Annotated in this window: 97 protein-coding genes, 6 tRNA genes and 3 rRNA genes; 42 read left to right on the top strand and 64 right to left on the bottom strand. The window is 54.2% G+C overall.

From position 1 onward, the window contains the following. Positions 1-178 precede the first annotated feature (178 nt). The 5 genes from rrf to QHL1GM_RS04325 form a co-directional block, all read right to left on the bottom strand. Positions 179-294: ribosomal RNA gene (rrf, locus tag QHL1GM_RS04305) — 5S ribosomal RNA — on the bottom strand. A 148-nt stretch (positions 295-442) separates the two neighbouring features. After that, positions 443-3,335, bottom strand: a 23S ribosomal RNA gene (locus tag QHL1GM_RS04310). A gap of 249 nt (positions 3,336-3,584) precedes the next feature. Then, positions 3,585-3,660, bottom strand: a tRNA-Ala gene (locus QHL1GM_RS04315). A gap of 105 nt (positions 3,661-3,765) precedes the next feature. Beyond that, a tRNA-Ile gene (locus tag QHL1GM_RS04320) sits at positions 3,766-3,842 on the bottom strand. Positions 3,843-3,957: 115 nt separating this feature from the next. Beyond that, a 16S ribosomal RNA gene (locus QHL1GM_RS04325) occupies positions 3,958-5,490 on the bottom strand. The 16S, 23S and 5S rRNA genes sit together here with 2 tRNA genes alongside, the layout of an rRNA operon. Before the next feature lie 462 nt (positions 5,491-5,952). Here QHL1GM_RS04325 and QHL1GM_RS04330 point away from each other — a divergent pair. After that, the gene (locus tag QHL1GM_RS04330; RefSeq protein ID WP_071693371.1) at positions 5,953-6,939 is read left to right on the top strand and encodes a cytochrome-c peroxidase; all 987 of its coding nucleotides are present in this window, start codon (positions 5,953-5,955) and stop codon (positions 6,937-6,939) included. Between the two features lie 54 nt (positions 6,940-6,993). Here the strand turns inward: QHL1GM_RS04330 and QHL1GM_RS04335 are convergent, their stop codons facing one another. From QHL1GM_RS04335 to QHL1GM_RS04360, 6 genes are all read right to left on the bottom strand, one after another. Further along, positions 6,994-7,986 carry an adenosine deaminase gene (locus tag QHL1GM_RS04335; RefSeq protein WP_071693372.1) on the bottom strand — a complete coding sequence of 331 codons (993 nt, stop codon included), beginning with the start codon at positions 7,984-7,986 and terminating at the stop codon, positions 6,994-6,996. Positions 7,987-8,035: 49 nt separating this feature from the next. Next, positions 8,036-9,742: a thiol reductant ABC exporter subunit CydC gene (gene cydC / locus QHL1GM_RS04340; RefSeq protein WP_071693373.1), complete on the bottom strand. Its 1,707-nt coding sequence runs from the start codon at positions 9,740-9,742 to the stop codon at positions 8,036-8,038. Continuing rightward, positions 9,739-11,412: a thiol reductant ABC exporter subunit CydD gene (gene cydD, locus QHL1GM_RS04345; RefSeq protein WP_071693374.1), complete on the bottom strand. Its 1,674-nt coding sequence runs from the start codon at positions 11,410-11,412 to the stop codon at positions 9,739-9,741. Before cydD ends, cydC begins: the two co-directional genes overlap by 4 nt. A 3-nt stretch (positions 11,413-11,415) precedes the next feature. Continuing rightward, on the bottom strand, positions 11,416-12,417 hold the full coding sequence (gene cydB / locus QHL1GM_RS04350; protein ID WP_071693375.1) for a cytochrome d ubiquinol oxidase subunit II: 1,002 nt from the start codon (positions 12,415-12,417) through the stop codon (positions 11,416-11,418). 2 nt (positions 12,418-12,419) lie between these two features. Then, positions 12,420-13,835, bottom strand: a complete 1,416-nt coding sequence (locus QHL1GM_RS04355) for a cytochrome ubiquinol oxidase subunit I (RefSeq protein ID WP_071693376.1) — start codon at positions 13,833-13,835, stop codon at positions 12,420-12,422. Between the two features lie 261 nt (positions 13,836-14,096). Beyond that, a complete protein-coding gene (locus QHL1GM_RS04360; RefSeq protein WP_071693377.1) occupies positions 14,097-15,074 on the bottom strand; it encodes a calcium/sodium antiporter in 978 nt (325 codons plus the stop codon). A 348-nt stretch (positions 15,075-15,422) separates the two neighbouring features. On the opposite strand from QHL1GM_RS04360, the gene QHL1GM_RS04365 reads away from it, so the two are divergent. From QHL1GM_RS04365 to QHL1GM_RS04405, 9 genes are all read left to right on the top strand, one after another. Next, positions 15,423-16,796 carry a paraquat-inducible protein A gene (locus QHL1GM_RS04365; RefSeq protein ID WP_071693378.1) on the top strand — a complete coding sequence of 458 codons (1,374 nt, stop codon included), beginning with the start codon at positions 15,423-15,425 and terminating at the stop codon, positions 16,794-16,796. Next, positions 16,789-18,471 (top strand): intermembrane transport protein PqiB, encoded by a 1,683-nt coding sequence (gene pqiB / locus QHL1GM_RS04370; RefSeq protein ID WP_071693379.1) that lies wholly within the window; start codon positions 16,789-16,791, stop codon positions 18,469-18,471. Before QHL1GM_RS04365 ends, pqiB begins: the two co-directional genes overlap by 8 nt. 46 nt (positions 18,472-18,517) lie before the next feature. Continuing rightward, positions 18,518-19,105: a membrane integrity-associated transporter subunit PqiC gene (locus QHL1GM_RS04375; RefSeq protein WP_071695912.1), complete on the top strand. Its 588-nt coding sequence runs from the start codon at positions 18,518-18,520 to the stop codon at positions 19,103-19,105. 64 nt (positions 19,106-19,169) lie between these two features. Next, the gene (locus tag QHL1GM_RS04380) at positions 19,170-19,667 is read left to right on the top strand and encodes a hypothetical protein (RefSeq protein ID WP_071693380.1); all 498 of its coding nucleotides are present in this window, start codon (positions 19,170-19,172) and stop codon (positions 19,665-19,667) included. 280 nt (positions 19,668-19,947) lie between these two features. After that, positions 19,948-21,204: a DEAD/DEAH box helicase gene (locus tag QHL1GM_RS04385; RefSeq protein ID WP_071693381.1), complete on the top strand. Its 1,257-nt coding sequence runs from the start codon at positions 19,948-19,950 to the stop codon at positions 21,202-21,204. 95 nt (positions 21,205-21,299) lie between these two features. Beyond that, entirely contained in the window at positions 21,300-21,803 is a 504-nt protein-coding gene (locus QHL1GM_RS04390; protein WP_071693382.1) for a hypothetical protein, read from the top strand. Between the two features lie 8 nt (positions 21,804-21,811). Continuing rightward, the gene (locus tag QHL1GM_RS04395; RefSeq protein ID WP_071693383.1) at positions 21,812-23,020 is read left to right on the top strand and encodes an MFS transporter; all 1,209 of its coding nucleotides are present in this window, start codon (positions 21,812-21,814) and stop codon (positions 23,018-23,020) included. A 25-nt stretch (positions 23,021-23,045) separates the two neighbouring features. Then, positions 23,046-24,122, top strand: a complete 1,077-nt coding sequence (locus QHL1GM_RS04400; RefSeq protein WP_071693384.1) for an asparaginase — start codon at positions 23,046-23,048, stop codon at positions 24,120-24,122. An 87-nt stretch (positions 24,123-24,209) separates the two neighbouring features. Then, a complete protein-coding gene (locus QHL1GM_RS04405; protein ID WP_071693385.1) occupies positions 24,210-24,449 on the top strand; it encodes a DUF2789 domain-containing protein in 240 nt (79 codons plus the stop codon). A 10-nt stretch (positions 24,450-24,459) separates the two neighbouring features. Here QHL1GM_RS04405 and QHL1GM_RS04410 read toward each other — a convergent pair whose 3' ends face one another. Together QHL1GM_RS04410 and QHL1GM_RS04415 are read right to left on the bottom strand one after the other, a co-directional pair. Next, positions 24,460-25,128 carry a VTT domain-containing protein gene (locus QHL1GM_RS04410; RefSeq protein WP_071693386.1) on the bottom strand — a complete coding sequence of 223 codons (669 nt, stop codon included), beginning with the start codon at positions 25,126-25,128 and terminating at the stop codon, positions 24,460-24,462. Further along, positions 25,129-25,554: an SRPBCC family protein gene (locus QHL1GM_RS04415; protein ID WP_071693387.1), complete on the bottom strand. Its 426-nt coding sequence runs from the start codon at positions 25,552-25,554 to the stop codon at positions 25,129-25,131. Between the two features lie 221 nt (positions 25,555-25,775). Here QHL1GM_RS04415 and queC point away from each other — a divergent pair, with 221 nt between their 5' ends. The 4 genes from queC to QHL1GM_RS04435 are packed head-to-tail and all read left to right on the top strand — an operon-like array spanning position 25,776 to position 28,250. Next, positions 25,776-26,489 (top strand): 7-cyano-7-deazaguanine synthase QueC, encoded by a 714-nt coding sequence (gene queC, locus QHL1GM_RS04420; RefSeq protein WP_071693388.1) that lies wholly within the window; start codon positions 25,776-25,778, stop codon positions 26,487-26,489. After that, the gene (queE, locus tag QHL1GM_RS04425) at positions 26,489-27,145 is read left to right on the top strand and encodes a 7-carboxy-7-deazaguanine synthase (protein ID WP_071693389.1); all 657 of its coding nucleotides are present in this window, start codon (positions 26,489-26,491) and stop codon (positions 27,143-27,145) included. Before queC ends, queE begins: the two co-directional genes overlap by 1 nt. Beyond that, entirely contained in the window at positions 27,145-27,996 is an 852-nt protein-coding gene (locus QHL1GM_RS04430) for a 6-carboxytetrahydropterin synthase (RefSeq protein ID WP_071693390.1), read from the top strand. Before queE ends, QHL1GM_RS04430 begins: the two co-directional genes overlap by 1 nt. Continuing rightward, positions 27,993-28,250, top strand: coding sequence for a YkgJ family cysteine cluster protein (locus QHL1GM_RS04435; RefSeq protein WP_071693391.1), 258 nt, complete (start codon positions 27,993-27,995; stop codon positions 28,248-28,250). The genes QHL1GM_RS04430 and QHL1GM_RS04435 overlap by 4 nt, the downstream gene beginning before the upstream one ends. 21 nt (positions 28,251-28,271) lie before the next feature. Here QHL1GM_RS04435 and QHL1GM_RS04440 read toward each other — a convergent pair whose 3' ends face one another. Continuing rightward, entirely contained in the window at positions 28,272-32,171 is a 3,900-nt protein-coding gene (locus tag QHL1GM_RS04440; RefSeq protein ID WP_071693392.1) for an AAA family ATPase, read from the bottom strand. Between the two features lie 27 nt (positions 32,172-32,198). Beyond that, entirely contained in the window at positions 32,199-32,864 is a 666-nt protein-coding gene (locus QHL1GM_RS04445; RefSeq protein WP_139245639.1) for a tRNA-(ms[2]io[6]A)-hydroxylase, read from the bottom strand. Positions 32,865-33,432: 568 nt separating this feature from the next. Here QHL1GM_RS04445 and acnB point away from each other — a divergent pair. From acnB to QHL1GM_RS04460, 3 genes are all read left to right on the top strand, one after another. Continuing rightward, positions 33,433-36,036: a bifunctional aconitate hydratase 2/2-methylisocitrate dehydratase gene (gene acnB, locus QHL1GM_RS04450; protein WP_071693394.1), complete on the top strand. Its 2,604-nt coding sequence runs from the start codon at positions 33,433-33,435 to the stop codon at positions 36,034-36,036. A 190-nt stretch (positions 36,037-36,226) separates the two neighbouring features. Further along, positions 36,227-36,721 (top strand): ribonuclease E activity regulator RraA, encoded by a 495-nt coding sequence (rraA, locus tag QHL1GM_RS04455; protein ID WP_175540349.1) that lies wholly within the window; start codon positions 36,227-36,229, stop codon positions 36,719-36,721. Positions 36,722-36,762: 41 nt separating this feature from the next. Beyond that, a complete protein-coding gene (locus QHL1GM_RS04460; protein WP_071693396.1) occupies positions 36,763-38,706 on the top strand; it encodes a glycerophosphodiester phosphodiesterase family protein in 1,944 nt (647 codons plus the stop codon). Positions 38,707-38,714: 8 nt separating this feature from the next. Here QHL1GM_RS04460 and ggt read toward each other — a convergent pair whose 3' ends face one another. Then, positions 38,715-40,505 carry a gamma-glutamyltransferase gene (gene ggt, locus QHL1GM_RS04465; RefSeq protein WP_071693397.1) on the bottom strand — a complete coding sequence of 597 codons (1,791 nt, stop codon included), beginning with the start codon at positions 40,503-40,505 and terminating at the stop codon, positions 38,715-38,717. 111 nt (positions 40,506-40,616) lie between these two features. Further along, the gene (gene ppsA / locus QHL1GM_RS04470; RefSeq protein WP_071693398.1) at positions 40,617-42,992 is read right to left on the bottom strand and encodes a phosphoenolpyruvate synthase; all 2,376 of its coding nucleotides are present in this window, start codon (positions 42,990-42,992) and stop codon (positions 40,617-40,619) included. Between the two features lie 255 nt (positions 42,993-43,247). On the opposite strand from ppsA, the gene QHL1GM_RS04475 reads away from it, so the two are divergent. Next, positions 43,248-44,081 (top strand): pyruvate, water dikinase regulatory protein, encoded by an 834-nt coding sequence (locus QHL1GM_RS04475; RefSeq protein WP_071693399.1) that lies wholly within the window; start codon positions 43,248-43,250, stop codon positions 44,079-44,081. Between the two features lie 28 nt (positions 44,082-44,109). Here QHL1GM_RS04475 and QHL1GM_RS04480 read toward each other — a convergent pair whose 3' ends face one another. The 4 genes from QHL1GM_RS04480 to QHL1GM_RS04495 all read right to left on the bottom strand — a co-directional run bounded on the left by QHL1GM_RS04480 (position 44,110) and on the right by QHL1GM_RS04495 (position 47,039). Then, complete coding sequence (locus QHL1GM_RS04480; RefSeq protein ID WP_009286922.1) at positions 44,110-44,688, bottom strand: hypoxanthine-guanine phosphoribosyltransferase; 579 nt, start codon at positions 44,686-44,688, stop codon at positions 44,110-44,112. A gap of 49 nt (positions 44,689-44,737) precedes the next feature. Beyond that, a complete protein-coding gene (gene nagZ, locus QHL1GM_RS04485; protein WP_071693400.1) occupies positions 44,738-45,769 on the bottom strand; it encodes a beta-N-acetylhexosaminidase in 1,032 nt (343 codons plus the stop codon). Between the two features lie 63 nt (positions 45,770-45,832). Next, the gene (locus QHL1GM_RS04490) at positions 45,833-46,369 is read right to left on the bottom strand and encodes a L,D-transpeptidase (protein WP_071693401.1); all 537 of its coding nucleotides are present in this window, start codon (positions 46,367-46,369) and stop codon (positions 45,833-45,835) included. Then, the gene (locus QHL1GM_RS04495) at positions 46,347-47,039 is read right to left on the bottom strand and encodes a TetR/AcrR family transcriptional regulator (RefSeq protein ID WP_071693402.1); all 693 of its coding nucleotides are present in this window, start codon (positions 47,037-47,039) and stop codon (positions 46,347-46,349) included. Before QHL1GM_RS04495 ends, QHL1GM_RS04490 begins: the two co-directional genes overlap by 23 nt. 267 nt (positions 47,040-47,306) lie before the next feature. Between QHL1GM_RS04495 and lexA the strand changes: the two genes are divergently transcribed. Further along, entirely contained in the window at positions 47,307-47,987 is a 681-nt protein-coding gene (lexA, locus tag QHL1GM_RS04500; RefSeq protein ID WP_071693403.1) for a transcriptional repressor LexA, read from the top strand. A 9-nt stretch (positions 47,988-47,996) separates the two neighbouring features. Here the strand turns inward: lexA and QHL1GM_RS04505 are convergent, their stop codons facing one another. Together QHL1GM_RS04505 and purU are read right to left on the bottom strand one after the other, a co-directional pair. Then, positions 47,997-48,668 carry an energy-coupling factor ABC transporter permease gene (locus QHL1GM_RS04505; protein ID WP_071693404.1) on the bottom strand — a complete coding sequence of 224 codons (672 nt, stop codon included), beginning with the start codon at positions 48,666-48,668 and terminating at the stop codon, positions 47,997-47,999. Between the two features lie 24 nt (positions 48,669-48,692). Further along, positions 48,693-49,547 carry a formyltetrahydrofolate deformylase gene (gene purU, locus QHL1GM_RS04510; RefSeq protein WP_071693405.1) on the bottom strand — a complete coding sequence of 285 codons (855 nt, stop codon included), beginning with the start codon at positions 49,545-49,547 and terminating at the stop codon, positions 48,693-48,695. Between the two features lie 230 nt (positions 49,548-49,777). On the opposite strand from purU, the gene QHL1GM_RS04515 reads away from it, so the two are divergent. Then, the gene (locus QHL1GM_RS04515) at positions 49,778-51,388 is read left to right on the top strand and encodes a ribonuclease J (RefSeq protein WP_071693406.1); all 1,611 of its coding nucleotides are present in this window, start codon (positions 49,778-49,780) and stop codon (positions 51,386-51,388) included. 98 nt (positions 51,389-51,486) lie between these two features. Here the strand turns inward: QHL1GM_RS04515 and moaE are convergent, their stop codons facing one another. The 10 genes from moaE to QHL1GM_RS04565 form a co-directional block, all read right to left on the bottom strand. Continuing rightward, complete coding sequence (gene moaE / locus QHL1GM_RS04520) at positions 51,487-51,954, bottom strand: molybdopterin synthase catalytic subunit MoaE (protein WP_302847851.1); 468 nt, start codon at positions 51,952-51,954, stop codon at positions 51,487-51,489. A 2-nt stretch (positions 51,955-51,956) separates the two neighbouring features. Further along, complete coding sequence (gene moaC / locus QHL1GM_RS04525; protein WP_071693407.1) at positions 51,957-52,754, bottom strand: cyclic pyranopterin monophosphate synthase MoaC; 798 nt, start codon at positions 52,752-52,754, stop codon at positions 51,957-51,959. A gap of 65 nt (positions 52,755-52,819) precedes the next feature. Further along, positions 52,820-53,368, bottom strand: a complete 549-nt coding sequence (gene mobB / locus QHL1GM_RS04530; protein ID WP_071693408.1) for a molybdopterin-guanine dinucleotide biosynthesis protein B — start codon at positions 53,366-53,368, stop codon at positions 52,820-52,822. A gap of 71 nt (positions 53,369-53,439) precedes the next feature. Then, on the bottom strand, positions 53,440-54,672 hold the full coding sequence (locus QHL1GM_RS04535) for a uracil-xanthine permease family protein (RefSeq protein ID WP_071693409.1): 1,233 nt from the start codon (positions 54,670-54,672) through the stop codon (positions 53,440-53,442). Between the two features lie 87 nt (positions 54,673-54,759). Beyond that, positions 54,760-55,389: a uracil phosphoribosyltransferase gene (upp, locus tag QHL1GM_RS04540; RefSeq protein WP_009286930.1), complete on the bottom strand. Its 630-nt coding sequence runs from the start codon at positions 55,387-55,389 to the stop codon at positions 54,760-54,762. Between the two features lie 95 nt (positions 55,390-55,484). Further along, positions 55,485-56,168, bottom strand: a complete 684-nt coding sequence (gene ung / locus QHL1GM_RS04545) for a uracil-DNA glycosylase (RefSeq protein WP_175540350.1) — start codon at positions 56,166-56,168, stop codon at positions 55,485-55,487. Positions 56,169-56,170: 2 nt separating this feature from the next. Continuing rightward, a complete protein-coding gene (gene gpt / locus QHL1GM_RS04550) occupies positions 56,171-56,650 on the bottom strand; it encodes a xanthine phosphoribosyltransferase (protein ID WP_008956229.1) in 480 nt (159 codons plus the stop codon). A gap of 6 nt (positions 56,651-56,656) precedes the next feature. Further along, positions 56,657-57,202 (bottom strand): adenine phosphoribosyltransferase, encoded by a 546-nt coding sequence (locus QHL1GM_RS04555; protein ID WP_071693411.1) that lies wholly within the window; start codon positions 57,200-57,202, stop codon positions 56,657-56,659. Between the two features lie 40 nt (positions 57,203-57,242). Beyond that, the gene (locus tag QHL1GM_RS04560) at positions 57,243-58,541 is read right to left on the bottom strand and encodes an NCS2 family permease (RefSeq protein ID WP_071693412.1); all 1,299 of its coding nucleotides are present in this window, start codon (positions 58,539-58,541) and stop codon (positions 57,243-57,245) included. A gap of 222 nt (positions 58,542-58,763) precedes the next feature. After that, a complete protein-coding gene (locus tag QHL1GM_RS04565; protein WP_071693413.1) occupies positions 58,764-59,396 on the bottom strand; it encodes a riboflavin synthase in 633 nt (210 codons plus the stop codon). Positions 59,397-59,987: 591 nt separating this feature from the next. Here QHL1GM_RS04565 and QHL1GM_RS04570 point away from each other — a divergent pair. The 4 genes from QHL1GM_RS04570 to QHL1GM_RS04585 all read left to right on the top strand — a co-directional run bounded on the left by QHL1GM_RS04570 (position 59,988) and on the right by QHL1GM_RS04585 (position 63,158). Next, a complete protein-coding gene (locus tag QHL1GM_RS04570) occupies positions 59,988-61,046 on the top strand; it encodes a methionine ABC transporter ATP-binding protein (RefSeq protein WP_071693414.1) in 1,059 nt (352 codons plus the stop codon). Then, entirely contained in the window at positions 61,027-61,680 is a 654-nt protein-coding gene (locus tag QHL1GM_RS04575) for a methionine ABC transporter permease (RefSeq protein WP_071695914.1), read from the top strand. The genes QHL1GM_RS04570 and QHL1GM_RS04575 overlap by 20 nt, the downstream gene beginning before the upstream one ends. 104 nt (positions 61,681-61,784) lie before the next feature. Further along, entirely contained in the window at positions 61,785-62,576 is a 792-nt protein-coding gene (locus tag QHL1GM_RS04580; protein WP_071693415.1) for a MetQ/NlpA family ABC transporter substrate-binding protein, read from the top strand. 96 nt (positions 62,577-62,672) lie between these two features. After that, positions 62,673-63,158, top strand: a complete 486-nt coding sequence (locus QHL1GM_RS04585; RefSeq protein ID WP_071693416.1) for a GAF domain-containing protein — start codon at positions 62,673-62,675, stop codon at positions 63,156-63,158. A 66-nt stretch (positions 63,159-63,224) separates the two neighbouring features. On the opposite strand, the gene QHL1GM_RS04590 is transcribed toward QHL1GM_RS04585, so the two are convergent. The 4 genes from QHL1GM_RS04590 to QHL1GM_RS04605 form a co-directional block, all read right to left on the bottom strand. After that, positions 63,225-63,301, bottom strand: a tRNA-Val gene (locus tag QHL1GM_RS04590). A 23-nt stretch (positions 63,302-63,324) separates the two neighbouring features. Next, positions 63,325-63,401 (bottom strand) — tRNA-Val (locus QHL1GM_RS04595). Between the two features lie 23 nt (positions 63,402-63,424). Further along, a tRNA-Val gene (locus tag QHL1GM_RS04600) sits at positions 63,425-63,501 on the bottom strand. A 23-nt stretch (positions 63,502-63,524) separates the two neighbouring features. After that, positions 63,525-63,601 (bottom strand) — tRNA-Val (locus QHL1GM_RS04605). A gap of 349 nt (positions 63,602-63,950) precedes the next feature. Between QHL1GM_RS04605 and QHL1GM_RS04610 the strand changes: the two genes are divergently transcribed. Next, a complete protein-coding gene (locus QHL1GM_RS04610; RefSeq protein WP_071693417.1) occupies positions 63,951-65,021 on the top strand; it encodes an endonuclease/exonuclease/phosphatase family protein in 1,071 nt (356 codons plus the stop codon). A gap of 36 nt (positions 65,022-65,057) precedes the next feature. On the opposite strand, the gene QHL1GM_RS04615 is transcribed toward QHL1GM_RS04610, so the two are convergent. Then, a complete protein-coding gene (locus QHL1GM_RS04615; RefSeq protein ID WP_071693418.1) occupies positions 65,058-66,434 on the bottom strand; it encodes a lyase family protein in 1,377 nt (458 codons plus the stop codon). Positions 66,435-66,725: 291 nt separating this feature from the next. Here QHL1GM_RS04615 and QHL1GM_RS04620 point away from each other — a divergent pair, with 291 nt between their 5' ends. After that, a complete protein-coding gene (locus QHL1GM_RS04620) occupies positions 66,726-67,100 on the top strand; it encodes a phasin family protein (protein WP_064233518.1) in 375 nt (124 codons plus the stop codon). 99 nt (positions 67,101-67,199) lie between these two features. Here QHL1GM_RS04620 and hda read toward each other — a convergent pair whose 3' ends face one another. Together hda and QHL1GM_RS04630 are read right to left on the bottom strand one after the other, a co-directional pair. Continuing rightward, positions 67,200-67,907: a DnaA regulatory inactivator Hda gene (gene hda, locus QHL1GM_RS04625; RefSeq protein WP_071693419.1), complete on the bottom strand. Its 708-nt coding sequence runs from the start codon at positions 67,905-67,907 to the stop codon at positions 67,200-67,202. Next, positions 67,904-69,034: an AI-2E family transporter gene (locus tag QHL1GM_RS04630; RefSeq protein ID WP_071693420.1), complete on the bottom strand. Its 1,131-nt coding sequence runs from the start codon at positions 69,032-69,034 to the stop codon at positions 67,904-67,906. Before QHL1GM_RS04630 ends, hda begins: the two co-directional genes overlap by 4 nt. 239 nt (positions 69,035-69,273) lie before the next feature. Here QHL1GM_RS04630 and purM point away from each other — a divergent pair, with 239 nt between their 5' ends. Next, positions 69,274-70,341 (top strand): phosphoribosylformylglycinamidine cyclo-ligase, encoded by a 1,068-nt coding sequence (purM, locus tag QHL1GM_RS04635; RefSeq protein ID WP_071693421.1) that lies wholly within the window; start codon positions 69,274-69,276, stop codon positions 70,339-70,341. After that, on the top strand, positions 70,338-71,087 hold the full coding sequence (gene purN / locus QHL1GM_RS04640) for a phosphoribosylglycinamide formyltransferase (protein ID WP_071693422.1): 750 nt from the start codon (positions 70,338-70,340) through the stop codon (positions 71,085-71,087). Before purM ends, purN begins: the two co-directional genes overlap by 4 nt. Before the next feature lie 87 nt (positions 71,088-71,174). Here the strand turns inward: purN and dcd are convergent, their stop codons facing one another. After that, the gene (gene dcd / locus QHL1GM_RS04645) at positions 71,175-71,741 is read right to left on the bottom strand and encodes a dCTP deaminase (RefSeq protein ID WP_071693423.1); all 567 of its coding nucleotides are present in this window, start codon (positions 71,739-71,741) and stop codon (positions 71,175-71,177) included. Between the two features lie 11 nt (positions 71,742-71,752). Beyond that, a complete protein-coding gene (apbC, locus tag QHL1GM_RS04650) occupies positions 71,753-72,553 on the bottom strand; it encodes an iron-sulfur cluster carrier protein ApbC (RefSeq protein WP_071693424.1) in 801 nt (266 codons plus the stop codon). Positions 72,554-72,826: 273 nt separating this feature from the next. Here apbC and QHL1GM_RS19895 point away from each other — a divergent pair, with 273 nt between their 5' ends. After that, complete coding sequence (locus QHL1GM_RS19895; RefSeq protein ID WP_368087069.1) at positions 72,827-72,889, top strand: hypothetical protein; 63 nt, start codon at positions 72,827-72,829, stop codon at positions 72,887-72,889. A gap of 1,253 nt (positions 72,890-74,142) precedes the next feature. Here the strand turns inward: QHL1GM_RS19895 and cobA are convergent. Then, positions 74,143-74,964, bottom strand: coding sequence for a uroporphyrinogen-III C-methyltransferase (cobA, locus tag QHL1GM_RS04660; RefSeq protein WP_071693426.1), 822 nt, complete (start codon positions 74,962-74,964; stop codon positions 74,143-74,145). Positions 74,965-75,183: 219 nt separating this feature from the next. Between cobA and QHL1GM_RS04665 the strand changes: the two genes are divergently transcribed. The 3 genes from QHL1GM_RS04665 (at position 75,184) to QHL1GM_RS04675 (ending at position 78,335) form a co-directional block, all read left to right on the top strand. Beyond that, the gene (locus tag QHL1GM_RS04665) at positions 75,184-75,522 is read left to right on the top strand and encodes a 4a-hydroxytetrahydrobiopterin dehydratase (protein WP_071693427.1); all 339 of its coding nucleotides are present in this window, start codon (positions 75,184-75,186) and stop codon (positions 75,520-75,522) included. Continuing rightward, positions 75,523-76,713: an amino acid aminotransferase gene (locus QHL1GM_RS04670; RefSeq protein ID WP_071693428.1), complete on the top strand. Its 1,191-nt coding sequence runs from the start codon at positions 75,523-75,525 to the stop codon at positions 76,711-76,713. Between the two features lie 137 nt (positions 76,714-76,850). Then, entirely contained in the window at positions 76,851-78,335 is a 1,485-nt protein-coding gene (locus QHL1GM_RS04675) for a uracil permease (RefSeq protein WP_071693429.1), read from the top strand. On the opposite strand, the gene QHL1GM_RS04680 is transcribed toward QHL1GM_RS04675, so the two are convergent. The 18 genes from QHL1GM_RS04680 to leuC form a co-directional block, all read right to left on the bottom strand. Beyond that, positions 78,332-79,678 carry an MATE family efflux transporter gene (locus tag QHL1GM_RS04680; protein WP_083570973.1) on the bottom strand — a complete coding sequence of 449 codons (1,347 nt, stop codon included), beginning with the start codon at positions 79,676-79,678 and terminating at the stop codon, positions 78,332-78,334. The two genes, QHL1GM_RS04675 and QHL1GM_RS04680, sit on opposite strands and share 4 nt — an antisense overlap. Before the next feature lie 80 nt (positions 79,679-79,758). Next, the gene (locus tag QHL1GM_RS04685) at positions 79,759-80,343 is read right to left on the bottom strand and encodes a YceI family protein (protein WP_071693430.1); all 585 of its coding nucleotides are present in this window, start codon (positions 80,341-80,343) and stop codon (positions 79,759-79,761) included. Between the two features lie 92 nt (positions 80,344-80,435). After that, positions 80,436-81,008 carry a cytochrome b gene (locus tag QHL1GM_RS04690; protein ID WP_071693431.1) on the bottom strand — a complete coding sequence of 191 codons (573 nt, stop codon included), beginning with the start codon at positions 81,006-81,008 and terminating at the stop codon, positions 80,436-80,438. Positions 81,009-81,191: 183 nt separating this feature from the next. Then, a complete protein-coding gene (locus QHL1GM_RS04695; protein WP_071693432.1) occupies positions 81,192-82,406 on the bottom strand; it encodes an O-succinylhomoserine sulfhydrylase in 1,215 nt (404 codons plus the stop codon). A gap of 12 nt (positions 82,407-82,418) precedes the next feature. Next, entirely contained in the window at positions 82,419-83,939 is a 1,521-nt protein-coding gene (gene purF, locus QHL1GM_RS04700; protein WP_009286952.1) for an amidophosphoribosyltransferase, read from the bottom strand. 87 nt (positions 83,940-84,026) lie between these two features. Further along, a complete protein-coding gene (locus tag QHL1GM_RS04705; protein WP_071693433.1) occupies positions 84,027-84,602 on the bottom strand; it encodes a CvpA family protein in 576 nt (191 codons plus the stop codon). A gap of 3 nt (positions 84,603-84,605) precedes the next feature. After that, positions 84,606-85,319 (bottom strand): SPOR domain-containing protein, encoded by a 714-nt coding sequence (locus QHL1GM_RS04710; RefSeq protein WP_071693434.1) that lies wholly within the window; start codon positions 85,317-85,319, stop codon positions 84,606-84,608. Beyond that, positions 85,306-86,649, bottom strand: coding sequence for a bifunctional tetrahydrofolate synthase/dihydrofolate synthase (folC, locus tag QHL1GM_RS04715; RefSeq protein WP_071695916.1), 1,344 nt, complete (start codon positions 86,647-86,649; stop codon positions 85,306-85,308). The genes QHL1GM_RS04710 and folC overlap by 14 nt, the downstream gene beginning before the upstream one ends. Further along, positions 86,642-87,661: an acetyl-CoA carboxylase, carboxyltransferase subunit beta gene (gene accD / locus QHL1GM_RS04720; protein ID WP_071693435.1), complete on the bottom strand. Its 1,020-nt coding sequence runs from the start codon at positions 87,659-87,661 to the stop codon at positions 86,642-86,644. The genes folC and accD overlap by 8 nt, the downstream gene beginning before the upstream one ends. Before the next feature lie 97 nt (positions 87,662-87,758). Beyond that, positions 87,759-88,562 (bottom strand): tryptophan synthase subunit alpha, encoded by an 804-nt coding sequence (trpA, locus tag QHL1GM_RS04725; protein WP_071693436.1) that lies wholly within the window; start codon positions 88,560-88,562, stop codon positions 87,759-87,761. A 23-nt stretch (positions 88,563-88,585) separates the two neighbouring features. Next, a complete protein-coding gene (gene trpB / locus QHL1GM_RS04730) occupies positions 88,586-89,773 on the bottom strand; it encodes a tryptophan synthase subunit beta (protein WP_171051224.1) in 1,188 nt (395 codons plus the stop codon). Positions 89,774-89,963: 190 nt separating this feature from the next. Further along, positions 89,964-90,602, bottom strand: a complete 639-nt coding sequence (locus tag QHL1GM_RS04735) for a phosphoribosylanthranilate isomerase (protein WP_071693438.1) — start codon at positions 90,600-90,602, stop codon at positions 89,964-89,966. Then, positions 90,599-91,537, bottom strand: coding sequence for a tRNA pseudouridine(38-40) synthase TruA (truA, locus tag QHL1GM_RS04740; protein ID WP_071693439.1), 939 nt, complete (start codon positions 91,535-91,537; stop codon positions 90,599-90,601). Before truA ends, QHL1GM_RS04735 begins: the two co-directional genes overlap by 4 nt. Positions 91,538-91,546: 9 nt before the next feature. Continuing rightward, on the bottom strand, positions 91,547-93,622 hold the full coding sequence (locus QHL1GM_RS04745; protein WP_071693440.1) for a FimV family protein: 2,076 nt from the start codon (positions 93,620-93,622) through the stop codon (positions 91,547-91,549). A gap of 182 nt (positions 93,623-93,804) precedes the next feature. Continuing rightward, positions 93,805-94,917, bottom strand: coding sequence for an aspartate-semialdehyde dehydrogenase (gene asd / locus QHL1GM_RS04750; protein WP_071693441.1), 1,113 nt, complete (start codon positions 94,915-94,917; stop codon positions 93,805-93,807). A gap of 72 nt (positions 94,918-94,989) precedes the next feature. Then, positions 94,990-96,069, bottom strand: coding sequence for a 3-isopropylmalate dehydrogenase (leuB, locus tag QHL1GM_RS04755; RefSeq protein ID WP_071693442.1), 1,080 nt, complete (start codon positions 96,067-96,069; stop codon positions 94,990-94,992). 35 nt (positions 96,070-96,104) lie between these two features. Further along, positions 96,105-96,752, bottom strand: coding sequence for a 3-isopropylmalate dehydratase small subunit (gene leuD, locus QHL1GM_RS04760; RefSeq protein ID WP_071693443.1), 648 nt, complete (start codon positions 96,750-96,752; stop codon positions 96,105-96,107). 3 nt (positions 96,753-96,755) lie between these two features. Beyond that, positions 96,756-98,207 (bottom strand): 3-isopropylmalate dehydratase large subunit, encoded by a 1,452-nt coding sequence (leuC, locus tag QHL1GM_RS04765; RefSeq protein ID WP_071693444.1) that lies wholly within the window; start codon positions 98,205-98,207, stop codon positions 96,756-96,758. A 159-nt stretch (positions 98,208-98,366) separates the two neighbouring features. On the opposite strand from leuC, the gene QHL1GM_RS04770 reads away from it, so the two are divergent. Continuing rightward, positions 98,367-99,257 (top strand): LysR family transcriptional regulator, encoded by an 891-nt coding sequence (locus QHL1GM_RS04770; protein WP_071693445.1) that lies wholly within the window; start codon positions 98,367-98,369, stop codon positions 99,255-99,257. A 45-nt stretch (positions 99,258-99,302) separates the two neighbouring features. On the opposite strand, the gene QHL1GM_RS04775 is transcribed toward QHL1GM_RS04770, so the two are convergent. Then, the gene (locus tag QHL1GM_RS04775) at positions 99,303-99,734 is read right to left on the bottom strand and encodes a GFA family protein (protein WP_071693446.1); all 432 of its coding nucleotides are present in this window, start codon (positions 99,732-99,734) and stop codon (positions 99,303-99,305) included. A 335-nt stretch (positions 99,735-100,069) separates the two neighbouring features. Here QHL1GM_RS04775 and pgaA point away from each other — a divergent pair, with 335 nt between their 5' ends. The 5 genes from pgaA to rlmF all read left to right on the top strand — a co-directional run bounded on the left by pgaA (position 100,070) and on the right by rlmF (position 107,363). Then, entirely contained in the window at positions 100,070-102,499 is a 2,430-nt protein-coding gene (gene pgaA, locus QHL1GM_RS04780; protein WP_071693447.1) for a poly-beta-1,6 N-acetyl-D-glucosamine export porin PgaA, read from the top strand. Next, entirely contained in the window at positions 102,496-104,457 is a 1,962-nt protein-coding gene (gene pgaB, locus QHL1GM_RS04785) for a poly-beta-1,6-N-acetyl-D-glucosamine N-deacetylase PgaB (RefSeq protein WP_071693448.1), read from the top strand. The genes pgaA and pgaB overlap by 4 nt, the downstream gene beginning before the upstream one ends. Next, positions 104,454-105,704 (top strand): poly-beta-1,6-N-acetyl-D-glucosamine synthase, encoded by a 1,251-nt coding sequence (pgaC, locus tag QHL1GM_RS04790; protein ID WP_071693449.1) that lies wholly within the window; start codon positions 104,454-104,456, stop codon positions 105,702-105,704. Before pgaB ends, pgaC begins: the two co-directional genes overlap by 4 nt. Further along, on the top strand, positions 105,694-106,104 hold the full coding sequence (locus QHL1GM_RS04795; protein ID WP_071693450.1) for a hypothetical protein: 411 nt from the start codon (positions 105,694-105,696) through the stop codon (positions 106,102-106,104). The genes pgaC and QHL1GM_RS04795 overlap by 11 nt, the downstream gene beginning before the upstream one ends. 314 nt (positions 106,105-106,418) lie before the next feature. Beyond that, positions 106,419-107,363 (top strand): 23S rRNA (adenine(1618)-N(6))-methyltransferase RlmF, encoded by a 945-nt coding sequence (gene rlmF, locus QHL1GM_RS04800; protein WP_254795260.1) that lies wholly within the window; start codon positions 106,419-106,421, stop codon positions 107,361-107,363. 347 nt (positions 107,364-107,710) lie between these two features. On the opposite strand, the gene QHL1GM_RS04810 is transcribed toward rlmF, so the two are convergent. Further along, the gene (locus tag QHL1GM_RS04810; protein ID WP_071693451.1) at positions 107,711-108,427 is read right to left on the bottom strand and encodes a hypothetical protein; all 717 of its coding nucleotides are present in this window, start codon (positions 108,425-108,427) and stop codon (positions 107,711-107,713) included. A gap of 678 nt (positions 108,428-109,105) precedes the next feature. On the opposite strand from QHL1GM_RS04810, the gene QHL1GM_RS04815 reads away from it, so the two are divergent. Next, positions 109,106-110,419, top strand: a complete 1,314-nt coding sequence (locus QHL1GM_RS04815) for a hypothetical protein (RefSeq protein ID WP_071693452.1) — start codon at positions 109,106-109,108, stop codon at positions 110,417-110,419. A 9-nt stretch (positions 110,420-110,428) separates the two neighbouring features. Here the strand turns inward: QHL1GM_RS04815 and QHL1GM_RS04820 are convergent, their stop codons facing one another. Further along, positions 110,429-110,950, bottom strand: coding sequence for a zinc ribbon-containing protein (locus QHL1GM_RS04820; RefSeq protein WP_071693453.1), 522 nt, complete (start codon positions 110,948-110,950; stop codon positions 110,429-110,431). Between the two features lie 161 nt (positions 110,951-111,111). Here QHL1GM_RS04820 and leuS point away from each other — a divergent pair, with 161 nt between their 5' ends. From leuS to holA, 3 genes are read left to right on the top strand one after another with little or no spacing between them, the layout of a single operon-like run. Next, on the top strand, positions 111,112-113,697 hold the full coding sequence (leuS, locus tag QHL1GM_RS04825) for a leucine--tRNA ligase (RefSeq protein ID WP_071693454.1): 2,586 nt from the start codon (positions 111,112-111,114) through the stop codon (positions 113,695-113,697). Further along, positions 113,694-114,188, top strand: coding sequence for a hypothetical protein (locus tag QHL1GM_RS04830; protein WP_071693455.1), 495 nt, complete (start codon positions 113,694-113,696; stop codon positions 114,186-114,188). Before leuS ends, QHL1GM_RS04830 begins: the two co-directional genes overlap by 4 nt. Then, positions 114,185-115,252: a DNA polymerase III subunit delta gene (gene holA / locus QHL1GM_RS04835; protein ID WP_071693456.1), complete on the top strand. Its 1,068-nt coding sequence runs from the start codon at positions 114,185-114,187 to the stop codon at positions 115,250-115,252. The genes QHL1GM_RS04830 and holA overlap by 4 nt, the downstream gene beginning before the upstream one ends. Positions 115,253-115,343: the final 91 nt, after the last annotated feature.

Here is a 115,343-nt window from a genome sequence, read left to right on the forward strand (position 1 = left end):
AACGCAAACAAAAAACCCAGCCGGGTGGCTGGGTTCTTCGTTGAATAGGTGCCTGACGATGGCTGGGCCGGCCATCCGGCGGCCGGCGCTCCGGGACTCTCCATGGGGAGACCCCTTGGTTTTCTTTCGCACAATAAAAATACCCCAGCTTCTTTCGAAGCTGGGGTACGGTATAGGTGCCTGACGATGACCTACTCTCGCATGGGGAGACCCCACACTACCATCGGCGCTAAGCGGTTTCACTGCTGAGTTCGGCAAGGGATCAGGTGGTTCACGCGTGCTATGGTCGTCAGGCGTAACTGTTAATGCATATCATGCTGACGAGCGTTTGCTCAAGTGTGTGCGTCTCATGGTGCCGCCCTCGCTGTTGCTGGGGCCACACGCTGCGTATCCGGCTTTTTAATGTTGCGTCATCATTACGACCAGACCCCTTGGGTGTTATAGGGTCAAGCCTCACGGGCCATTAGTACACGTTAGCTCAACGCCTTGCAGCGCTTCCACACCGTGCCTATCAACCAGCTGGTCTCGCTGGGCCCTTCAGGAGGCTCTAGGCCTCAGGGATGTCTCATCTTGAAGGGGGCTTCCCGCTTAGATGCTTTCAGCGGTTATCCCGTCCGACCATAGCTACCCGGCAATGCCACTGGCGTGACAACCGGAACACCAGAGGGTCGTCCACTCCGGTCCTCTCGTACTAGGAGCAGCCCTTCTCAAACATCCAACGCCCACGGCAGATAGGGACCGAACTGTCTCACGACGTTCTAAACCCAGCTCGCGTACCACTTTAAATGGCGAACAGCCATACCCTTGGGACCGACTTCAGCCCCAGGATGTGATGAGCCGACATCGAGGTGCCAAACACCGCCGTCGATGTGAACTCTTGGGCGGTATCAGCCTGTTATCCCCGGAGTACCTTTTATCCGTTGAGCGATGGCCCTTCCATACAGAACCACCGGATCACTAGAACCTGCTTTCGCACCTGCTCGACGTGTCTGTCTCGCAGTCAAGCACCCTTATGCTCTTGCACTCAATGCACGATGTCCGACCGTGCTGAGGGTACCTTCGTGCTCCTCCGTTACTCTTTAGGAGGAGACCGCCCCAGTCAAACTACCCACCACACACTGTCCTCGATCCGGATAACGGACCTGAGTGAGAACGCCAATGATGCCAGGCTGGTATTTCAAGGTTGGCTCCCTCCGAACTGGCGTCCAGAGTTCAAAGCCTCCCAGCTATCCTACACAGGCAACATCAGCGTCCAGTGTGAAGCTATAGTAAAGGTTCACGGGGTCTTTCCGTCTAGCCGCGGGTACACCGCATCTTCACGGCGATTTCAATTTCACTGAGTCTCGGGTGGAGACAGCGTGGCCATCATTACGCCATTCGTGCAGGTCGGAACTTACCCGACAAGGAATTTCGCTACCTTAGGACCGTTATAGTTACGGCCGCCGTTTACCGGGGCTTCAATCAAGAGCTTCGCCTTGCGGCTAACACCATCATTTAACCTTCCGGCACCGGGCAGGCGTCACACCCTATACGTCCGCTTGCGCGTTAGCAGAGTGCTGTGTTTTTAATAAACAGTTGCAGCCACCTGGTATCTTCGACCGGTTCGGGCTTAGAGAGCAAGTCTCATCACCCTACGCCGGCGTGCCTTCTCCCGAAGTTACGGCACCATTTTGCCTAGTTCCTTCACCCGAGTTCTCTCAAGCGCCTTGGGATTCTCACCCTGACCACCTGTGTCGGTTTGGGGTACGGTCGCACATGATCTGAAGCTTAGAGGCTTTTCCTGGAAGCGTGGCATCAGTGACTTCCTGACCGTGGTCAGTTCATCTCGTGTCTCGGCCTTAAAAGGGTCCGGATTTACCTAAACCCTCAGCCTACTCACTTTCACCAGGACAACCAACGCCTGGCTCACCTAGCCTTCTTCGTCCCCCCATCGCAACCATGTCCGGTACGGGAATATTGACCCGTTTCCCATCGACTACGCCTTTCGGCCTCGCCTTAGGGGCCGACTCACTCTGCTCCGATTAGCGTCGAACAGAAACCCTTGGTCTTCCGGCGAGGGAGTTTTTCACTCCCTTTATCGTTACTCATGTCAGCATTCGCACTCGTGATACCTCCAGCAGACTTCTCAATCCACCTTCATTGGCGTACACGACGCTCCTCTACCGCTCATTCCTAAGAATGAACCCGTAGCTTCGGTACCTGGTTTAGCCCCGTTACATCTTCCGCGCAGGCCGACTCGACTAGTGAGCTATTACGCTTTCTTTAAAGGATGGCTGCTTCTAAGCCAACCTCCTAGCTGTCTGAGCCTTCCCACATCGTTTCCCACTTAACCAGGATTTCGGGACCTTAGCTGACGGTCTGGGTTGTTTCCCTTTTCACGACGGACGTTAGCACCCGCCGTGTGTCTCCCACGCGTTACTCACCGGTATTCGGAGTTTGCCTCGGGTTGGTAAGTCGGGATGACCCCCTAGCCGAAACAGTGCTCTACCCCCGGCGGTACTACGTGAGGCGCTACCTAAATAGCTTTCGAGGAGAACCAGCTATCTCCGAGCTTGATTAGCCTTTCACTCCGATCCACAAGTCATCCAAATCTTTTTCAACAGATCCTGGTTCGGGCCTCCAGTTGATGTTACTCAACCTTCACCCTGCTCATGGATAGATCGCTCGGTTTCGGGTCTATATCCAGCGACTGTGTCGCCCAGTTAAGACTCGGTTTCCCTACGGCTCCCCTATACGGTTAACCTCGCCACTGAATATAAGTCGCTGACCCATTATACAAAAGGTACGCAGTCACAGGACTAAGCCTGCTCCTACTGCTTGTACGCACACGGTTTCAGGATCTATTTCACTCCCCTCTCCGGGGTTCTTTTCGCCTTTCCCTCACGGTACTGGTTCACTATCGGTCAGCCAGGAGTATTTAGCCTTGGAGGATGGTCCCCCCGTCTTCAGTCAAGGTTTCTCGTGCCCCGACCTACTCGATTTCACATGATCAGATTTTCGACTACGGGGCTATCACCCGCTACGGCCAGACTTCCCAATCTGTTCGCCTAATCAGTCACATGCTTAAGGGCTGGTCCCCGTTCGCTCGCCGCTACTAGGGGAATCTCGGTTGATTTCTTTTCCTCAGGGTACTTAGATGTTTCAGTTCCCCTGGTTCGCCTCGTACACCTATGTATTCAGTGCACGATACTCATCTTATGATGAGTGGGTTTCCCCATTCAGAAATGCCCGGGTCACAGGTTGTTGCCACCTCACCGAGCCTTATCGCAGGCTACCACGTCTTTCATCGCCTCTGGCTGCCTAGGCATCCACCGTGTGCGCTTCATTGCTTGACCCTATAACCCGAAGGAGTCTGGATGTCGCAATGATCACGTTTCATTTTGCCGGATACGCTGACGCGTATCACAATTTAAGACGCACTTCTTACGAAGCGTTCTTGTCAGCATGATATACATTGTTAAAGAGCAGCTGTTCAATGAACAGTGATAAAACGGTGCTATAACGACAACAACAGCACAGCGACTTATCAATGGTCACGAAACATTCACAAACGGTATTTAAGGTTAAGTAGGGTAGTAACGTAATGGTGGAGCCAAGCGGGATCGAACCGCTGACCTCCTGCGTGCAAGGCAGGCGCTCTCCCAGCTGAGCTATGGCCCCATTAATACATAACTTTTCCGGGAAATTTTATTCAGAACAAGGCATTTTATGGCGACGCATAGCCTGCTATGCGAGTCATAAAATAACGCAGTGCTGGATAAAATTTGGTGGGTCTGGGCAGACTTGAACTGCCGACCTCACCCTTATCAGGGGTGCGCTCTAACCAACTGAGCTACAGACCCGGTTATTCAGCTATTACAGGCATCTATATCTCCGTAATAACTAAATCAACTACCGTTTGCTCTATCTTTGATCAGGTAATTCATTGTGGACGCTTGCCAACTGTGACGCATCGTTTAAGGAGGTGATCCAGCCGCAGGTTCCCCTACGGCTACCTTGTTACGACTTCACCCCAGTCATGAACCACACCGTGGTGATCGCCCTCTTGCGTTAGGCTAACCACTTCTGGTGCAGTCCACTCCCATGGTGTGACGGGCGGTGTGTACAAGGCCCGGGAACGTATTCACCGTGACATTCTGATTCACGATTACTAGCGATTCCGACTTCACGGAGTCGAGTTGCAGACTCCGATCCGGACTGAGACCGGCTTTAAGGGATTCGCTGACTCTCGCGAGCTCGCAGCCCTTTGTACCGGCCATTGTAGCACGTGTGTAGCCCTACCCGTAAGGGCCATGATGACTTGACGTCGTCCCCACCTTCCTCCGGTTTGTCACCGGCAGTCTCCTTAGAGTTCCCACCATTACGTGCTGGCAAATAAGGACAAGGGTTGCGCTCGTTACGGGACTTAACCCAACATTTCACAACACGAGCTGACGACAGCCATGCAGCACCTGTCTTACAGTTCCCGAAGGCACACCAGAATCTCTTCCGGCTTCTGTAGATGTCAAGGGTAGGTAAGGTTCTTCGCGTTGCATCGAATTAAACCACATGCTCCACCGCTTGTGCGGGCCCCCGTCAATTCATTTGAGTTTTAACCTTGCGGCCGTACTCCCCAGGCGGTCGACTTATCGCGTTAACTTCGCCACAAAGTGCTCTAGGCACCCAACGGCTGGTCGACATCGTTTACGGCGTGGACTACCAGGGTATCTAATCCTGTTTGCTACCCACGCTTTCGCACCTCAGTGTCAGTGTCAGTCCAGAAGGCCGCCTTCGCCACTGGTATTCCTCCCGATCTCTACGCATTTCACCGCTACACCGGGAATTCTACCTTCCTCTCCTGCACTCTAGCCTGACAGTTCCGGATGCCGTTCCCAGGTTGAGCCCGGGGCTTTCACAACCGGCTTATCAAGCCACCTACGCGCGCTTTACGCCCAGTAATTCCGATTAACGCTTGCACCCTCCGTATTACCGCGGCTGCTGGCACGGAGTTAGCCGGTGCTTCTTCTGCGAGTGATGTCTTTCCTGCCGGGTATTAACCGACAGGCGTTCTTCCTCGCTGAAAGTGCTTTACAACCCGAGGGCCTTCTTCACACACGCGGCATGGCTGGATCAGGGTTGCCCCCATTGTCCAATATTCCCCACTGCTGCCTCCCGTAGGAGTTCGGGCCGTGTCTCAGTCCCGATGTGGCTGATCATCCTCTCAGACCAGCTACGGATCGTTGCCTTGGTGAGCCTTTACCTCACCAACTAGCTAATCCGACATAGGCTCATCCAATAGCGGGAGCCGAAGCCCCCTTTCTCCCGTAGGACGTATGCGGTATTAGCCTGGGTTTCCCCAGGTTATCCCCCACTACCGGGCAGATTCCTATGCATTACTCACCCGTCCGCCGCTCGTCAGCATCTAGCAAGCTAGATCTGTTACCGCTCGACTTGCATGTGTTAGGCCTGCCGCCAGCGTTCAATCTGAGCCATGATCAAACTCTTCAGTTTAAGATCTATGCGGTTCTTACCCGCCACTCGAAAGTGACAGAAGCGAACCAAACTTGGCTCAAGGTTCAAACGAATTCAGTCAAAACAGATCCCAAAGGACGAATCCTTTAAAACCCTATTGCTTGAGTCGCTTGCCTTGATATTGGGTGATTTGTCACCAACATCAGCAAGCGCCCACATGAATTACCTGATCAAATTGTTAAAGAGCTAGTCGTTGAGGCCGTGCCCCGTTGACGTGTGCGTATACTACCCGATCCATCGCCAGGGTCAACAGCGATTTGAACATTTATTACTAAAAATCGTTAAAGATTAGGGCTTACCCTGCACGCGCTATAAAGCAACGCAAGATTTGATCTGGGTCAAAACGGCTAAACCCTTCTCCCATAAGCTTACAGATAGTGGACGTTGAAGCTCTTCGCACGAAGACCAAGACGCCGATTATAAAAGCAGGGGAGATTAAATATGACCATAAAAGCCACCTTACTATCCGCACTGGGGGCCAGCAGCTTTCTTGCTGCAAGCGTAGCCATGGCTGACGATGACTTGGAAAATTACCGCCAACGTTTCGAGGCACTGCCTTACCTGCCGCAAATCCCCGCGAACAACTCATTAACAGAGGAGAAGGTCGAACTCGGCAACATGCTGTTCTTTGAGCCACGCATCTCTTCGAGTGGCGTTATCAGCTGTGCCACCTGCCACAATCCAGCGCTTGGTTGGGCTGACCGAATCCCTCGCGCTGTTGGTCACGATGGGCAGGTCGGTGAACGTAACACCCCCACTGTGTTGAACAGTGGCTTTTTAGGATCACAGTTTTGGGATGGCCGAGAACCTGATTTAGAAGGCCAAGCACTAGGCCCTATTGAAGCACCTGTGGAAATGGCGATGGATCTAGAAATGGCCCTAGAGCGGCTGGTGGGATTCGAGCTCTATCAGGAAAAATTCAACGCCGCCTATCCTGATCAAGAAGAACCTATTACCGATGATAATTTGGCCCACGCCTTGGCCGCTTTCCAACGTACGCTCAATACACCCAACTCACCTTTTGATCGTTACCTACACGGTGATTTAGAGGCCATTAACCAACAAGCCAAAGACGGCATGGTGGCCTTTGTTGATAATGGCTGCATCGCCTGCCATCGCGGCCCTGCTTTAACCGATAGCCAATTCCATGCGATTCAGGTTCCAGGCTCAACCGATTTAGGTCGTTACGTGGTCACCGAAGAAGAGAGCGACAAGTACCGCTTCAGGACACCTACGCTACGCAATGTGGCGGTGACCTATCCGTATATGAATAACGGTGCGACTGAAACACTGGAAGAAGCGGTCGCTATAATGGGCAAAGAAATGCTCGGGCGGGAGTTTGATGATGACACCATTAGTGATATTACCGCGTTTCTCAATACACTGACCGGTGAAATGCCTGATTTTGACGTACCTGCATTGCCCTGAACTATCGCCTCTGAGAGAACAACCGCCCGGTCAGTGCGACCAGGCGGTTTGAAGCTATACAGCAGCTAAGCGAGCTAGCAGCTCTGCGCGACGCTGCGGAGTGACAAAAGCTTCTTCAACAGCATTACGCGTCAGCTGACGGAATACTGCCTCATCCCAACCAAACGCCTCGGCGCAAGCAATGTGATTGGTCAACATACCGCCACCAAAATAGGCGGGGTCATCCGAGCTAATGGTTACTTTGAGCCCTTCAGCCAAAAGCTTGGGCAGGGGATGATCACGCAAATCCTCGACTACCTTTAAGCTGACGTTTGAGAGCGGGCAAACCGTTAGAACAATTTGTTCACGGCGCAAACGCTCAACTACTTCATCACTTTCTAAACAGCGCACCCCATGATCAATGCGCTGAACATCAAGTACATCCAAGGCTTCTTTAATATACTCTGCGGGACCTTCCTCCCCCGCATGAGCTACGCGCACCAGCCCAAGCTGCTTAGCACGCTTAAACACCTCCGAAAATTTTACCGGCGGATTATTCTGCTCAGCACTATCTAGACCGATAGAATCCAGCATTTTCCAATAGGGAGCGGCTTGTTCAAGTACATGCAACGCCTCATCTGCGGGACGGTCGCGTAGAAAAGCCATAATCATGCCGATAGAGAGATCAAGGCTCTCCTCTGCCTCCTGCTTAGCTTTTAATAGCCCAGCCATTACCACTTCCAGGGGCACGCCACGCTGTAGATGCGCCTGGGGATCAAAGTGCATGTCGATATGCACAACGCCCTCCCCCCGAGCACGCTTGAAATAATCCATCGCCAGGTCGTAAAAGTCTTCCTCGTTACGCAGCACGCTCATGCCCTGAAAATAGAGATTCAGGAATCCCTGCAGATCGTTGAAGTGATAAGCGTCTTTGGCTTCTTGAACTGTCGTATAGGGCAGTTCAATCCCATTGCGCTGCGCTAGCGCAAACATTAATTCTGGCTCTAGCGAGCCTTCGATATGCAAATGGAGCTCTACTTTAGGAAGATTGCGTAAAAATTCGTGCATGGAAGGCTCCTAGCTGTCTTATCAATGAATCCATATCGCTCATTATCGATTATTTAAGCGGGCATTGGCTAAGTTTACCGGCATCTAGATGCCAGTGGTACTCGACCCCAGGCAATGGATTCAGCGAACTAACTTGATGGACAAAGAGTATAACCGTTCGATTCATCAACCATTTATCCAGAGAAGCCGCGATGTGGTTTGCTGTCGTCACATCAACGCCTGCAAATGGCTCGTCAAGAATCACCACTTGAGGGCTAGAGAGCATAAGCCGTGCTAATGCAAGACGCCGACCTTGGCCACCCGATAGCTGCTGGCCTTTTTCGCCCACCGCTGTGGCTAAGCCTTTCGGTAGTTGCTCAACCCAGCTATCCAAGGCAACAGCCCTTAATACCTCCCAGAGGTTGTCATCGGTTGCGGATGGGTTGGCTATACGCAGGTTCTCAGCAATAGAGGCATCAAACAGATCCACCTGCTGAGTGAGCATGGCAAAATGATTAGCACGGCTTTCGGCAGAGAGCTGCCACGCTGGCACGCCGCCCACCATCGCCTCACCCTGAGTTGCTTGTAAGCGCCCCATCAACACACTGGCTAAAGACGATTTTCCGGCACCAGAGTTGCCGGTAATCACCGCTCGCTTTCCAGCGGGCAGCTGAAGATCAATACACCTTAGCGCGGGCTCTAATGTTTGCGCATAGCGCAGAGAGAGCTGATTAACCTGGATGCTTAGACCAACGTCTTCAGGCAGCGTAACGGCGGGGTCTGCCGGCGATGAATCGCCGGTTAACGCATTTAACCGACGCACCGCTGCATAGCTAGCGCCCAGTTTGATAAAGCTAGCAGGCAGCGCAATAAACGCCTCATTCGCTCCCAGCGCTATTAATGCAGCCATCACCAAAATAGGGCCCGGTACCAATTGCTGGCTAAATACCAGGCTAGCAAACCACACGACTGCCACTACCATTAATCCGCTTATGACACTCACTAAGCAGTTTATTAACGCCGCCTTACGACCCAAGCGGCGCTGATTGCTGAACGCTCGCTGCTCTTGAGTCGCGATCATCGACCGGTGCCACTGGGTCGTTTGATAGCTCATCAACTCAGCCGAGGCCTGCACTTGATCGACCACTAGGCGGCGCAGCGACTGTTGGTCAACCACTTGCTGATAGCTTTGCGAAAATCCCCAGGCAGCAGCTAACAGGGTCGCGACTAACCAGAGCAAGCCCAGCGTGAGCGCCATTAGCACGGCAATACCGGGCAACCAAATAGCCACAAACAGCGACACAGCCACCACGCCAAGCAACGCCACCAACGGTGGCACTAAGAGCCGCAAATAAAAATTATCCAAGGTGTCGATATCTGCCGTTAACCGGCTCAGCCAGTCGCTGGCACGCTCGCCGTGCAAGCGAGTATCGTCAAGGCAGGTTAAATAGCCAAATACCCGATAACGCAAGTCGGCCAGCAGCGTTAACACCGTATTATGGTTATACAGACGCTCGACATAGCGCGCTATAGTGCGCGCCAGGGCGAAGAAACGAATGCCTCCACCTGGGACATAAACATCAAGGCGCGCGGGAATACCCAGGGCCAGGGCGATACCGGTCAGAGCACTGGCGGTAATAAACCAGCCCGACAACCCCAGCAGCGCAAGCCCGGCTATCAGAGTGACCCACACCAGCAAAGCGCCCACTAGAAAGCGTTTTCGCCGCCGCACTAAAAGCAGCAGCCAAGGACGAAATTCGCGGTAAATAGCCATCATGGGGCCACCTCTACCAGTTCGCCCTGCTCAAGAGCCAGATGCCGTTGAGCGACGGCGATCACGGCCGGATGATGGGTCGCTATGACCAGGGTGCGCCCCTCTTGAGCAAGCTCAAGCAAAGCAGCCATAACGAACTGCTCTGTCTCTTGGTCTAAACTCGCCGTCGGCTCATCTAACAGCACCAGAGGAGCATTGCTAAGGTACACTCGCGCAAGGGCCAACCGCTGGGCTTGGCCACCCGACAACCCTACTCCTCGCTCGCCGATTAACGTATCCAGCCCCTCGGGAAGCTGTGTTAACAGCGGCCCAAAACCAGCTCGTTGCAGTGCGGCAAGCATTTCTTCGTGGGTAGCTACGGGGGCCGCCAAACGCAGATTATCAATTAAGCTGCCGTGCAGAAGGCAGGGTTGCTGATCCAGCCAGGCAAAGTGGCCCTCTGCTTGTCGACGGTACTCTCCGGCACTTGGAGCGATAAAACCCGCAAGCAATGCCAACAGCGTTGACTTACCGCTGCCGGAGGTACCGCTAAGCGCCACTACTTCACCGCTTAGAACCGTGAGATCGATAGGGCCAATCACTTGGCCGCGGCTAGGGTAAGCAACGCAAGCAGCCGTTAATTCGATGGCTGATCTAGCCGACAGCGGAGTCAGATAGCGCTGTCCACTCACCAAGATTGGCTGATTGAGGATATTCACCACGCTTTCGGCGGCACCGAGTGCCGCCGCGCGATCATGGTAGTGCTGGGAAAGCGTTCGTAGGGGCTGGAAAAATTCAGGCGCAAGCAGTAGCACCGCTAAGCCCGAAAAAAGTGTCAATGATGTTGACGGCCCGTACTCGATGTAGCCAAGCAGACCGAAACCGACATACATAGCCACAACCGCAATCGCAACCGAGGAGAAAAACTCCAGCACCGCCGATGAAAGAAAGGCCAAACGAAGAGTACGCATGCTAAGACGCCGATAGCCGTCGGTGGCATACCAAACATCCTGCTGGGCAGCTGACGTTCGACCGAATAACTGCAACGTCGTCATACCACGCACACGATCAATAAAATGCGCTGACAGTCGCGATACTGCAACAAACTGATCGCGATTAAGGCGTTCCGCGCCCATGCCAACCAGTGCCATAAAAAGCGGAATAAGCGGTGCAGAAAGGAGCAAGAAAAGCGCCACCAGATAATCCAGCCACCCCGCCACCGCCAGGATCAATAGCGGCAAGCAGAGCGTAATTCGCAGCTGGGGGTAAAAACGCGCGAAATAGCCTTCCAGCGCATCTATGTGCTCAACCGCCTGATTAGCCAGAGAGCCGCTGTGCTGACTGGTAAGCCAAACCGGGCCCAAGGCCGACAGTTTATCTAACAGCTGAGCTCTGGCACGCTGTCGAATTCGCAGGCTCGCTTCCAGGCTTAACGTTTCATGCCCCCACTGAAAGGCAGCGCGTAATAGCACACAGGCTACCAGGAGGGAGAATATCGGTAAGAGAGCGCTGGGTGGCTGGCCGTGCACCACTAGCTGATCAATAAGCCAAGCCACACCAACCACCACAACAATTGTTTGACTACCTGCCAGCACACCGCAAAACGCTGAACCTAGCAGGCGTTTGCGCTCTCCCTTAGCCAACGTTTGCAGCCAACTGCGCGGCGTAAGAGAAAGCGCTTCTTCAGTTACCATGAATCAGTGGTATCCCTCGCCTACACGCACCTTGCCGCGGAACACCCAATAGGTCCAGGCGGTATAGGTTAATATAATCGGGATAACGAACACCATACCTACCAGCAGGAACAGCTGTGACTCCGGTGAGGAAGCCGCATCCCAAAGGGTATAATCCGGCGGTACGATCACCGGCCATTTACTTACAATCAGGCCTAGATAGGTGAAGACATAAATGCCGATAGTGGCCAGGAAAGGCACCCCTTCACGACGCTTTTGTACCGAACGGAAAACCACAAAAGCACAGGCCAAGGCAGCAAATGGAAAAACCCAAATTAGTTGAATATTGCCGAACCAGCGCTCCCATACCATAGGATTAACAAACGGCGTCCAGAGGCTAATCACGGCGAAAACAAACAGCACCAGCGCCAGCAGCAGTGGAGTGATTTTATAGGCCCAATCCTGCACATGGCCCTCTGATTTGAGTATTAGCCAAGTCGCCCCTAGCAGCGCGTAGCCTGCCATCAAGCCAAGCCCCGTTAGCACTGAGAACGGCGTTAGCCAGTCAAAGGCACCGCCCACGTAGGCGAAATCTTCAACCGGAAAGCCCTGGATATAGGCCCCTACCACGGCACCTTGTGCAAAGGCGGCAACCGCAGACCCCCAGCAGAAAGCGCGGTTCCACCAGCGGCGGTTACGGCGGGATTTAAAGCGAAACTCAAAGGCTACACCGCGGAAGATCAGCCCTGCCAACATTAAGAAAACGCCAATATAGAGCGCTGGCAAGAACACCGAATACACCAACGGGAAGGCGCCTAATAGCCCAGCGCCGCCTAGCACCAGCCATGTTTCATTGCCATCCCATATTGGTGCCACCGAGTTCATCATCACATCCCGAGCATCTTCATCGGGAGCAAAGGGGTAGAGAATACCCAACCCCAAATCAAATCCATCCATAAGCACATACATCATGATGCCGAAACCGATGATGAAGGCCCAAACTAACGTTAGATCAAACATTTCCATGTCTAGCTCCTCACCGGGTCAACGTCATCATCAAAAGGTGTATGCGCCGCCGACATAGGCCGCATTGGGCGCTTGAAGTTCTCGTCGGTCGTTTCACGCTCTTCTTCCGGCAGCATACCGTTGCGTACCACTCGTGTGAGGTAATAAATGCCTGCGTAAAACACCACACCGTAAACCAAGGCATAGCCAATTAGAGTAAATAGCGCCATAGGGCCTGTCAGTGAAGGTGTTAAACCCTCGGCATGGGTCATCATGCCGTAAACCAACCACGGGGAACGCCCTGACTCTGTAACGATCCAGCCCGCCAGGACAGCAACAAAGGGCATGGGAATCATTGCCGTTAGGCCTTTTAAAAATAGCCGCTTGTCATAGATACGTCCTTTGCGACGCAACACCAACCCCGTCAGCGCCACTGCAATCATTAGCAGGCCAATCCCTACCATGACTCGGAAGCCCCAGAAGACGATCAACACCGGCGGCTGCTCTTCAGGCGGCGCTTCACTAATACCCGGCACCTCGCCATCAACAGAGTGGGTCAAAATGATGCTGGCCAGATTCGGAATACCTAATTCAAAGCGATTGGTTTGCGCTTCCTGGTCAGGAATGGCAAATAGCAGCAGCGGCACATTGCCGGAGGTTTCCCAGTGCCCTTCCATGGCAGCCACTTTAGTCGGTTGGTGTTCTAACGTATTGATGCCGTGGAAATCACCGATAACTGCCTGAGTCGGCGCCAAAAAAAGCAGCAGCCAGAGACACATAGAGAGTGCGCGACGATTCGCCTCCGGGTCCCGATCACGCAACAGAAACCAAGCGCTCACCCCAGCCACGACAAAACCACCGGTTAAAAACGAGGCAACGGCCATATGCATAAAGCGGTAAGGGAACGATGGATTAAAGATCGCCTCGCTCCAGGAGGTCACGTGGAAGCGGAAATCAACGAGCTCTACGCCCGCAGGGGTATGCAACCAGCTATTAGCCGATAGTATCCAGAAGGAAGATATAAAGGTGCCCACCGCCACCATAATGGCAGCAAATAAGTGAACCCCTTGTGGCACTTTGCCGCGGCCGAATAGCAGTACGCCCAAGAAGGCTGCCTCTAAGAAGAACGCCGTCACGACTTCATAGCTGAGCATGGGCCCGAGGAAATTCGAAGAGGCCTGGGAAAAGTTGCTCCAGTTAGTGCCAAACTGGAATGACATGACGATGCCAGACACCACACCCATCCCAAAGACAACGGCAAACACCTTAGTCCAGAATAGCGATAGACGATCCCACGCAGGGTTCTTCGTCTTGAAAAACAGGCCATGGAGCAGCGCGATGTAGGACGCAAGGCCAATAGTAAACACGGGGAAGATTGCGTGAAACGACACAACGAATGCGAATTGCAATCGCGATAATACGAGCGGATCAAGTTCCATTTCACTCTCCTAAGACCTGAATCGGCAGCCCATGGATGGGTTAACACAAGCTTAGTAGAGCCTTTATGGCACGACACTTTTAGTTATAAGCACTAAGCTTATTTCTTTACGCTATTTTCCTTTACCTGAATTCCTTACGCTTTCAGGAAGCTTTTACTAGCGCCCCTCTTGGACAACCATTGTATTATAGTCTCCAGATGTCCAAGATGAGTCGCATTGACGCACCGATTGCCATAGTCATTCACTATGAAGAGATCAGCACTATCGAGACATGATGACAATACTGACCATATAACCGGTGTACGCGATAAATAGCGCTAGCAGAATAGCCCCTTCCAAACGATTAATGCGCCTTGGGCGGCCACGCCAAGAAAACGCAAACAGAAGCATGAGGAGCGTCATGCCAGTCATCACGCTCCAATCGCGCACCAGCACCTCTCGACCTGCATCAATGGGCGCGATCACACCGGCGAGCCCGACCACCGCCAAGCTATTAAACAGATTGGAACCGACCACGTTGCCCAGCACCATATCGTGCTCTTTCCGACGCAGCGCCGTGATAGAAGATGCAAGTTCGGGCAGTGACGTACCGATGGCGACCACGGTCAAACCAATAATCAAGTCACTCACACCGAAGCGCACCGCAATTTCAACCGCCCCCCATACCAACAGACGCGAGCTAGCGATTAACAGCACCAAACCCACTAGGGTCCATATAATGGCTTTACCCCTGGACATCGGTTTGCTATCCAAGGTTTCCGCTACTTCAGCAACCAGCGCATCTTCGGGTTGATTGCGCGAGCGAACGATACTTACAACGATAAAAACAACCAACGCCAGCAAAAGACAGACGGCCTCCCAGCGCGCGACAAATCCGTCCAGTAGCATCAAGCCCGTCGCCAGCATGACCAACATCAATATCGGCATCTCTTTACGGATAACGCTAGAATGAACCGAAAGCGGTGCTATAAGCGCTATCAAGCCGAGAATCAAACCGATATTGGCAATATTTGAACCGTAGGCATTGCCGACTGCCAAGCCAGGATTTCCGTCCAGCGCCGCCAGTACCGATACCATCATTTCTGGCGCCGAAGTACCAAACCCGATAACCAACATCCCGATCAAAAGTGGTGACAAGCCAAGCCAACGCGATGTTGCCGCAGCGCCGTCGATAAATTTCTCGGCGCTCCAAACCAATAGGATTAATCCAAATACAACCGCTAATGTGGGAAGCAACATTCCATTTCCTTCATGACAAAATAATTGGCACTGTTTACAGTTTTGTATCTAAATACCACTTCATAGAAGCGGGAGTAAGATACTATGACTAGCATTCCTAACCATGCTATTGCGATACTTTAGTGAGGAACTAACCTGACAGAAGAGTATGCGGCCATTATGGTCCAACTTAACAGCTCGTCACTGCGCCGCAGCATCGTTGTCTAAACTAACGTCTTGGTCAAGCAGTTAGCCTACGTATTTGAAGATTTTTTTTCAGCGACATAGGCTTCTAAAATGCGCATTTGGCAACTTAATCCGCCACATCCTAGTAGTTTTACTAGGTGTTCGCACTGAGAGTTTTGGTTTTTGCTACCCCAACGATTGATTAAACGCCGTACATTACCGGTTAACGCCCCTCTCGTTGACCGCTTGCCACCTGAGGCTAGAACTCAGCGACGGCGTTTGCGTGCCTGTCATGAATGCGACTGGATATCGGCGCTGCCACCGTTAAACTCTGGTGAGAAAGCAAGCTGCCCGCGCTGCTCACATGTTTTAGTTAAACGCCACCGCTACCCAGCGCAGCGCAGTATGGCGCTGGCCATCGCCTCGCTTATCGCCCTTATCGTAGCGGTTTCGTTTCCCTTTATTAGCTTTACGGTCAGCGGAGTAAGTAACCGCATTGAGCTGACACAGACTGCCACCACACTGATTGGCTTTCACCAGCCGGTGGTCGCAATTGCCGTCATTATGACAATTGTCGTACTCCCTGCGGTCTACCTACTAGGCGTCTTTTGGCTTCAGTTTGGGCTACTCCGCGATCGTCCCCTGCCCTATAGTCGTGATATAGCACGGTCACTGGCGCACTTAACGCCATGGATGATGGCCGATGTCTTTATTATCGGCGCTCTGGTGAGCCTGATAAAAATAGCCGGACTGGCCGACGTTGAAATAGGCATTTCCTTTTGGGCATTCTGTGCTTTTGCACTTCTACTGTTAATGACTACCCAATCCCTGGATGCCGATTGGATGTGGTTCTCACTAGAGGGAGAACCACTGGCCCCCGAAGGCACTCAAACAGGGCTTCCTGCTGGCGATCAAGGACTAACTGGCTGCCCAACTTGCGGGCTGATCAACCGGCTATCCCCGCATGGTCGCGGTCACTGTATTCGCTGCCATGAAAAGCTTCATCAGCGACTGCCTCATAGCTTACAGCGCACCTGGGCACTTCTCGGCGCATCAGCCATCATGTACATTCCTGCCAATGTATACCCCATTATGACGACCACCAGTCTGGGGAGCTCCTCACCTTCAACCATTATTGGCGGCGTTGTTCAACTGATCCAGATGGGCTCATGGCCGATTGCTGCAATTATCTTTATCGCCAGCGTAATCGTTCCCGTCGGCAAGTTAGTGGCTTTGATCTGGCTGTGCTTAGTGGTTCGACGTAGCAGCGTATTAAATGCTCAAAGCCGCACTCGACTTTATCGTTTAACGGAATTTATTGGCCGTTGGTCAATGGTCGATGTTTTTGTGGTGGCCATATTAGTGGCCTTGATTCGCGCAGGCTCCTTGATGTCAATCACGCCTGGCCCGGCGGCACTCGCTTTTGGCTCGGTGGTTGTATTAACCATGCTGGCAGCGATGACATTTGATCCACGCTTAATTTGGGACACCCCGCTCCCACCTCGTCACTCTCTTCTTCGCCGTAAAGCGGCCACCAAGGAACCTGTTGATGGCTAATGAAACACCGTCTAATACCAACTCAACAAACGATCAGGATCTTAATAAGGCCAAAACGTCACGCCAGACAAGGCTCTCACCCATTTGGGTCGTGCCCATCGTCGCGATTGCAATTGGTTTATGGCTGGTTTATGACAACTACACCAGTCGCGGTACCCTGGTAACGCTGACCATGGAGAGTGCCGAAGGTATCGAAGCGGGCAACACGCTGATTCGTAGCCGCAATGTGGAAGTGGGCCGAGTACAGGGTGTGCGATTGTCTGACGACCTTTCCCATGCAGTCTTGACCGCTCGCATTCAGCCTGAAGTAGAGGACATGCTGCGCGAAGATACCCGTTTCTGGGTCGTCAAACCGCGCATTGGCCGTGAAGGTATTAGTGGTTTGGGCACCGTGCTCTCTGGCGCTTATATTCAGCTTGAACCAGGCACAGAGGAAGCACCACGGCGAGAGTTCCCCGTTAGCGATATCCCCCCGGTTGCGCCCGCCGGCCAAGCAGGACTGCGTCTTAGCTTGACGAGCCAACTGGGTAACTCACTGCGTGTAGGCGACCCGGTGTCTTACCAGGGCTATACCGTGGGACGTATCGAAGAGAATAGTTTTGAGCCTCTCTCACGCACCATGCAGCACCAGGTGTTTATTGAAGAGCCGTATACCAATTTAGTTACTGATAGCACCCGTTTCTGGACCTCTAGCGGTATCGATTTCCGTTTGGACGCCGACGGTGTGCGCGTTAACGTTGAATCCCTGGAGGCCCTATTGGGTGGCGGTGTTACCTTCGGCGTACCCGAAGATTTGCCTATGGGGCAACCGGTTGAAGCCAATACACGCTTTACCCTCTATGCCGATGAAAACGCCGCCCGGGAAGGCACCTTTAATCGCTATCTAGAGTATGTACTGCTGGTAGATGAAACGGTGCGTGGCCTCTCCAAGGGCGCGCCGGTAGAGTTTCGTGGTGTTCGAATGGGCACCGTTGCCGCCGTGCCATGGAACTTTACAGCGCCACAGCCCGACTCTCGCGCACGCTTTGCGATTCCCGTACTAATTAGGATTGAGCCTCAGCGCCTGGGTATCGAAAATAGCGATATTGACCTGGAAGAGTGGGAGGCGCGATTCCAGCGCATGTTCGGCCTGGGGCTGCGCGCCTCGCTTAAAAGTGGCAGCCTGCTAACGGGCGCCCTGTTTGTCGACCTAAATTTCCAGCGCGACCTGGCCGATGAGTATGTTGCCGAACGCTTTTCGGATCGCGCCGTATTCCCCACCGTGCCCGGCGGCTTTGCCCAGATCCAGGCCCAGGTGACCGATTTACTCGATAAGTTAAATGCACTTGAGGTTGAACCGCTGCTAACCGGCCTCGACCGTAACCTGCAGGCTTCTGAAAGCATGCTGAATGAGGTTCGCGACGTCAGTGCCTCTCTTAATCAGTTGATCAATGACCCTGAAACCCAGGCCGTTGGAGGCAACCTCAACGCGACGCTGGACGAGCTGCGCAGTACGCTACAGGGATTATCCCCTTCATCGCCAGCCTATCAAGAGCTTACAACGGCCATTGAACGACTGGATCGCTTGATGCGTGACCTACAGCCACTGACTCGCACGCTCAATGACAACCCCAGAGCACTACTGTTCGATAACCTGGATGCCCAAGACCCCATTCCGCGCGCGCCACGTGACTAAGGAGCCCACTATGTTGACAGGGACGAAGATGTTTAGAGGGGAAAGTATGCTGACATGGGTGAAATGCTTGACCCTACTGCTGGTTTGCTTGCTGGTCTCTGCCTGTGCCAGCAGCGTCTCCCCGCCCGCACGCTACATGCTGCCGAGCGGACCATTGGCAAGCACACCCAACCAGCCAGAGGGCACGCTTATAGTGAACTCCCCGAGGCTTGCCCACTACCTGGATGTCGACGGCATTGTGATGCAGCTAGACGACATTACGCTGAACGCCGCCCGGGAACATCAGTGGGCAGAAGGGTTAGGCAGACAGTTAGAACGAAGACTGCGCGCTAACCTATCGCAAGCACTGCCAACGCTTAGGGTTATGCGTGCGGAAGGTGAACAGGCCAACGCCTTGACCCTGCGCCTGAACGTTGATCAATTCCAGGGCCGCTTCGACGGTGTCGCCGTGGCCAGCGGCCAATGGCAATTGCTTAACGATGCCGGTGAACTGCTGGAGATGGAAAATTTCTATGCGGAAACAACTCTTGCAGAGGATGGCTACCCGGCACTGGTACGCGCATTAAGCGAAAGCTGGGATCAAGCTGCCGAGCTTATTGCTACACAAATTCGCCAAGGTCATTATTTTAATTAATTCACGATTTTCTAAACGTAGCTTACTGTCCTACGCTTAATCCAGCCTTCTCAGGGATGTTCACATGGCAGACGAATCGAACAACACCGCTGTATTACCCGCTGTGCAACTGCGCGATGCAGTGAATACTCTGATGCAGACAGTCACGACGATGCTGGAGGGAAAAACGTCACTCACAACCCTTGAAGCAGCTTTGCATAGTCACGATGCCCTGCTAGATCAGTTAGCAATGCACTCACTCGATGCGTCAACGCTCGCAGCTCTCGAGCGAATTGAGCAATTTATAACCCTGCGCGCGGGTGACTACTATCAAACGACGGCCGACAAGCTCGATGATCAACAGAAAAACCGTTTGATTTCACTGTTTGCACGACGGCTACTTGCTCTAGAGGGGCTAGGGCCAGCAACAGCGCGCCAGTTATTCCAACTGGGCGTATTCACCCCCGAGCAGTTTTTTGCATTGACGCCTGGGGCGCTTGCCCAGCTTGAATTACCGCCTGCGACAATGGCTCGGCTGATCCCTCTACATGCCCAGCACTCTTCCCTGACACGAGACAGCTAAACAAGCTGGCATTCTATAACCGTGTTACACTACTCGGCTTATTACTGACACGTAGTTTTCTGGTGTGTCCGTGCACATCAGATGATAGCGCGCCTTCGCGCTATAACCTTCACATCTCCTGTCACGGTCATCCACGGCTAACCAACGACCATCGCGGCACGCTGAATTATCTGGCACACTTCGCTGCCGCGAAGGTAGATCAACCTCGCTTTTTGAACATTACATCTAGTGATTACAACCACTTACCGGTACTAACTCACTAGGTGACTGCGGAGAACGCATGAGCTTTTCTGAACTTGGCCTGCACGCCGATTTGTTACGCGCTGTCACAGCGCAAGGTTACACCGAACCTACCCCGATACAACGCCAGGCCATCCCTGTCGTACTAGAAGGTCGTGACATGCTAGCCAGCGCCCAAACCGGCACTGGCAAAACCGCTGGTTTTACGCTGCCAATGCTGCAACGTTTAAACACTGGCAAACGACCTGCAAAGCGTCAGGTACGTGCGCTGGTGTTAACCCCTACGCGTGAACTCGCCGCCCAAGTAGGCGAAAGCGTGTCGACCTATGGCCAACATCTGGCACTGCGCTCCCACATCATTTTTGGCGGCGTTGGCCAACAGCCTCAAATCGATGCACTAAAAGCCGGTTTGGATGTGCTTGTTGCCACCCCGGGCCGCCTGCTGGATCTTCACCAGCAGGGACATGTGGATCTCTCCTGCGTAGAGATTTTAGTGCTTGATGAAGCTGACCGTATGCTGGATATGGGCTTCATTCACGACATTAAGCGCTTGCTGCGCCTGGTGCCCAAGAAGCGCCAAAACCTTCTGTTCTCGGCGACATTCTCCAATGAGATCCAGACTCTCGCACAACAGCTGTTGGATAACCCGGCGATGATTGAAGTGGCGCCGCGCAATGCCACTGCCGAGAAAATTGAACAGGCTATTTACCGTGTTGATCGCGAGAAGAAGCGCGAACTGTTGGCCCACTTAATTCAGCAAAATGGCTGGTTCCAAGTACTGGTATTTACGCGTACCAAACATGGTGCTAACCGTCTTGCAGAACAGCTATCCAAGCAGGACATCCCCTCCATGGCGATCCATGGTAATAAAAGCCAGGGCGCTCGCACCCGCGCGCTAACGGCATTTAAGAGTGGCGACCTACAGGTACTTGTAGCAACCGATATCGCTGCTCGCGGTCTGGACATTAATGAGCTGCCCCATGTCGTCAATTTCGACCTACCCAATGTAGCCGAAGATTATGTCCACCGCATTGGCCGCACCGGACGTGCTGGCAGCAATGGTGAAGCCGTCTCGCTAGTATGTGTCGATGAAGACGCTCTGTTGGGCAATATTGAGCGGCTAATCAAACAGACGCTACCCAAGCATATTGAGCCTGGCTTTGAGCCCGACCCCAGTATCAAACCTGAGCCCATCGAGAATGGTCGACGCAATCAACGTCAGCCTCGCGCCAAACGCAAACCAGAAGGCCAGAGTGCCAATACCGGCGGCGAGCGTAAACGTCGCGCGCGGCGCTAGCCCAGATTGCAGGAATATGCGAAGGTGTCGCCTTCGCATATTCCAAGCCGCTCTTTCCAGCAGCTATTTTAGCCAAAACTTTTCATGGAGTGATTATGGCGTCTTCTCAACTGATGGCCGAGTATCGCCAATGGCTGACGTTTCAACGTCAAGAACAGCTTAGCCGCGAACATCAAGGAATCGTGCAGCGTTTAGAGGACGCTCGTGCGTCGGCTAATCAGGTACTTCAAGCCTACCGCAGCATGGCTGAAAAGGCCTCGGTTGAAGGCGCCTGCTATCGCACGATTTTCTTGCGCCAGCGGGATGACAACCACGCCCTCCCCTGTGAAGGCTGGCTGTTTGTACGCCGAGTACTTAGCGAAGGTAATAGCACTCGCGTACGTGTCACCCTGCTTGAAACCTTTACCCTTGAAGATGGCATCATGGCGCCAGGCGATAAACCTGCTCGCAAGCTTACTTTAGAAATATTCGACCAGTTGAATATAGATAAAGGCATGCGCACAAACGTCAGGGTCGACTGCCTAGATACGCCCCAGGATTACCACTTCATAACGCTACTCGATGCCGTTCGCGGAGACTTGCGCCCGCACCTTAAATAAGTACCCGCATGGCAACGCGTCGTTCAATTACGTTTATTTTGCTGATGGTCGTGGTGGGGCTTAATTTACGCCCCGCCATGTCTTCGGTTGCCCCATTGCTTACTCGCCTGCAAGAAAGCGCGGGGCTCTCCGCTACCGCTGCGGGACTACTCACTACGCTACCCGTGCTGTTTTTAGGCCTCTCGGCCCCACTTGCCCCCACACTGGCTAAACGCATAGGCAGTGAACGGGCGCTGAGTGCGGCACTGTCACTCCTGGCTGCTGGGCTGATTTTGCGTGGTTTGCCGCTCCCCGGCGCTCTCTTTATCGGCTCGGCGATGGCAGGCTGTGCGATCGGCATTGGCGGCACCCTGCTACCTGCCCTGGTTAAGCGAGAGCTTCCCGACAGCGCCGACTTGCTCACCGGCTTATACACCATGGCGCTCTGCTTAGGTGGCGCGTTAGGGGCGGGCTTTAGCGTCCCATTAACGCAACTGCTCGGCAGCTGGCAGGCGAGCTTGATGAGCTGGTCACTACTAGCACTCTTCGCACTGGTGCTTTGGCACTTCCAAATGCCTCGCTCGTCACAGGCAAACACACCCATAGCGCCCAAGAGCGGTATTTTACAACTCCTTAAGCAGCCGCTTACCTGGCACGTCATGCTGTTTATGGGTATTCAGTCGTCCATGGCGTACATCGTATTTGGTTGGCTGCCCACACTGCTGGTTGAGCGCGGTTATAACGAAGCCGATGCAGGCTGGACCATGGCGGTGTCTATTATGTGCCAGCTAGCCTCCGCGCTAGGCGCGCCCTGGCTTGCACGTATGGGGCGTGACCAGCGCCCAGCGTTATTGGCGGTGCTGCTTAGCACCGCCATTGGACTATGGATGCTACTGATCGCGCCATTAGTATGGCAATGGCCTGGCGCTGCACTTCTGGGTATCGGCCAAGGCGGCAGCTTTAGCCTGGCGCTAAGCCTGCTCGTCTTACGCACGGCCAACTCGCGCCTTGCCGGTCAGCTTTCTGGGCTGGTCCAGGGTGGTGGTTATACACTGGCAGCACTCGGGCCTTTTGGTGTGGGGGTTATGCTGCAAACAGGTGCCAACACATCACATATCGCTTGGCTGTTGCTTATGCTGATCACGGTTTGCTCTGGCTTTGCGCTACTGGCGGGCCGCAATCAGCGATTGGATGACCAGAGCGGCGAACTTTTGATACAGCGTGTAACGCCCACCTAGCAGGTTTCGTAAAAAGCCCCAGGAGATGGCGATGATCCCTCACTCCCCTCTAGCCAGTAACTTACCCGCCCAAGAGCGTATTTTAGTCATCTATACGGGCGGAACTATCGGTATGCAGCAGCAAGCTGATGGGCTCGCGCCTGGCGGTGACTTCGCCACTCGCATGGCGACGGCCCTTAGCCAGCTACCCATTACCCAGCAGCAATCCCTTCCATCTTATAAAGTAGTAAGTTACGCCAAGCTGATTGACTCCAGTGCGGCCACCCCACTCACCTGGCAACAGCTCGCCCGGGATATTAACGAACAGCTAACGGCCTACGCCGGTTTCGTGATTATTCACGGCACCGATACCCTTAGTTGGACCGCTGCCAGCCTTGCCTATCAACTCCAGGGGTTAGATCGGCCAGTGGTCATAACAGGTTCAATGCTGCCACTGGAATCGCAAGGCAGCGATGCCTTGGACAATCTGCAAGGCGCGCTGCAGTTCGCTGCCAAGCCTGAGCTCCAAGAGGTAGCTATTTACTTTGCAGGGCAATTGCTGCGGGGCGTCCGCACCATCAAGCAGCATAGTGAAGCACCCAACGCCTTCGCCAGCCCCAACTATCCGCTGCTCGGCGAGCGGGTAGGCGATGATTTTATTTATTACCCCAGCCGTGGGCTTGGTCTACAGCAACGTGGCGCGCCGCGTTTCGAGCTCCCCGATTACCGCCTGGTCAATCACGGAGAGATTGTTCGTATCGCTCTTTGGCCGGGCATAGCAGCCTGGCAGTTGGACGCTTGGTTGAGTGATTCGCGGGTTAAAGGGGCGACACTTCAGCTCTGGGGCGCCGGAAACCTTCCCGGCGACCCCCGTGTGCTAGACGTTCTCGCCAGAGCCAGCGGTGAAGGCAAACTGCTCGCCGCCATTAGCCAGTGCCCACAGGGCAGTGTCCACCTGGGTGCTTACGCGGCCGGGCATGGGCTGAGCGATGCGGGTGTGCTCGCAGGCGATGATATGACGCCAGAGGCGGCTTTCACCAAGCTGGCCCACTTACTAGCCCAGCCACTCGCGCTAGAAGATCAGCAACAGCTCTTTTTGACATCGCTAGTCGGTGAACGCTAGCAAATCAAAGCGGTTGAATAGTGGCGTAGGTTGAAAATCCAGCTATGTTATAGGGAGTCTTTTAACCGCTTGAAGGAGCAACAGATTATGGAAAAACCGGTACACCATTTCAGCGAACTATTCGAGCAGTTGGGACTGGCATCAGACGCAGATTCAATTGAGCGCTTTATCCAACGCAACGCCCCGCTCCCGGAAACGATGCCATTGGCTGAAGCCCCCTGCTGGAACGAGGGTCAGGCAGAATTTCTAAAAGAAGCGGTAGAAGAAGATGCGGATTGGGCAGAGGTCGTCGATCACCTTGACGCCTCGATGCATAAGCACCAATAGGATCGCCGACTTAATAAACGTTGCGCGCCGCCTCTACGCGGCGCCTGAACCAAGCTCCTATCAATAACAACAATGCCAGCGCTATTAATGGTAGCACCACATCAAATTGCAGCGCATTCTCCTCCTCAATTGCCTCCAAAGCGCCATAAATCGCACTACTATAAACGCCCCATTTCACCGCTAAACCAAGCGTCGCTGCCAACAAATAAGTCTTGAGGGAAATACTACGCAGACCTGCCGCAAAATTAATAACCGAGTGAGGGAAGCCAAGTAATATCCGCAGGGCACACTGGGTCATTAAGTCGCTACGCTGCTCCAGCATCTCCATAACCTTCAACGTCAAACCGCTTGGGTTCCAGTTCTTTCCAGCGCGCGTGGCTATTTGATACGCTCCCAGCGCGCCTGCAACACTGCTTAGCGTCAGCATCACTGTGGCAATTTTCGGTGGGTAAAAGGGTGCAATTAACCAAAGTCCAATACTGCCAGGCAGTCCAATAGCTAAAGTAACAGCCATAATCACCATCACGCCTATAATAACGACGGGATGATGCGACGCTTGAGAAGCCCACTGCTTCACCACCATCAAATCTGGCGAATACCAAAGCCATACATAGGCCAGCATGGCAAAACATGTAAACCCTAACGCCCAACGCCAAGGATATCTTGGTGGGCTATTCATTCAAACCTGCTTATCATTCAAACGCGCCTCTACACGTTCAAGAATCTGACGGCTGACTTTGCTGACGAGCGGCTTGGCCGCTTTGTTAACGGCCTTTTCCATTAAGCGGTTGCGAATTTCATAGCTTAGCGTCAACGCCACTTCGGTTCCTTCTGGCACTTCGCGAAGGCGATAGCGACCCTGGTTCTTGACGCCATTCAACGATTCCCAGGCAAGCACATTGGGCGGCTTAATCTCGGTAACCATGACATCAAACGCCCAGTCCATACCCACGGCGCGTACGTGCCAGCGATAACGGTTTACGCCCAAGGTTTCTATTGACCGAATCAGATCCGAGTAATCGGCAAAATCCTCGACGCGGCGCAATAGTTCAAATACGCGTTCCGGCGGAGCGTTAATGATTTCGCTATGTTCAATCGTTGCCATTGGTTCGCCTCTAACAACATGGATGGTTAGCGTAGCATGTTGATATTAATGCTGCCCACCTACGCACTTTTTACCCCAATGAGGTACGTCGATAGACGCTAGAACTGGTCAGATTAACGGCTATTGCGTAAACTGCCGCCCTTCCGGACCGGACCCCGGAACGCCGCGCCAGTCAAATGCTGCTCGCGATTAATAAATTCTCCGACAAAGAGTGTTTTCTCATGTCCTCAATACCCCCAGTGGCGGCTGATAAAGCCACCACGACCGTCGTTATCTATTCCGGTGGAATGGACTCTTTTACCGTGCTCCACCGCGCGCTGAGTGAAGGGCTTACGGTACACGCGCTTTCGTTCGACTATGGACAGCGGCATGCCCGCGAACTCGATACTGCCCGCCAAGTATGTGCTTCGCTGGGACTGCCCCATCAAGTGGTCGATATTCGCGCCATACACGGCCTGATTGATAATTCGGCGCTCACCGATCCCGAACAAGCAATGCCCGAAGGCGACTACGACACGGACAACCTGCGCGCGACAGTCGTACCCAATCGCAATATGATCCTGCTCTCCCTGGCGATTGCCAAGGCAGTCAACATTGGCGCAGAGCGAGTCGACTACGGTGCCCATGGCGGCGACCACGTTCTCTACCCCGACTGTCGCCCCGAGTTCGTCGAAGCGATGAATCACGTCGCAGGCATCGCCAACTTCGAACCAGTGCAGCTCCACGCCCCTTACCTCACAGTAAGCAAAGCCGACATCCTGCGTGAAGGCCTCGCGATGGGGTTGGATTACCGTCATACCTGGACCTGCTACGAAGGCCGAGAACTGGCCTGTGGCGTGTGCGGCAGTTGCCGCGAACGACTGGCCGCCTTTGCCGCCAACGGTGTCACCGACCCACTGGCTTACAGCGTAGACAACGCAGCAGGTCAGCGCTGATGTATCAGGTCAAAGAAGCCTTTTATACTCTGCAGGGGGAAGGCGCCCAAGCGGGCAGAGCGAGCGTGTTCTGTCGTTTCAGCGGCTGCAATCTGTGGTCGGGCCGTGAGATTGATCGGGCAACGGCTAAATGCACCTTTTGCGATACTGACTTTATCGGCACTAATGGCATCAATGGCGGCAAGTTTGCCACTGCCACCGGCCTTGCTGAGCATATTGCCGCGCTCTGGCCCAGCCAAGGCGGTGACACCAAGCTACATGCGACGCCCTATGTGGTGTTTACCGGCGGTGAGCCGCTGCTGCAGCTTGACACGGCGCTGATTGCCACGCTGCACAGCCATGGGTTTGAGGTGGCCGTCGAGACCAACGGTACGCTGGCCCCACCCCCAGGCATTGACTGGTTATGCGTAAGCCCTAAGGGCAGCAACCCTTTGGCCGTTACCCAAGGCGACGAGTTAAAGCTCGTTTACCCCCAGGCAGATGCTCCCCCAGAGCAGTTTTCAAGCCTAGGGTTTCGCCACTTCTTTCTACAGCCGATGGATCTTGCTCCTCTCAATCGGGATAAGACCAACGTCGTTGAAGCGACCGCCTACTGTATGGCTAACCCACAGTGGCGTCTGTCGCTACAAATGCACAAATTAGCAGGCTTTGATTAATGTCCCTATTCGTAAACCAACTGACCCATATCGACGTCTCCCTCTGGTGCCCCCAGCGCGGCCTAGTGGGCTGTAGCTGGCAGGTGGACGCAGTGCTGGATGGCGAGCTGGGCGAAGATGGCATGCTGTTCGATTTTGGTGAAGTCAAGCCGTGGATCAAGCGCACACTAGATAGCGGCTTAGATCATACTCTTCTAGTGCCCACCCAGGCGCCTGGAGTGACTATTACAGAGTGCCCTGAAGGTGTTTGTGTGCGTACCAACACGCCCTACCCGATGGAAGTGCGCGGCCCCAAAGAGGCGTTTAGCCTGCTGCCCTGGCAAACCATTGAGCTTGACACGGTAGCTGAGCATTTAAGCCAGCAGCTCACCGAACAGCGCCCTAAAAATGTCCACCAGGTCACCCTAACGCTTAACGACGAGGCCATTGAAGGCGCTGCCTATGGCTACACACACGGCCTGAAGCGCCACGCAGGTAACTGCCAGCGTATCGCCCACGGCCACCGTTCGCGGCTACATATCTTTCAGAAAGAGGTGCGTCAACCTAAGCTAGAACAACAGTGGGCCGCATGGCTGGAAAATCGCTACCTGCTTGAAGAGGCGGATATCACCTCCCGGGATAACGACTTCCTTACCTGCGGCTATCGGGCCGCCCAAGGCGATTTCTCTATTACGTTGCCACAGTCGCTATGCGCAGTGCTCCCCGGCCCCACCACGGTAGAAAATATTGCCGCCTGGCTGGCAAAAGAGGTTGCCACGCAATGCGGCGTAACCACGCGCATCCAAGCCTTTGAGGGCATTAACAAGGGCGCGATTGCCGTATTTTCACCTAGTCCAAGTGCTAGGCTATGAGTGAAGGGTGTCGTGCGGGGTGTGGCGCCTGCTGCATCGCGCCCTCAATCAGTTCAGCCATCCCCGGCATGCCTGAGGGCAAGCCGGCGGGCGTCCGCTGCGTTCAGTTAGACGGGGATAATCTGTGCCGTTTATTCGGCGATCCGAGCCGCCCCAGGGTCTGCGAGCGCTTTAAGTTTGACGCTAGTGTGTGCGGCGAGCACCGGGAAGAGGCGCTCGCCACCTTGAGGTGGCTGGAGCAGGACACTCGATAAAGAGTGCCCTGCTTTTGCTTATCAACCTTCAGCGCCTACCGGCCGCGGCAAACGGCGATCCAGCAAGCTGATCCAGCGGGTTAGCACCGGCGCATCGCTGTGGCTGACTTCGCTCAACAGCTGCCTAAAGCTCTCTTTCGCCTGCTGGTCGTTGGGCTCAATACGCGTCAGCCATAGCTCAAGAGCCGCTAGCTCCTGGTGGCGATTGCCGTGCTCGCGGGACTGGTTTATCGCCATTTCCGCCAATGCCTTGACCTCATTGGCGGGGTGTCCAAGCAGATCACGCACCTTGGCCAGTTGGGTGGCTAATTCGGGCAAAAATAGCGTGGTACGTTCGCGAGCAATCACCAAGCACTGATCGAGGTACTCCTCTGCGGCATTTAACTCGCCTAGTTCAATGCAGGCATCCGAGTACCACAGCACCGGCCGCTGGTAGCGGTCGCGACCGTTCAGCTCCGCCATCTGATCCAGGCTGTCGCGTAACTGAGTCAACCCGGTAGCATCGCCGGCCAGGGCTCGTTGCCAACCGAGAATACACTGGCTGGAAATTTGCCACAGCTGTAAATCAGGCGTCCCGGTCATTGCTGCTGCCCGCTCCGCATGTCGCGCAGCGAGGTGGATGTGGCCTAGCTGGCGATAGAGCGCAGCGGCAAATAGCAGCGCCAGCGCCAAAGTGCCGGGGTGGGCAATCTTCTCCGCCAGTCGAATCGCCGCTGACACCTGACGCTCGGCACGCTGATAATCACCGCGCAGGCAGAGCGCCCAGCCTTGGAAGCAGGCGGCCGAAACTTGCGGATGATCGGAGAACGGCAGCCATTCGATCATCATTTGCGCATTGAGCGGATCGATTTCATCTAAATGGTCGTGAGCCTGCTGAATGCGACCCGCCCAGTACTCGCAGTTGGCGCGGGCATAGTCGGCCAAACGACGATAGCGAGGGTCTTCAAGGCGTGCGGCAAGATCAGCAAGCGTCGACGCCAGTGCGAAGGCATCGGCATGGGCATAGCGCTGGCTGCGCCCCACCCAGAGCCCCCATTTAACGAGGAATATCTGCTCTAGATCTTCGGGGTCCTCCAGGCTATCGGTACCCGATTCGCGCAGCAGCTCCCGGGCACGTACAAAACTTTCGTGAGCGGTTGGCGAGCCGTGCCCCTCAAGAGAGAACGCCGCCTGACCACGCACGGTGAGTAGACTCACTTCACGCTCAACCTCATGCTCAACGTGGCGCAGGCTTGCCAAACCGAAATCGGCCATACGTAGCGCGGTTCGGTTGGCGCTCACTTTAAGTGCTTCCCGGGCGGCCAGTTCGAAATAGCGAGCGCCACGGGCATAATGACCGCTCCGGCGCAGATGGGTGGCAAAATCGCCGGGGTGGCGACTAATCCATACCGGGAAGCGCTCCTCTATTAAGGTCACCACCTGTTGGTGCAGCTTGACCCGCACATCCCGCGGACAGGAGAGATAGGCCGCTTCTTGCAGCAGCTGATGGCTAAACTGGTATTCCTGCTCACCGCTCTCTTTATCGACCGGCTCGACAATCTCCAGCGCCCGCATATGTTCGAGCGCTTGGTTAAGCCGCCCTTTTTCCCAACCGCTGCACTCGAGCAGGAAATCCAACCGGAAGCGCTTACCCAGCACTGCGGCTACGTGGGCAATTTCGCGGTCACCCTCAAGCTGATCAATACGGCTTGCCAGCAGCCCTAATAACCCTTTTGGCAGTTCATTGAACTGGACACTGCGCCCTTCGCGGCGATCCATATCCAAGCGTCGACAAATTTCCTGCATATAGAGAGGCACGCCATCGCAGCGCTCTATAATCTGGTTGCGTAGCCGTGGGCTCAAGTGAATGCGGTAGCGCCGTGAGAGCTGCGACAATAGTCGTGAAGACTGCTGCGAATCCAGATTCCCCAAACTAATCTGCTGATCCCAGTGCAATTTCACCGGCAGCAATTCTCGGCCGTGGTGGCTAGCCACCAGCATAAAGGCGGTGTTGATAGGTAAACGTGCCTGCAGCCCAGCGAGCACTTTAAACGAAGGCTCATCGAGCCACTGCAAATCATCGATCATCAGCACCAGGGTATGCGTGGTGGCTTGACGCTCGATTAAGCGGTGCAGCAACATCACCACCAGCTCAACGGCTTCACCACTTTGAGCAAGCTGAGTGATCTCCTGAACTTCGTGCACCCCAAGCGCCTCTTCCAGCAGGTGCTGTCGCTCGGGCGTAAGCTGATCAAACGCCAGCGTCGCCTGTAGCTCGTGAATCGCCTCAACGGTCAGCGGTTGCTTGAGATACCAGCTAACCAGCGTGCGAGCAACGCCGTAAGGGTCTAGCACCGATAGCCGCGTGGTGGGCTGCCAACAAATAGCCGCATCGCGACTAAGCTCTAACTGGCGGAAACCGACCATCAGCGCCGACTTACCCATGCCAGACGCCCCGCGGACTAACACGCTTTGACGCAAACCTATACCTGCCCGCGCCAACGCATCGCGCAGCGTACGCAGAGAGGTTTCACGCCCGACCAGGCTAGGCGGCAGAGCATCGCGGCCGCCTTCGTTTTGGCCCAGCACTAGAGCGCGCAGTCGAACGCGACCGTCGCTAGCCACCAAACGCGATACCAGCCGTGGCTGTAGATCAAGTGCGGGTGGCATGTGCTGGCTGGCTTCTTGAGAGATAACAAGCTCACTGCCTTCGGCTGCGCTCATTAGCTCCAGCGAGGTTTGGGTGACTTGTCCCAGCGGGTCCGCCAATTGCCGCTCGGGCAGGTAGACAACTCGCCCGCTGTGCAAACCAGCGGCCAGCTCAAATTGCGGCACCTCGCCTTCACCAGACCAGTGACGGGCACTCTCTTGGGGAAGCGCCTGACGGCAGTGCTCATAGAGCGCTACCAACTCAGCTAGCTGGTGAGCAGGTCCATGTGTGCCGAAACATGCCAGCCCCAAGCCGCCGGTGGCGCCAGGCAGCCAGAAGCCGCCCAAGTGATGGCACTGCTGCTCTAGCCAGCGCAATAGCTCCAGTTGAAGAGTGAGGCAGTGGCGCGTTGCTGCACGATCCTGCCAATCCCCTTTTAAGCGTAGCCGGATAGCCATCACGGATAGCTGGCGCAACTCAATCTCATCTTCACGAAGAGGCTTGCTATCCGCCGCCAGCGCGCGGGAAAACGCGCCTTGAGGACTCATCATGCGGGGGTCGTGGTGACCATCAGACCAGTAGCTGGCTAACTGCAGGAAGCTGGGCTCAGGCTGCTGACCTGACAACGCCAGTAGCTGCAAGTAGCTATTGTACTGCTCGTGAGCGGCGGCCATTTGGTTCTGCTCAGCCAGTTGGCGTACCAAGCGCTCATGAAACGGGCCGTAGCCGGAAAAGCGACTGACCAGGGTTTCCAGGATCAGATCAGGCACATCGGTATGCCCGTCGAGCACCTGCTCAGCAAAACGAATGACGCGTTGGCGCCACTCATTGCGCACCTGGACTAACCAACGCTGAAATTCACTACAGCTTGCCAATTGAAGCTCTTCAATCAGGTCACCTTGGTAGCAGGACATCAATGCTTCCAAGGTGTCTAAGTCGCGTGGCCCTTCAAGCAGTTGCTGCAGCGTATGCAGGTCGACTTTCCAATTGGCGGGAAGCTGGAAGGCAATCGTTTGCCGGGAGACACTCAACACTTGATCGGCGCTCTCACCTAACGATTGGCGCAAACAGTGCAGCGCGTGACGAAGGTTAGTTCTGCCTGAGGATAACCCTTGGTCGGGCCATAGCAATTCGGCCAGCGCGGCCCGATTAACCGGCTGTCTATGCAGCAGCAGATAAACGAGCAGCGCCTTCACTTTGTCGTAACTAAAGTGGGTTAATACGTCTTCGCCCTGGGTTAGCGAAAAGTGACCAAATAGAGTTAACTGGTCTGTCTCACGAGCATCGCGCATGATAAACATCCTGCCGGGCTAAGCGGCTTAAGCTGGCACACCGCTATGAAAACGAAAAGCCGTATCGGGCGTAGTAATCAGCTCCGCTTCACGCGCTACAAAAAAGGCGATCCGCTCATCAATAGAGTCCGATGTCTGCTGGCGAGCCAGTAATAGGTAGTCCTCAAAATGACGGCCCTCTGACTTCACCAGGGTGCGATAAAACTTGGCTAGCTCTTCGTCTAAATAAGGAATCAAGCAAGCGAATCGTTCGCAGCTACGCGCTTCTATCAGTGCGCCGATAATTAATACATCGATTAGCCGCTCCGGGTCGTTGCTGCGCAGGTGTCGCCTAAGGCCTTCTGCATAACGTGAAGCGGTTAAGTGCTGGTAGGCCACACCGCGTGCCTCCATAAGCGCAACTACCTGTTCGAAATGCAGCAACTCTTCACGAGCTAATTGCGACATTTTGCTTAGCAACAGAGGCTGGTCAACGTAGCGATAAAGCAAGCTCATTGCGGTAGAAGCGGCTTTTTTTTCACACTGCGCGTGGTCAATCAGCAGCGTTTCTGGGTTTTCGAGCGCCCATTGCAACCACGCCTCGGGCGTTGCACAGGCCAGAAAATCGAGCAAACTCTTCGGCAGTAGATCGTCCGCTTTAACCGCGTGATCAGCCGTTTTCAAGACACTCGTTTGTATTGAAGGCTGTGACATACCAGGTTGTATCAACATAATACCATTACCAATCTTATATCTCATTATTGTACAACATATAAGTGCACAAGGCGCTTATAGTTCCCTGTTGCATTGCGTTCTTCATACCCTGCATCGACTATCACTAATGTAGTTGCGCACTTAAAAATGCTCCACACACCTTTAATAATCGCGCTTACAAAAGCACCACAGCAGTAGGATCGCTCTAAGGTTATAAAGTGAGGGCTATGGTAACGCGCTGTAACGACATTCACACCCGTCGAGCTGGAGGTTGGCTACTAAAAGGAAAAAAACTTTCCTGCTTTTTAGCCAATTGGCTAATAAAAAGCGCTTTTTTGATTCGTTTAAATCGTGGCATCAACATAAAGTACAAGAGCCGTCTCTGCTTGCCAGCTTAACATTGTCGACAGTTTGCCGTAGAATCTTAGCCATCCAACCACACGCTGTTTGTCAAGCGTATGTCATATGTGATCAGCCTCACTGCATGCCTCATACCGTGCAACCTGCAGGCCGTCACCATAAGCTTAATGAGAACGTCAAATGAGAACGTCAATGAGAGGGCCCAAACGTGCTTGAAGCTTACCGCCACCATGTCGAGGAACGTGCCGCTGAGGGCGTCCCGCCCAAACCCCTAACCGCCGAACAAGTAGCCTCACTGGTTGAGCTACTGAAAACGCCACCGGCCGGTGAAGAGGAGTTTATCCTCGATTTAATCACCAATCGCGTACCGCCGGGCGTTGACGAAGCCGCTTATGTAAAAGCTGGCTTTCTCACCGCCATTGCTAAAGGTGAAGCAAGCTCTCCGCTGATCGACAAAATTCACGCCGTCAAGCTGCTGGGCACCATGCAGGGTGGCTACAACATCGTTTCAATGGTGGAGCTGCTCGATAACGAGGAGCTTGCCCGCGAAGCAGGCGAACAGCTCAAGCACACCCTATTGATGTTCGACGCTTTCCACGATGTGGAAAGCCGCGCCAAAAATGGCAACAGCGTTGCTAAAGAGGTTATCCAGTCCTGGGCAGACGCCGAGTGGTTCCTGTCTAAGCCGGCACTGGCTGAAAAAATTACCCTGAGTGTGTTTAAAGTTCCTGGCGAAACCAACACCGATGACCTGTCACCTGCGCCGGATGCCTGGTCACGCCCGGATATTCCGCTCCATGCCAACGCCATGCTCAAAAACGAGCGCGACGGCATTGAGCCAGTGGTTCCAGGCACCACTGGCCCGCTCAAACAAATCGACGACGTTAAAGCCAAAGGCTTTCCGGTCGTCTATGTAGGCGACGTAGTTGGCACCGGCTCATCGCGTAAATCAGCCACCAACTCGGTACTTTGGTTCTTCGGCGACGATATCCCCTACGCACCTAACAAGCGCGCTGGCGGTTTCTGCTTCGGTAGCAAAATTGCGCCTATCTTCTTTAACACAATGGAAGACTCAGGCGCCCTGCCGGTTGAGATGGACGTCACCAACCTGAACATGGGCGACGTCATCGATGTTTATCCCTATGCAGGTAAAGTGTGCAAACACGATAGCGATGACGTAATCACCACTTTCGAGCTTAAAACGCAGTTGATTCTGGATGAAGTACGCGCTGGCGGCCGAATTCCCCTGATCATTGGCCGCGGTTTGACTGGTAAGGCGCGTGAGTCGCTGGGTCTGCCCACCTCTGACGTTTTCCGCCTACCCGATCAGCCTAAAGATACTGGCAAAGGCTTCACCTTAGCCCAGAAAATGGTCGGTAAAGCGTGTGGCCTAGAGGGCGTTCGCCCCGGCATGTACTGCGAGCCCAAGATGACTACCGTTGGCTCACAAGACACCACTGGCCCGATGACCCGTGATGAGCTGAAAGACCTTGCCTGCTTGGGCTTCCAAGCCGACCTGGTCATGCAGTCGTTCTGTCACACCGCGGCTTACCCGAAGCCCGTAGATGTGGATACTCACCACACCCTGCCCGACTTCATTATGAACCGTGGCGGTGTTTCGCTACGCCCCGGTGACGGTATCATCCACAGCTGGCTCAACCGTATGCTGCTGCCTGATACGGTGGGCACCGGCGGCGACTCGCACACCCGTTTCCCGCTCGGCATCTCATTCCCGGCCGGTTCAGGCCTGGTGGCGTTTGCTGCTGCCACCGGCGTTATGCCGCTGGATATGCCGGAGTCGGTACTGGTTCGCTTCAAGGGCAAGCGCCAGCCTGGCGTTACCCTGCGTGACTTGGTTCACGCCATTCCGCTCTACGCCATCAAGCAAGGCTTGCTGACCGTTGATAAATCTAACAAGAAAAACGCCTTCTCAGGGCGCGTGTTGGAAATTGAAGGTCTGGAAGACTTAACCGTTGAGCAAGCATTCGAGCTTTCTGATGCGTCCGCCGAGCGCTCCGCCGCTGGCTGTACCATCACACTGTCTGAAGAGAGTGTTACCGAGTACTTGAAGTCCAACATCACCCTATTGAAGTGGATGATGGGCAACGGTTACGGCGACGAGCGCACCATTAGCCGTCGCATTGAAGGCATGGAAGCGTGGCTGGCTGACCCCAGTTTGATGCGTGCCGACCAGGATGCCGAATACACCGAAGTTATCGAAATTGATCTGGCTGAAATTAAAGAACCGGTTCTTTGTGCACCGAATGACCCGGACGATGCGCGCCTGCTGTCTGAAGTCGCTGGCCAGAAAATCGACGAAGTCTTTATCGGTTCATGCATGACCAACATCGGCCACTTCCGGGCCGCTGGCAAACTGCTTGAGAAGCAGCCTGCCGGTAGTTTAAAAACCCGGCTGTGGCTGGCACCACCGACGAAAATGGATCAGCATCAGCTGACCGAAGAGGGCTACTACGGTATTTACGGCCGTGCCGGTGCCCGTATGGAGATGCCGGGTTGTTCACTGTGTATGGGTAACCAGGCCCGCGTTGCCGCTAAGAGCACCGTGGTGTCTACGTCTACACGTAACTTCCCGAACCGTTTGGGTGATGGTGCGAATGTGTACCTCGCCTCTGCGGAACTGGCGGCCGTTGCCGCAGTAGAAGGACGCCTACCCAGTGTTGAAGAGTATCAACGCTATATGGGTGAGTTTGACGCCATGGCGGGCGAGATTTATCGTTATATGAACTTTCACGAGATTGAGGAGTATCAAAAGATCGCCTCAAACGTGATTCCGGTCGCTCAAGAAGCCTAACGCTTGTTAAGCGCTTGAGACAGGCCGCCCCATCGCCGATGCTCGCACCATCGCAGAGGATGTGACCTATTGCATTGTCTGAGTCGATGACCGAACGCCCCGCCACTGTTTTTGCAGAGCGGGGCGTTTTTTATGCACTACATTTCTAGACAGTTTGAATGCCGACAGCTTTTATTCTTAGGAGCATGTGATGACGAATTCGATTGATATAGTGACGCCCGATCTATGCGATGCGCATCCAGAGGTCGCAGTACTTGATCCGCTGTTTGCCAATTTTGGCGGCCTGGAAGCCTTCTACGGCCCTATTCGTACGATCAAGTGCTTTGAAGATAACTCCATGGTTAAGCAGGCCGTTGCCGAGCCGGGTAACGGGGCGGTACTGGTGGTTGATGCAGGTGGTTCGCACCGCTGCGCCATGCTGGGTGATATGCTCGCCGAGCAGGCTGTCGCCAATGGTTGGGCGGGCGTCGTCATGTATGGCTGCGTGCGCGATGTGGATATACTCGCCGCCCTGCCGATTGGCGTTCAGGCACTGGGCAGCCATCCGCGCAAAAGCGAAAAACGTGGCGAAGGACAGCGCGATATCGACGTTACCTTTGCTGGTGTTACTCTTCAGCCCGGTCAGTGGCTGTATGCAGATAACAACGGCATACTCATTGCGGAGAGTGAGTTGCCGCTTTCTTAATAACGAACCTTTATTAATGAAGTTTGTGTTAGAAGAGCCCCTTGCCAGGTGTGGCGGTTACTGCCACCCTGGTGATCCATTCTTACCGCTTAATGACGATACAGCCTTTGACTTACCTTGGCTCCGCCTTACTGCGCACATTGCGCGATCATCTTCGCCCACTGATCGCTTATCACCTATTTTTCACACTGCTCGCCTCAGCATTGTTGTTGCCAGCGATCACCTGGGTGATTCGTGGACTACTGGCCCAACTCAACCGCACCGTTGTCACTAACGATGAATTGATTGCACTGCTCTTTAGCCCGCTGGGCTTGGTAGGCATGCTGGTAGGGCTTGGGTTCGCTTTTCTGATTATTTACTGGCAGCAGGCTGGAATGCTTCAGGTCGCCGTCAGACCTCGCGATAATCACTATCGACTAGCTCTTGAAGCACTTTGGCTGAGCTCTCGTCGACTGCATGCCCTGGCGGGACTTGTCATACTCCAGGTAGGCACGCACTTATTACTGCTTGCCCCCTTTATGGTCGGGCTCGCCTGGCTTTACGACTTCTGGCTGAGTGGTATAGACCCTTACTACCTTCAGCGTGTCCGCCCCCCCGCTCTATGGTATTTCATTGCTTGTGCGCTGCCGCTGATCATCGCCTGGGCATGGTCAGCGTCATGGCTCTATCTGCGCTGGCTACTGGCTCTGCCTTTCGTTGCACTGGAAAGCTCTAACCCCTGGCAAGCTCTCAAGCGTAGCGTTAGCTTAACCCGCGGCTGGCGACGCTCCATTGGCGCTGCTGTACTTCTGTTATTGGTGGTGATTGTTTGCCTACCGCTGCTGGTTACGCTGCTGTTTGATCGGCTATTTACGCCGCTACTGTGGTGGTTGCCCGAGCATAATGCCGTGCTTATACCAGCGATGCTCACGTACTTGATCGGCTATGTACTGGTCACCCTGGCCATTACCTTTATCGGCATTGCCGCCAACGCGCTGCTCTCCGCCTGCCTATATATGCAATTGGCTCACCGAGAAGCGCGCCCAGCGCCACCTCCAAAGGATGTCAATGCGGGCAAATTGGCTTGGGCGGTAGAGCTCAGCGTGCTTATTTTTGCCGGCCTACAAGCATGGTGGATACTCAATAGCTTTGAGATACGTGACAATGTTGCGGTGATCGCCCACCGAGGTAGCTCGATGGTGGCGCCCGAAAATACCCTTGCCGCATTAGAACAGTCACTGATTGATGGTGCTGACTATATCGAAATTGACGTGCGCTTAAGCAGTGACCAGCAGGTAATGCTCTACCATGACCGCAGTATGGCGCGGCTAACCGGCGACAACCGTGAGTTTGGCGAGCTAACCAGAGAACAGTTGAGCCAGTTTGATGTGGGCAGTTGGTTTGGCGATGCATTTCAAGGCGAGAACATTCCTGGCTTGGACGAAGCACTTGAAAGAGTACGCGGAAAAGCGGGATTAATGATCGACATTAAACCTCTGCCAGGCCAAGAGCAGGCGTTAGCCGATGCCGTTATTGATGCCTTAAATGTAGAGAGCGATGTGCGCTATCGCTGCTGGGCGACCCAACAAAGCGCCTTCGATGGCTATGCATTGTGTGGTTTCCCCAATGCACTTTTAGCTATGCGCATGGCCACCATGTCACCTTCATTACTTAAGCATATCAAAGCCCAAGCGCCCGAACTGCGCGTTACCTTACTGGCCCAGCTTATACTGCCTGGCACACTCAATCGGCGCGAATTTGATGCACTAGGGCTACGGCATAACCGCATCACGGAAGGGGAAATTCACTTAGCAAGGCTGTATGGCTACGAGATACACGCCTGGACCGTCAATGATCGAGCCCGAATGTCGACACTGATCGACCTGGGTGTCGATGCCATCATCACCGACTACCCAGATCGTTTAACACAACTTATTTACGATCGGCGCGAATTAAGCGACGGGGCGCTTATGCTGGTGAAGCTGCGCAACTGGCTTCGCCAGTAGGTGTTTACTTAATCGCCCATTACTACCCCTTCGCGACGTGGGTCAGCGCCACCAAACAGCGTGCCATCGTTTAGCCGCATAATGGCCTGGAGCCCGCTGGTTAGCTCCCGCTCGCTTACTGTGTGGCCTCTTTCGCGCAATGATTCGATGGTCGACTCCGAAAAACGACCCTCTTCCACATAGACATCACCGCCCAGCGTAATGGCATGGGGAAGGTTGAGTGCTTCCTGAGCACTTAGCCCCCAGTCACGCATCGCTACTAGCGTACGGGCGGTGTAATGAATAATGGCAGCGCCACCTGGTGAGCCCAAGCTAGCGACTAGCTCACCACTCTCTTGGTCGAATACCAGTGTTGGACTCATGCTGGAACGTGGCCGCTTACCGGGTTCTACTCGGTTCGCCACTGGAACGCCATCCACTTCCGGCGCAAATGAAAAGTCGGTGAGCTCGTTATTAAGCAGGAAACCACCCGCTAACCCCGTGCCACCATCAGACATAATCCGCGAGCCAAATGCCTGCTCGATAGTGGTGGTCATGGCAACCGCGGTGCCGTCCTCATCGACAATACTGATATGGCTGGTACCGTACTCGGGCTGCTCGGGCTGACTAGCCCAGCTAACGGCAAGTTCACCCGGGTTACCCGGCTCAGCGCTATCACCCATGCTCATCTCTTCAATAAGTGCACTGCGCTGCTCCAAGTATTCCGGGGCCAGCATCAGTGACCAGTCGCCGCCCGGCGACTCAACAAAATCGGGGTCGGCAATGTAACGGCCACGATCGGCAAAGGCTAGGCGAGAGGCTTCCAAGAATTGATGCAGCCACCCACTGCTTGCAGCACCACTGTCTAATGGGGCTTCAAGCAGTGGCTGCTGATCAAGCATGCCTAAAATTTGCATCACGGTCAGATGACCCGATGAAGGTGGCGGGAAACCGCATACTTCCCACTGTTGCCAAGGCGTGCACAGCGGCTCGCGGTTAAGCGCTTCATAACCACTCATGTCCTCAAGCGTCAAACCGCCTGGGCGTTCTGGGTGGCTCTGAACGCGTTCAACGATGTCTTCCGCCACTGTGCCTTCATGCAGGGCAGCGCTGCCTTGCTCTGCTACACGGCGAAAAACAGCTGCCAAGGCCGGATTTTTAAGCGTTTCGCCAACCGCAATTGGCTCACCGTCTGAATCATAATAGAACTGACTCGCTAATGGGTCTTGGCGCAGGAATTCATCGCCTGCCAAGCTAGTATGCAACCGATTGCTAACCGCAAACCCCTCCTCAGCCAGAGTGATTGCCGGGGTAAATAGCGCATCCCAGGCCAGTTCGCCATGCTCAGCGTGAGCTTTCTCAAGCATACGCAGCGTTCCAGGCACTCCCACGGAGAGGCCGCTAATCACGGCTTCATTAAACGCCAGCGGCTCACCATCCTGCATAAAGAGCTCACCGTTAACGCCTTGGGGCGCGGTTTCACGACCATCGTAGGCACGCACCTCATCGCCATCGTAGTGCATCAAAAAAGCACCACCGCCAATACCGCTGGACTGAGGCTCGACCAGGTTCAGCACCATCTGCACCGCGATGGCTGCATCAATGGCGTTACCGCCGGCTTTCAGGACTTGGTAACCGGCATCGGTGGCTAGCGGGTTGGCCGCAGCTACCGCAAACGACTCTGCTTCCCAGCCGGGCTTCTCTTCATACCCCGACTCGCTTTCAGGAGAAATGGAGGGTGTCTCATAGCTAAACCCCCAGCTATACAATGGCGCTACCAGCAAAACAGGTAGCGCAAACTTAACCGATTTTGGTGACATCTCAGCGCTCTCCACGACAAGTTAAAAAAACCACTCCAAAAGGGTAGCCTATTAAAACATCAACGCCCGGCACAATGGCCGGGCGTAAAGTAAAAGCTAAGGCGGGCTCGATTAGTCGATTTTTTGCCCTGCCAGCATAAACCACGTTTCTATTACCGCATCGGGGTTGAGTGAGACAGAATCGATACCCTGCTCCATCAACCATTTAGCCAGATCGGGATGGTCTGAAGGCCCCTGACCGCAGATACCAACATATTTGCCCTTCGCCTTACAGGCTTGAATTGCCATGGCCAGGAGCTTTTTAACCGCCCCATTACGCTCGTCAAACAGGTGCGCAACGATGCCCGAATCACGATCCAAGCCTAGCGTTAGCTGGGTCAGATCGTTTGAGCCAATGGAGAAACCATCAAAATACTCGAGGAACTCATCGGCCAGTAGCGCGTTGGCGGGCAGCTCACACATCATAATCACTTTAAGGCCGGTGGGGCCGCCACGCTCGAGGCCATTGGCTGCGAGCAGCTCTACCACCTCACGCGCTTCATCGGTGGTGCGCACAAAGGGCACCATAATTTCGATATTCTCGAAACCCATCTCTTCACGGACCCGCTTGAGCGCCCGGCACTCTAGTTCAAAGCAGGGACGGAATGCCTCTGAAATGTAGCGCGATGCACCCCGGAAACCGAGCATGGGGTTCTCTTCACCCGGCTCATAGAGCTTGCCGCCAATCAGGTTTTCGTATTCGTTGGATTTAAAGTCGGACAGCCGCACGATGACGCGCTGGGGGTGGAACGCCGCCGCCAACGTCGAGATACCTTCAACCAGTTTATCGACATAGAAGCTGACCGGGTCGGTGTAACCCGCAGTACGTAAATCGATCACCTGCTGCAAGTCAACCGGCAGCGTGTCGTACTCCAATAGCGCTTTAGGGTGGACGCCGATCATGCGGTTAATGATAAATTCCAAACGCGCTAAGCCCACGCCTGCGTGAGGCAGACTGGCAAAACCAAAGGCGCGATCAGGGTTGCCCACATTCATCATGATTTTAAAGGGTATTTCCGGCATCGCATCAACGCTGGAGACTTTGCAGTCAAACTCCAGCAGACCCTCATACACATTGCCGGTGTCGCCTTCCGCACAAGAAACCGTGACGTCGATACCCTCTTTTAACTGAGTCGTCGCATCACCACAGCCTACCACCGCGGGGATACCCAATTCACGGGCAATGATCGCTGCGTGGCAGGTACGCCCACCGCGATTGGTGATGATCGCGGAAGCACGTTTCATGATCGGCTCCCAATCCGGGTCGGTCATGTCGGTGACCAGGATATCGCCATCATGGATCTTATCCATGTCGTCCGGGCTTAGCACGACTTTGACGGTGCCCCGACCAATGCGCTGACCAATCGCCCGACCAGTGATTAGCGTGCGGCCCTTCTCACGCAGCTGGAAGCGCTCAAGTTTGCCGCCCTCCTGCTGAGAGACAACTGTTTCAGGACGCGCCTGAACGATGTAAAGCTCACCGTCATCGCCGTCCAACGCCCACTCAATATCCATGGGTCGCTGGTAGTGCTGTTCAATGGTCATCGCCTGACGGGCCAGATCCATCACCTGCTGATCATTGATACAGAAACGGACGCGGTCGTTATGGGGCACATCGACGGTTTCAACCGATTTACCGGCGCTGGCATCTTGGCCGTAAACCATCTTGATCAGCTTGGAACCTAAATTACGGCGCAGCACCGCTGGGCGGCCGGCCGCCAGGGTCGGCTTGTGCACGTAGAACTCATCCGGATTGACTGCACCCTGCACCACGGTTTCGCCCAAGCCCCATGAGCCAGTGACGAAAACGGCATCTTTAAAGCCGGATTCGGTATCCAGGGTGAACATAACGCCTGCCGCGCCGGTCTCCGAGCGCACCATTTTCTGTATGCCTGCCGACAAGGCGACATTTTCGTGGGCGTAGCCACGATGCACGCGGTAGGAGATCGCGCGATCATTAAATAGCGAAGCGAAGACTTCGTGCACTGCGCGCTTGATGTTGTCGAAGCCTTCGATATTCAGGAAGGTTTCTTGTTGGCCTGCAAAGGAGGCGTCGGGTAGGTCTTCGGCGGTAGCTGAGCTGCGCACGGCCACTTTCAGTTGCGGATGCTGTTGCTGCAGTTGACCGTAAGCATCGCGCAGGGCCGCTTCAAAAGTAGCGGGCAGCGGTGTATCGATGATCCATTGGCGTATATTACGACCCGCTTCGGCCAGCGCCTTAACATCGTCGACATCCAGGCGCGCCAGGGTGGCATTAATGCGATCGTTTAACCCTTCGTGGGAGAGAAATTCACGATAAGCGTGGGCGGTGGTGGCAAAACCGCCAGGAACCGTTACGCCAGCACCGGACAGGTTAGAAATCATTTCACCCAGCGAGGCGTTTTTACCACCTACGCGTTCGACATCCGCCATACCCAGCTGATCGAACCACAGAATGTACTCTTCCACGTAACCCCCTCGCTCTAGATATCGGCATGGTTTTGAAGACCATGGATAATTGACCAAGACACCCTAGCACCGCGCCAATATATTCGCCATTGGTCTAATAGCGAAGGGAGTGGAGGATTTTTACAACAGCAGAGCTTTTTGGGCTATTTATGTAGTCAGGCGCATGCGACGCCGAAATGACAACCGATGATGACCCGTTGTGCTGGCAAACGGCTCGGCTCACAATAGCCGGATCACTCACCAGTGGATTTCGTTATGAAACGTACGGCTTTTTTTATTTCAGATGGCACCGGCATCACAGCGGAGAGTTTAGGGCGTAGCTTGCTGGCCCAGTTCAGCGATGTTGAAATCGATATGCAGACCAAGCCCTATATCGATACGCTGGAAAAAGCTCAGGCGTTAGCAGCGATTATTGAGTCGACGGCCAACCGCGATGGCCATCGCCCGATCATTATCGACACCATTGTGGATCAACAAATTCGCGACGTTATTCGTCAGGCATCGGGCTTCAAGGTCGATATTTTTTCAACCTTTCTGGAACCCTTGGAGCAAGAGCTAGAGACCCACTCCTCCTACAGCGTTGGGCGCACGCACTCAATTGGCAGCGATGACGTCTATATGGATCGCATCCACTCCGTTCACTTCGCGCTGGATAATGACGACGGAGCCCGCACCCACCAATATGATAAAGCGGATATCATTCTGGTCGGCGTTTCACGTTGCGGCAAAACCCCTACCTCGCTTTATCTGGCACTACAGTTTGGCATTCGGGCGGCTAACTATCCGCTGACGGAAGACGATTTAGACGAAGATGGCATGCTGAAGCTACCCAAGGCGCTCTCGCCCCATCGGCAAAAGTTGTTTGGCTTAACCATCGATGCGCGACGTTTGTCGGCGATTCGCAACGAGAGACGCCCCAATAGCCGCTATAGTTCGATGGATCAGTGCTTGCAAGAGGTAGGGCAGGCAGAGTCTCTCTATCGCACCATGCACATTCCTTTTATTGATGCGACGCGCTTCTCGGTGGAGGAGATTTCAACGCGGATGATTGCCGAAACTGGTTTAGCGAGGCGCTTTTCGCCCCGCTAAGACAATAACTATGAGAGTTCCCAGTGGATCACATGCCTTTGGGGGCAAAAATCCCCGGTGCGTTGCGCCAGTAGCCTTTGTAATCCATACCAAAGCCAAACACATAGCGGTCGGCAACTTCCAGACTGCAGTAGTCAGCTTTTAAACCGGGCACTGCTTTGCGGTTGTGCTGTTTATCCACCAGTACCGCCGTGGTGACACTGGCGGCCTGGGCTTCTTCGCAGTAAGCTAAAATGGCCGCCAGCGTCGCACCCTCATCCAGGATATCGTCAACAATCACTACGTGGCGGCCTGCCATTGGCACTTCCGGGGAAACGCGCCAAAACAGCTCGCCGCCGCGCAGCTCGTTGCGGTAACGAGTAGCATGCAGATAATCCACTTCTAGCGGAAAGCCCAAGCGGGTAAGCAGGTGACCGGTGGTAATCAAGCCCCCATTCATTACGCAGTAAAAAACCGGCAGTTTATCGCCTAAATCCCGAGTAATCTCTTCCGCCATACGATCTAGCGCCCGCTCTACCTCTTGCTGGGAAATTAGGCAGTCGGCGTTATCCATCAGTTCGCGCATCGAGTCCAGCGACTCTAAGGCTTCTTTATCCAACTTTGACATCTACCAACTCCACGGCGGGTTAAAAACTTCATTTATTTAAGTAAGGGGTTTATTCAGCGCCGGGCTTCGGCTTATCCGCTAGCGCTTCCAGCTTAGCGTGGGTACGACGCCATCGGCCCAGTGCACTCAGCGCGTCAAGATCAGGTCGCGCTCGGCTATAACGCAGTTTAGCGGGGCGCTTAGAATTGATTCCTTGGCATGCTTCCATCACTTCAAGCGCAGAGGCTCGGTCGTTACATACCAGCAGCATATCGCAGCCGGCTGCCAACGCTGCCTGGGCACGCGCTTTGGGGTCACCTGCTTCGTGGGCGCCTGCCATACTCAGGTCATCTGAAAAAATGCAGCCTTTGAAGCCTAGCGACTCCCGCAGCATGCCCAACCAGTTGGGAGAAAAGCCTGCCGGGCGTGTGTCGAAAGCAGTGTAAATAACGTGCGCAGGCATGACTCCATCTAACTGCGAGGCTAACTGGGTAAAGGGCACAAGATCGTGCTGTTTAATCACTTCTAGCGGGCGGTCGTCTACTGGCAATGCAACATGGGAGTCCGCAGCGACCCCACCATGGCCGGGGAAATGCTTACCCACTGCAGCCATACCGGCATCGTGAAGCCCTTGAATAAAGGCGCTGCCCAGTTGGGCCACGTGCAGAGGGTCGCCACCAAAACTACGATCACCAATAACGCTGGATAGACCGCTCTCAACATCCAATACCGGGGCGAAGCTCAGATCCAGCCCACAGGCGGCCATCTCCATCCCCAGCAACCAACCGGCATCTTTGGCTAAGACAAGTCCCTCTTCGGGATTCGCGCGATAGCAGTCGCCGATACGCGCCATGGCGGGTAGGCGTGTTAACCCTTCTTTAATGCGCTGAACGCGACCACCCTCTTGATCCACGGCGAGTAGTAAATCAGCACGTACGCGGCGAATATCGCTGCAGAGCTTGCGAACCTGATAGCCATTCTCGACATTGCGGGCAAACAGAATAACGCCCCCTACCGTCGGTTCTAGCAGCAAGCGCTTTTCTGCAGCCGTCAATTTTGGGCCTTCAAGGTCGAGCATGACCGGGCCTAACGGTTGAGTCATCGTGATAGGTCCATTAAAAGGGGCGATGATTCTAGACGATCGTTTAGCGGTGTCAAAACCTGATTAATCAAAGCACTGTCGGCCGCCGTGCAACCAAACCGGGGTGCCCGGCAACGCTAACGAAAAGATGTATAGCAAATCACTATTGCGTAATCGAATACAGCCGTGGGAAGCAGCAACGCCCATGGGCTCTTCAGGCGGCGTTCCGTGTAGATAAATATAGCGCCTTTGTGAGTCCACCTGACCACCGCGGTTGACGCCCTTTTCTAACCCGCAAAGCCACAGGATACGAGTCAAAATCCAGTCACGCTGTGGATGAGCTTCGGCAAGCGCGGGTGAAAACGTCTCGCCCGTCCAGCGACGGCCTCGAAAGACCGCATTTTCGGGCATACCGCCACCAATGGCCGCGCGCACATAGTGCCAGCCGTGGGGTGTTTTACCACTGCCATTGAGCTGCCCGCTCCCGGCGGCCCCGGATGAAATCGAACACTCATGGAGCACTTTCGGCCCGCGCCAACAGCGAAGCTGCTGTTGGGTAGTATCAATCTCCAGCCAGATATTCTCGGTCGGTGGTAACTCAGCTAGCGTAGGCGTTCGCATGTTTTCCTTCTTCTGGCTTGCCTTCTTCAAGGGCCAGGGGTAACGGTGCATTCATGGCAGCCACGACTACCGGGAGCAACCGTCTTACCAAATCACGCACAGATACCTGTTCGTGATAATCCTTCTCCGCGATATCGCGAAGTGCGTCAAGGCCAGACAGGGTAAATATTACCGTGCCAAGCATAAAGTGTAGCCGCCAAAAGCGCTCTGCGTCAGGAAGGTCGGGGGTTGCTTTACGCACAAGCTCGCTGAAGCGGGTAAACACATCGCCATACTCTTGCTGGATATGGCGCCTGAGATGCCCCTGCGCTTGACTGTAGGCAAGGCCGAGCAAGCGCATAAATACTTTTAAACTATTGCGTTCGGCGGGCACCGCAAGAACGGTCGTGGCCATGGTTTCGAGCAGTGTTTCAAGCGGGATAACGCGCCCAGCGTGTTGACCTTCCAGCTCATCCAGCGCGGTATGAAAACGTTGAGTAAAAGGATCCAGGTAGCGGGAAAAAACTGCCTGGATCAGGGCTTTTTTCGAACCGAAATGGTAATTAACAGCGGCTAAGTTAACCCGCGCTTTGCTAGTGATGTTGCGCAGCGAAGTTTCGGCAAAACCCCGCTCTGCAAACAGCACCTCGGCGGTGTCGAGTATACGGGTCACCGTATCAGATTGAGCCATGTCGCTCTCCAGGGAAACAGGTGTTTAAAACATAGCAAAATACTATGCCATAACGTAGGCGGGCTCAACGCTTGATTTATTGACAAAATGTCACGCATTAAATAAGCAGAAACTTAGTTTCAAACGATTAGGAAAAATGCATAGACATCGGCAATAGGCACTGGCAGGCCATATACTGGACAGAGGAACATACTGTATACTTAACCACTTATTGATTAAGTCGACATTTAACTTGTTACTGTCTATTCACTATTTATGGAGTCTGGTATGTCGCGTCCGCTAACCGCTCGCCAACAGCACGTGTTTGATTTTATTGTTAAGACTATGAGCGAATTTGGCTACCCTCCTACCCGTGCAGAGATCGCCAAAGCGCTTGGCTTCCGCTCCCCCAATGCGGCTGAAGAGCACCTACGCGCGCTGGAACGCAAAGGGGTTATTCGCATTATCCGCAACACCTCTCGCGGCATCCGCCTGCCCAACCAGGAGCCTCAAGAAGTCCTGGATAGTGCAGCCACCACTTTACCTGCAGCCAACATTGAGACGCTGCCTACTGGCCTGCCTGTGATCGGGGAAGTGGCCGCTGGCAGCCCCATATTGGCCGCTGAACATATTGATCGCTACTGCCCGCTGCCGGCCGAATACTTCACCCCCAAAGCCGATTACTTGCTGCGCGTGCGCGGCCTTTCCATGAAGGACATTGGCATTTTGGAAGGTGATTTATTGGCGGTTCATCGCACCGATCGGGTTCGCGATGGCCAGATCGTGGTTGCTCGCCTGGAGGATGAAGTAACGGTTAAACGTTTCAAACGCCAGGGGCACCAAGTGACGCTGTTTGCAGAGAACCCTGACTTCGCGCCCATTGAAATCGACCTACGCTCCCAATCGCTGGATATCGAAGGTGTCGGTGTCGGTGTGATTCGTGGCGGCAACGGCCAGGCACTTGGCTAACAACAGCTGTTACTGCAGGTCGATATAGCGGTGGTCATTGAAAGTGGCCACCCAGTTGGGGTGATAGACCAGCAGAATACTCAGCAGCATGCCGGTTATAAATGCCTCTGAAGGCATTAGTAGCGGTAAGAAGCGCGCGTACTCCTGGGCTAGATAGATGGCCTCTGGGTCGGTTCCTGCGACGATAATCAGCAGTACCGCCGCCAGCCCTCCCCCCAGCGTTGCCAGCGCCGCGCCGAAAAAGCCGCAGGCAAACAGAAAGACCATCAAGTTATCCGGCAGGCGGCGATCTACCAGCCGCCACACCGTGCCAATGACAGCCGCCGGAACGATCCCGGTAACCAGTACATTTGCCCCCAGTAACATCCACTCGTTACGACCAATCACCACCATGGCGATATTGATCAGCACGTTGCTAATCAGCGCTAATGGCGCTTTAAAAACAAGCGTCATCAGCACCGTAAAAACAAGATGCAGCGTTAGCCAATCAACCGCCTGCGCGCGGAGCTGCCACATCAGCATGACCGCCAGCGTGGCGCCCAGCCAGCGGTGCTGAAGCGCCGTGTCCTCAATCAACCCCTGCCACGGCCGCCCCCAAAGTGCCCACGCTATCACCCCTAGCGAGAGTAGCCAGGTAACCAGCAGCGCCCAGGGCGCTAAAACACTTTGCGCGAATGACATAGCGCCCTCTCTGGTTGATGAGCGTTAGCTAAATACCACTGTCTTGTTGCCGTGCACCAAAACGCGATCTTCCAAGTGCCAGCGCAAACCGCGAGCGAGCACGGCTTTCTCAACGTCACGGCCAAAGCGGACGAGATCCGTAGGCGTATGGCAGTGGCTAACGCGATGGATATCCTGTTCGATGATGGGGCCTGCGTCGAGTTCCTCGGTCACATAGTGGCAGGTAGCGCCGATCAGCTTGACGCCCCGCTGGTACGCCTGGTGGTAGGGTTTAGCACCGGCAAAAGAGGGCAAAAAGCTGTGATGAATGTTAATTACTCGCCCCGCATAGCGCGCGCATAGTTCGGGGGGCAGTATCTGCATATAGCGCGCCAGCACCACGCAGTCGGCACGGGCGCTATCGATTTCGGCCTGCACCTTGGCAAACGACGCTTGCTTATTATCCCGGTCGACCGGTACGTGATGATAAGGAATACCGTACCATTCGGTTAGCGAACGCATATCGTCATGGTTGGAGATAACCCCGACAATATCGCAATCCAGCTCCCCCGCTTGCCAGCGGTAAAGCAGATCTACTAGGCAGTGTGACTCCCGTGACACCATCAGCACCACGCGGCGACGCTGCTGGGTATCCACCAATGACCACTGCATATTGAACTCGCTGGCCACCGGCTCAAATGCCGTGCGCAGTGCTTCCACCGACATACCTACCGAATCTGCCAGAATTTCATAACGCATAAAAAAGCAGCCGGTTTCTAAATCGGAGTGCTGGCTGGCTTCGGTAATGGAACCACCCTGCTGGGCAATAAAGCTCGAGACCCGTGCAACAATCCCCACCTGATCAGGACAGGAAACCACTAAACGATAAAAATGAGACATGTGAGCTACTCTTGACCTATTTCTAAGGTAATTATGACAAACCAGCGGCTTAGGTTGCATAGTGTATCGGAAGGCCATGGATGATTGTTAGCCGCCCCTGCCTTCCCGTATAGTTAAGCCACTACTTTTTGGGTTTTTCATAACAGATGCATTCATCACGCGTTCAAATTCGTCCCCGTCGTCGTCCACCGCTGCGCATCTTGCCGCTAGGGGGATGCGGTGAGATTGGAATGAATCTAACGCTATACGGCTACGACGATCACTGGATTGCCGTAGATTGCGGCATGATGATCCGCCAGGATCTTCCCAACTCGCCGCTGCAGGTGCCCAATCTCGACACCCCGAAAACACTGGGGATCGTGCCCAATGCGCTATTTATCACCCACGGCCATGAAGACCACATTGGCGCGGTTGCTTGGCTCTGGCCGATGTGGAACTGCCCGATTTATGCCACCCCGCTGGCGGCTGGGCTGTTGCGCCTGAAGTTTGCCGAACATCAGCTTAGCAGTGCAGCGATCCATGTTATTGAACCTGGAGAGGCACTGGAAAGCGGGCCATTTACGCTGCGCTACCTACTTTTAACCCACTCGATTCCCGAAAGCTGTGCGCTGATTATGATGGCCGGTGGCTATCGCGTTCTACATACCGGCGATTGGAAACTCGATCCTGAGCCGATCATCGGCACGCCGATAAGCGCGGCCCACTTCAAGGCGCTTGCGCCGGTTGATTTAGTGGTAGGCGATTCTACTAACGCCCCCATGCCTGGGCACTCCGGCAGCGAGGGGGACGTTGCCCGTGCGCTGGCAAAAACACTCGCCAAATGCCAGGGCCGGGTAGTGGTCTCCTGCTTTGCCAGCAATCTTGCCCGGGTATTAGCGATAGGACGCGCCGCTCAGAAGTGTGGCCGCCGTATCAGCTTGATGGGCCGTTCAATGGAGCGCATGGTCAGCGTTGCCCGGGGGCTCGGCTATATGGATGATTTGCCGCCGCTGGTGCCCAACCACGACCTAGGTTATCTCCCCCCGGATGAAGTGGTGATTATCGCCACCGGCAGCCAAGGGGAGTCCCGCGCTGCGCTACAGCGTCTAGCCCAAGGGCGCCATCCGTTTGTTGATCTTCAGCCGGGCGATAACGTCATATTTTCGGCTAAGGCCATTCCCGGCAATGAACGCCCCATTGAGCAGCTTAAAAAACGTTTGGCGCACTTGGGTATAAACATTTACGACGAGTTCAATCACCCTGAGCTGCACGCTACCGGGCACCCCGCCCAGGATGAGCTGATCAAGCTGTATCAGTGGGTCAGGCCAAAGCATCTCATGCCAGTGCATGGCGAAGCCCGCCATCAGCAGGCCCATCAGGCTATTGCCAAACAGCTAGGCATTAGCGCTCCGCTGGCGCCGGTGAACGGCGATCTAATCTGTTTTGATAGCCACGGGCTGCGCTGTGAGGCGCGCTATCCGCAGCCGCCCTGCATAGTCAGTCAAAACAGCGTGGTGCCCCACCCAGGCCTGGAGGTGAATGACGCCAACAAGGCCCGTCGCGGCAGCTTATACTTAGCGCTGCCGGTAACTGCCACCGACACCGGATGGGCGCGTATCGGCCGTTTGATGCTGGATGCTTCGGGGGCCAGCCCGCTGGACGAAGATAGCTTTAGCGATTGGCTGGATGATCGGCTTGAGGAAATTGAGGCGGAAACGCTTGCTGACTTGCGCCAAGCACTGCAGCCTCGCTTGGTTCACTGGCTGGCAGAGCATATGCAGCACTTGCCCGACGTGCATCTTCAAATTATGGCCGCCGAAATGCCCGAATCTGCTGCGTATGAAAGTGCCGTTAACCGTTAGAGCTGCATCATTCAACGACGGAAATAAAACCCAGATTGCTTCACTGCGTTCGCAATGACAGTTTTGTGTCATTGCAACGAGCGCAGCGATGCGGCACTTCACTCCCAGCGCGCTGCATCCTGTTGATCGGTGTGACGTTCTTTCACCCAGTACTCGCCCTGAGCAGAGTGCTCTTTCTTCCAGAAAGGCGCCTGGGTTTTCAGATAATCCATAATGAAATCGCAGGCTACAAACGCCGCGCGCCGGTGTGCGCTGGCTACGAGCACACGCACAATCGGATCGCCTGGCGCCAAGTATCCAACACGATGAATAATCCGCACCGCCTGGAGAGACCAGCGCTGCCAGGCCTGTTCACCGATCTCTGTCAGCGTGCGTTCGGTCATTCCCGGATAGTGTTCCAGCGTTAACCCCGTGACATCCGGCGTTTCATTAAAATCACGCACTAGCCCGGTAAAGCTCACCACCGCGCCAATATCGCTGCGCCCCGCTAAGGCGTCGTCATAGCCGTAGGCCATTGAGAACGGGGCTGCTTGAATGGCCACTTTAATATCCAGCTTATTATCCACCCTCACCCCCCTGTTACTGGCGGGAAAAACGCCACTTCGTCATCATCGGTCACTAACGCTTCGTCATTAGCCATGACTTGGTTAATTGCACACAGCGTGCGCTGGTCGGTGAGCTGTTTAAAGCGACTATCCTGCTCCGCCAGTGCGGCCTTTAATCCGCTAATGTCGCGGCTAGCCAGTTGATCAAGGCTCACAACCGCCTCGCTCTCGCCTACCCGCTCGCGCAGTTCGGCTAAAAACTTAACCCGTACGCAGGGTGAAGGGCAGCGCTCGCCCAAGCTAACTTCTCCAGCCACGCCGTCACCGGTGACAATGGGCGCCTGGGAGCTATTGCGCTGGTAGTCGCCGCGCAGGCCACCCTGCTTACTGTCGAGCTGGATGGCCTCGATCCGCATACCTTTATCGACCGCTTTGCACATATCGTAAAGCGTCAAACAGGCTACCGAGACGGCGGTAAGGGCTTCCATTTCAACCCCGGTGCGACCATTCAAACGACACAATGAGGTCACATGAACGCAGGATTCGGCCACATCGATATCGAATTCAACCGACACTTTGGAGAGCGCCAGTGAATGGCAGAGAGGAATCAACTCATGGGTGCGTTTGGCCGCCTGGATACCAGCGATTCGCGCGGTGGCCAGCACATCGCCCTTGGGCAATTCACCATCGCTAAGCAGTTTCAGCGTTTCAGGTTGCATCACAATGCGCCCCGAGGCGACGGCTTCGCGACGGGTTTCTTGCTTATCGCCGACATCCACCATATTGGCTTCGCCACGGGTATTGAGGTGGGTCAGATGCATGTTGTCACCATTGCTGTTTTGAAGACATATGTTTTGAGGACATACGTTTTGAAGACATACTTTTTTTAAGACATAGTATCGTTTTTAGCGCTTAACCAGGCTACTACCCATTGTGCAATCGCTTCGTGATCGTCTAGATCTAACTGGGCCACCGAAGCCGCTAGGGCGATTGGTGGTGGCGCGCTCAGCGCGGCTGCCTCAACCCAAGGCCCGGTTAAAATAGCCTCATCGCCAATGCCATTGCGGTAAAGCACCAGCTTGGGAATCGGCCAAGCCTTGAAACCTTCGACAATCACCAAGTCGGGGTTGTGCGGCGCCATCATGGCAATTAACTGGGCTAAATCAGGCTCTTTCTGGCCAGGGGTTTCCTGCATCAGCGCAAAGCGCTGGCGAGAAGCCACCAGTACCGGCGCAGCACCTGCGCTGCGCAGCTTATAACTATCTTTACCGGGCTGGTCGACATCAAACGAGTGGTGAGCATGCTTAATGACAGCAACTTTCAAACCATACTCACCTAATCGTGGTAGCAGCTTCTCTAACAGCGTCGTTTTTCCGGTGCCGCTCCAGGCAGCAATCCCCAGTACGGGAAAGGGTGCGGTTAGTTCTTTTTCCATGCTGCCAAGACTCCTGATGATCACTAAACGCTACCGTTCTAACGATCCACGCAGCGCTATAGAAGATGACTCTACTCGCCCTCTTGCTCGCGGGGTAATAGCCAGTTCAACGCAATACCCACCAAGGCGGCCAGGCTAACGCCCTGCAGCGTAAACTGACCACCGCCAAACTGCATCCCGCCAATCCCGAACACCAATATTAGCGAGACCACCACTAGGTTGCGCGCGGCTGTCAGTGACTGCCCTGCACGTACCAAGGTGTTCATACCAACCACCGCAATGGAGCCAAACAGTAGCGTCATAATGCCGCCCATTACCGGGCCAGGAATGGTCTGCAGCAGCGCGCCAAGCTTGGACACAAACGCCAGCACAATGGCAATAATCGCGGCAACGATCATGTACTTGGGATTAAACGCCCGAGTGAGGGTTACCGCGCCGGTGACTTCCGAGTACGTGGTGTTCGGCGGTCCGCCGAATAGCGCTGCCACGCTGGTCGCCAAGCCGTCGCCTAACAGGGTGCGGTGTAGGCCAGGCTTTTCCAGGTAGTTTTTGCGGGTCACCGAACCAATCGCCACCATATCACCAATGTGCTCTACCGCTGGGGCAATCGCGACCGGAATCATAAATAGAATGGCCGCCCAATGAAAACTGGGTGCGGTAAAGCTGGGTATCGATAGCCACGCCGCCTCACGCACCGGCGTAAAGTCGACGACCCCCATCACCAACGCCAAACAATAGCCGGTGACAATGCCGCCAATGATCGGCACTAGGCGAAGCAGCCCACGGCCAAAAACGGCCAGCACTAATGTCACCAATAAGCTGGTCATCGAGAGGAAAATCGCCGCGCCATAGCCGATGTTGTCGCTGGTTTCACCGGTCGCCATGCTAACCGCCACCGGCGCCAGCGCCAGGCCAATCACCATAATTACAGGCCCCACCACCACAGCAGGCAGTAAGCGGTGCAGCCAGGCAGTGCCTTTTAAGCGCACAGCCTGGGAAATCGCCACATAGACCAGTCCCGCCGCCATTAGCCCGCCCATGGTCGCCGAAACGCCAAAGCTCGCCACAGAGCCTTGGATAGGCGCAATAAAGGCAAACGATGAAGCTAAAAACACCGGTACGCTCTGTTTGGTCACCCCATGAAAGACTAAGGTTCCCACCCCAGCTGTGAACAGCGCAACGCTTGGATCGAGTCCTGTCAAAAGCGGCACCAACACCAGGGCGCCAAACGCCACAAATAGCATTTGTGCGCCGGTTAAAATGACTTTTGGCCACGACTCAGCCTGACTGGCAGCTTCACGCATAAGTGAATTCCTAGTGATTATTCGATAGTAGGTGTGCAAAAAAATGCCCCTGACGCTGGGCGTAAGGGGCAATGTCAGTAACGATGCTTAGCGCGTTCCGAAAATCTTATCGCCAGCGTCACCCAGTCCGGGGACGATGTAGCCATTTTCGTCAAGGCGGTCATCGATTGAGGCGGTGTAAATTTCAATATCGGGGTAAGCGTCCTGCACCCGTTTGATACCTTCAGGGGCGGCGACGAGCACGATCACCTTCATATGCTCACAGCCACGCTCGCGCAGCATATCCAGTGTTGCCACCATCGAACCACCGGTCGCTAGCATGGGATCTATCACGATCGCCATGCGCTCTTCGATATCGTTGGCAAACTTGGCAAAGTAAGGCACCGGCTGCAGCGTCTCTTCATCGCGATAAAGACCGACCACACTTACCCGCGCACTCGGGATCAGATCCGTTACGCCTTCCAGCATGCCGAGCCCGGCACGCAGAATCGGTACGACGGTGACTTTTTTACCTTTTAATCGACGCGTGGCAATCGGCTCGCCATTCCATCCCTGGATTTCATGATCTTCCAGCTCAAGACCTTTGGTTGCTTCATAGGTCAATAGCTTGGCGACTTCACCTGCCAGTTCACGAAAGCTCTTAGTGCTCAGGTCAACTTCGCGCATCAGACCCAGCTTATGTTGTACAAGCGGATGGTTAATGGCGTAAACACTCATGGGACTTCCTCACTGCAGGGGATTCAGAATGGCAACCAAGGTTGCATCAGCTAGGCACAAAATTGCGCGTATTCTACCCGCAACCACTTACGAGGTTAAGGGGTTTCAGGCAATTGCCACTCGATGGGGGCTCGCCCTTGCGCTTGCAGAAATTGATTGGCTTGGGAAAAATGCCGAGTGCCAAAAAAACCCCGGTGCGCAGAGAGCGGTGAAGGGTGCGGGGCTTCCAGTATTAAGTGGCGCCCCTGGTCGATCAGCGCCTTCTTCTGGCGCGCATGACTGCCCCATAACAGAAACACACAAGGAGGCGCGTGCTGGCTGACGGTTTCAATCGCGCGATCAGTGAAGGGCTCCCACCCTTTACCGCGATGCGACGCCGCATTGCCCTGCTCCACGGTCAGCGAGGTGTTTAACAACAACACGCCCTGCTTGGCCCATGCTTCCAGATGGCCGTGGCGCACTGGGGTAAAGCCAACATCGGTGGCCAACTCTTTGTAGATATTGACCAGCGACGGCGGTACGGGCACACCGGGCTGCACGGAAAAGCATAAGCCGTGGGCCTGATTGGGCCCGTGGTAAGGATCCTGGCCTAAAATAACCACCTTCACTTCATTCAACGGGGTCAGCTCAAAGGCACGAAACCACTGCGTTGAGTGGGGATATATGATCTTCTTCGCGGCCTTTTGCTGCGCCAAAAAAACTTTGAGCGTCAGCATATAGTCAGCCTGAAACTCATTACCCAGCCACTGACTCCAATCGTCGGGAAGCGGATTGGCCATTATTACCTCTTCATTTGATCAACAAGCGGCTCAACGTAGGCGACGCCCATATCCCAGGGGAACTGAATCCAGCACTGTTGGGCCACTTCGGTCAGGTATTGATCCACCAAGGGGCGACCGTCTGGCTTGGCGTAGATAGTCACAAAGTGAGCTTTAGGCAGCATTTTGCGTACTGCCCGCGCCGTTTTGCCAGTATCCACCAAGTCATCGACCAGCAACCAGCCATCACCGTCATGATCGACGCCCTTCATAATATCCAGGCCGCCTTGATCCATATGGTCATAGCTTTTAATGCACACGGTATCGATCAAGCGGATATTAAGCTCCCGAGCAATCAGCGCGGCGGGTATTAACCCGCCACGGGTAATCGCTACGATGCCTTTAAAGTCACGTTCGATCATCTGGTGACAAAGCGTACGCACATCACGGTGCAACTGATCCCAGGAGACGGTGAAGTGTTGATGGTAGCGATCGCTGCTCATGGGGAATTACTCGTCTTCATTGAAAGAACATACGGCGAATACGCTGTAACCGGCATCGCGAATTTTCTGCGAACCACCCAACTCGGGTAGATCGATAATAGTGGCTGTCTCAACTACCTGGCCTCCGCTGCGCTGGATCAGGTTGGCCGCTGCCAGCATGGTGCCACCGGTGGCGATCAGGTCATCCATCAGCAGGATACGATCATCTTTCTGGAACGCATCGGAGTGCAGCTCCACTTCAGAATGCCCGTACTCCAGCGTATACGTCTCGCTGATGGTCTTGAAGGGCAGCTTGCCCTTCTTACGTACCGGCACAAAGCTACAACCCAATTCATACGCAAGCGGCGCGCCAATAATAAAACCACGCGCATCAATCGCCGCGATGGCATCCAGGTTCATCTCCTGATAGCGATGAACGAAGCTATCGATCAGTTTGCGAAAGGCCGCGCTATTTTGCAGCAATGGGGTGATGTCGCGAAAATTTACCCCCTGTTCAGGCCAATCGGGAACCGTGCGAATAACGGACTTAATGTAGTCGCCGTAGATGCTCATCGCGTCTCTCATTGAGTAATAAAAAGTGGTAATGATTAAATCAAACCAAGAAAAGGTATCTTGCCGCAAACAGCAGCGCCAAAATAATCACCGCCGGATTCAGGTCGCTAAAGCGGCCCGACAGTGCCTTGATCGCCACATAGCTTATAAAGCCAAGCGCGATACCTTCGGCAATCGAAAATGTCAGCGGCATCGCCAGGGCAGCAATCAGTACCGGCGCGGCGTCGGTGGGGTCTTCCCAATTCGCGTGGGCCAAACTTCCCGCCATCAGTACCGCTACATATAGCAGCGCACCTGCGGTAGCGTAGGCCGGAATCGAACCCGCCAGCGGCGCAAAGAACAGGCTGATCAGGAACAGAACACCAACCACTACCGCCGTTAAGCCAGTACGGCCACCCGACGCGATACCTGCAGTAGATTCAATGTAGCTAGTCGTAGTGGAAGTACCCAATGCGGCACCCGCCATTGACGCGGTGCTGTCGGCCATCATGGCGCGACCAATACGCGGTAACTTGCCATCCTTGTCCAGCAGCTTGCCACGATGGGCAACGCCCACCAGCGTGCCCGAGGTATCAAATAGATCAACAAACAGGAAGGCAAAGATCACGCTGAGCATTGCCACATCCAGCGCGCCCATCAAATCCATCGCCATAAAGGTAGGCGCAATGGAGGGCGGCATCGACATCAGACCACCATACTCATTATGGCCAAGCACCATCGCCGCTACAGTCACACCTAAGATGCCAATCATTACTGCACCGGTGACTTTAAGGTACGCAAGCGCGGTAATCACAAAAAAGCCCAGCAGTGCATAAATAGCCGGAGGCTGGGAAAGATCACCCAACGAAACAAAGGTCGCGGGGTTGGCCACCACAATACCGGCATTCTTAAGCGCAATCATCGCCAGGAAAAGACCAATACCGGCGGCGATCCCCAGCCGTAATGTCATGGGAATGGAGTTAATGATCCACTCGCGGATTTTAAAAATACTTAGAAAGAAGAAGGTTAAACCAGAGAAGAAGACCGCGCCCAATGCGGCTTCCCAGGTATAGCCCATCCCCAACACTACGCCGTAGGTGAAAAAGGCGTTCAAGCCCATGCCGGGCGCCTGGGCAATTGGGTAGTTAGCCCACATCCCCATGACGAAACAGCCAATCGCCGCTGCGAGGCACGTCGCCACGAACACCGCGCCGTAGTCCATCCCCGCCTCAGACAAAATGCTCGGGTTTACAAAGATGATGTAGGCCATCGTCAGGAAGGTGGTGATCCCGGCGATAACTTCTGTTTTCACATTGGTTTTGTGCTCGGAGAGCTTGAAATAGTTATCCAGAAGTTTCATGAATCTTCTTATCCTTAGCGCTAACGCCGCATGAGTATGCGTTCTGGTGCTGAGAAAAGCCGCACATACTACCTAAACGCTCGCCGTGATGCGAGCGCCTCAGCGTGGCGACCAATGTTGGCGGAAATAGCCCGCCGCCTAATGCAAAGCAATCTTTAGGCCATGATATAACCGATCGGTCAACCAATAGCCGATAAAGCTGATTATTGACGCTGCAAGCCCTTACTGAACCCCGCTTTTTTGAGAAAGCACGCGCTCCACGGTTTCAACGATTACCTGAGTTTGCGGGTCAATTTCGATGTTGACCTGATCACCGGGCGCTCGATCCTGAAGCGTAGTACGCGACAGCGTTTCCGGAATTAAATTGACGCTGAACTCCACACCACTGCTCACTGTGTGGCGCACATCACCAATGGTCAGGCTGATACCGTCCACCCCGATATAGCCCTTTTCAAACACGAATCGACCCAGCCTTTCCGGCAGTGAAAACCACAGCCGACGGTTGTTAGGCGCTTCTTCAATAGCCACCACTTCTGCCATGGAAATGATGTGGCCCGACATGGAGTGTCCGCCAATTTCATCACCAAAACGCGCCGCGCGCTCTATATTGACGCATTGCCCGGGGGTGATTGCACCAAGATTAGTCAAACGCAGCGTTTCACGCATCAAATCAAAACTAACGCTATTGCCTTCTATGGCCGTTACCGTTAAGCAAACCCCGTTATGCGCAACAGATGCCCCAATCTCAAGCCCCTCGCGCATCGATGGCGGCATTTCCACCACATGCACGCGGAAATCATCCAGCTCACGCACCGCCACCACCCTGGCCACTCCTTGCACAATGCCAGTAAACATAAGGTTCTTTTCTCCTAATGTAGTAAATACCGTGTCATATAAATTAAGTAGTAAAGTCGGAGTAGTAAGAACTGAGCCGTCAAAAGCTAATTCATTGGCCCAAGCTTACTACTGGTGCCTCATGTTTGTGCACTCTGTATTGATGCTTTCTTGGCCTATCTATTCCACGCTACCCGCTTTCAAGTCGTCCGCGCAGAACAAAAAACTTAAAATTTCATATTATGTAGAAAATAATGCTAACTCACCTCCTTAAAGCATAAAATCAGAGGGCTAAAATTGACATGATCGCCAGCTAACTCTAAAATTTCGCCGCAAATGTAATGACGCCGATTTGTACCCAGATTGCGGGCGTCCACTTGGTCACTGACTTAGAATTAGTTACTGACCCAGTGAAGTGCAGCTAAAAGGGTGTGTCCAGCGTTGATGGCCACCCATTAGGGTGGCCTTTTTTTATTCCCCGCCCTATCCTTAGCCGCCCTATTTTTAGTGATCCGAGAGCTTAGCCGCTCTTTTTTAACCGATCTGTTTTTTTAACGGATGGGGGCGCGCACTCCCGCACTCTGTTTTCGGCCTACCGGTAAGGCAAACGCTATGATTGAACTTAGCAACGTCAGTAAAACCTATTTCAGTAACAACAAGGGAAGCGGCGCCAAGGCCGTCCATGCACTCAAAAATGCCACGCTCACTGTGCCCAAAGGCACGATTCACGGCGTCATTGGCCTCTCCGGCGCAGGCAAATCAACACTGATTCGCTGCGTAAATCTCTTAGAGCGCCCCACTAGCGGCAGTGTCACGGTAGATGGCCAGGAAATGACGCAGCTGAGCAACGCAGCGCTTAACCGTGCGCGTCACCGTATTGGCATGATTTTTCAACACTTCAATTTGCTAACTACACGCACGGTGTTCGACAACGTTGCCCTACCTCTTGAACTAATGGGGCAAAAACGCCACACCGTTCGCGATCGCGTTATTCCTCTCCTGGAAATGGTAGGTCTGGCGGATAAAGCCAACCAGTACCCTGCTCAACTTTCCGGGGGCCAAAAGCAGCGGGTAGCGATTGCTCGTGCGCTTGCCAGCAAGCCACAGGTACTGCTCTGCGATGAGGCAACCTCTGCCCTAGACCCACAAACCACCAGCTCAATACTGGAACTGCTGCGCGATATTAACCATCAACTGGGCATTACCATTCTGTTGATCACCCATGAGATGGAAGTAGTCAAATCGATTTGCCACCGAGTCAGCTTGATTTCCGACGGCGAACTGGTGGAGGACTCGGAAGTCGGCGACTTCTTTACCGCCCCGCGTACCCAGCTTGGTCGTGAGTTTCTTAACGACTTTCTGCAGCTAACACCGCCCAAAGAGCTGATCGAGAGGCTCCTTGATGCCCCCGGCGAAAACACCCACCCAGTGGTACGCCTAACCTTCTCGGGCGATGCGGTCTCGACGCCGTTGATTTCCCGCCTTGCCCGGGAGTGCGGGGTCGATGTCAGCATTTTACAAGCAAAGGTAGAGTCGATTCAGGAGCGCACCCTGGGCCTGATGATTGCAGAGCTATTAGGCTCACCGCTGCAAACTCAGCAAGCCATGCACTATCTCGAATCTCATCAACTGCAAGTGGAGGTACTCGGCCATGTCCAGCGCAATGATTGATCTAATTTTACAGGCCACGCTGGATACCCTTTATATGGTGGCCGTTTCAGGACTTATTTCTACCCTCGTCGGCCTACCCCTTGGGGTAATGCTGTACGTTACGCGCCCGCGGCAGATATTGGCGAAGCCAGTGCTTAATCAAGTCCTGAGCATTATTACCAACGTTGGTCGCTCTATCCCGTTTATTATTTTGATGGTAGCGATCATTCCTTTTACGCGCATGCTGGTGGGTACCTCGATTGGCATCAACGCCGCGTCGGTACCGCTCACGATTGCCGCTATACCGTTTGTAGCACGACTGGTAGAGGCGGCGCTCAATGAAATCTCGCCGGGTTTAATTGAAGCCGCCCAAGCCATGGGCGCAACGCCTTGGCAAATTATTGGCAAAGTGCTGATTCCGGAAGCTCGCGGGGGGATCATGACCGGCTTAACCATTACCGTGGTCACCCTGGTCAGCTACTCAGCCATGGCAGGCGCAGTAGGCGGCGGTGGCCTCGGCGACTTAGGCATTCGTTATGGCTACAACCGCTTCAACCCCACCATCATGCTGATTACCGTGGTTATCTTGGTTGTCATGGTGCAAGGCTTTCAGAGCTTGGGTGACTACTTGGTACGCAAAAGTGACCGCAAGTAGCAGCGCGTTCATCACGCCGCCCATTATAACCAAAATGCATTAGACAACCGTTTTTTATTGCCGCATCATTGCACCATCAAGCACAACGTCACTGGAGAGACCTCATGCAAAAACTGATTATTGGCAGTCTTACAGCCCTGGCGCTTGCGGTTAACGTCGCCAGCGCTGAAACGCGCAGCATCAAAATGGGCACCGTTGCGGGCCCTGAAACAGAAGTGATGGAAGTGGCGGCGCGCATTGCCAAAGAAGAGTACGACCTTGATGTAGAAATCATCGAGTTCACTGATTACGTTACCCCGAATGCCGCCCTGGCCGATGGCAGCTTAGATGCCAATGCCTACCAGCATGAGCCCTACCTGCAGTCGATGGTCGACGACCGCGGCTATGACCTGGCAATCGCTGGCTACACCTTCGTTTACCCGATTGGCGCTTACTCAGAAAAATACGACAGCATTGATGATCTACCGGACGGCGCCCAAATCGCGCTGCCTAACGATCCTTCCAATGAAGGTCGTGCGCTGATTTTGATGCACAACGAAGGACTGATCACCCTTAACGATCCGGAATTTCTCGAATCAACGCCTATCGATATTGCTGAAAACCCCCGCGACTTCCGCTTCCGTGAAATTGAAGCCGCCCAGCTACCCCGCGTGCTGCCCGATGTTGACATGGCGTTTATCAACAACACCTTCGCGCAGCCTGCTGGTTTAAGCCTGGATGATGCCTTGATCAAAGAGGGCCCCGAGTCTCCTTACGTCAACCTGATCGCGGTTCGCGGCGGTGACGAAGAGCGCGAAGAGATTCGCCAGTTGGTCGACGCCTATCAGCGCGATGAAGTGATCCAGAAAGCTGAAGAGCTATTCAAAGGCGCAGCAGTTCCTGGCTGGACAGAGTAATACCGCAAGCCATCAATAGATGACATCAGGCCGGCACGCATAGGTACCCATATGCAAAAAGTGTCGGCCTGTTGCGTTAGCAGCAAAGGATGCCAAATGCAAAACAGTGTTGACTACCCTCTTCTCAATCGCCAGCTTGAAGCGCTGCTCGATACACGCGATTGGCTTACCAACAGCGCACAAACCTGCGCCTTTATTCACCAGCAGCTTAGCGACTTAAACTGGGTAGGCTTTTATCTTCAGCGCCAGCCTGACGTGTTAGGTTTAGGCCCTTTTCAGGGTCAGCCCGCTTGCCATCCTATCCCTTTCAGCAAAGGCGTGTGTGGGGCGGCCGCACGCTTACAAACCACCCAGCGAGTGGATGACGTGCACGCGGTCGCCGACCATATTGCCTGCGACGCCAACTCACGCTCCGAGCTAGTGATTCCCATCGTGATCAATGGCGACCTTTGGGGCGTACTGGACCTGGATAGCCCGCTGCATGCGCGATTCACCCAGCAAGACCAAGCAGGCATTGAAGCACTGGTAGCCACCTTTATGCGCCAAACAGACCTACCCGACCTAATTAGAAAAACCAGCTAAAAGCGCCCTATAGCAGCCACGCAAAAACGCCCCAGTCAGCAGTGACTGGGGCGTTTTGATAACAGCTGGTAGGACCAGGCGGATTTGAACCGCCGACCTCCACGATGTCAACGTGGCGCTCTAACCAACTGAGCTATGGTCCTGAAAATAGGTGTTGGCGCTAGGCTGGTAGAACCAGGCGGATTTGAACCGCCGACCTCCACGATGTCAACGTGGCGCTCTAACCAACTGAGCTATGGTCCTGAAAATAGGTGTTGGCGCTAGGCTGGTAGAACCAGGCGGATTTGAACCGCCGACCTCCACGATGTCAACGTGGCGCTCTAACCAACTGAGCTATGGTCCTGAAAATAGGTGTTGGCGCTAGGCTGGTAGAACCAGGCGGATTTGAACCGCCGACCTCCACGATGTCAACGTGGCGCTCTAACCAACTGAGCTATGGTTCTATTGTGCTATATGGATAGCCGCATGCCTTGCAACGGATGCATATCTTACGCTTTCATCACTGAATTGCAAGCTATTTCCCTTTACGCGGTGCTCTCCCCAGCAGTGCCCCCCATTACAAATAGAGGTTCAATTCGACACCTATAACCTTCTAGCGCTAGGCTAAGCACTTCAATGTTCTAGGGAGCCTCTGATTAACGTGATGAGCGCAGGCCATACAAGGCAAAAATCAACGAAAAAGTGGAGTTTACGGGCTGTAAATGAGCATTTTGAGGCGATTTGTAACGCCATATGGGCAAGCGCAATAGTGAATCAGAGGCTTCCTGGATGTTATCTATAGGGAGATAAAAAATGCTGGGTATTTTGCTAGGAAGCATAGCGATCGTGCTGTTATTGGCGACGCTGATTGCACGAATACATTTGCACTGGTGGTGGATCCGCAGTTTTGAATTTCCACGTCTTCAGATCGCTTTTCTAGCTTTAATCACCTGGTTATTAACCGTTATCTTCGTTGAGCCTGGCCCCTGGCTATGGATAGCCCTGCTCGCCTCGGGCATCACTTTGCTGTTTCAAGTCTACTATATTCTGCCCTGGACGCCGCTTTGGCCGGTGCAGGTGAAGGCGGCAGAGAGTGACGATGCAGATAAAAAAATTACACTGCTGATCGCTAATGTGCTGACGCCTAATCGGCAGGCGCAGCAGCTAATCGATATGATCAAACAGCATCAGCCCGATATTGTACTGACTTTGGAGTCAGATCAGTGGTGGCAGGACCAGCTGGACCCCGCGCTCGCAGAACAGTGGCCACACAGCGTTAAAATCCCGCTAGATAACCTTTACGGCATGCACCTCTACTCACACCTGGAACTCACCGACACCTCCGTTGAGTGGCTGATTCAAGAAGACATTCCGTCTATTCATACCCGAGTGACGCTTGCTAACGGCGATAGTATTCGCTTCTACGCGCTCCACCCCCGCCCACCGGCCCCCAGCGAGAGCGAAAAGTCTCTGTGGCGGGATGCTGAGCTGCTGCTGGTGGGTAAAAAGATTCATAAAGATCCCCAAGCGACGCTGGTCGCCGGGGATCTTAACGATGTGGCATGGTCACGCACCACACGGCTGTTTTGCCGCGTTGGCGGCATGCTTGACCCACGCCGGGGGCGCGGTTTATTCAGCACTTTCCACGCCAAATATCCAGTGTTGCGCTGGCCCCTTGACCATATTTTTGTGACCGAGCACTTTACCTTAGTCGGTATGCAGCGCCTAAATTACTTTGGCTCTGACCATTTCCCGATACTGGCCACCTTTTGCTACCGCCCCTCGCGTCAAGACGAGCACGAAACGCCCGAAGCGAATGCCGAGGAGCGCAGCGAAGCCAGCGAAACTATTCAGGAAGGCAAAACTGAAAAGCAGGAAACCTGAACGCGGGCAACCCGAAGCTAGCTAACCCTAAGCGTGTTACTCGGGGATGCCTCCCTGCGTTAACGCGGCGGGGTCCAACAGCCGCTCTAGCGTCTCCCGATCGAGGTCAGTTTTCTCCTCTGCCACATCAATAATCGGCCTACCCGCTTGGTAGGCCTCTTTGGCGACAGCGGCGGCGGCGTTGTAGCCAATCACGCCATTTAGCGCCGTTACCAAAATGGGATTCCTGGCCAGCGGGCCTGCCAGGTTATCTTCACGCACTTTAAAGGTGGCAATCGCACGGTCAGCCAGCAGCCGGGCGGTGTTGCTCATCAAGTTAATTGAGGTAAGCAGATTGGAGGCCACCAATGGCAGCATCACGTTCAATTGAAAGTTACCACTCTGCCCGGCCACGGTAATGGCGGTATCTAGGCCAATAACTTGTGCAGCGGCCTGGGCGGCTGACTCTGGAATAACAGGGTTAACCTTCCCGGGCATAATCGAGCTCCCAGGTTGTAATGCCTCAAGCACAATTTCTCCCAGCCCTGCCAACGGCCCTGAATTCATCCAACGCAGGTCATTGGCAATTTTCATAATCACACAGGCTAAACCTTTCAACTGCCCTGAAAGCTCTACCGCCGCATCCTGGGAAGAGAGGCTAGCAAAGAAGCTGTCATTAGGAGTGAACTTCAACCCCGTCTGATCGCTCAACTCTTGGGCGATCTGCTCAGCAAAGCCGATAGGTGCGTTAATGCCGGTACCCACGGCGGTGCCACCTTGAGCTAATCGGCAGACTCTTTTCATGGCGCTATCAAAGCGCTCAATGGCCTGATTTAGTTGGCTAGACCAGGCACCCAGCTCTTGATCCATGCGTAGCGGCATGGCGTCCATCAGGTGTGTGCGGCCGGTTTTTACCACGTGGCTCAGCTCGCTAGCACGGTGATCAATAGTGTCCCGTAGATGAACGAGGGATGGGCGCAGTGATTCGTGCACCGCGATGGCAGCCGAAAGATGAATCGCCGTGGGAATCACATCATTGCTGGACTGCCCCATATTGACGTGATCATTCGGGGTGACCTCAACGCCCTCACGGCTAGCCAATGTTGCCAACACCTCGTTGACGTTCATATTGGTGGAGGTACCTGACCCGGTTTGGAAAACGTCGATAGGAAAATGCTGGTCGTGCTTGCCCGTTAACACCTCACGAGCCGCTTTTTGAATTGCCTCCCCACGCGCACTATCAAGCCCTCCTAGCGTTTGATTGGCCCGGGCGGCCGCTAGCTTGATGCGTGTGACCGCATGAATAAAAGCCGCAGGCATAGGCGAATGAGAGACAGGAAAATTATTGACTGCCCGCTGGGTCTGCGCGCCATAAAGGGCGTCGGAAGGCACTTCCAGCTCGCCCATGCTGTCGCGTTCCATCCGTGTTGCCATTGCTCTTACTCCCATCAGTGAGATTAATAGTGATGCTTATTTGAGCGCATAGCCGATCTATCGTTCGCTAGCTAAGGCCACACCCCCTACCTTCAAGCTAGCTGGTTAGACCATACGGGTAAACACGTCCTTTCCTCGCGTACTTTAAAAAGCCAAAAATAAAATGTTGCACTGCACAAAAACACTTGCTATGCTGCACAGCAAGATAGCTTATAAAGCTACTCATTCAACAAGCAGCGCCAACCTCTGGATAGCTGCTTTTGGCAAGACTAAACCCTGGAGGGTATGACGATGCGTACATTAAATACTAACGAAATGACTCAGCAGTTTGACAACATGTTTATGGCGCCTGTCCGCGCTTACATGGCGTTGAGCATCGATTACAGCGAAAAAATGCTTAACGCCCAGATGGACGCCAGCAAAGCCTATGTCGATACCGGCATTGCGCAAATGCGTCAAATGATGGACGTTAAAGACGCAGAGGGCCTGCGTAGCTACATGGAAGGTCAGCAAAAAGTGGCTAAAGAGCTGGCTGAGCGTGTTAAGGGCGATACCGATAAAGTCGTTTCTCTACAGCAGGACTTTATCCAGAAAAGCCAGAAAATTACCGAAGACAACGTCAAGCAGGCACAAACCGCTGCTAGCAAGTTGAGCAAAACTGCTTAATCGCTTATTGAAACAGTAAGCTAGTAAGTAAGCTGTATAGAACGCCCCTGTTGGCCCTCGCCGACAGGGGCGTTTTAGTCGTTGTCATTACCAGCGGCTTCACCAACCGAGCGCAGATTTCACAAACGGAATCGTCAGTTTACGCTTGGCTGATAGCGATGCTTTATCCAGGGTTTCCACCGCGCGGCAAAGCTCACCTAACTCGCGGGGGCCACGATGCAAAATATAGCGCCCGACGTCATCGGGAAGTTGCATCCCTCTCACGCTGGCGCGCAGCTTTAGCGCTGCCAAACGTTCAATGTCATCCTCTAAGGGATGTACATGAAAAGTCACGCCCCAGGTTAGCCGCGATGCCAAATCGGGCAGCACCACGTTTAGCTGTCGTGGGGAAGCACTTGCGGCAATCACTAATTTTTTACCCGCATCTCTTAGTCGGTTAAATGCATGAAACAGCGCTTCTTCCCAGCGCTTGCGGCCGATCACACACTCCAAGTCATCAATGGCAACAAGATCCAGGCGTTCGATGTCTTCAAGCATTAACGGCGGAAAATGGCCCAAGTCATTCAGCGGTAAGTAAAGCGCGCGTTTATCTGCATCAGACGCCGCGTGACACGCCGCCTGAAGTAAATGGCTACGCCCCACTCCTGGTGCTCCCCACAGATAAAGAAACTGTTCACCCTCCGGGGCCAGCTGCTGTGCAAGATTGTCTACCAGCGGCGTATTTGCACGCGCCACATAGTAATTATCAAAGGTCGCGTCGTCACGCAGTCCAATTCCCAAGGGAAGCTGTGCCGGTGCTCGGCTCATGGTGACTCCCGTCCATCATGGTGGCCCAGCTCGTCGTGGTGTGAAGAACTGGTCTCAATGATTGGCGTATGTTTGTCGGTATTTTTTTCGTCGTATAACTCGCTATGCTGATAGCGCACTTTTACTTCTTTTAGCAGCACTAGAATCACCGCGGCAACGGGCAGTGCCAACAACACCCCTGTTAAGCCAAATAGATTGCCCCCCGCCAGCACGGCGAATATAACCGCGACCGGATGCAGGCCAATCTTATCGCCCAACAATTTAGGCTGTAGAACCACGCTCTCCGCCATTTGACCAATGCTAAACACCAGAATGACGCCTAGCACCGCCCACCAGGTGGCGTACTGGAACAGCGCGACAACAAGGGCAATCACCAGGCCGACAATAAAGCCCAGGAACGGCACGATGCTTACCAGTCCGGACACAAAGCCGATCAACAGGCCAAAATTAAGCCCCATTAGCGTTAAGCCCACCGCATAAATGATCCCTAAACAGAGCATCACCAGCAGTTGCCCACGTAAAAACGATGACAGCACTTCATCGCAACGACGCGCCAACCGGAAAGTATCGTCTGCCCACTGACGTGGCACGAGGTTGGCAATGTTGGTCAGCAGACGGTTCCAATCCAAGAGTAAATAGAAGGTAACCACAGGGATCAACGCCACATAGGTGATCCATGACACAAAGGCCATACCGGAACGGCCAATTTGTCCTAGCGCCTGGGCTAAATAGCCGCCAGCATCGCGCCAGTTTTCGACCAGCGTTTCGCGCGCATTGGTTAACTCGGCAGTTAAGTCATAACCGGTCCACACCTGCACTTGAGGAGCGAGGGTATTTTCTACCCAATTGAAGATACCCGGAATAGCCTCGCCCAGCTGTTTAAGCTGTTGAACAAGAAGCGGTATTAAAATCAACAAACTCACCACGAGCACGACCAGCAGCACTAAAAACACGCTGCTCACCGCGAACGGCCGATTCATGCCCCAGCGTTGAAAACGGTTAGCCAGCGGATCAGCTAAGTAAGCAAGAATCATCCCGGCAATAAAAGGCATCAGAACCGCATCTAACAAATAGATTAAACCGCCTATCACCACCAAAAATAGGACACCCCACCAAGAATTCCGCATAGTTCCCTCTCAAACGTGGATTTAATCCGACCACTTATCGTGACTTTTTTGATTTATCGCTACTATTTTGCTCATCGCTACTATGCCGCATATGAGTGAAAGCCGCTTGTAAGCTTTGCATAATATGTCACAGCGGTGCGGCCTGCGTCGCTGGGTGTTACAATCCGCTCCAGTTATCGTCCAGCACTGGCCATGTCGCCAGCACTACCAGCACCGCTATTTGCTTCACAGGACCCGTCATGACCGAGACCTCCACTTCTTCGGCTACTCCTTCTCTCAGCTATAAGGATGCAGGCGTCGATATTGATGCCGGTAACGCCTTAGTTGACCGCATTAAACACGTTGCCAAACGCACTACTCGCCCAGAAGTAATGGGCGGACTTGGCGGTTTTGGCGCGCTATGCGAGATCCCAGCGGGCTATCGGCAGCCCGTGCTAGTCTCAGGTACCGATGGCGTCGGCACCAAGCTGCGCTTGGCGATGGATCTTGGTAAGCACGACACCATTGGTATTGACTTGGTCGCTATGTGTGTCAACGATCTCATCGTGGCCGGCGCCGAACCGCTGCTATTCCTAGACTACTATGCCACGGGTAAGCTCGATGTGGATATTGCTGCTGACGTTGTCACCGGCATTGGCGCTGGTTGCGAATTGGCTGGCTGCGCCCTGGTAGGCGGCGAAACCGCCGAAATGCCGGGTATGTACGAAGGCAGCGACTACGATTTAGCGGGCTTTTGCGTGGGTGTCGTTGAAAAAGCAGACATTTTAGATGGCAGCAAAGTGGCCGAAGGCGACGTTATATTGGGACTTGCTTCATCCGGGCCACACTCCAACGGCTACTCGCTGATTCGTAAAATCCTTGAGGTCAGCGACGCTTCTTTAGAGACCGACATCGAGGGCAAAACCCTTGGCGATGCACTTATGGAACCTACCCGCATCTACGTTAAATCACTGCTCTCCTTAATGCGCGGCAGCGAAATTGCAGTGCATGCGTTATCGCACATCACCGGTGGCGGATTGCTTGAAAACATTCCCCGCGTGCTGCCAGACAACCTCGCTGCGCATATTGATATTGCCAGTTGGCAGCGCCCCGCCGTGTTTGATTGGCTCCAAGCCAACGGCAACGTGAATGAAACCGAAATGCACCGCGTGCTCAATTGCGGTATTGGCATGGTCGTTGTGGTGCCGCAGCATCAAGCAGAGCAGGCGGTGGCTCATCTGGAAGCCGAAGGCGAATCAGTTTACCGCCTCGGCCAGATCGTTGAGCGCCAAGAGGACGCCGTTATTCTGGAGAACCTCTCGGCATGACCAATACGGACTACCAGAGCGATACCATTAAAGACGTAACGCCAGAGCCCTTGGGTGCACGCCGCATCGTGGTGCTTATTTCAGGCAGCGGTAGCAATCTGCAGGCGCTGATTGATGCTCAGTCCCACGACCGCTTAGGCGGCGGCGAGATCGTCGCGGTCATTTCCAATATCGCTGACGCCTATGGTTTAAAGCGCGCCCACGAAGCGGGCATTGATGCGGTTGCGCTACCCCACCGGGAATACGATAGCCGCGAAGCTTATGACGGCGCCTTGATCAAAGTCATTGAGCGCCACGAGCCGGATCTGATTGTTCTGGCGGGCTTTATGCGCATTTTGACGCCGCGCTTTGTGCAGCGCTTCCTGGGCCGGATGCTGAATATCCACCCCTCGTTGCTGCCGGACTATCAAGGGCTCAACACTCACGCCCGCGCCCTGACAGACGGTGTTGCCAGCCACGGCTGTAGCGTTCACTTCGTCACCGAAGAGTTAGACGGGGGGCCGGTGGTACTGCAAGCGGAGCTGCTGGTTAATGCTGACGACACGGCTGAAACACTGCAAGAGAAGGTTCGCGACCGCGAACATTTAATCTACCCGATTGCGGTGCAGTGGTTTTTAGAAGGCAGACTGCAGTTCAGCGCCGAAGGCGCCAAAATGGACGGTCATCTGCTGCCGGAATACGGCATGCGGCTTTCCCACGCCGATGCAGCAGAAGAACTTGATGAGGAGCTCGACGAAGAGTCGTAAGGCTGGACTGATATCGTCACAGCAAGCAGCAAAAAGCGCCTTACGGTTTTGCCGTAAGGCGCTTTTTTAGCAGTGTTTGTCGTAGGGCTAGGTACGTGGCAGAGTAACCCCACGCTGACCCATATACTTTCCGCCCCGGTCTTTATACGAGGTTTCGCATACTTCATCAGACTCTAGGAAAAGCATCTGCGCAACGCCTTCATGAGCATAAATTTTCGCCGGCAAATTGGTGGTGTTAGAGAATTCCAGCGTAACGTGACCTTCCCACTCGGGCTCCAGCGGCGTCACGTTGACAATAATGCCACAGCGCGCGTAGGTGGATTTACCCAGACAAATAGTGAGCACGTTGCGGGGAATCCGGAAATACTCCACCGTGCGCGCCAGCGCGAAAGAGTTGGGCGGAATAATGCATACGTCGCCTTTAATATCGACGAAGCTTTTCGCATCAAACGACTTGGGATCAACTATCGCTGAATGAATATTGGTGAAGACCTTGAATTCATCGGAGCAGCGCACGTCATAGCCATAGCTTGACGTGCCGTAGGAAATCACACGCTGCTCGTTCACATAGCGCACTTGCTCGGCTTCAAACGGCTCAATCATCGCGTCGCTTTTGGCCATGCGACGAATCCAATTATCAGATTTAATACTCATTTATTTCGTTATCACTCACTAAAGGAAATAGTTGGGCCGTCGCCTTGATTCACGCTAACCGCTTCAGCGACTTTTTTGGCAATAGTCGCAAAGGTTTGACTCACTGCCCCCTCAGGTTCAGACACTACGCTTGGACGACCCGAATCCGTCAGCTCCCGGATGGAGAGCGTTAGCGGCAGGCGTCCAAGCACTTGGGTATCGTACTCTTGAGCGATGCTATCGCCACCGCCGGTGCCAAAAATAGCCGCTTCATGACCACAATTTTCGCAGTGGTAGAGGCTCATATTTTCAACCACACCAAGCACCGGAACGTTAACCTTACGGAACATTTCGATCCCTTTACGGGCATCTAACAGCGCAATATCCTGCGGGGTGGTAACAATCACCGCGCCCGCCACTGGCACTTTCTGGGCCAGCGTCAATTGGATATCACCGGTGCCTGGGGGCATATCGATCAACAGAAAATCGAGATTATCCCATTGGGTTTGCGTCAGCATCTGCTGGAACGCGCCTACCACCATCGGCCCGCGCCATACCATTGGCTCACGGGTGTTGACCATAAACGCCATCGACATGGCCTGAATGCCATGGGCCTCGAGCGGAAGGAATTTGTCATTGCTTGCCGCCTGAGGGCGCGTACCCTCTTTAACACCGAGCATTTGTGCCTGGCTGGGTCCATAGATATCCGCATCCAGGACACCCACGCGATAGCCCTGTGCTGCCAGCGCTAATGCCAAGTTCACGGTGACAGTGGATTTTCCCACGCCTCCCTTGCCCGATGCCACTGCAATAATATGCTTAACGCCGTCCATTCAATGGCACTCCTCGTTTTAGGTTCTTAATATCTGAATTAACGTTGAGTGAATGATACGCCTCGCAGCCTAAATCATAAACCAACAACAAGAGAGCGGATGCCGGTTCCCCGACATCCGCCCTCACTTTACTAACGCGAAAGGTGCGTTACAGCATTACTATCTAGCCACTTATTAGCCAGCGTTTTGCTGCGACTCTTCACTGCCGCCATCGCTGTCATTGGCGCTTTCACTGGAAGAACCCTCATCTGACGAGCCCTCATCCGACGAGCCATCCTCAGAAGAGCCTCCTTCAGAGGAACTGCCTTCAGAGGCGCCACCTTCACTCTCTTGTGAGGATGAGGTCGCTTCACCAGCGGACTCTTCCGCATCGGCCAAGCGGCTATCTAATGTCGACAGCTCATCGCGCCATTCGCTTAACTGGCCTTCTAAACGCTCCAGCTGGCTCTCACGCTCTTCAATATCGTTTTCAACACTCGACACTTCCTCGCGGCCCATCTCCAAAGCGACCATGACGTCATCGAGCTCGCTGCGCACATCGCTCAAGCTCTGCTCTTCCTCTTCGCGAAGCGCCGTTAGCGAATCAACTTCATTTTGCAGCTCATCGCGTTCGCTAGTGATGGAGTCACGCTCGCTTTTTAACTCATCAAGCTCGCTTTGAGCAGTTGAGATTTCTTCTTCTAAACTGCTTAGCTGTTCGTTTGACTGGCTAATCTGCTCTTCTAGCGCGGACAGCTCCTCCTCCGTGTTGCCCAGCTCTTCAACCGCTTGCTGGCGCTGCTCCTCGGCTTCCTGACGGGCGGCTTCAGCCTCCTGACGAGCTTCTTCAGCGCTAGAACGCGCTTCTTCTACTTGCTGGAGAGTACTTTCCGCCTCATCGCGAGTACTGGTGATCTCGTCGCGCTCTTCGCGCAGCGCGCTCATCTCACTGTCAGCGCTCTCTACTTGCTCATTAAGAGAGGCAATTTCCTCTTCCAACGCATTTCGCTCGGATTCAAGTTGTTCTAACCGCGACTGCACATCGCTGACATTAGTTTGAGCACTCTCAAGCGACGAGCTGGCCTCTTGCTGCTGCGCCTCCAGAGATGCCATCTCCTCTTGCAGCGCGGCTAAATTGGTTTCAGCTTCCTCAATTTCACTAATGCGCTGGCTCATCTGACTATTTTCTTGCTCAGCGCTGGCAAGCTGCTCCTCTAAGCTATCGACGCGATCCTGGCGAGAGCCTGCATTAGACTGCGCCATTATCGCCCAAATAACGGCGATAGCAGCGATACCGGCAATCGCTTTTACCCGATTATCTTGAAAGAGGGTTTTCATATCCGATTTTTTAGCCGGCTCTGGCTTTTTGGCAGGCGGTTGGTGATCCGAGTGGTTTGCTTCCGACATTATGCGTTCCTCTATGGTCTAAGCTAACGTTTGCCCAAGCTAACGATAATCCGCTGCGCGACTATCAAGTACGTGGATAATGCGCTAACCGTGGATGAGCTCCCCTTAAGCATACACAGCTCACTGTATCTAGCCAGTCTGTTTGCAAAATCGTGTACAAATGTTGCTATTACGTTACCGGGCAGACAGGAACCATTATTATTTTAGCCCGCAGGGGGATGCTTTCCCTCATGAAAACCAGATGCCTCTCCATTCAGCGCATCAAACCAATTCAGTGTGGTATGCAGTGATACCACGCTGCCTACTATTAGCAGCGTAGGCGGTTTAATGTGGCCCGCCAAGAAAGTATCTGGCAGCGCCGACAAAGTACCTACATGAGTAAGCTGTTGGCGGGTAGTGCCTTGTTCAATTAACGCCAGCGGTGTTTCTGGTGCTAAGCCGTGCTTAACCAGCGCTTGGCTGATCACCTTAACGCTGCCTAACCCCATATAAAACACCAAGGTTTGCCCAGGTCGCGCTAAAGCATCCCAATCAAGCTCGCACTCACCCTGCTGCAAATGCCCGGTGACAAAACGCACCGATTGGGCATGATCGCGATGGGTTAAAGGAATGCCCGCATACGCGGCACAACCGGATGCCGCCGTCACCCCTGGAATGACTTCCACGCTCACTTCTGCCGCTACTAGCGCCTCAAGTTCTTCTCCGCCTCGGCCAAAAATAAACGGATCACCGCCTTTTAGGCGCACGACACGCTTACCCTGCTGTGCCCACCTTACGAGCGCTTGATTGATGCCCTCTTGGGGAACGCTATGCAGTGAGCGTGCTTTGCCAACATAAAAACGCTGAGCCTGTGCCGGTATAAAGGCGACAATTTCATCGCTAACCAAACGGTCGTACAGCACCACTTCAGCTGACTGGAGGCGCTTATAGGCTTTTAGCGTTAATAGCTCTGGATCGCCAGGGCCCGCGCCCACTAGACTTACCAAGCCATATGGCTGAGACGTTTGCTCTCGTCCTGCTTCCAAGAATCCACCTCAGGAATAAAAAAAGTTTTTGATATGCAAAAAAGTAATTAATTTTACCACTAAATGCCAATAACACCTTGTCTATTGCTTATAATACGATCGAATATATATAAAAATAGAATATCTATATGCTAAAAAAATATAATTAATAATATTTCTTGTATGCGCTGCCTTACTCCCTCATTGCTAAATTAAATATCCAAGTAAAGGAGCCAAAAGATGACAACGCTAGCCGACTCTACCTGTGAACCATGCAGCAAAGATGCCCAGCCACTAAGCAAAGATGAAGCCCAAGAGCTGCTAAAAAGCCTTAGCCAGTGGCAGATTGTCGAACACGATGGCATCATGAAGCTGTCGCGCAGCTTTAAATTTCGTGACTTTGCCAGCGCGTTGGCGTTCACCCAAAGCGTTGGGGATATTGCAGAGCAGGCTGGTCATCACCCTGTTATTGTGACTGAGTGGGGCAAAGCCACCGTTACGTGGTGGTCTCACGCCATTAAAGGCCTGCATCTTAATGACTTCATTCTTGCCGCCAGAACCGACGAGGTAGCCGAATAAATGTTTGAGCATATTGAGCGAGTCCCAGGAGACGCCATTCTCGGGCTGATCGAAGCTTTCAAAAAAGATACCAATCCACAAAAGGTGGATTTAGGTGTTGGTGTTTACCGCGATAGCCAAGGCAATACGCCGGTAATGCGCGCCGTTAAGGAAGCAGAAGCTCGCCTGCTCAAGAATGAAACAACGAAAACCTATATCGGTTCTCACGGCGCGCCCAGCTATAGCGAAGTAGTGCTTCCCATGGTACTAGGCGCTCAATCACCGGTACTAAAAGCCAACCGTGCCAGTGCGACACAATCGCCGGGCGGCACCGGCGCCTTGCGCTTAGCAGCCGACTTTATTTCCTCTCAGCTGCCGGGCAAAGGTATCTGGGTAAGCGACCCAACGTGGCCCAACCACCACGGTATTTTTACCGCGGCGGGTATTGAGCTGCACAAGTACCCCTACGTTGATCCCGACAACCGTCTCGATTTTGACGGTATGCGCGCAGCGCTGAAAAGCATTCCAGAAGGCGATGTGGTAGTTCTCCACGCCTGCTGTCACAACCCCACTGGCTTCGACCTTTCCCACGACCAGTGGCAGGAAGTGTTGGAAATTGTCCGTGAGCGCAAACTTCTTCCGCTGATCGACTTTGCCTACCAGGGCTTTGGTGAAGGCCTGGACGAGGACGCTTACGGCGTTCGTCTACTGGCGGAAAACCTCGACGAAGCAATCATCACCAGCTCCTGCTCGAAGAACTTCGGCATTTATTGTGAGCGTACCGGCTGCTTGATCATGGTGGCAAAAGACAGCGAGCAGATGGACAACATTCGCTCTCAAGTCGCCATCGTTGCCCGCGAGAACTACTCAAACCCGCCTGCGCACGGCGGCGCTATCGTCAGCGAGATCCTTCACGATGCAGAGCTGACAGAGCTATGGCGTGAAGAGCTCACCGAAATGCGCGATCGCATCAATACTCTGCGTCGCGATTTCGTTGAAGCGCTAAAGCCCTATGGCCTGGACGAGAAGTACGCCTGTGTAGCTGAGCAGCAAGGTATGTTCTCCTACACAGGCTTGACGCCGGAACAGGTGGATCGCTTGCGCGATGAGTTTGGCATCTACATGGTGCGCTCGGGCCGTGCTAACGTAGCAGGCTTCTCCCATGAGAACCTGCCCTACTTGGCCAAAGCGATTGCTGCTGTCAACGACTAACTGCCAAGCATTACCGCACTTTAAACGCCCAGGCCTTCCTGGGCGTTTTTGTGTGCAGGGCGCTTGACCGATTAGTCAACACTTCGGCACACTCAGCGTTGCCTTGTATACAACACACCATAATCAAGAGGCCTATCATGGCGGCTGCCAGCATCCACTACCCCTGGTACAAAAAAGAAGATACCGACGCGTTCTTCGCCCTGTTCCAAAACAACATTGCCAACTTTGTTATTATCGCCATTACCATGCTCGGCATGGGATTCCCCTCCTCCATTGTTTATGGGCAAGTACTGCCAGGTGCGGCAGTAGCGGTAATGGTCGGTAATTTCTACTATGCGTGGAGTGCGGCAAGACTCGCCCGCAAGGAGAACCGCGCCGATGTCACAGCGCTCTCTTACGGTATCTCAACGCCGGTCATGTTTGTGTTTCTATTCGGCGTACTGCTACCCGCCAAACAGCTCACAGGTGATGCAGAGATGGCCTGGAAAGTGGCGGTCGCCGCCTGCTTTATCAGCGGTGCCATCGAAGCCGCCATCAGCGTGATTGGCCGCTGGGTGCAGTACCACCTGCCGCGTGCTGCCATGCTGGGCGCCGTTGCTGGTGTTGCATTGACGTTTATCGCCGGTGAAATGCTGTTCAAAACGCTGGAAATGCCGATTATTGGTCTACTGGTGCTAGCGATCATTATTGTTGGTCTGGTCGCACGAGTGAGCATGCCGTTTAAACTCCCCACCTCGCTATTCGCCATTATCGTCGGTACCACTATGGCCTATTTAATTGGCGACGCCGGTACCGAGCGCTTTAGCGATGCGTTCACTCACTTAGGCTTTTATCCACTACTTCCCAACCTAGCCTGGTTTGAAGGGCTGGGTTTACTGCTGACCAGCATGCTTGCAGTGCTTACCGTAGTACTGCCGATTACGCTCTACAACGCTATAGAGACGATGAACAACGTCGAGGCGATGGAAGCCGCAGGCGATAAGTACGATGTGCGCGAGTGTCAGGCGGTCGATGGCGCAGGCACCATGATTGGCGCACTGTTTGGCGGCGTGTTCCCGACCACGGTCTATATTGCCACCGTGGGTGCCAAGTGGATGGGCGCAGGCCGAGGCTACAGCCTGCTCAACGGCGCCGTATATGCGCTGGCCACCATGTTCGGTTTAATCGCCGCCCTCGCCGCGATTATCCCGGTTTCAGTGGTGGCACCGATTTTGGTTTTTGTCGGCATGTCGATGATTGCCACCGCGTTTCAAGCCAACGACACGCGCTACTACCCTGCCGTGGCGCTGGCCATGCTGCCTTACTTCGCCAATTACGTGATGACGCGCTTTAACCGCGGAGCTGGCGAGGTCGTCACCGATATTTCCAGTGCCATTGTGGTGATGGGCCAAGGGGCGATGTTTATGGCCATTTTGCTGGGCGCTATGACGGTGTCGGTGATTGATCACCAGTTCCGACGCGCGGCCGCCTTCGCCGCCATTGCTGCCGGCTTTTCCTTCGTCGGGCTGATGCATGCCCCCGAGCTGTCACTCAATGCTGCCCCAGAGTTCGTGATGGGCTACCTGGGCATGGCGCTGCTGTTTATCTACTTCTCCTTTCAAGAAGCTAGGCGCCTGGGTTAATTGACGAATCCCGCCTGCCGATGCGGGCGGGACAGAATACGCCGCATGACTTGCCACGCCATCAAACCCGCCAGCAGATTGCCCACAGCGGCGCCCGCCGCCAAGCCCCACCAACCGAAGAACTGCGAGCCCAACCAGAGGCAGGGCAGATAGCAGATAAACAGCCGTGCACTGGATAGCAGCATCGCTCGCAGCGGCCAACCCAGGGCATTCCCCGCCGAAACCACCAGCATGCAAACGCCAAGTGCGGCGTAGCTAGGCAGCAGAAAGCGAATCAGCAGGGTCAGCTCGTTTTGTACCTCTGGATTGCCCGCTAAGGCCATGGCTAGCCAGGGAGCTCCCAGAGCCAGTAACACGCCAAGGCTTAGCTGCCAAACCAGCGCGACCTTTACCGCCAAGCGCATAAGCTGCTGAATCTGGCCCCAATCTCCGGCACCGTAGCAACGTCCTAGCCACGGTGGCAGCGACATGGTCATGGCAAGAATGACCATCAGGGAAAGCGTTTCCAAACGGCTTGCCAAGCCCCAGGCCGCTACTTCACTTTCACCCAGCCCAGCTACTACAGAGATTGCCAGCATCGCCGCCAATGGCGGCATCAGTTGGCTGACCATTGCGGGGGCGGCAATGCCCGTGAAAGGCCGCCACGACTGTTTCGCCTCTAGCCACAGGCCTTGCTGCGACGCCCACTCGCGTTTGAGTAATTTTCGTGTAGTCACCAACAGACCCACTGAAAAGGCAATGGCGGTTGCCCAGGCAGCGCCGGGCAATCCCCAACCCTGCCAATCGCCTACCCCAAAAATTAGCAAGGGGTCGAGCACAAGGTTAACAAGGCTGCTCAACACCATCATTTTACCCGGCAAACGGGTATCCCCGTGGGCACGAAATACGCTATAGCTAAAATAGAGCAGCGCCCCCAGCCACGCAGACAACAGCTGAGGCCCCCAGTAGATACGGATATACGAGAGTGTGGTGTCATCCGCACCCAGCAGTCGAAAAATGGGCACATGAAATAGCCATAAAGCGATCGCTAACAGACCGATCACGCCACCGCCCGCCATTAACACCAAACTGCTTAAGCGTCTCGCTCGCGCCTCTTCGCCCGCGCCTAATGCACGCGAAATAAGCGCGGCAATAGCGATCCCCATCCCCACTTGAATACCGATAATCAGAAACGACAAAGGAAAGGTAAATGATTGCGCGGCCAACGGCGCAGTACCCAAACGGGCAATAAAGGCGCTATCAACAAGTTGAAAACCCAATAACGCCAACACCCCGATGGCCATTGGCCAGGTTTGCCGCCATAGGGTTATTGCCAACTCGCGTTGCTGCATCACAATTGCCAAGCCAACTCTCCTTTTATTCGCCTTAAACGCAAAACGCCACCACCCCTAGCGGGGTGGTGGCGCTTAACTAAGAATACCCTTTACTGACGAATACCTTCAAACGTGACGTATAGCTCAAGCTCATGCATGGATTCTGGGAAATCGCTCATGTCGATTCCGTAATCGCCCAGGGTCAGCGTAGTGCTGCCTTCGAAACCAGCGCGGTAGTTGCCCCAAGGGTCATCGCCTTCACCCATCAGTGTTACCGGCATTTCAATTTCTTGGGTTTCGCCATGCAGAGTCAGATCACCCGTCAGCACGCCTTCATCATCACCCGTTGATTCAAAGCCTGTTGATGTAAAAGTAGCGGTCGGGAACTCGCTGGCGTTGAGGAAATCTTCGCTCAAGATATGACGATCACGCTCTGCGTGGTTACTGGTCAGGCTATCCACCTGAACTTCGATTTCGGCAGAGGATGCATCGAGATCGTCTGCATCATAGGAGAACTGACCATCAAACTCTTCAAAACTACCCAGAATATACGAGAAGCCCAGGTGATTAATTTTAAATTGGATAAAGGCGTGTTGGCCTTCGGTGTCAATTTGATAATCAGCTGCTTGCGCTTGGCTCAAAGGTACCAGCGCTACGGCGGCAATCGCGGATGCAAATGCTGTCTTCTTGAACATATTGAATTGCTCCTTGCTTTACTTAATAGGCACCGCGGGCAGGAAGTTATCTTACTCGCGATGTTTAGAAAAAGTGAATTCGGCCAAAGCGATTACTCTGTAGCGCTGTGATCACCAGTTTGGCTATGCACAGGATTCAGCATACGAACCAACGTTTTATGCCGATCTAACCAGTGGTGCTTGAAAGCAGCAAGAGCATGCCCCGCTGCTAAAATCATTAGTGCTAAAGCAGCATACCAATGAATATCGCCTGCCAAACTGGCTTGATTGGGTAGGTCATAAACTAGCGCGGGCACCTCAAACCAACCAAACACGCTGACGCCTCTACCGTTAGCGGTGGAAATTAAATAACCACTAATCATCACCACTAAAACCAATACGTACAAAGAGATATGACCTAAATGGGCCGCAATAGTTTCTAAGCGGCTACCCTCTGCGTGGGGCGTTGGCTGGACGAGGCGCCAAACCAAACGCGCCAGTGTGGCAAACAGCAGCAACATGCCAATCGAGCGGTGTACCCACGGCCCCTGATTATACCAAGGGTCATAATAGCCCAGGTCGGTCATCCACCAGCCCAATGCAAACAGACCGATAATGGTAAGCGCGCTGAGCCAGTGAAACAGGATACTGACCAGACCCCAACCGCTGCGACTATTTCGCCACATCACTCTATTCCTTTATTTATCGCTAACCGTTAGCGAACGCGTTAATAATTAAAGCATATCGTGTAACAGCGCTAGGAACCGCTGAAAAAAGCAGAATACACCATTCGTAAAAACCACTGCTTGTCTCACGGGTATAAAAAACCGGCCAACGAGGTGGCCGGTTCTGACAAACAATGAGTCACTTTAACGCGCTACTAATGCATCCAGCCCGAGGGCTAAATCGCGCTGAATGTCTTCCTGGCTTTCTAATCCCACCGCCACGCGAATTAGCCCAGGCGCAATACCGGCAGCGGCCTTTTGGTCATCTGAAAGACGGCCATGGGTAGTGGTCGCAGGGTGGGTAATGGTGGTTTTAACATCACCAAGGTTGCCCGTGATAGAGAGCATGCGAGTCGCGTCGATCACCTGCCACGCGCCCTCCTGGCCGCCTTTTACTTCGAAACCCAATACTGCGCCAAAGCCCTTTTGCTGCTGTTTGGCCAAGGCGTGCTGCGGATGATCTTCTAAGCCGCTATAGAACACTTGCTCAACCGCCGGGTGAGCGTCCAGCCAGTGCGCCAGCGTCGAGGCGTTTTCACAGTGGGCTTTCATACGCAGCGACAGGGTTTCCAGGCCCTTGGTGAAAATCCACGCGTTGAAGGGGCTCAGGCAAGGACCGCAGGTGCGCACCACACCGAAGACTTCTTCAAGCAGCGCATGGCTACCTACCACGGCGCCACCGACTGCTCGGCCTTGACCATCCAGGTACTTGGTCGCCGAGTGAATTACTAAATCAGCGCCTAATGCCAGTGGTTGCTGGAGTGCCGGGGTAAGGAAGCAGTTATCAATCGCCAATAGTGCATCGTGGCGCTTTGCCAACGCTGCCAGGGCCGAAATATCGGCAATTTCTGACAGCGGATTTGAGGGCGTTTCAGCAAACAGTAGCCGGGTTTTTGGGGTAATCGCCGCCTCCCAGGCTGAAACGTTGGAAAGCTCCACATAGCGCGTGGTAATACCAAATTTACCCAGGTACTTATCGAACAGACTAACGGTCGAGCCAAACAGCGACCGGGAGGCAACAATCTCGTCTCCTGCTGAAAGTAGCGCCAGCGCGGTAGAGAGAATCGCTGACATACCCGAGCTGGTGCCCACACAGCGCTCACCACCTTCAAGGGCCGCCAGGCGGCGCTCAAAGGTGTGTACCGTGGGATTGGTAAAGCGCGAGTAGACGTTGCCCGGCTCCTGCCCACCGAATTTACGCGCCGCTTCTGCAGCGCTTTCGTAGACAAAGCTCGAGGTCGGGAAAATAGGCTCCGAGTGCTCTTGCTCAAAGGTACGCTGATGGCCTGCGCGGATCGCCAGCGTCTCTAGTGACCACGCATCCTGGTGACCGTCTTCCTGGTGATTGTCATCATGCATATGGCTTCTCTCCTAATCGTCCAGGTCATCGTCCTGATTATGCATATCAACCAGGGCATGGTCACCGGCGCTTTGATCCTTGGCGGAATCATTACGGCTAGCTTCCAAGGCGGCCAGATAGGCGTCGTCGATATCGCCGGTCACGTAGTTGCCGTCAAACACCGAGCAATCAAACTCTTCCATTTCAGGATTTACTTCGCGGCAGGCCGCTTTTAGATCCTCAAGGTTTTGATAGAAGATGCGGTCAGCGCCAATCAAATCACCCACTTCCTCTTCGCTACGGCCATGAGCAATCAGCTCAGACGCCGCCGGCATATCGATGCCATACACGTTGGGGAAACGTACCGGGGGCGCCGCCGAGGCAAAATAGACCTTGCGTGCTCCGGCATCGCGGGCCATTTGAATGATCTGCTTACAGGTCGTGCCGCGCACAATAGAGTCATCCACCAGCAGGACATTTTTGCCTTTAAACTCAACGTCTATAGCATTGAGTTTTTGGCGAACCGATTTTTTACGCTGGGTTTGCCCCGGCATAATAAAGGTACGGCCAATATAGCGGTTCTTCATGAACCCTTCGCGGTAGGTCACCCCGAGGTGCTGCGCCATTTCAAGGGCGGAGGTGCGCGACGTATCAGGGATCGGGATGACCACGTCGATATCGTGATCCGGCCACTCGTTGAGAATGCGGTCACCCAGCTTGCGCCCCATCTGCATCCGGGTGCCGTAAACATAGGCGCCGTCCAACAGCGAATCGGGGCGCGCTAGATAAACATGCTCAAAAATACACGAACGTAATTCGGGGCGGTCAGCACATACCTGGGTGTGAATATTGCCTTCAATATCGACAAAGATGGCTTCGCCTGGCGATAGGTCGCGCTCAAGCTCAAAACCACCCACATCCAAGGCAACGGATTCAGAGGCGATCATCACCGCCTGCCCGTTCTCCTCTTCGCGGGTACCAAACACCACAGGGCGAATACCGAAGGGGTCGCGGAACGCCACCATGCCGAAGCCGTTAATTATCGCGACAGCGGCATAACCACCTTTACAGCGACGGTGAACGCGACGCACGGCGTCGAAGATATCTTCCGCCTCCAGGTGCAAACCCTGCTTGCCCAGCTCGTGAGCAAAGACGTTGAGCAGCACTTCAGAATCTGAGCTGGTATTGATATGACGCAGATCGGTCGAGAACAGCTCTTGTTTCAACTGCTCTGAGTTAGTCAAGTTACCGTTATGCGCCAGTGCAATACCATAAGGAGAGTTAACGTAGAACGGCTGTGACTCGGCTTCACTTGAAGAGCCTGCCGTCGGGTAACGCACGTGACCAATGCCTAGGTTACCTTTTAGGCGGGCCATATGGCGGGTGTGAAATACATCACGTACCAAGCCGTTACTCTTGCGCAGTAGGAAGCGTCCCTCGCTCCATGTCATCATGCCGGCAGCGTCCTGGCCACGATGCTGAAGTACGGTCAGGGCATCATAGATTCCCTGATTTACCGCCTGCTTGCCCAGAAGGCCCACTATACCGCACATTCACGTTACCTCGCTTAATGCCATGGCTTACCTAAGTCACATACCTAGGCAAACCCGAACGTTCGTAGAATCAACTTCAGTAACAGGTCAATCACCTGTCGGGATAACCTCACGCTCCGCCGCACCGGGCAGTCGCAGTTCAGGTAGAGAGATGTCGCGCAGCGACGATGGCGCCTCAGGCAGCTCGCGATCCCACTGATCTAACTGGCTCACCGCCCAATCGCGCAGCTGAATAAAGGTCGGGCGCAGCTCGGCTTGTTGCCACGCCTGCAGCTCCGCCAGCGGTGTGAGCGTAATCAGCACGGTAGCAATAAGCAGAATCACCGCCCCGCGGGCAACACCAAAAGCGGCCCCCGCCACGCGGTTCAAAAGCCCCATGCCCACCCATTCAATCGCCGCATGCACCAGGCGAATCACTATGCCGCAGAGCAAAATAACGGCAAAAATCACCAGTATAAAAGCGAGTACCAAGCGGGCATCAAAGCTATCGATAAACCCGCTCATCAGTTCGGCCACCGGCTCGGCGAGCACTCGGGCAACCATTAAAGCAACCACCCAAGCGGCCAAACCCAACGCTTCGCGAACAAATCCTCTTACGAAACCGGCTAGCATCGACAGTGCCAATACGGCCAAGAACACCGCATCAATCCAAGTTAACGCCATGGGTTAGTCTCTTACCCGAACAAGAAGGCCCTGCACATTAGCTCGCTCTTTAATCGAGGACATAGCGGACTCACCCTCCTCAGAAGTGGCATACGGGCCCACAAAGACGGTGGTCATATCGTTATCGCGCTCACGCTGATAAACAGTAAAACCTTCTCCCGAAAGCTGTTCGCTAAGGCGCTGCGCGTTTGCTGGCTCTCCGAAACTGCCGACTTGCACTGCCCACTCACCCTGAGCGCTCGCCGGCGGGCTGGATGCGCTAGATGACGAACTTTGCGACGAACCTTGCGATGAACTTTGCGACTCGCTTTGTGCCGAGCCTTCAGCGCTGCTTTGAACGCTGCTACTATTGCTGGCAATTAAATCAGCGATAGGATCGCTATTAGGGGTTGCCGGGGCTTCTGAACTGGAAGGTGACTGATTAGAAGCTTCGATTTGATCGGTTTCCGGCAGCCGCGGATCGACGTCAATAGGTATCTCGCCGCCGTCACCCTCTCCACTGGGAGTCGACGATAACGACGGCTCACCAATGGTTGACGGTCTTTCCGGTGCGGGGACGTCCCGGCGCTCCACTTCAACCGGCTGTTCAATCACAAAGCTCGGCTGGGGACGCTCTTCTCTAGGTGCAGGGTCACTCATTAGCCACGGCACAAAGATTGCCAGTAGCGCGAGTAGAATCACAATACCGCTAATGCGTTCCGTTTTACCGTATTTCATTTCCGTCTCCATCAAGCGACGCAGCGCCTGTTGGCAGTGGCCGAGCTAACAGCGCCGCTACTGTAAAGAACGACCCGGTGGCCAAGACACGATCATTGGGCGTTAACACGTTAGCGAGCCAATCGACGCCTGCTTGCGGCGAATCGGCGCAAAAATGCACCCGCCCTCCCTGAGCTATAATACGTTGCGACAACTCGCTTGCCTGGCAACCTCGCTCCCCGCTCAGCGACACGCACACCCATTCACTAATGCGAGACGCTAACGCCTGTATGACACCGTCAATATCCTTATCATTCAACATGCCGATAAGGCCCCACTGTCGGCCGTCTTCCGGCGGTGACGGCAAGTGGCGAACGACATACTCGGCGGCATGCGGATTATGCCCCACATCCAGGCACCAAGGCCCAATCCATTGCAGCCGCCCTGGCAACTGCACCGAACTGAGCGCTACTTGCACACGGGACTTTTCTAACTCAAGCCCGGCAAGCATGAGCGACTGCAAAGCGGTGGCGGCGTTATCGATAGGCAGCCCAGGATCAGGCAGCTCGTTAATAACAACGCTTTGACCATCTGAATGCAGCCCCTGCCAGCGCCATCGAGAAGCCTCACCGGCTATAGCCTGATGGGCAAATTGCTGGCCCAAACTAAACGTAGGTGCCGCTAGCACCTGGGCACATTCAGCCACACTGGAAGGTAAGGTTTGACTACCTAACACGGTGGGTCGATTGGCCCGAAAAATACCGGCTTTCTCACGCCCAATCTGAGCTAAATCGGTGCCCAAAAAGTTAGCGTGGTCCTGCGCGATAGTGGTAACAATGGCCACATCTGCGTCAATAATATTGACCGCATCAAGTCGACCACCCAGCCCTACTTCAAGTACCACAAGATCCAGCTCTGCATTGGCCATGCACCACAGGCCGCAAAGTGTGCCCGCTTCAAAATAGGTCAGGCTAATTTCACTACCCTGCAATCGCGCGCGCTCAACCTGCTCAAAACCTTGCACTAGCAGCTGATCGTCGGCTTCCTGGCCGTCGATGTTAACGCGTTCGTTATAGCGTAATAAATGGGGAGAAGTGTAGGTACCCACACGCCAACCATGGGCACGGGCAATGCTATCAATCATGGCAAGGGTGGAGCCCTTGCCATTAGTACCTGCCACCGTAATAACGCAGGGGGCGATGGGATTGGAAAGCAGCCCCATACGTTTTGCCACTTTGGAAACCCGCTCCAGGCCCATATCAATCCCGACCGGGTGCAGGGTTTCCAAATGCTGCAGCCACTGTTGTAGCGAACGTGGCTGTATAGAGTGTGGCGCTAGGGAGTCAGGCATTGCGTGAATGGTCATCACTCTTAGCGGAAGCAGTGTCCTTCTTCGTCTCCTCGACCTTGTCAAAAGTGACGTTAGCAGTGTCCGCTAAGGTAGCTTCTTCGAAAATCGGTTCAACAACGTCGGCATCATCTGGGTTTATCGAACTCACCGGCGTCGCTTCATGATGCGTTAACTTACGCAGCACGCTCCCCACGCGGGCACGCATTTCATGGCGATGGACGATCATGTCGACGGTACCGTGCTCAAGCAAAAACTCGCTGCGCTGGAACCCTTCTGGCAAGGTTTCACGCACCGTTTGCTCGATAACCCGCGGGCCGGCGAAACCAATCAAGGCATTGGGTTCGGCAATATTCAAATCACCCAGCATCGCTAACGAGGCTGAAACACCGCCAAAGACGGGATCCGTAAGCACCGAAATATACGGCACACCCGCTTGTTTGAGCTTTTCAAGCGCGGCAGATGTTTTGGCCATCTGCATCAACGAGAAGAGTGCTTCCTGCATACGTGCACCACCGGAGGCAGCAAAGCACACCAGCGGGATGTTCTCTTCCAGCGCCAGGGTAGCAGCACGAACAAATTTCTCGCCGACCACCGCCCCCATTGAGCCGCCCATAAAGGTGAACTCAAAGGCAACGGCAACCACCGGCAGACCATCCAGCTCACCGCGCATAGATACCAGCGCATCTTTTTCGCCGGTATCTTTTTGCGCTGCGGTCAGGCGGTCTTTGTATTTTTTAGAGTCACGGAACTTCAACCGATCATTGGGTTCTATTTCCGCCGCGATCTCTTCGCGTCCTGCTTTATCCAAGAACCAGTCCAAGCGTTTGCGTGCCGTCAAGCGCAGATGGTGATCGCACTTAGGGCATACGCTGTTATGTTTCTCTAGCTCCGGGAGGTAGAGAACCGCTTCGCACTTGGGACATTTACGCCAGAGGCCGTCGGGCACGCTAGCGCGACGGTCTTTACGCTGGATGCGACCCATGGAGGGTACGATCTTGTCTAACCAGCTCATATCAAAAAGGCTTCCGTTATACGTCAACGCCTGGCAAAACCAGGCTTGATGAGTGTCGTGAATCTAATCAGTATTATAGGCGATAAAGCATTTTGCCTTAGGCATCCATCGCCGTACGCATCTCTGCTAATACACTTTTCAATTGGCCCGCAATGGTTTCTGGCGCATCGACACTTTCAGCGATGCGATTAACCAAAGCACTGCCTACAATCACACCATCGGCGACTTTAGCTACTTCAGCGGCCGTCACACCATCGCGGATACCGAAACCAACACATAGCGGCAAATCGGTCATCCCCCGCAGCGGCGCCAAGTGCTCGGCCACATCGCCTGCGTTCAGGGTGGCGGCACCGGTCACGCCTTTCAGCGAAACGTAGTAGAGGTAGCCCTCGCCATGGGCGCATATTGTAGCGGCACGCTCGTTAGAAGTGGTAGGCGCAACGAGAAAAATCGCCGCTAAATCACGCGATTTTAGCAGCGGCCCTATCTCCTCGGCCTCTTCAGGCGGCATATCGACAATCAGTACACCGTCGACGCCCACGCTGGCAGCTTGATCGGCAAAGTTTTCGTAGCCAATGCGCTCAATGGGATTCAAGTAGCCCATCAGCACAACCGGGGTCGTAGTATCGGTTTGGCGGAACTCTTTAACCATCTGCATAAGGTCGACCAGCCGTGTGCCTTGCTTTAACGCACGCTCACAGGCTTTTTGAATGACCGGACCATCCGCCATGGGGTCGGAAAAAGGCACGCCTAGCTCAATCACATCGGCGCCTGCTTCCACCAGTGCATGCATAAAGCCCACGGTGTACTGCGGCGCTGGATCCCCTGCGGTGATGTAAGGGATCAAGGCCTTGCGGCCCTGCTGCTTAAGTTCACTGAAACGCTGATCAATACGGTTCATGCTCGCCCTTAAAAAAGCTGACCTTAAAATTCGATGCCATCAATCTTTGCAACGGTCATGATGTCTTTGTCGCCACGTCCGGAGAGGTTAACCACGATATGCTGGTCAGGACGCATGGTAGGCGCCAATACCTTGGCATGGGCCAGCGCATGGGCTGACTCAAGGGCAGGCATAATACCTTCCATATGCGTCAGCTCGCGAAACGCTTCGAGCACTTCTTTATCGTTAGCCGCCACATAGGAGACCCGCCCTACGTCTTTCCAGAGCGCGTGCTCAGGGCCCACGCCCGGATAATCCAGGCCGGCTGAAATGGAGTGCGTATCCGAAACCTGTCCAGCTTCGTCTGACATCAAGTAGGTGCGGTTACCGTGGAGCACGCCGCGCGGCGCATTGGATGCCAGCGGTGCCGCGTGGCGGCCGGTTTCAACGCCATCGCCACCGGCCTCAACGCCGTACATGGCCACGTCGTCATCTTCCACAAAGGGGTAGAACAGACCCAAGGCGTTAGAGCCACCGCCAACACAGGCAATCAGTGCGTCAGGTAGACGGCCGATTTGCTCCAGCGACTGGCGGCGCGCCTCACGCCCTACCACCGCGTTGAAATCGCGCACCAGCAGCGGATAAGGGTGCGGGCCCGCCACGGTACCGATGATATAGAAAGTGTTATCAACGTTGGTGACCCAGTCACGCAGTGCTTCGTTCATGGCGTCTTTGAGGGTGCGGGTACCGGACTCTACCGGGATGACCCGTGCGCCCAATAGGCGCATACGGTAAACGTTCAGCTTTTGGCGCTGAACATCTTCAGCCCCCATATACACGTCGCACTCAAGCCCTAGGCGAGCGGCCACGGTCGCCGAGGCGACACCATGTTGGCCCGCCCCGGTTTCCGCGATAATACGTGGCTTACCGGTTTTTTTGGCCAGCAATGCCTGACCAATGGTGTTGTTTACCTTGTGAGCGCCGGTGTGATTCAGATCTTCGCGCTTCAACCAAATCTGTGCGCCCCCAAGACTCGCCGACCAGCGTTTGGCGTGGTACAGCGGTGACGGACGACCCACGTAGTGGGCAAGATCGTAGTCAAACTCGGCCTGGAAGTCGGGGTCATCACGCAGGCTTAAGTACGTTTTCTCCAACTCTTCCAACGCAAAGCTCAGGGTTTCTGACACAAACCGACCGCCGTAAGGGCCAAAATGACCGCGGGCATCCGGCATTCGGGTCAGATCACTGAACTTGGTTTTTGGTGCAGGCGTCGCAGAAACAGTCACAGGGATACCTCACAAGATCGCCAGAACAGGCAAACAATAAATGAATCGACGTAAACACGTAGCTCGATAAAATACCCATAAGCAATACGCATAAATTACACACAAACTAAGCACACATAAACTTATGCGGCGAACGCTAACGGATGTCGGCTAACGCCACGTGACGGACGAAAGACGCCATCTTGTCAGCATCTTTACAGCCGTGGGAAGCTTCAATACCGCCGGATACATCCACGGCATAAGGCGCTACCTGACGCACAGCATCAGCAATGTTATCAGCTCTCAACCCACCGGCGAGGATAACAGGTTTTGCAAGATTTGCGGGGATTCTCGACCAATCAAAGGTCTCCCCCGTGCCGCCCGGTGTTCCTGGTCGATAGGCGTCAAGCAGCAGCGCCTGGGCGTGATGATAGCGCTCTGCCTCATGGGCAAGATCTATCTCATCGCGCATGCGCAATGCTTTCATCCAGGGTAACGAAAAGCGCTGGCACTCATCGGGCGTTTCATTGCCATGAAACTGAAGCATATCGAGATAGGGCAAGCACTGTTCAATGAGCTCTGCAGGCTGGTCGACAAACAGCCCCACGCGGGTCACAAAGGCGGGCACGCGGGCAGAGAGCGCCGCCAGTTGTTCGACGCTCACGCTGCGCGCACTTTTTGGCCACATGACGAAACCCAAGGCGTCCACGCCCAGCGCCACGGCGCAGTCAATATCCTCACCACGCGTAAAACCACAGAACTTGATGCGGGTGCGGGTTGGCGGAGCAGTACTCATGACGACGCCTCCTGTTCAGGGGTAGCTGCCGGGTAACGCAGCGAGCGATTGCGCCGATAGGCCACCCGGGGCGTATCAGGAAGCTCGCGCTCTCCCGTCCACTCTCCGGTAAACGAGAGCAGATGCGGCCCCAGCGGCTCTTTAGGCAAATCAAAGCGCTCATCGTAAACCGAATCGACAAAATGCAGCCCGCACGCGGGTGCCGTCACATCCCCTTTACGACGGTTTTTAAGCGCCAAGAGTTCACCAATATAAGCTTCATCCTGGGCACCGCGTCCGACGCTCACCAGCGCCCCGGCAATGTTACGAATCATGTGGTGCAAGAACGCGTTGCCTTGAATATCGATCATGACCAACTGGCCGTAGCGCTTTACGTCCACAAAGTGCATATGCCGCCAGGGGGTTTTGGACTGACACCCAGCGGCACGGAAGCTGGAAAAATCGTGCTCGCCTACCAGCGCCTGGGCGGCCCGGTGCATGGCATCGGCGTCTAAGGGGTCACGGCACCACGTCACATTGGCCCGCTCCAACACCGGACGGCTTATCTGATTCAGCAGCACGTAGCGGTAGCGGCGCCCCAAGGCGCATAGGCGTGAATGAAAGTCATCGCCCACTGGCTTCACCCAGCGCACGGCCACATCGCGGGGCAAATGGGTGTTAGCGCCAAAAATCCACGCTTTTTCAGAACGCCCCGCGATGGGGTCAAAATGCACGATTTGGCGCGTGGCATGCACACCCGAATCAGTGCGACCGCTGGCATGCACCTGAATAGGCTCATTGGCCACCTTGGACAGCGCAGCCTCTAACGAAGCCTGGACAGATGCGGCGTGCTTAAGGCGCTGAAAACCACAGTAATGGGTACCGTCGTACTCGATACCCATTGCCAAGCGGCCGGTAAGCGGAATTTTCTCATCGAAGTGATAGAACAGCGTCATCAAGCCACATCATTTTGAAGATTTTGAAGGATCGCTATTATCCAGGCCTCGGGGCTTGAATGCTACCTCTTCAATGTCCCACTCTTCTTCAATGGGCCTACGTGGCTGTCTCGGCGGTGGCACCGGATCGGCGTGGGGCTCACTGGAGAACTCCACCGTGGGCTGCATGGGGGTTTCGGTACGCAGGCCGCTCTGACTGTTTGAAGCGCTGCTAGTAGTGCTGTTTAAAATCGGCGGGTGGTAATCGATAAAGCGATGGCCGGGATCCACTGCTGTTTCAGAAGATGTGCCGGTTTGCTGCACATGAGCATTAGCAGCCTCAGGTTCAGTAGCAAGCACACCGGCACCGAGAGAAGCCAGCAGTTGGCTCATGGGCATAGAACTCGGCGGCGGTGCTAAACAGACACTTTCAGAACTGTCATTGGAAACAGCGTGTAGTCCCAGCCGCCGCTGGCGCCCCTGCTCGGCTAGTCCCGATGCCTGGCTATTTTCAAAGCGAATAGGTTCATCTTGCGATGGCGTCTGCCCTTGATCGTCGACTAGCCACTGATCGGTATCTACTGGGGCGGGGTTAGTGCTAGGCGCATCGCTCTCAGCCTGGGGTTCTAATTCGGGATCGAGCTCAAGTTCCGACTCGTTTTGAGGCGCTGTCGATTGGCCGCTGTCGTTATGTGGCTTTTCAACGTCACCCTCATTGGGATGCGCTGGGTAAGTGACGGGAACAGCCTCCGGCATAGGCGTTGCCTTGGGCGCTGCGCTAGGCGAAACCGTTGGCCTAACGACCGGTTCAGTAAGCGGGACATCTTCCCACGTCTCTTCACGGCGCTTACGTAGCCATACCAAAAGCGCTAACAGCAGTGCAATGGCAGCCAACGCTAAAGGCCACTGGTAGCGCTCAATTAAGGCAGCCATAGCTGGGCTATCCGTTTCATCCATGCTCGCAACGCGTGGTGCTGGAGTTTGCTCTTGAGCAGTCAACGCATCGCTTAGCGCCTGGGTCAGCGAGGCAACTTCGCCACGCAGCTCGTTAAGTTCTGCGCGCATCAACTCACGCTCTTCAAGCACCTGCTGAAGCGTCGCTTGGCTTAGGCGTAGTTGCTCGGTCAGCTCTGCACGGGTTAACGCTTCAGGCTCATCGACACCCTCTTCAATCGCGGCTTGCTCGACTGCTTCTGAACCGCCAGCGGCGAGCGCGCTATCAGGATTGCTTGATTCGTTAGCCTGCAGCGCTTGGGCGGCGGCAATGGAGGTATCAGAAACAGGCACGGAGGCTTCAACCTCCGGTAGCGCCACTGTTTGCAATGAGCCATTGCGACGATTCCGCCAAGCGTCATTCATGGCTTTGATCGCAGCGTCGGCATCGTCGTGAGACCGCGCCTGAATGCGTTCAGCGCCAGGTACGCGTAGCCTTTGCCCTGCACGCATGTCATTTATATTGCCTGATGAAAAAACGTCAGGATTGGCCTCCAGCAGCGCGACCATCATCTGCTGTACGCTCACCTCGTCGGGCTTAATACGCTCGGCAACGCCCCATAGCGTATCGCCACTGCCTACGTAAGCACTGCTGCCATTGTCGCGCTCGCTAACACTAGGCGGCACCGCGGGCCGGGGTTCATCAACTGCGGTAGGGGCAGCGGCGGTTTGAGCCTGGGCCTGTTGAGGAGAAGTCGGCTGAGAATAGCCTTGTTGAGAATAGCCCTGGGGATCAAACAGCAGGGTCACATCGCGTGATTGCTGGCCGCCGGGATACTCGATAGTTAATAACAGCTCCAGCCAAGGCTCCACCATCGGCTGCTCAGAGCTCAAGCTAACTTGGCGGCGTCCCTGCTGCTCTTGAACCTGGACGCGCACGCTGGCTGCTAATGGCGTCCATTCAAGGCCTGCTGAGGCAAACGCTGACTGCTCGGCAACGCTGACACGAATATCGTCGAGGGCGTAATCACTGCTTTCGAGCAGAGGGATCGAAGCATCTAAAGGCGCATCCAGGTATGAGCTGACACTCGCCTGCCCCAAGCCAACGGCGAGCGCTATAGGACTCACTGCACTCAACGAGAGCCAGGTAATCCATGTCAGTGTTTTTTTCATGAGTGATCCCTGATCGCCTACTTACTTTTAACTATTTGATGCCAGATTATTGTATTACGTCTGTTTTATCATAACTTAACGAAATAGCGTCGTTATTCCCACTACAGTGAGTACTAGCCGCGCAAAAAAACGGGAAGCTGCGAACAGCTTCCCGTTTTCGACTGGCGTACAACCACCAACAATTACTGTTCGCGCAGAATCTTCAGCATACGCTTAAGCGGCTCTGCGGCGCCCCACAGCAGCTGGTCACCCACGCTAAATGCAGAGAGGTATTCACCGCCCATTTGCATCTTACGCAGGCGGCCAACCGGCACTTGCAGCGTGCCAGTGGCAGCCGCAGGCGTTAAACCAGCAATGGTGGCGTCTTTATCGTTAGGAATCAGTTTGACCCACTCGTTGTGCTTGGCGATGCGATCTTCGATCTCATCCAGCGGCACATCGTGTTTCAGCTTGATAGTGAACGCTTGGCTGTGCGAGCGCATCGCGCCGATACGCACACACAGGCCATCGATGGGGATCGGGTTGTTGTCGAGGCCAAGAATCTTGTTGGTCTCAACGCTGCCCTTCCACTCTTCGCGGCTCTGGCCGTTGTCCAGCTTGGTATCGATCCACGGCAGCAGGCTACCCGCCAACGGCGCGGCAAAGTTATCGGTCGGGAAGTCACCGCTGCGCATAGCCGCCGTTACTTTGCGGTCGATATCCAGAATCGCGCTTGAGGTATCTTTTAGCTCTTCACCGACGCTGTCACGCAGTTGACCCATTTGGTTGAGCAACTCGCGCATGTGTTTAGCGCCCGAACCAGAAGCCGCCTGATAGGTCATGGAGGTCATCCACTCGACCATATCGGCTTCAAACAGACCGCCCAAGCCCATCAGCATTAGGCTCACGGTGCAGTTGCCGCCCACAAAGGTTTTGGCACCCTTGGCTAGCTGGTCGTCGATGACCTTGCGGTTGACCGGGTCTAGCACGATAGTCGCTTCATCTTCCATGCGCAGCGTGCTAGCGGCGTCAATCCAGTAGCCTTTCCAGCCTGCATTGCGAAGATCTTTATAGACGGGCTTGGTGTAGTCACCGCCCTGACAGGTGACAACAACATCCAACGCTTTGAGCGCTTCAATATCAAAGGCATCTTTCAGCGGAGGCACGTCTACACCGATGTCGGGGCCGGGCCGGCCAACCTGGGAGGTGGTGAAGAATACCGGCTCAATGCCGTTGAAATCACCATCTTCCTGCATGCGCTGCATCAGCACTGAACCCACCATGCCGCGCCATCCCACGAAACCGACTTTCAACATATGAAGTCCTCCTGCAAAGAATGAGTCTTGGTATTATACACAATTCTTTACGCTGATTTTTTGAAGCCACTTTTACTGTTTAGCAAACGCTGCCAATACCGCATCGCCCATGGCATCGGTGCCGATGGTTTGCATACCTTTTGATGCGATATCCGCGGTGCGGAGACCATCATCCAGCACGCTACCGACAGCGGCTTCAATGCGCTCTGCCATGGCATTCTCACTCAGTGAGTAGCGCAGCATCATGGCCACTGAAAGCATCATGGCCAGCGGGTTAGCCACGTTTTGACCGGCAATATCAGGCGCGCTGCCGTGGCATGGCTCGTACATGCCCTGCCCGCTTTCGTTTAGCGACGCTGAAGGCAGCATACCGATGGAGCCGGTCAGCATAGCGGCAGCATCCGACAGAATATCGCCAAACATATTGCCAGTCACCACCACGTCAAACTGCTTGGGGGCGCGCACCAGTTGCATGGCGGCGTTATCGACGTACATATGGGACAGCTCAACGTCCGGGTATTCCGGCGCTAAGCGCTCCATCACTTCCCGCCACAAAATGGTGACTTCCAGCACGTTGGCTTTGTCCACCGAGCAGAGCTTCTTGCCGCGCTTCTGGGCCATCTCGAATGCGACACGACCAATGCGCTCAATTTCGCTTTCAGAATAGATATAGGTGTTAAAGCCGACCCGTTCTCCGTTGCGTACTTCAATGCCGCGGGGCTGGCCGAAGTAGATGCCGCCGGTGAGCTCGCGAACAATCATAATATCCAGCCCGGCAACTAGCTCAGGCTTGAGGCTGGAGGCGCTGGCCAACTGCGGATAGAGCATTGCCGGGCGCAGATTGCCGAATAATCCAAGATTTTTGCGCAGCCCCAGCAGCCCTTTTTCGGGACGTTTGGAAAGGTCTTCGATTTTGTCCCACTTGGGGCCGCCCACGGCACCCAACAAAATCGCACTGGCTGCTTTGGCTTTTTCCAGGGTTTCTGCGGGTAGCGGCTCGCCATGGACATCATAAGCAGAGCCGCCCACCAAGCCCTCTTCTACTTCAATATCCAAGCCCGCTTCTTGGCAAGCTTTTAACAAGCGTGCCGCCTGCGCAGCAATCTCGGGGCCAATACCATCACCCGGCAACAATAAAACCTTATGAGTCATGCAACTTCCTTAGCATTTAATTATTGAAGACTGGCTTAAGCAGACTGACGAAACAGCCAGGGGCGTGCGGCTTTATGTTTCTGCTCAAAAGCACGAATGGCGTCTTCGTCTTTTAGCGTCAGGCCGATGTCGTCCAATCCTTCCAGCAGGCAGTGCTTGCGGAACTCATCCACTTCAAACTCTAAAATCTCGCCGCTGGGGGTAATGACGCGCTGATTCTCTAAATCCACCTCCAACTGGTAGCCTTCGTTAGCGTCCACCTCGGCAAACAGGCGATCGACCACATCTTCTGGAAAGGTGATCAGCAAAATGCCGTTTTTAAACGAGTTGTTGTAGAAGATATCGGCAAAGCTGGGTGCAATCACTACCTTGAAACCGAAATCTTCCAGCGCCCAAGGCGCGTGCTCGCGAGAGCTGCCGCAGCCAAAGTTGCGCCGCGCCAGCAACACTTCCGCGCCTGTGTAGCGCGGCTGATTCAAGACAAAATCAGGGTTCAACGGGCGCTGTGAGCAGTCCTGCCCCGGCTGACCTTCATCCAAGTAACGCAGTTCGTCAAACAGGTTAACGCCGAAGCCGGTGCGCTTGATCGACTTCAAAAACTGCTTGGGGATAATCAAGTCGGTATCGACGTTGGCGCGGTCAAGGGGCGCTACCGCACCTTCAAAACGTTCAAATTTTTTCATGGCTTAGGCCTCCTGAGCGTGAGTGGCGTCGTTGGCGGGCAAGCTGCGTACGTCAACAAAGTGACCGGCAATCGCCGCGGCCGCTGCCATGGCCGGGCTGACCAGGTGCGTGCGGCCACCGTAGCCCTGGCGCCCTTCAAAGTTGCGGTTAGAAGTAGAAGCACAGTGTTCACCGGCACCCAGTTTATCCGCGTTCATGGCCAGACACATGGAGCAGCCCGGCTCGCGCCATTCAAAACCAGCTTCAATAAAGATTTTATCCAAACCCTCGGCTTCCGCCTGACGCTTCACCAAGCCGGAACCCGGCACCACCATGGCCAACTTGATGGAATCAGCTACCTTTTTGCCCCTGGCGACTTTGGCGGCTTCGCGTAGGTCTTCAATACGCGAGTTGGTGCAGGAGCCGATAAAGATTTTATCCAGCTTGATATCGGTGATTTTCTGATTAGCGTGAAGGCCCATGTACTCTAGGGCACGGGTGTGGCTGCGCTGAACGGTTTCATCCAACGCGGCTAGCGGGTCAGGCACTTGGCCAGAAATACCGGTGACCATTTCCGGGCTGGTACCCCAGCTCACCTGTGGCTCGATCTCTTCAGCCTGCAAAGTAACAACTTTATCGAACTGGGCGTCATCATCAGAGATCAGGTTGCGCCAGTCAGCCACGGCGGCTTCCCATTGCTCTGCGGTAGGCGCAAATGGCCGCTTGGCGAGGTAATCAATGGTGGTGTCGTCCACGGCAATCAAACCTACCCGTGCACCCGCTTCAATGGCCATGTTGCACACGGTCATGCGCCCTTCCATGGAGAGCGAGGCAATCGCGCTACCGGCAAATTCAATGGCATAGCCAGTGCCGCCAGCGGTGCCGATCTTACCGATGATCGCCAGCACAACGTCTTTAGCAGTCACGCCCAGGCCCAGCTCGCCTTCGACGCGCACCTGCATATTCTTCATTTTTTGCGCCAGCAAACACTGGGTCGCCATTACGTGCTCGACTTCTGACGTGCCAATACCGTGGGCCAAGGCGCCAAAAGCACCGTGGGTAGCGGTATGGGAGTCGCCACATACCACGGTCATACCCGGCAGCGTTGCGCCCTGCTCTGGGCCGACCACGTGCACGATGCCCTGACGCGGATCGTTGATTTTGAACTCTTCAATGCCGTACTCAAGGCAGTTGTCGTCCAGGGTTTGCACCTGAATCAGCGACACTGGATCTTTAATACCGCTGTTGCCCTCAGCGCGTTCCTTAATGGTCGTCGGCACGTTATGGTCAGGCGTGGCCAAGTTGGCATCCAAACGCCACGGCTTACGATTAGCTAAACGCAGGCCTTCAAACGCCTGAGGCGAGGTCACTTCGTGAAGCAGCTGGCGGTCGATATAGATCAACGCGGTGCCGTCGTCACGCTGTTTAACCAAGTGCTGATTCCAGAGTTTGTCGTAAAGGGTTTGACCTGACATGTGGCTCTCCTGGGCGGTGCCCTGCTAGTTCGGTATGGCAGCCTCTTCGTGCTGCTTACTATGGCAATAGCATGAGTGTTACGCGACTCGCGCATAAAAGCAATTCATGTTATTCATAGATTAGATTCCAAATAGGAATAGCTATTTAAGGACTCGTCAGTGGATACCCAAAGCCTACAAGCCTTTCTGGCCGTCGCTGATACACAAAGTTTCTCCCGCGCGGCGGAACAGCTCCACCTTACTCAACCTGCGGTTAGCAAACGCATCGCTACCTTGGAGTCCCAGGTAGGTGCACGGCTGTTTGACCGCATTGGTCGGCGTATTGCGTTAACTGAAGCGGGTAATGTGCTGATGCCCCAAGCGCGGCGCATTCTATTTACCGTTGAGGACAGCCGCCGGGCGCTAGCCAATCTTTCTGGCCAAGTGGGCGGCAAGCTTACCCTGGCCACCAGCCACCATATTGGCCTGCACCGCTTACCACCGCTATTAAAGCATTACACTCAGCGCCATCCGGAAGTCGAACTCGATCTGCATTTTTTGGATTCTGAGCAGGCTTACCAGGGCGTGCTGGATGGCACTCTGGAAATGGCCGTGGTAACTCTCGCTCCCCACCCTCATGAACAGTTAGAGGTGGTCGAACTATGGCGTGATCGGCTCTGCTTTACCTGTGCGATTGACCACCCGCTTGCCAACCAAACCCCGGCCCCTCAAAGCCTACTGTCATTAGCCGATCTGTGCGAATTCAACTGCGTTATGCCTGGCGCAAAAACCTTTACCGGTTCACTAATTGAGCAGCGCTTCATTGAAGCAGGGCTAAAACTGCCGGTGAGTATGGCGACCAACTATTTAGAGACGCTAAAAATGATGTGCGGCGTAGGATTAGGCTGGAGCCTGCTGCCGGAAAAAATGATCGACAGCGAGCTAGTGGAGCTTGAAGTAGACACTGCCCCCATCCACCGCCCGTTAGGGTATTTAGTGCATACCAACCGAACACTTTCTAATGCAGCACGCAGGATGATTGAGCAGCTTGAAGCCGCCCGGCAGCATTAAGAGTCATAATGAAAGTCTTTAACCACTTATTACCGACAATGCTATTCAGCAATCGCTATTGCCACTGTATTGAGCAAATACCTCCTCCCCCGTTAGTTGCTTGGTTTTTTCTGCCAATGAGTAGTAGGCAGGCTTTTGGTCAATAAATACTTGCTCGATAATTTTCCACTCCTCATCGCTATCAAGAAGCCCTATGGGAAGCGCGTAGTGCCCATTCTGCTTTAAACGATAAAACAGGTGCGTACCACACTGTTGGCAGAAGCCACGCTCGGCCCACTCTGAAGAACTAAAGGTGGTCACATGCTCTGTACCTTCAAACGTTACATCCTCCGCAAACTCAACGGCAAATAGCGGGCCTCCACCCCAATTTCGGCACATCGAGCAGTGGCATACGCCGACATGGTTGTTTTTAGTAGTCACGCTGACGCTTACAGCGCCGCAGAGACAAGCGCCTTTGTGATGAATGGTCTTTGCCATATCTTCTCTCTCTTCATAACACTTAGTAACTTAAAATAGAGTTTCTAGTTGAATAGTTTGTCGAAAAAACTTTACCATCAGGATAGACCAAAACTGGTTAAAACTGATTTAAGAGTAACCCTAATTTTTTTACCTATGACGCTAAAACCCACAACCACGGAATTAGGGTTCGCTCTCATGAGCACTTGATGAACTTTCTCAGTTCTTTTACTGATGATATTCCTCTTCAAGTTCACGTTTTAGTCCAATTTTTACTCGAAGGTACTCCTATACACTGGAAAGATACATTTAATTACAAATGTATCGTCATTTTCATCCAGGGTAGGAATATCAACATGCATAACCGTCCTAGCTCCCTCCTGCCGATTTGCCTACTCGCCTGCCTAACGTCGGGCGTGGCATATGGGCAATCGACGATCGACGCGCAACGCGAAGCATTGGTTATCCAAGCACGTCAGGGGGCTCTGGAAACATCAATTGATGGCTTACAGACACTTTATCACCAAACACGCGATGTTCGCGTGCGTGAAGATTTAGTAGCGCTACTGGTTCGAGCCGGACGCCACCAGGAAGCACTGGCGGTTTGCACCTGGTGCCAAACGGAAAACTACAGTGATTCAGAACTTGCCAATTTAGCGGGGGCCGCGCGGAGCGCAGGTGAGTACGAACAGGCGCTGGAGTTGTTTCGAACGCTCACCTATCGCGATCCATCAAATGCTCAAGGTTGGCTTGGTCAATCGTTAGTCCATACCGATATGGGCAACTATACGCTGGCGGATATATCCCTACAGCAGTACAACCAAGTAGCTGGCACCACGACGACGGCGGGTCTTGAAGCAAGGGGCTACCTAGCCTCACAAACCGCTAATGCCATGCAAGAACTGGATGCCCGCCAAACATTGGTCGCGCAAGATCCTGGCAACACAAGTGAACTGCATGCACTTTATCGACTAGCGGTAGGCTTGGGCGCCAGCTCTGCAGCTCGACGTATTATGCAAACCAACCCTGATGTTTTCACTGAGAATGATCGCCTATGGCTTACTTATTATGAAGGGGTTACCGATATACGTCTGGGTATTCATACCGACCAGCCGACCAGAACTCGCAGTGGCTTGGCACAGTTAAATAGCGTGCTGAGTAGTGCGGAAGCACCCCAAGAACTCATCACTATCGCCGAGTACGACAAGGTAGTAGCGCTGGCCGAATTAAGACGTTTCTCAGAGGCAGAAGCGCTAGCCGTAAGACTAGAGAGCCAGCACGGCCAGTTACCCAGCTATGTTGCCCGAGCCAGAGCCCATGCTCTAAATGGCATGGGTCGCCCAAACGAGGCTATCACTCTCTACGAAAACCTGATTCGACAATCCCCGGCGCAGGCCACAAATCCAGACGATCCGCTTAACGAAGGGCTGTTCTACAGTTACACCGATGCCCAGCGCTTTCGCGATGCTGACAGACTATTAGAAGAGTGGCGCGCCAATGAACCCGAGCAACGCTTGGACTTCACTCAAACCGTTCGTATCGAAAATCCCAACTACCAAAAAGTATTGATGTTAGGTGTTTTACTTGATGCCTGGCGCGGCCGCACCGACGAGGCCAGCGAACGTCTCGCAGAGTATCAGAGCCAAGCACCTGCCGACCCTTACTTGTGGCTGTTAAAAGGCGATATTGAGCGTGACCGGGGATTGCCAAGAAGAGCCGAAGAGTCCTTCCAGCAGGCCATCCCTTTATTGTCACCAGAACAGCAGGAAGGCGCAGAACACGGGATACTGCTTTCTCGCTTACAGCGCGGCCAGTGGAAAGGAACAACCACCGAAATTGCCAAAGAAATTTCAGAAGCCCGGCCAAGTGCATCAAGGGACGATATGGCTCGTGAGTGGCGCGAACTGCGTGCTCCTCAGTTGAGCAGCTCGTTTGAGCGTAGTAAGGGCTCAGGCAGTGGCACCCAGGCTTCCCGGGAGTGGACCTATGAAGTGCTGCTGGAAGGACCTCGCAATGACAACGGCTCCCGCCCGTTCGCGCAGCGTATTGGCCAGTTCGGCGAGTTTGATGATGAAAATCTCTATGCCTCTTACAACGTGGCTGGCTACGAATGGAATCTGCACCCTGCCACGGTGACCCTGGCAGCGGGACATGGCTCACAGCTCAACGAGGATTTCATGGCGCTTGCAGAACTGCAATACGCGCCAACGGATCACATCTCCACCACGCTGGGCGTCGAAATCAACACTAGTGATACTCCACTGCGAGCTCTGCGCGATGGCATTAATGCCGACCGCTATCGCGCTGAACTGGCTTATCGTCGCGATGAGCGAGGTGCAGGTGCAATCGGTGTAATGGCTACCGACTTTGACGATAGCAACCTACGCCAATCTGTGTACGGGTACTGGGACCAAACTCTCTACCACCTAGACCGCTGGCAAATTAATGCTGAGGTTCAAGCGTCTGCTTCGCGTAATGATGAGGTGGAAGCCAGCTATTTCAATCCAGAACGGGATGCCAGCCTAGCGGGCGTCTTATCAGTTGATTATGAGATTCCGCTCGATTACCGACAGTCCTTTATCCAGACCTTCTCGCTAGGTTCAGGTCGTTACTGGCAGAAAGATTACGACAGTGAAAATACATGGTCAGTGGGATACCAGCATAGCTGGGAGCTCGCCCCCAATGTGAGCTTCGAGTACGGCATCGCACGCGAAAGAGCCGTCTACGACGGCGTTCCTGAATACGACAATGTTATTTCAGCCGGCTTTGTATGGAGATTCCTATGACACTCTGGCGCGTCATTATATTGAGTGCGGTATTGCTGGTTATCGTCAATATTCAGCAGGCCCAGGCCGCCCGTTTAACAGGCGATTATGTAGTTATCAGCTACCACGATATCGTGGATGCCAGTGTCACCCCCGAACTGGATATATACTCGCAGACCATCACCCGTAGTCGGTTAATTGAACACTTCAACCTGATTTCCGTGGGTGGTTATAACCCGGTAAGTTTGCAACAAATTATTGATGCCAAAGCGGGTGGGCCACCTCTGCCCGAAAAAGCCGTGCTGCTGACCTTCGATGATGGCTATCGCAGCTTCTACGATATCGTCTTTCCATTACTAAAACTGTATAACTTCCCCGCGGTGCAAGCAGTGGTGGGCAGTTGGTTGGATGTGCCCGCTGGTGGGCGGGTGAACTATGGCAATATCACCCTCCCCCGCGAACGTTTTCTTACCTGGGAGCAAGTCAAGACCCTAGATGAATCCCCGCTGGTGGAAATTGCCTCCCACTCTTACGACCTGCATTACGGGGCTAAGGGCAACCCCATGGGCAACGAGCAAGCGGCCGCCGTAACCAGCATCTGGGATGAGCGCAACGGTTACGAAAGCGAGGCGGACTACCTGGAACGGCTACGTGAAGATATGGCGCGGACGCAGCAGCGTTTTCAAGAGCAGATGGGCCAATCTCCACGCATCATGGTCTGGCCTTACGGCGCCTACAGTGAAGCGACACTCAATCTAGCCGCGGAATATGGCATGGACTACACCTTCAGCCTACTCAGCGCGCCTAATCAGCTTAGCGACCCCATGCGGGCCATGAACCGCTATCTCATCGACCAGGAAACCAGCCTGGAAACCATAGAAGAGATCCTTGCCAACCGCGTGTGGGAGCTAGAAAAGCTGCGTATTGTGCATGTTGACCTGGATTATGTGTATGACCCTGATCCCATTCAGCAGGAGCAAAATCTCGACAGGCTCATCGAGCGTATCGCCGAGTACGGCGTCAGCACCGTTTATCTTCAGGCCTATGCAGACCCCGATGGCGACGGCGTTGCCGATGAGCTTTACTTCCCCAACCGCCACCTACCGGTTAGAGCCGATCTTTTTAACCGCGTCGCTTGGCAGTTAAAAAAACGCGCCAATGTAAAGGTCTACGCGTGGATGCCGGTGCTAGCGTTTGACTTGGGATCTGGTTATCAATATGTCACCGATGTAAGAACTGGCCAGGAGTCACCCGATCAATACCGTCGACTTTCTCCCTACGTACAAGAAAACCGCAACATCATTCGAGAAATCTATCTAGATCTTGGCCGACTAACCAAGTTCGACGGCTTGCTGTTTCACGATGACGCCTTCTTTACCGACTTTGAAGACGCCAACCCAGAAGCCTTGGCAGCCTATGAAAGCGCTTCTTTACCAAGAGATATAAACGCAATTCGCGACGACGATGGCCTGATGGATTCATGGACTCGCTTTAAAATGGAGTATTTAACCGATCTCACTTTAGAGCTGGAGCGGGCGGCTAACTACTACCGCCAGACTGACAACAAGACATTCACCACGGCTCGCAATATATATGCCGTCACGGTGATGGAGCCAAACAGCAAGCGCTGGTTTGCCCAAGACATTCAAAACTTCGCCAATGGCTACGACTACGTCGCCGTGATGGCCATGCCCTACATGGAGGAAGCGGACAATCCTAATGAGTGGTTGAGGAGCCTTGCCCAGCGTTCGCTAGCACAGGTAAGCGCCGACCAATTGGTCTTTGAACTGCAAGCACAGGATTGGCGCACCCAAACCCCCATACCCAGTGAGGAGATGGCCCAATGGGTGCGCATACTGCGCGAAGAGGGCATCAAAAACATTGGCTATTATCCGGATGATTTTCATCAAAACCATCCTGCCATGAATGTGATGAGGCCAGTGTTCTCCATCGGACGTCGGTTTAAGGCCATCCCATGAACATACTCGACTCTCTGGCGGTCTTCACCCTGGGCTACCCCAGCTTAATGGCGACCATATGGATCTGTGGAGGCATCTATTTTTACCTGCATTGGGAGCGCAAGCAGCCCTGGCCAAACACGTTTGTATGGGACGAAAACACCCCTAGCGTCACGGTGCTACTGCCCTGTTATAACGAAGGAGCCAATGTGGATGAAACGGTTCATCACCTTTTCAAACAGAACTACCCGCACATGGAAGTTATTGCCGTTAACGATGGCAGCAAAGATGACACCGGCAGCCGACTTGACGCCTTAGCGCTGAAGTACCCCGCGTTAACCGTGCTCCACCAAGACAATCAAGGCAAAGCTAGTGCCTTGAATAATGGATTAAGCCAAGCCACCGGCGACATCATCGTCGGGATTGATGGTGACGCGATACTCGACTACGACGCCATTGGGTATATGGTTGGCCATTTTCTTAGCAGCCCAAAGGTGAGTGGGGTTACCGGAAACCCCAGGGTGAGAACTCGCTCCACCGCTATCGGCAAGATTCAAACCGGCGAGTTTTCCGCCATTATCGGCCTGATCAAGCGTGCACAGCGCATATACGGAATGGTATTTACCATTTCCGGCGTCATTTGTGCGTTTCGGCGTAAAGCACTGGAAGAAATTGGCGGTTGGAACACCGATATGATCACCGAAGATATCGATGTTAGTTGGCGCTTACAGATTTTAGGTGGGCAAGTTCGCTACGAGCCCAGAGCCATGTGTTGGGTGCTTATGCCCGAAACTCTGCGCGGGCTCTTCAAGCAGCGACTTCGGTGGGCCCAAGGTGGCGGCGAGGTTTTCCTACGCTACTTCTCCCAGACTATTCGCTGGAAAAACCGCGGTTTCTGGCTCCTCATGCTGGAATATATCGTCAGTGTGGCCTGGTGCTACTCAGTGATCGCACTGTTGATCGCCTGGCTGGTTTCTCAAGTTGTAATGCCCATGGCATGGCCCATTACCGCACAGTTGCTCACCTATTTTGGCAGCATCCTGATCGCCATCAGCTTTATCCAGTTCACTGTCAGTTTCTATATTGACAGCCGCTACGATAAAGAGATATTCCGCTGCGTTTACTGGAGTATCTGGTACCCGTTCGCCTATTGGATCATCAATATGGTCACCGTCGTTATCGCCTTTCCCAGAGCCATGATGCGCCAAAAGGGAAGGCCCGCCACCTGGACTAGTCCGGACAGAGGGGAGCAATTCCATGAACAATAAACTAATGCCCGTTATCATCGATAACCCCTGCCAGAAAGGTTGGGGCTACAGATCCCGCGATACCTTAATCACCCTGGCCACCCTCGCACTGTGGATACTGGTGATATCCAGGATGTATATGTTCTTTATTGTGGAAGAAGCGATTCTTGAAAAGCTCTACGCTTCTGTAATGATCAAGGTGGTGCTAATCGGTTTTGTGGTCACCTTCCTGACCTTTCACTGCTGGGCCGTTTATAAAAAATATCTTTACACTAGCTACTTAAAGCGGCAGCTGCGCCACCTCCAGCAGCCAACGCTGACAATAGAGAACGACACGGATAACGAAATAGACTGCAAAATCGAAAGCTACCAAATGCACGAACAAGAAAAAGCCGGCATACCCAACCAAGCAACTAGCTAAACCAGCACGCGTCATTCCATTCAGGCCTCAAAGCCTGAATGGAAAGCACTTCTTCGCTTAATAACAAGCATGTCAGGTACGCAAAGCGAGGCACCCAAGCAGCGCCAAAGCCTAAGGCAGGCGAGCCAATCTTTCCGCCCATGCATCTCCGCATTTATTAGTACGAAAGATGGGGGCTTAGAGCCTGCAGCAGAGATATGTACTCATCATATGCACATAACTCGAACCACCGAGTAAGCCCAACACAACCATTAAGGTTATAATCACAGACTATGCCAAACCCACTCGAATAATGAACGCTCAGCCCCAGGCCTATGACTGTGAACACCCTCCATCGAAATGAAAAAAGCCGAGCCAAACCTGTTCGCAAAGGCCTGCACCCTAGGAATCTACACAACCAAGGCTATGACTTCCCCGCTCTCGTAAAAAGCCACCCAGCACTAGCTCCCCATGTGAAACCGAACGCTCATGGCGCACTTTCCATCGATTTCGCAGACCCATTGGCAGTCAAAACGCTCAACGCCGCGTTATTAAACCGATACTACAATATTGTCGACTGGGACATTCCAGAAGGCGCGCTTTGCCCTCCCATCCCAGGCAGAGCCGACTATATCCATTACATGGCGGACTTAATTGCGCTTGGACGCGAACAGCCCAGCATCAAGCTGCTCGATATAGGGACGGGAGCCAATGGCATCTACCCGCTACTGGCCTGCCAAATTTACGGCTGGCAGTGTGTGGGTAGTGACATTAACGTTCGGTCACTTGAGAACGTAGCCACGATCATCACCAACAACCCCACCCTTAAAGATTGCTTCACGTTGCGCACGCAGCACGATAAAAACCACATTTTTGAAGGGATCATTCAAGCTGGGGAGTTCTTTGACGTCAGCGTATGCAACCCACCCTTCCATGCCTCGCTCGATGAAGCTCTTAAAGGTAGCCAGCTCAAACACAATAACCTTGCGCGTAGTCGCGGTGAACAAAAAGCAAAAACCAAATCTCCCGTTTTGAACTTTGGCGGGCTAGGGGCAGAGCTTTGGTGTAAGGGGGGCGAACAGCTGTTTCTCAAAAAGCTAATAAGAGAAAGCCAAGTGTATTCAACTCAATGCCGCTGGTTTAGCAGCCTGGTTTCAAAAACCGACAATGTTAAGCCTGCAATGAAGTTGATTCGTAAGCTAGGTGCCGTTGATATACGGGAAATAGAGATGAAGCAGGGAAATAAAGTTACCAGAGTATTGGCCTGGACATTTATGTGAGCCGTACCCGAGGTGGCGCATGATGGTACGACGCCTGCCGTGAGATTAGTCCGATTAGCACATCGCCCTAGAAGAAGACACGGCAAGTCGAACTTGTGCTCAATCAGATAGTACACTGCATGTTCAAAGATGCTGGTTAGAGCTGATCTTGGTAGTTGATCACCACCATGGCATTTTGATCGTGGTTATAAGGCTTGAAGCGCGGCATGCTGACTACTCCTCATCTGTTTTTCCCGATCCTACCAAACTTAGGCGTCAAAGGGGTTTTTCTACAGCCTCAACGTTTGGTTAAGGGGCGGGCTTTAGCCTGTCCCGAGTGAGCGAAGCGAACGGCCTTGAAACGTTTGTTAGGCGTTATTTAAGTACTCATCGACGACGTTCCACGTGCTCGTCAGTAACTTTGCACGATCTTCCGAGTCGGCCGCGTGAGCCTCGCCGTGGCGCAATGGGTCAGCTGCCGCCTTTATTGCGCGGATGGTTTGTTCGTCGCTACCAGAAACTTCTCGGAGTTTTGCCCACTGTGTGGACTTATTATCGGCAGACAAACCATGCACAGCGGCACAATGATGGCGCAGTGACTCAATTGCACGATAGCAGTAAAAGCCAGTGTCATCAGCGTGCTTCATGGCGGAAACTAGATCACTGAAGCAGCGATTCAAGAGCATACCGTTTGGACCAATTGTCTTCTCCCTGAGTTTGAACAGGGCGTCTTGCAAGTCGACTGTATTGTCTCGATCGGCAAGGCATGGAATATCAATGCCAAAGACGTAATCGATTTCGCGGCTTTGATTTAGGACACGGGTAATCTCAAAGTCGTAGGCGTAACCTTTGAGATAGCCCACCATTGCCAAATGGTTTTGGATAATATTTTTAACGACATTTCGTAAATCAAATATATCCCAATCGTGCTCACTCTCTATCCACACAGCAATCTGGTTTAAAACGATGCTTATTCTTGCTGTGCCATTTACTCCTGATGCGACATGTGAAAATCCTAGGGTAATTTGAAGCGATAACTGAGCTCGCTCTGGAACTACAACGCCACTGAAGAAGTACGGTTCCATAGTGTGAATGCCTAACAGGTATTAGAAGGCGCGTTCTATGATTGGATGAACGCACCAGCATGGTTACTAAGCAAATATAGCCCACCTTTTAGTGTGTAACCATATGATTTTAAATTAAATTAATAATTAGGCTCTATTTTCAGAATTCGCACTCTTGCGCGTTTTGCCAAGCTCAATAACTCTGTATGTATATCCACCATCAGGAGATAGATACCAAATGGATATGCAAAGCAGGCCTCCGAAACTAATGAATTGTGTGAAAACTGTTATACGGATAAAGCGCTATAGCCCACTTACTGAAAAAATATACTGCTGCTGAATACAATGCTTCATTAGTCTGAATAAAGCATCGTTTCTCACCTCTTGAAGCAAAACCACGCAACCGATACGGCACACTTGGGCTAAGTTTAAACGCTCCAATTGCGACCGTGCCTGACTCATTAACCATACCTTATTGATAAAATTGGCTTAGGTCACGTGTCGGTGCAAAAAAGTTGTCTGTCAGGGCAAAAGCTCTTTGGTTGCCTTAATCTGGTCCCGCTGCACGGTACTTTCACGGGTGCCTCGCTTCGCTCGTTACCATACGCTTCGAAAAGCCCCTACTCCTAACTCTTAGCTTTCCGCTAGCCTTCCTATGCAAATCCGATTAGCCTGCTAATTCACTATTAAGGGTTTGGCATGGAAGAGACGAATTCTCGGCAGCGCTTGGCGGGCGTGCTGATTCTACTTGGATTGATCACGCAAATTATTGGCTTTACCGGCTGGTTGAGCACCGCGCATGCGGTGAGCTATTTGCTGTGGGCGGCGGTTGTGTTGCTGTGGCGGGATATTCCGAAGCGTTCGCGTATCCAGGCGGGCGTGCTGATTGCGCTAGGCGTGGGCATGCTGCTGGTAGCGCGGTTTGTTTACGGCGCCGAGGTGGATTGGGCCGCTATGTTGCAGGGCAATTCGTTTGTGGCGGCCATGCTGGTGGGCGTTAGCTTTATCTCGCTGATTGGCAAGCAAGGCAATAAGGGCGCGACAGGCAGCCGAGTGACCGGGGCGGGTGGTGTGCTGCGCACCTGGCTGGGTGTGCACTTCCTGGGTACGATTTTGAATCTCTCTACCGTGTTTATGGTGGGCGATAAGCTGGCCCGGCGCGGCCCCCTCACCACTCCCCAACTGTTGGCACTTAACCGCGGGCTTTCCAGCGCGGCGCTGTGGTCGCCGTTTTTCGCTTCCATGGGTGTCGTGATCGCATTAGTACCCGAGGTGCAGTACGCGCAAATTGCCGTGGTGGGTTTTCCCATTGCGATGCTGTCGGGGCTGTTAACCACGCTGGAACTACGGCGCCGGTTTGACCTCAGCGAAGTGGATGGCTATTCCCTGGCGCCGCGCAGTCTATTTATGCCAGTAGGTATGGCAGCGTTGGTGATGCTGTTTCACTTTGTGCTCACCCCTGCCCTTACCATTGTCAGCATTATTACCTTTTTGCTGCCCAGCGTGGCGGTGATGAGCAACCTACCCCATGGGCCCCGCCTTACTATGCACCGCCTCCGCCAGCACACCACCACGCGGCTACCCGCCATGCGTGGAGAGATTTCGCTGTTTTTAGCCGCAGGACTATTAACGATTGGCCTTTCAACATTGGTCACGGCAGCGGCTGGCAGCGATTGGACGCTTTTCACCCGCTTCGGCACGCCCCAGGCGATGCTCAGCTTTGCAGCAATTACGTTGAGCGCACTGGCAGGTTTGCATCCAATTATTGGCGTGTCGGTGCTAGCTTCAATACTTAACTTGCAGGACGGTGAGCAAACCGTGTTCGCGTTTGTGGCATTAACGTCGTGGGCGGTGGGCACCAGTGTGGGCCCACTTTCAGGAATCAATCTCTCGCTGCAGGGGCGTTACGGGGTGAGCGGTTATCGCATGATGAAAAATAACCTGCTCTACGCTGCAGTGATGAGCCTGCTTTCGTTAGGGGCAATTGCAGGCGTGAGTTACCTAGTGGGCTAGTTGGCTCGGTTAGGTCTCAATGATTTTACTGGGAAAACGGTAGAAGTAACGATGGCCACACTGATGGCAAGGTTCCAGGCGGGCAACGTTAGGCAGCATCACCTGGGCATCGCAGTGGGTGCAGGCCATTAGGCCCGGCGCAGCCATCTCGCCTTCACAGTAGTCGGCGCGAGCTGCTTCTAAGTCATCTTCAAAACGTTCGCGTTCGACCACGCTGCGGTCGGCAATCGAAAGCAGCGACTCCGCCACGCGCCGAGAAAGGCCGTCAATATCGATGCCCAGCCAGCTGGCCACCTGCTTGCCGGTATCTGCCATGTAGTAGCGCATGTCCTTCAGGTCACGCTCGACCCAGGCGCGCAGCAGCGCTAGCTCGTCTTTAGTGTACTCCTCTAGCTCCGATTCAAATTCGACCGCGTCGTCCAAATCCTTCTGCAAATTTTCCCAGGTGAGCTCGTTGGCGCCGCCCTGCATCCGCTCTAGCAAGCGCTCGTAGCCTTCGCGTAGGCGATTGTCATTCTGCTGTTCACTCATGGTGCCTCTCCTTTTATCGACGCGTGCAGTTACCTATCACCGGCTTACCGTTCAAGGATACACCTGCATAGGATACAATCGACCTCACTTATCTGATAGATGTCATCTCACATTCACTTTGCGCCCCTTTTGGGCGAATACGCCAAGGCATTATTAAACCGATGGACGCACACTACAGCCCTCGTGAAATCGAACGCGACGCCCAGCAGTACTGGGATAAAAATCAGTGCTTCAAAGCCGTAGAGGACGCGAACCGGGAGAAGTTTTACTGCCTCTCCATGTTCCCCTACCCCAGCGGTAAGCTGCATATGGGCCACGTGCGTAATTACACTATCGGTGACGTTGTATCCCGTTACCAGCGTATGCAAGGCAAAAATGTCATGCAGCCCATGGGCTGGGATGCCTTCGGTATGCCCGCTGAAAACGCCGCCATCCAGAACCAGGTGCCGCCCGCCAAGTGGACTTACCAAAACATCGACTACATGCGTAATCAGTTGAAGGCACTGGGCTTTGCCTACGACTGGAGCCGCGAATTCGCCACCTGCGATACCAGCTACTACCGCTGGGAGCAGTGGTTCTTCACCAAGCTGGTAGAAAAAGGCTTGGTATATAAGAAGATGTCGACGGTCAACTGGGACCCGGTTGATCAAACCGTACTCGCCAATGAGCAGGTTATCGAAGGCCGCGGCTGGCGCTCTGGCGCTTTGGTTGAGCGTAAAGAGATCCCGCTGTGGTTCTTGAAAATTACCGACTACGCCGATGAGCTGCTGGCCGACTTGGATAAAGTCGAATGGCCCGAGCAGGTCAAAACCATGCAACGCAACTGGATTGGTAAATCCCGTGGCGTTGAACTGACCTTTGATGTGAAGGGCGCTGATGGCCAAGCCAATGAGCCGCTAGCGGTCTACACCACTCGCCCGGACACGCTGCTCGGCGTTACCTACGTGGCGGTTGCCGCAGGCCACCCGCTGGCCAAGCAGGCGGCTGAGCAGAATAGTGATCTGGCGGCCTTTTGTGATGAGTGCGCAAGGGGCGGCACCTCTGAAGCAGAAATGGCCACCAAAGAGAAAAAAGGCATGCTCACCGGCCATATGGCGGTTCACCCGCTAACGGGCGACGAAGTGCCCGTATACGTGGCTAATTTCGTGCTGATGGAGTTTGGTACCGGTGCCGTCATGGCGGTGCCCGGCCACGACCAGCGCGATTGGGAGTTTGCCACCAAGTACGGCATTGCGATCAAACCGGTCATCGCCGATGAAAGTGGCAAGCCCGCCGACATTTCTGAAGCGGCTTATGCCGAATACGGCACGGTAGTGAATTCCGGCGAGTTTGATGGGCTCGGCTTTGAACAGGCCTTTGATGCCATCGCCGCCAAATTGGCCGAGCTTGGCCGTGGCGAAGTGAAAACCAACTACCGCCTGCGCGATTGGGGCGTTGCCCGCCAGCGCTACTGGGGTGCACCGATTCCGGTCAAATACGGCCCGGAAGGTCAAACCGTACCGCTCACCGATGACGAACTACCGGTCTCGTTGCCGATGGAAGTCACCGTAGACGCCTCGGGCTCGCCGTTGAAAAAGATGTCGGCGTTCTCTGACCTGGGCGATGGCTGGACCCGTGAAACCGATACCTTCGACACCTTTATGGAGTCCTCTTGGTACTACGCCCGCTTCTGCTGTGCCGATAACACCGAGGCAATGCTGGACGAACGCGCTAACTACTGGCTTCCGGTTGATCTCTACATTGGCGGTATCGAGCACGCCATTCTGCACCTGCTGTATGCGCGTTTCTTCCACAAGTTGATGCGTGATTTCGGTTTGGTTGATTCCGACGAGCCCTTCCAGCAGCTTCTGACCCAGGGCATGGTCATTGCGGAAACCTTCTACCGCTCTACTGATAATGGTGGCAAGCAGTGGTTTAACCCCGCTGACGTGGAAGTGAAGCGCGATGAGAAAGGCCGCCCCCTGAGCGCTATTTTGATGAGTGACGGCGAGCCGGTAGAGATGGGCGGCATCGAGAAGATGTCCAAGTCGAAAAACAACGGCGTTGATCCGCAGTCGATGATCGACAAGTTCGGCGCCGACACCGTGCGCCTGTTTATGATGTTCGCCGCACCGCCCGAGCAGTCCCTGGAGTGGTCGGATTCCGGCGTTGAGGGCGCCCACCGCTTCTTGAAACGCCTGTGGCGTCAGGTTAATGAACACTTGGCGGATGGTACACCGTGCGCGCTGGACAGCGATGCGCTAAACGACAACCAAAAAACACTGCGCCGGAAAACCCACGAGACCATCAAGAAAGCCAGCGACGATATTGGCCGCCGTACCACCTTCAATACCGCCATTGCCGCGGTGATGGAGCTGTCTAACGCCATCGGTAAGTTCGACGATAGCTCCGAGCTTGGTCTGGCGGTTAGCCGCGAAGCACTAGAAGCCTGCGTACTGCTGCTCTCGCCGATTACGCCGCACTTGTGCCATAGGCTATGGGAAGCGCTTGGCCACTCAGGACCCGCTATCGAAGCGACCTGGCCGGTGGTGGATGAGTCCGCCCTTACCCGCGATAGCATCGAGCTGGTGGTACAAGTTAACGGGAAGCTGCGCGCTCGCCTTGAAGTGCCCGCAAGCGCCGATAAAGCGGCTGTTGAAAAAATGGCGATGGAACACGAAAACGTTCAGCGCTTTCTTGAGGGCAACACCGTGCGAAAAGTGATCGTAGTGCCCGGCAAACTGGTTAATATAGTGGTGAGCGGATGAATCGACGCAGCTTTTTAATCACCAGCATCGCCGCTTCGGCGGCGGTGCTGCTCAGCGGGTGTGGATTTCGGCTACGCGGCACTGAATCACTGCCAACGCTGCCTACCCTTTCCTTAGAGGGCGATACCAACAGTGCCGTCGCTCAACAGGTCGCTTCGCGTCTTCAACAGCTAGGCACTCAGGTAACTGCTGATGCCCCATGGCGAGTCACACTGGGTACGCCCGCGTTAATTGAGCGGCGATTGGGAAGTGATGGCCGGGCAAGCCGTGAACACGAGCTAACGCTAAGCACTACGCTCTCGGTACAGGAGCGGGTGTCTAATGCCTATCACCTCAACAACGAAACGCTGTCGACGGATACCCGTATTCGTGTCAGCGATGACGACCTGCTCAACCGCGAAACGTTGATGATGGAAGCTGAACAAACGCTTGCGCGCCAGCTGTCTCAACGAATCATCGAGCGCCTTACTTACGTTGAGGGCATGCAGTGAAGGTATTTGCTGATCAGCTCCCCGCTGCGTTGGCAAAAAAGCTTCCCCGCGTGGTGATCGTAGCCGGTGATGAACCCTTACAGCATCGCGACGCCTGCGATGCAGTAAGGGCCGCAGCTCGCCAAGCAGGCGTTGAAGAGCGCGAAGTACTCGATGTCGAGCCCAACTTTGCCTGGGGCCGATTGATGGAAATGTCGAGCAACCTCTCGCTGTTTGCGACCAGCAAGCTAATGGAGTTGCGCTTAGGCAATCACAAGCTAGGCCAAGAAGGCAGTAAAGCGTTAGCGCAGTACGCCGAAACCCTGGATAACAGCGATGACGTTCTGCTCATTGGTATGGGCAAGCTAGATGCCAAGCAACAAAAAAGCGCCTGGTTTAAAACACTGGATAAGCACGGCTTGTTTGTACCGGTATGGCCCGTGGATGCCTCCCGCTTAGGTTATTGGCTGCGTGACCGCGCCTCGCTGCACGGCTTACAAATTGACTTGGAAGCCGCTCGTCTGCTGGGTGAGCGCACCGAAGGCAATTTGCTGGCCGCTGACCAAGAGTTGCAAAAACTGGCATTAATCCACCCCCAAGGCACCCGCCTGAACGTTGAGAGCATCGCCCAAGGGGTTGAAGACAGCACACGCTTTGATGTTTTCAATTTGGCCGATGCCTGCTTGAAAGGCGAGCCCAGCCGCGCTTCGCGCATTGTGAATGGCCTGCGCAGTGAAGGCGTTGAGGCGCCTATCGTGCTATGGGCGCTTAGCCGGGAGCTACGCACCCTACTCTCGTTGCATCAGCACCTGGATCAAGGGCAGAGCTTTGAGCACGCCTGCAAAACCCAAAAGCCGATGATTTTTGATAAGCGCCGCCCTGCTTACCAGAAAGCGATTGGTCGCCTCCCCATGAAGCGACTGCATAAACTGCTGTTAATGGCCCAACGCCTGGATTTAGCCGTTAAGGGCGCAGCGGCAGTACCACTATGGCAAGGGCTACACGATTTAGCCATGACCATGGCCGGGGGCCGAGGATTGCTCTCTGAATCGGCCTGGACCTATCGCATTAGTGCAAATAATTAGTACTTTGCACATTCCCCTTAAAAAATGTCCCGTTTGTTTCTATACTATTGATTCAAGCTAAAAAAAGCTTGTGCCAACCCGACTAGTCTAT

It is taken from the genome of Halomonas sp. QHL1 (genome assembly GCF_001882345.1).
Lineage (GTDB): Bacteria > Pseudomonadota > Gammaproteobacteria > Pseudomonadales > Halomonadaceae > Vreelandella.

Bases quoted from the DNA above. Each gene is read 5' to 3' on its own strand.
- QHL1GM_RS04330 (WP_071693371.1), top strand. From the start codon at position 5,953: ATGACCATAAAAGCCACCTTACTATCCGCACTGGGGGCCAGCAGCTTT.
- QHL1GM_RS04335 (WP_071693372.1), bottom strand. From the start codon at position 7,986: ATGCACGAATTTTTACGCAATCTTCCTAAAGTAGAGCTCCATTTGCAT.
- cydC (WP_071693373.1), bottom strand. From the start codon at position 9,742: ATGATGGCTATTTACCGCGAATTTCGTCCTTGGCTGCTGCTTTTAGTG.
- cydD (WP_071693374.1), bottom strand. From the start codon at position 11,412: ATGGTAACTGAAGAAGCGCTTTCTCTTACGCCGCGCAGTTGGCTGCAA.
- cydB (WP_071693375.1), bottom strand. From the start codon at position 12,417: ATGGAAATGTTTGATCTAACGTTAGTTTGGGCCTTCATCATCGGTTTC.
- QHL1GM_RS04355 (WP_071693376.1), bottom strand. From the start codon at position 13,835: ATGGAACTTGATCCGCTCGTATTATCGCGATTGCAATTCGCATTCGTT.
- QHL1GM_RS04360 (WP_071693377.1), bottom strand. From the start codon at position 15,074: ATGTTGCTTCCCACATTAGCGGTTGTATTTGGATTAATCCTATTGGTT.
- pqiB (WP_071693379.1), top strand. From the start codon at position 16,789: ATGGCTAATGAAACACCGTCTAATACCAACTCAACAAACGATCAGGAT.
- QHL1GM_RS04375 (WP_071695912.1), top strand. From the start codon at position 18,518: ATGCTGACATGGGTGAAATGCTTGACCCTACTGCTGGTTTGCTTGCTG.
- QHL1GM_RS04380 (WP_071693380.1), top strand. From the start codon at position 19,170: ATGGCAGACGAATCGAACAACACCGCTGTATTACCCGCTGTGCAACTG.
- QHL1GM_RS04385 (WP_071693381.1), top strand. From the start codon at position 19,948: ATGAGCTTTTCTGAACTTGGCCTGCACGCCGATTTGTTACGCGCTGTC.
- QHL1GM_RS04390 (WP_071693382.1), top strand. From the start codon at position 21,300: ATGGCGTCTTCTCAACTGATGGCCGAGTATCGCCAATGGCTGACGTTT.
- QHL1GM_RS04395 (WP_071693383.1), top strand. From the start codon at position 21,812: ATGGCAACGCGTCGTTCAATTACGTTTATTTTGCTGATGGTCGTGGTG.
- QHL1GM_RS04400 (WP_071693384.1), top strand. From the start codon at position 23,046: ATGGCGATGATCCCTCACTCCCCTCTAGCCAGTAACTTACCCGCCCAA.
- QHL1GM_RS04405 (WP_071693385.1), top strand. From the start codon at position 24,210: ATGGAAAAACCGGTACACCATTTCAGCGAACTATTCGAGCAGTTGGGA.
- QHL1GM_RS04410 (WP_071693386.1), bottom strand. From the start codon at position 25,128: ATGAATAGCCCACCAAGATATCCTTGGCGTTGGGCGTTAGGGTTTACA.
- QHL1GM_RS04415 (WP_071693387.1), bottom strand. From the start codon at position 25,554: ATGGCAACGATTGAACATAGCGAAATCATTAACGCTCCGCCGGAACGC.
- queC (WP_071693388.1), top strand. From the start codon at position 25,776: ATGTCCTCAATACCCCCAGTGGCGGCTGATAAAGCCACCACGACCGTC.
- queE (WP_071693389.1), top strand. From the start codon at position 26,489: ATGTATCAGGTCAAAGAAGCCTTTTATACTCTGCAGGGGGAAGGCGCC.
- QHL1GM_RS04430 (WP_071693390.1), top strand. From the start codon at position 27,145: ATGTCCCTATTCGTAAACCAACTGACCCATATCGACGTCTCCCTCTGG.
- QHL1GM_RS04435 (WP_071693391.1), top strand. From the start codon at position 27,993: ATGAGTGAAGGGTGTCGTGCGGGGTGTGGCGCCTGCTGCATCGCGCCC.
- QHL1GM_RS04440 (WP_071693392.1), bottom strand. From the start codon at position 32,171: ATGCGCGATGCTCGTGAGACAGACCAGTTAACTCTATTTGGTCACTTT.
- QHL1GM_RS04445 (WP_139245639.1), bottom strand. From the start codon at position 32,864: ATGTCACAGCCTTCAATACAAACGAGTGTCTTGAAAACGGCTGATCAC.
- rraA (WP_175540349.1), top strand. From the start codon at position 36,227: ATGACGAATTCGATTGATATAGTGACGCCCGATCTATGCGATGCGCAT.
- ggt (WP_071693397.1), bottom strand. From the start codon at position 40,505: ATGTCACCAAAATCGGTTAAGTTTGCGCTACCTGTTTTGCTGGTAGCG.
- QHL1GM_RS04475 (WP_071693399.1), top strand. From the start codon at position 43,248: ATGAAACGTACGGCTTTTTTTATTTCAGATGGCACCGGCATCACAGCG.
- QHL1GM_RS04480 (WP_009286922.1), bottom strand. From the start codon at position 44,688: ATGTCAAAGTTGGATAAAGAAGCCTTAGAGTCGCTGGACTCGATGCGC.
- nagZ (WP_071693400.1), bottom strand. From the start codon at position 45,769: ATGACTCAACCGTTAGGCCCGGTCATGCTCGACCTTGAAGGCCCAAAA.
- QHL1GM_RS04490 (WP_071693401.1), bottom strand. From the start codon at position 46,369: ATGCGAACGCCTACGCTAGCTGAGTTACCACCGACCGAGAATATCTGG.
- QHL1GM_RS04495 (WP_071693402.1), bottom strand. From the start codon at position 47,039: ATGGCTCAATCTGATACGGTGACCCGTATACTCGACACCGCCGAGGTG.
- lexA (WP_071693403.1), top strand. From the start codon at position 47,307: ATGTCGCGTCCGCTAACCGCTCGCCAACAGCACGTGTTTGATTTTATT.
- QHL1GM_RS04505 (WP_071693404.1), bottom strand. From the start codon at position 48,668: ATGTCATTCGCGCAAAGTGTTTTAGCGCCCTGGGCGCTGCTGGTTACC.
- purU (WP_071693405.1), bottom strand. From the start codon at position 49,547: ATGTCTCATTTTTATCGTTTAGTGGTTTCCTGTCCTGATCAGGTGGGG.
- QHL1GM_RS04515 (WP_071693406.1), top strand. From the start codon at position 49,778: ATGAATCTAACGCTATACGGCTACGACGATCACTGGATTGCCGTAGAT.
- moaC (WP_071693407.1), bottom strand. From the start codon at position 52,754: ATGCATCTGACCCACCTCAATACCCGTGGCGAAGCCAATATGGTGGAT.
- mobB (WP_071693408.1), bottom strand. From the start codon at position 53,368: ATGGAAAAAGAACTAACCGCACCCTTTCCCGTACTGGGGATTGCTGCC.
- QHL1GM_RS04535 (WP_071693409.1), bottom strand. From the start codon at position 54,672: ATGCGTGAAGCTGCCAGTCAGGCTGAGTCGTGGCCAAAAGTCATTTTA.
- upp (WP_009286930.1), bottom strand. From the start codon at position 55,389: ATGAGTGTTTACGCCATTAACCATCCGCTTGTACAACATAAGCTGGGT.
- ung (WP_175540350.1), bottom strand. From the start codon at position 56,168: ATGGCCAATCCGCTTCCCGACGATTGGAGTCAGTGGCTGGGTAATGAG.
- gpt (WP_008956229.1), bottom strand. From the start codon at position 56,650: ATGAGCAGCGATCGCTACCATCAACACTTCACCGTCTCCTGGGATCAG.
- QHL1GM_RS04555 (WP_071693411.1), bottom strand. From the start codon at position 57,202: ATGAGCATCTACGGCGACTACATTAAGTCCGTTATTCGCACGGTTCCC.
- QHL1GM_RS04560 (WP_071693412.1), bottom strand. From the start codon at position 58,541: ATGAAACTTCTGGATAACTATTTCAAGCTCTCCGAGCACAAAACCAAT.
- QHL1GM_RS04565 (WP_071693413.1), bottom strand. From the start codon at position 59,396: ATGTTTACTGGCATTGTGCAAGGAGTGGCCAGGGTGGTGGCGGTGCGT.
- QHL1GM_RS04570 (WP_071693414.1), top strand. From the start codon at position 59,988: ATGATTGAACTTAGCAACGTCAGTAAAACCTATTTCAGTAACAACAAG.
- QHL1GM_RS04575 (WP_071695914.1), top strand. From the start codon at position 61,027: ATGTCCAGCGCAATGATTGATCTAATTTTACAGGCCACGCTGGATACC.
- QHL1GM_RS04580 (WP_071693415.1), top strand. From the start codon at position 61,785: ATGCAAAAACTGATTATTGGCAGTCTTACAGCCCTGGCGCTTGCGGTT.
- QHL1GM_RS04585 (WP_071693416.1), top strand. From the start codon at position 62,673: ATGCAAAACAGTGTTGACTACCCTCTTCTCAATCGCCAGCTTGAAGCG.
- QHL1GM_RS04610 (WP_071693417.1), top strand. From the start codon at position 63,951: ATGCTGGGTATTTTGCTAGGAAGCATAGCGATCGTGCTGTTATTGGCG.
- QHL1GM_RS04615 (WP_071693418.1), bottom strand. From the start codon at position 66,434: ATGGCAACACGGATGGAACGCGACAGCATGGGCGAGCTGGAAGTGCCT.
- QHL1GM_RS04620 (WP_064233518.1), top strand. From the start codon at position 66,726: ATGCGTACATTAAATACTAACGAAATGACTCAGCAGTTTGACAACATG.
- hda (WP_071693419.1), bottom strand. From the start codon at position 67,907: ATGAGCCGAGCACCGGCACAGCTTCCCTTGGGAATTGGACTGCGTGAC.
- QHL1GM_RS04630 (WP_071693420.1), bottom strand. From the start codon at position 69,034: ATGCGGAATTCTTGGTGGGGTGTCCTATTTTTGGTGGTGATAGGCGGT.
- purM (WP_071693421.1), top strand. From the start codon at position 69,274: ATGACCGAGACCTCCACTTCTTCGGCTACTCCTTCTCTCAGCTATAAG.
- purN (WP_071693422.1), top strand. From the start codon at position 70,338: ATGACCAATACGGACTACCAGAGCGATACCATTAAAGACGTAACGCCA.
- dcd (WP_071693423.1), bottom strand. From the start codon at position 71,741: ATGAGTATTAAATCTGATAATTGGATTCGTCGCATGGCCAAAAGCGAC.
- apbC (WP_071693424.1), bottom strand. From the start codon at position 72,553: ATGGACGGCGTTAAGCATATTATTGCAGTGGCATCGGGCAAGGGAGGC.
- QHL1GM_RS04665 (WP_071693427.1), top strand. From the start codon at position 75,184: ATGACAACGCTAGCCGACTCTACCTGTGAACCATGCAGCAAAGATGCC.
- QHL1GM_RS04670 (WP_071693428.1), top strand. From the start codon at position 75,523: ATGTTTGAGCATATTGAGCGAGTCCCAGGAGACGCCATTCTCGGGCTG.
- QHL1GM_RS04675 (WP_071693429.1), top strand. From the start codon at position 76,851: ATGGCGGCTGCCAGCATCCACTACCCCTGGTACAAAAAAGAAGATACC.
- QHL1GM_RS04685 (WP_071693430.1), bottom strand. From the start codon at position 80,343: ATGTTCAAGAAGACAGCATTTGCATCCGCGATTGCCGCCGTAGCGCTG.
- QHL1GM_RS04690 (WP_071693431.1), bottom strand. From the start codon at position 81,008: ATGTGGCGAAATAGTCGCAGCGGTTGGGGTCTGGTCAGTATCCTGTTT.
- QHL1GM_RS04695 (WP_071693432.1), bottom strand. From the start codon at position 82,406: ATGCATGATGACAATCACCAGGAAGACGGTCACCAGGATGCGTGGTCA.
- purF (WP_009286952.1), bottom strand. From the start codon at position 83,939: ATGTGCGGTATAGTGGGCCTTCTGGGCAAGCAGGCGGTAAATCAGGGA.
- QHL1GM_RS04705 (WP_071693433.1), bottom strand. From the start codon at position 84,602: ATGGCGTTAACTTGGATTGATGCGGTGTTCTTGGCCGTATTGGCACTG.
- QHL1GM_RS04710 (WP_071693434.1), bottom strand. From the start codon at position 85,319: ATGAAATACGGTAAAACGGAACGCATTAGCGGTATTGTGATTCTACTC.
- folC (WP_071695916.1), bottom strand. From the start codon at position 86,649: ATGCCTGACTCCCTAGCGCCACACTCTATACAGCCACGTTCGCTACAA.
- accD (WP_071693435.1), bottom strand. From the start codon at position 87,661: ATGAGCTGGTTAGACAAGATCGTACCCTCCATGGGTCGCATCCAGCGT.
- trpA (WP_071693436.1), bottom strand. From the start codon at position 88,562: ATGAACCGTATTGATCAGCGTTTCAGTGAACTTAAGCAGCAGGGCCGC.
- trpB (WP_171051224.1), bottom strand. From the start codon at position 89,773: ATGCCGGATGCCCGCGGTCATTTTGGCCCTTACGGCGGTCGGTTTGTG.
- QHL1GM_RS04735 (WP_071693438.1), bottom strand. From the start codon at position 90,602: ATGAGTACTGCTCCGCCAACCCGCACCCGCATCAAGTTCTGTGGTTTT.
- truA (WP_071693439.1), bottom strand. From the start codon at position 91,537: ATGACGCTGTTCTATCACTTCGATGAGAAAATTCCGCTTACCGGCCGC.
- QHL1GM_RS04745 (WP_071693440.1), bottom strand. From the start codon at position 93,622: ATGAAAAAAACACTGACATGGATTACCTGGCTCTCGTTGAGTGCAGTG.
- asd (WP_071693441.1), bottom strand. From the start codon at position 94,917: ATGTTGAAAGTCGGTTTCGTGGGATGGCGCGGCATGGTGGGTTCAGTG.
- leuB (WP_071693442.1), bottom strand. From the start codon at position 96,069: ATGACTCATAAGGTTTTATTGTTGCCGGGTGATGGTATTGGCCCCGAG.
- leuD (WP_071693443.1), bottom strand. From the start codon at position 96,752: ATGAAAAAATTTGAACGTTTTGAAGGTGCGGTAGCGCCCCTTGACCGC.
- leuC (WP_071693444.1), bottom strand. From the start codon at position 98,207: ATGTCAGGTCAAACCCTTTACGACAAACTCTGGAATCAGCACTTGGTT.
- QHL1GM_RS04775 (WP_071693446.1), bottom strand. From the start codon at position 99,734: ATGGCAAAGACCATTCATCACAAAGGCGCTTGTCTCTGCGGCGCTGTA.
- pgaA (WP_071693447.1), top strand. From the start codon at position 100,070: ATGCATAACCGTCCTAGCTCCCTCCTGCCGATTTGCCTACTCGCCTGC.
- pgaB (WP_071693448.1), top strand. From the start codon at position 102,496: ATGACACTCTGGCGCGTCATTATATTGAGTGCGGTATTGCTGGTTATC.
- pgaC (WP_071693449.1), top strand. From the start codon at position 104,454: ATGAACATACTCGACTCTCTGGCGGTCTTCACCCTGGGCTACCCCAGC.
- QHL1GM_RS04795 (WP_071693450.1), top strand. From the start codon at position 105,694: ATGAACAATAAACTAATGCCCGTTATCATCGATAACCCCTGCCAGAAA.
- rlmF (WP_254795260.1), top strand. From the start codon at position 106,419: ATGACTGTGAACACCCTCCATCGAAATGAAAAAAGCCGAGCCAAACCT.
- QHL1GM_RS04810 (WP_071693451.1), bottom strand. From the start codon at position 108,427: ATGGAACCGTACTTCTTCAGTGGCGTTGTAGTTCCAGAGCGAGCTCAG.
- QHL1GM_RS04815 (WP_071693452.1), top strand. From the start codon at position 109,106: ATGGAAGAGACGAATTCTCGGCAGCGCTTGGCGGGCGTGCTGATTCTA.
- QHL1GM_RS04820 (WP_071693453.1), bottom strand. From the start codon at position 110,950: ATGAGTGAACAGCAGAATGACAATCGCCTACGCGAAGGCTACGAGCGC.
- leuS (WP_071693454.1), top strand. From the start codon at position 111,112: ATGGACGCACACTACAGCCCTCGTGAAATCGAACGCGACGCCCAGCAG.
- QHL1GM_RS04830 (WP_071693455.1), top strand. From the start codon at position 113,694: ATGAATCGACGCAGCTTTTTAATCACCAGCATCGCCGCTTCGGCGGCG.